Origin of the sequence: Vibrio sp. 10N.247.311.49, assembly GCF_041467655.1 — a bacterium.
Classification (GTDB): Bacteria; Pseudomonadota; Gammaproteobacteria; order Enterobacterales; family Vibrionaceae; genus Vibrio; species Vibrio crassostreae_C.
Map to the genome: position 1 here is coordinate 124,947 of NZ_JBFSVA010000002.1, position 115,343 is coordinate 240,289.

The 115,343-nt window shown below is 44.6% G+C and carries 96 protein-coding genes and 1 pseudogene (1 of these 97 only partly in view); 52 read left to right on the forward strand and 45 right to left on the reverse strand.

Going from position 1 to position 115,343, the window contains the following annotated elements; genetic code table 11:
- Positions 1 to 122: 122 nt before the first annotated feature.
- Positions 123 to 602 carry an Sbal_3080 family lipoprotein gene (locus tag AB6E54_RS03345; protein ID WP_017068825.1) on the reverse strand — a complete coding sequence of 160 codons (480 nt, stop codon included), beginning with the start codon at positions 600 to 602 and terminating at the stop codon, positions 123 to 125.
- A gap of 195 nt (positions 603 to 797) precedes the next feature.
- On the opposite strand from AB6E54_RS03345, the pseudogene AB6E54_RS03350 reads away from it, so the two are divergent.
- Positions 798 to 1,195 (forward strand): annotated as a pseudogene (locus tag AB6E54_RS03350) (hypothetical protein).
- 80 nt (positions 1,196 to 1,275) lie between these two features.
- Here AB6E54_RS03350 and AB6E54_RS03355 read toward each other — a convergent pair.
- Positions 1,276 to 1,725: a hypothetical protein gene (locus tag AB6E54_RS03355; protein ID WP_372105960.1), complete on the reverse strand. Its 450-nt coding sequence runs from the start codon at positions 1,723 to 1,725 to the stop codon at positions 1,276 to 1,278.
- Positions 1,726 to 1,983: 258 nt separating this feature from the next.
- Here AB6E54_RS03355 and AB6E54_RS03360 point away from each other — a divergent pair, with 258 nt between their 5' ends.
- Together AB6E54_RS03360 and AB6E54_RS03365 are read left to right on the forward strand one after the other, a co-directional pair.
- A complete protein-coding gene (locus AB6E54_RS03360) occupies positions 1,984 to 2,232 on the forward strand; it encodes a type II toxin-antitoxin system Phd/YefM family antitoxin (RefSeq protein ID WP_004730320.1) in 249 nt (82 codons plus the stop codon).
- Positions 2,222 to 2,512, forward strand: a complete 291-nt coding sequence (locus AB6E54_RS03365) for a type II toxin-antitoxin system RelE/ParE family toxin (RefSeq protein WP_005377002.1) — start codon at positions 2,222 to 2,224, stop codon at positions 2,510 to 2,512. The genes AB6E54_RS03360 and AB6E54_RS03365 overlap by 11 nt, the downstream gene beginning before the upstream one ends.
- 132 nt (positions 2,513 to 2,644) lie before the next feature.
- Here the strand turns inward: AB6E54_RS03365 and AB6E54_RS03370 are convergent, their stop codons facing one another.
- Positions 2,645 to 2,962, reverse strand: a complete 318-nt coding sequence (locus AB6E54_RS03370) for a hypothetical protein (protein WP_372083446.1) — start codon at positions 2,960 to 2,962, stop codon at positions 2,645 to 2,647.
- 733 nt (positions 2,963 to 3,695) lie between these two features.
- On the opposite strand from AB6E54_RS03370, the gene AB6E54_RS03375 reads away from it, so the two are divergent.
- Positions 3,696 to 4,652, forward strand: coding sequence for an IS110 family transposase (locus AB6E54_RS03375; RefSeq protein ID WP_017064050.1), 957 nt, complete (start codon positions 3,696 to 3,698; stop codon positions 4,650 to 4,652).
- 35 nt (positions 4,653 to 4,687) lie between these two features.
- Here the strand turns inward: AB6E54_RS03375 and AB6E54_RS03380 are convergent, their stop codons facing one another.
- Together AB6E54_RS03380 and AB6E54_RS03385 are read right to left on the reverse strand one after the other, a co-directional pair.
- On the reverse strand, positions 4,688 to 5,674 hold the full coding sequence (locus tag AB6E54_RS03380) for an ATP-binding protein (RefSeq protein ID WP_372105958.1): 987 nt from the start codon (positions 5,672 to 5,674) through the stop codon (positions 4,688 to 4,690).
- Positions 5,675 to 6,021: 347 nt separating this feature from the next.
- The gene (locus AB6E54_RS03385) at positions 6,022 to 8,604 is read right to left on the reverse strand and encodes a molybdopterin oxidoreductase family protein (protein WP_372105956.1); all 2,583 of its coding nucleotides are present in this window, start codon (positions 8,602 to 8,604) and stop codon (positions 6,022 to 6,024) included.
- Between the two features lie 472 nt (positions 8,605 to 9,076).
- Between AB6E54_RS03385 and nirB the strand changes: the two genes are divergently transcribed.
- From nirB to AB6E54_RS03405, 4 genes are all read left to right on the forward strand, one after another.
- Complete coding sequence (nirB, locus tag AB6E54_RS03390) at positions 9,077 to 11,659, forward strand: nitrite reductase large subunit NirB (protein WP_372105954.1); 2,583 nt, start codon at positions 9,077 to 9,079, stop codon at positions 11,657 to 11,659.
- Between the two features lie 76 nt (positions 11,660 to 11,735).
- Entirely contained in the window at positions 11,736 to 12,080 is a 345-nt protein-coding gene (gene nirD / locus AB6E54_RS03395; RefSeq protein ID WP_012600889.1) for a nitrite reductase small subunit NirD, read from the forward strand.
- A gap of 143 nt (positions 12,081 to 12,223) precedes the next feature.
- On the forward strand, positions 12,224 to 13,693 hold the full coding sequence (locus AB6E54_RS03400; RefSeq protein ID WP_372105952.1) for a NarK family nitrate/nitrite MFS transporter: 1,470 nt from the start codon (positions 12,224 to 12,226) through the stop codon (positions 13,691 to 13,693).
- A gap of 168 nt (positions 13,694 to 13,861) precedes the next feature.
- On the forward strand, positions 13,862 to 15,652 hold the full coding sequence (locus AB6E54_RS03405) for a protein kinase domain-containing protein (protein ID WP_372105950.1): 1,791 nt from the start codon (positions 13,862 to 13,864) through the stop codon (positions 15,650 to 15,652).
- 56 nt (positions 15,653 to 15,708) lie between these two features.
- Here the strand turns inward: AB6E54_RS03405 and cra are convergent, their stop codons facing one another.
- Positions 15,709 to 16,713, reverse strand: coding sequence for a catabolite repressor/activator (gene cra / locus AB6E54_RS03410; protein WP_372105948.1), 1,005 nt, complete (start codon positions 16,711 to 16,713; stop codon positions 15,709 to 15,711).
- Between the two features lie 385 nt (positions 16,714 to 17,098).
- On the opposite strand from cra, the gene fruB reads away from it, so the two are divergent.
- The 3 genes from fruB to fruA are packed head-to-tail and all read left to right on the forward strand — an operon-like array spanning position 17,099 to position 20,995.
- The gene (gene fruB, locus AB6E54_RS03415; RefSeq protein WP_372072848.1) at positions 17,099 to 18,232 is read left to right on the forward strand and encodes a fused PTS fructose transporter subunit IIA/HPr protein; all 1,134 of its coding nucleotides are present in this window, start codon (positions 17,099 to 17,101) and stop codon (positions 18,230 to 18,232) included.
- Between the two features lie 9 nt (positions 18,233 to 18,241).
- The gene (gene pfkB, locus AB6E54_RS03420) at positions 18,242 to 19,219 is read left to right on the forward strand and encodes a 1-phosphofructokinase (protein ID WP_136974407.1); all 978 of its coding nucleotides are present in this window, start codon (positions 18,242 to 18,244) and stop codon (positions 19,217 to 19,219) included.
- A gap of 15 nt (positions 19,220 to 19,234) precedes the next feature.
- Positions 19,235 to 20,995, forward strand: a complete 1,761-nt coding sequence (fruA, locus tag AB6E54_RS03425; protein ID WP_372105946.1) for a PTS fructose transporter subunit IIBC — start codon at positions 19,235 to 19,237, stop codon at positions 20,993 to 20,995.
- Between the two features lie 165 nt (positions 20,996 to 21,160).
- Here fruA and AB6E54_RS03430 read toward each other — a convergent pair whose 3' ends face one another.
- Complete coding sequence (locus AB6E54_RS03430) at positions 21,161 to 21,484, reverse strand: DOPA 4,5-dioxygenase family protein (RefSeq protein WP_017060873.1); 324 nt, start codon at positions 21,482 to 21,484, stop codon at positions 21,161 to 21,163.
- A gap of 182 nt (positions 21,485 to 21,666) precedes the next feature.
- Positions 21,667 to 22,524 (reverse strand): glutathione-dependent disulfide-bond oxidoreductase, encoded by an 858-nt coding sequence (yghU, locus tag AB6E54_RS03435; RefSeq protein WP_017067033.1) that lies wholly within the window; start codon positions 22,522 to 22,524, stop codon positions 21,667 to 21,669.
- A gap of 284 nt (positions 22,525 to 22,808) precedes the next feature.
- On the opposite strand from yghU, the gene AB6E54_RS03440 reads away from it, so the two are divergent.
- The gene (locus AB6E54_RS03440; RefSeq protein WP_017060876.1) at positions 22,809 to 23,153 is read left to right on the forward strand and encodes a YajD family HNH nuclease; all 345 of its coding nucleotides are present in this window, start codon (positions 22,809 to 22,811) and stop codon (positions 23,151 to 23,153) included.
- Between the two features lie 249 nt (positions 23,154 to 23,402).
- Positions 23,403 to 24,710: an IS4 family transposase gene (locus AB6E54_RS03445; protein WP_372168748.1), complete on the forward strand. Its 1,308-nt coding sequence runs from the start codon at positions 23,403 to 23,405 to the stop codon at positions 24,708 to 24,710.
- Between the two features lie 47 nt (positions 24,711 to 24,757).
- Here AB6E54_RS03445 and AB6E54_RS03450 read toward each other — a convergent pair whose 3' ends face one another.
- Positions 24,758 to 25,138: a hypothetical protein gene (locus AB6E54_RS03450; RefSeq protein WP_017064770.1), complete on the reverse strand. Its 381-nt coding sequence runs from the start codon at positions 25,136 to 25,138 to the stop codon at positions 24,758 to 24,760.
- Between the two features lie 594 nt (positions 25,139 to 25,732).
- Between AB6E54_RS03450 and AB6E54_RS03455 the strand changes: the two genes are divergently transcribed.
- From AB6E54_RS03455 to AB6E54_RS03465, 3 genes are all read left to right on the forward strand, one after another.
- A complete protein-coding gene (locus AB6E54_RS03455) occupies positions 25,733 to 26,971 on the forward strand; it encodes an OFA family MFS transporter (RefSeq protein WP_017067032.1) in 1,239 nt (412 codons plus the stop codon).
- A 57-nt stretch (positions 26,972 to 27,028) separates the two neighbouring features.
- Positions 27,029 to 28,693, forward strand: coding sequence for a VRR-NUC domain-containing protein (locus AB6E54_RS03460; RefSeq protein ID WP_372107251.1), 1,665 nt, complete (start codon positions 27,029 to 27,031; stop codon positions 28,691 to 28,693).
- A gap of 236 nt (positions 28,694 to 28,929) precedes the next feature.
- Positions 28,930 to 31,284 (forward strand): fatty acid cis/trans isomerase, encoded by a 2,355-nt coding sequence (locus AB6E54_RS03465; RefSeq protein ID WP_372107253.1) that lies wholly within the window; start codon positions 28,930 to 28,932, stop codon positions 31,282 to 31,284.
- Positions 31,285 to 31,385: 101 nt separating this feature from the next.
- Here AB6E54_RS03465 and AB6E54_RS03470 read toward each other — a convergent pair whose 3' ends face one another.
- A complete protein-coding gene (locus AB6E54_RS03470) occupies positions 31,386 to 32,324 on the reverse strand; it encodes a LysR family transcriptional regulator (RefSeq protein ID WP_017085486.1) in 939 nt (312 codons plus the stop codon).
- A 93-nt stretch (positions 32,325 to 32,417) separates the two neighbouring features.
- Here AB6E54_RS03470 and AB6E54_RS03475 point away from each other — a divergent pair, with 93 nt between their 5' ends.
- The 3 genes from AB6E54_RS03475 to AB6E54_RS03485 are packed head-to-tail and all read left to right on the forward strand — an operon-like array spanning position 32,418 to position 36,458.
- The gene (locus tag AB6E54_RS03475) at positions 32,418 to 33,743 is read left to right on the forward strand and encodes a cytosine permease (RefSeq protein WP_017064775.1); all 1,326 of its coding nucleotides are present in this window, start codon (positions 32,418 to 32,420) and stop codon (positions 33,741 to 33,743) included.
- Between the two features lie 5 nt (positions 33,744 to 33,748).
- Positions 33,749 to 34,873 (forward strand): DUF917 domain-containing protein, encoded by a 1,125-nt coding sequence (locus tag AB6E54_RS03480; RefSeq protein ID WP_017064776.1) that lies wholly within the window; start codon positions 33,749 to 33,751, stop codon positions 34,871 to 34,873.
- Positions 34,874 to 34,877: 4 nt separating this feature from the next.
- Positions 34,878 to 36,458 (forward strand): hydantoinase/oxoprolinase N-terminal domain-containing protein, encoded by a 1,581-nt coding sequence (locus AB6E54_RS03485; protein ID WP_372107255.1) that lies wholly within the window; start codon positions 34,878 to 34,880, stop codon positions 36,456 to 36,458.
- 135 nt (positions 36,459 to 36,593) lie between these two features.
- Here AB6E54_RS03485 and torS read toward each other — a convergent pair whose 3' ends face one another.
- Positions 36,594 to 39,599 (reverse strand): TMAO reductase system sensor histidine kinase/response regulator TorS, encoded by a 3,006-nt coding sequence (gene torS, locus AB6E54_RS03490; protein ID WP_372107256.1) that lies wholly within the window; start codon positions 39,597 to 39,599, stop codon positions 36,594 to 36,596.
- A gap of 92 nt (positions 39,600 to 39,691) precedes the next feature.
- Between torS and torT the strand changes: the two genes are divergently transcribed.
- Positions 39,692 to 40,720, forward strand: a complete 1,029-nt coding sequence (gene torT / locus AB6E54_RS03495; protein WP_029235253.1) for a TMAO reductase system periplasmic protein TorT — start codon at positions 39,692 to 39,694, stop codon at positions 40,718 to 40,720.
- A 60-nt stretch (positions 40,721 to 40,780) separates the two neighbouring features.
- On the forward strand, positions 40,781 to 41,236 hold the full coding sequence (locus AB6E54_RS03500; RefSeq protein ID WP_017060888.1) for a methylglyoxal synthase: 456 nt from the start codon (positions 40,781 to 40,783) through the stop codon (positions 41,234 to 41,236).
- Positions 41,237 to 41,356: 120 nt separating this feature from the next.
- On the opposite strand, the gene AB6E54_RS03505 is transcribed toward AB6E54_RS03500, so the two are convergent.
- Positions 41,357 to 41,707, reverse strand: a complete 351-nt coding sequence (locus tag AB6E54_RS03505; protein ID WP_017060889.1) for a VOC family protein — start codon at positions 41,705 to 41,707, stop codon at positions 41,357 to 41,359.
- Between the two features lie 87 nt (positions 41,708 to 41,794).
- Positions 41,795 to 43,870 carry a DNA helicase IV gene (gene helD, locus AB6E54_RS03510; RefSeq protein WP_102332912.1) on the reverse strand — a complete coding sequence of 692 codons (2,076 nt, stop codon included), beginning with the start codon at positions 43,868 to 43,870 and terminating at the stop codon, positions 41,795 to 41,797.
- 177 nt (positions 43,871 to 44,047) lie between these two features.
- Here helD and yccS point away from each other — a divergent pair, with 177 nt between their 5' ends.
- The 5 genes from yccS to AB6E54_RS03535 all read left to right on the forward strand — a co-directional run bounded on the left by yccS (position 44,048) and on the right by AB6E54_RS03535 (position 49,599).
- On the forward strand, positions 44,048 to 46,231 hold the full coding sequence (gene yccS / locus AB6E54_RS03515) for a YccS family putative transporter (RefSeq protein WP_102332913.1): 2,184 nt from the start codon (positions 44,048 to 44,050) through the stop codon (positions 46,229 to 46,231).
- 332 nt (positions 46,232 to 46,563) lie between these two features.
- Positions 46,564 to 46,749 carry a hypothetical protein gene (locus AB6E54_RS03520; RefSeq protein WP_017064780.1) on the forward strand — a complete coding sequence of 62 codons (186 nt, stop codon included), beginning with the start codon at positions 46,564 to 46,566 and terminating at the stop codon, positions 46,747 to 46,749.
- Positions 46,750 to 46,870: 121 nt separating this feature from the next.
- Positions 46,871 to 47,191, forward strand: a complete 321-nt coding sequence (locus tag AB6E54_RS03525; protein ID WP_102332914.1) for a hypothetical protein — start codon at positions 46,871 to 46,873, stop codon at positions 47,189 to 47,191.
- Positions 47,192 to 47,352: 161 nt separating this feature from the next.
- On the forward strand, positions 47,353 to 48,612 hold the full coding sequence (locus tag AB6E54_RS03530) for a hydroxymethylglutaryl-CoA reductase (RefSeq protein WP_029235858.1): 1,260 nt from the start codon (positions 47,353 to 47,355) through the stop codon (positions 48,610 to 48,612).
- A 75-nt stretch (positions 48,613 to 48,687) separates the two neighbouring features.
- Entirely contained in the window at positions 48,688 to 49,599 is a 912-nt protein-coding gene (locus AB6E54_RS03535; protein ID WP_102332915.1) for a LysR family transcriptional regulator, read from the forward strand.
- Positions 49,600 to 49,623: 24 nt separating this feature from the next.
- Here the strand turns inward: AB6E54_RS03535 and AB6E54_RS03540 are convergent, their stop codons facing one another.
- The 3 genes from AB6E54_RS03540 to AB6E54_RS03550 all read right to left on the reverse strand — a co-directional run bounded on the left by AB6E54_RS03540 (position 49,624) and on the right by AB6E54_RS03550 (position 53,077).
- Positions 49,624 to 50,538: a YjjW family glycine radical enzyme activase gene (locus AB6E54_RS03540; RefSeq protein ID WP_102332916.1), complete on the reverse strand. Its 915-nt coding sequence runs from the start codon at positions 50,536 to 50,538 to the stop codon at positions 49,624 to 49,626.
- Positions 50,539 to 50,581: 43 nt separating this feature from the next.
- Positions 50,582 to 52,147 (reverse strand): YjjI family glycine radical enzyme, encoded by a 1,566-nt coding sequence (locus tag AB6E54_RS03545; RefSeq protein ID WP_102332917.1) that lies wholly within the window; start codon positions 52,145 to 52,147, stop codon positions 50,582 to 50,584.
- A 330-nt stretch (positions 52,148 to 52,477) separates the two neighbouring features.
- A complete protein-coding gene (locus AB6E54_RS03550; RefSeq protein WP_017064785.1) occupies positions 52,478 to 53,077 on the reverse strand; it encodes a class I SAM-dependent methyltransferase in 600 nt (199 codons plus the stop codon).
- Positions 53,078 to 53,238: 161 nt separating this feature from the next.
- Between AB6E54_RS03550 and AB6E54_RS03555 the strand changes: the two genes are divergently transcribed.
- The gene (locus AB6E54_RS03555) at positions 53,239 to 54,117 is read left to right on the forward strand and encodes a LysR family transcriptional regulator (protein ID WP_016797108.1); all 879 of its coding nucleotides are present in this window, start codon (positions 53,239 to 53,241) and stop codon (positions 54,115 to 54,117) included.
- Positions 54,118 to 54,151: 34 nt separating this feature from the next.
- On the opposite strand, the gene AB6E54_RS03560 is transcribed toward AB6E54_RS03555, so the two are convergent.
- On the reverse strand, positions 54,152 to 54,502 hold the full coding sequence (locus AB6E54_RS03560; protein ID WP_102332918.1) for a hypothetical protein: 351 nt from the start codon (positions 54,500 to 54,502) through the stop codon (positions 54,152 to 54,154).
- Positions 54,503 to 54,790: 288 nt separating this feature from the next.
- On the opposite strand from AB6E54_RS03560, the gene AB6E54_RS03565 reads away from it, so the two are divergent.
- Positions 54,791 to 55,687, forward strand: coding sequence for a cation diffusion facilitator family transporter (locus tag AB6E54_RS03565; RefSeq protein WP_017060900.1), 897 nt, complete (start codon positions 54,791 to 54,793; stop codon positions 55,685 to 55,687).
- A 47-nt stretch (positions 55,688 to 55,734) separates the two neighbouring features.
- Here AB6E54_RS03565 and yddG read toward each other — a convergent pair whose 3' ends face one another.
- Both yddG and yjjG read right to left on the reverse strand, forming a co-directional pair.
- On the reverse strand, positions 55,735 to 56,667 hold the full coding sequence (gene yddG / locus AB6E54_RS03570; protein ID WP_102332919.1) for an aromatic amino acid DMT transporter YddG: 933 nt from the start codon (positions 56,665 to 56,667) through the stop codon (positions 55,735 to 55,737).
- A gap of 180 nt (positions 56,668 to 56,847) precedes the next feature.
- Positions 56,848 to 57,522 (reverse strand): pyrimidine 5'-nucleotidase, encoded by a 675-nt coding sequence (gene yjjG, locus AB6E54_RS03575; RefSeq protein ID WP_372107258.1) that lies wholly within the window; start codon positions 57,520 to 57,522, stop codon positions 56,848 to 56,850.
- Positions 57,523 to 57,756: 234 nt separating this feature from the next.
- Between yjjG and AB6E54_RS03580 the strand changes: the two genes are divergently transcribed.
- The 3 genes from AB6E54_RS03580 (at position 57,757) to AB6E54_RS03590 (ending at position 60,437) form a co-directional block, all read left to right on the forward strand.
- A complete protein-coding gene (locus tag AB6E54_RS03580; RefSeq protein WP_017060903.1) occupies positions 57,757 to 57,909 on the forward strand; it encodes a hypothetical protein in 153 nt (50 codons plus the stop codon).
- Between the two features lie 260 nt (positions 57,910 to 58,169).
- Positions 58,170 to 59,318 carry an L-threonine dehydrogenase gene (gene yiaY / locus AB6E54_RS03585; protein WP_102428336.1) on the forward strand — a complete coding sequence of 383 codons (1,149 nt, stop codon included), beginning with the start codon at positions 58,170 to 58,172 and terminating at the stop codon, positions 59,316 to 59,318.
- A 195-nt stretch (positions 59,319 to 59,513) separates the two neighbouring features.
- The gene (locus AB6E54_RS03590) at positions 59,514 to 60,437 is read left to right on the forward strand and encodes a hypothetical protein (protein ID WP_029235256.1); all 924 of its coding nucleotides are present in this window, start codon (positions 59,514 to 59,516) and stop codon (positions 60,435 to 60,437) included.
- Positions 60,438 to 60,541: 104 nt separating this feature from the next.
- Here AB6E54_RS03590 and AB6E54_RS03595 read toward each other — a convergent pair whose 3' ends face one another.
- Positions 60,542 to 60,976 carry a YccF domain-containing protein gene (locus AB6E54_RS03595; RefSeq protein WP_004730224.1) on the reverse strand — a complete coding sequence of 145 codons (435 nt, stop codon included), beginning with the start codon at positions 60,974 to 60,976 and terminating at the stop codon, positions 60,542 to 60,544.
- A gap of 247 nt (positions 60,977 to 61,223) precedes the next feature.
- Between AB6E54_RS03595 and AB6E54_RS03600 the strand changes: the two genes are divergently transcribed.
- On the forward strand, positions 61,224 to 61,349 hold the full coding sequence (locus AB6E54_RS03600; RefSeq protein WP_017060906.1) for a hypothetical protein: 126 nt from the start codon (positions 61,224 to 61,226) through the stop codon (positions 61,347 to 61,349).
- Positions 61,350 to 61,451: 102 nt separating this feature from the next.
- Here the strand turns inward: AB6E54_RS03600 and AB6E54_RS03605 are convergent, their stop codons facing one another.
- Positions 61,452 to 62,528: a low specificity L-threonine aldolase gene (locus tag AB6E54_RS03605; protein ID WP_102332921.1), complete on the reverse strand. Its 1,077-nt coding sequence runs from the start codon at positions 62,526 to 62,528 to the stop codon at positions 61,452 to 61,454.
- A 303-nt stretch (positions 62,529 to 62,831) separates the two neighbouring features.
- On the opposite strand from AB6E54_RS03605, the gene AB6E54_RS03610 reads away from it, so the two are divergent.
- From AB6E54_RS03610 to AB6E54_RS03620, 3 genes are all read left to right on the forward strand, one after another.
- Positions 62,832 to 63,449, forward strand: coding sequence for an NAD(P)H-dependent oxidoreductase (locus AB6E54_RS03610; RefSeq protein ID WP_372107260.1), 618 nt, complete (start codon positions 62,832 to 62,834; stop codon positions 63,447 to 63,449).
- The gene (locus AB6E54_RS03615; RefSeq protein WP_017067137.1) at positions 63,449 to 65,371 is read left to right on the forward strand and encodes a monovalent cation:proton antiporter-2 (CPA2) family protein; all 1,923 of its coding nucleotides are present in this window, start codon (positions 63,449 to 63,451) and stop codon (positions 65,369 to 65,371) included. Before AB6E54_RS03610 ends, AB6E54_RS03615 begins: the two co-directional genes overlap by 1 nt.
- 541 nt (positions 65,372 to 65,912) lie before the next feature.
- Positions 65,913 to 67,139, forward strand: coding sequence for a DUF819 domain-containing protein (locus AB6E54_RS03620; protein ID WP_017064792.1), 1,227 nt, complete (start codon positions 65,913 to 65,915; stop codon positions 67,137 to 67,139).
- 128 nt (positions 67,140 to 67,267) lie between these two features.
- On the opposite strand, the gene tdh is transcribed toward AB6E54_RS03620, so the two are convergent.
- Both tdh and AB6E54_RS03630 read right to left on the reverse strand, forming a co-directional pair.
- On the reverse strand, positions 67,268 to 68,299 hold the full coding sequence (gene tdh / locus AB6E54_RS03625; protein WP_017059546.1) for an L-threonine 3-dehydrogenase: 1,032 nt from the start codon (positions 68,297 to 68,299) through the stop codon (positions 67,268 to 67,270).
- Positions 68,300 to 68,409: 110 nt separating this feature from the next.
- A complete protein-coding gene (locus AB6E54_RS03630) occupies positions 68,410 to 69,603 on the reverse strand; it encodes a glycine C-acetyltransferase (protein WP_017064793.1) in 1,194 nt (397 codons plus the stop codon).
- Between the two features lie 455 nt (positions 69,604 to 70,058).
- Between AB6E54_RS03630 and AB6E54_RS03635 the strand changes: the two genes are divergently transcribed.
- The gene (locus AB6E54_RS03635; RefSeq protein WP_017059538.1) at positions 70,059 to 70,991 is read left to right on the forward strand and encodes a LysR family transcriptional regulator; all 933 of its coding nucleotides are present in this window, start codon (positions 70,059 to 70,061) and stop codon (positions 70,989 to 70,991) included.
- Complete coding sequence (locus tag AB6E54_RS03640) at positions 70,991 to 71,374, forward strand: VOC family protein (RefSeq protein WP_102393573.1); 384 nt, start codon at positions 70,991 to 70,993, stop codon at positions 71,372 to 71,374. Before AB6E54_RS03635 ends, AB6E54_RS03640 begins: the two co-directional genes overlap by 1 nt.
- A gap of 111 nt (positions 71,375 to 71,485) precedes the next feature.
- Here the strand turns inward: AB6E54_RS03640 and AB6E54_RS03645 are convergent, their stop codons facing one another.
- The 4 genes from AB6E54_RS03645 to AB6E54_RS03660 form a co-directional block, all read right to left on the reverse strand.
- The gene (locus AB6E54_RS03645; RefSeq protein ID WP_372107176.1) at positions 71,486 to 73,021 is read right to left on the reverse strand and encodes a PepSY-associated TM helix domain-containing protein; all 1,536 of its coding nucleotides are present in this window, start codon (positions 73,019 to 73,021) and stop codon (positions 71,486 to 71,488) included.
- Positions 73,022 to 73,132: 111 nt separating this feature from the next.
- Complete coding sequence (locus tag AB6E54_RS03650) at positions 73,133 to 73,483, reverse strand: hypothetical protein (protein WP_017064798.1); 351 nt, start codon at positions 73,481 to 73,483, stop codon at positions 73,133 to 73,135.
- 301 nt (positions 73,484 to 73,784) lie between these two features.
- On the reverse strand, positions 73,785 to 74,180 hold the full coding sequence (locus AB6E54_RS03655) for a cytochrome b562 (RefSeq protein WP_017059534.1): 396 nt from the start codon (positions 74,178 to 74,180) through the stop codon (positions 73,785 to 73,787).
- 144 nt (positions 74,181 to 74,324) lie between these two features.
- The gene (locus tag AB6E54_RS03660; protein WP_017059533.1) at positions 74,325 to 75,071 is read right to left on the reverse strand and encodes a phosphatase; all 747 of its coding nucleotides are present in this window, start codon (positions 75,069 to 75,071) and stop codon (positions 74,325 to 74,327) included.
- Positions 75,072 to 75,392: 321 nt separating this feature from the next.
- On the opposite strand from AB6E54_RS03660, the gene AB6E54_RS03665 reads away from it, so the two are divergent.
- Positions 75,393 to 78,416: an HD domain-containing phosphohydrolase gene (locus tag AB6E54_RS03665; RefSeq protein ID WP_372107174.1), complete on the forward strand. Its 3,024-nt coding sequence runs from the start codon at positions 75,393 to 75,395 to the stop codon at positions 78,414 to 78,416.
- A 42-nt stretch (positions 78,417 to 78,458) separates the two neighbouring features.
- On the opposite strand, the gene AB6E54_RS03670 is transcribed toward AB6E54_RS03665, so the two are convergent.
- Positions 78,459 to 79,487, reverse strand: a complete 1,029-nt coding sequence (locus AB6E54_RS03670; RefSeq protein ID WP_372107172.1) for a DMT family transporter — start codon at positions 79,485 to 79,487, stop codon at positions 78,459 to 78,461.
- Between the two features lie 91 nt (positions 79,488 to 79,578).
- Here AB6E54_RS03670 and AB6E54_RS03675 point away from each other — a divergent pair, with 91 nt between their 5' ends.
- Together AB6E54_RS03675 and AB6E54_RS03680 are read left to right on the forward strand one after the other, a co-directional pair.
- Entirely contained in the window at positions 79,579 to 80,526 is a 948-nt protein-coding gene (locus AB6E54_RS03675; protein WP_065584578.1) for a LysR substrate-binding domain-containing protein, read from the forward strand.
- A gap of 36 nt (positions 80,527 to 80,562) precedes the next feature.
- Positions 80,563 to 80,883, forward strand: coding sequence for a heavy metal-binding domain-containing protein (locus tag AB6E54_RS03680; protein WP_004730185.1), 321 nt, complete (start codon positions 80,563 to 80,565; stop codon positions 80,881 to 80,883).
- Positions 80,884 to 81,100: 217 nt separating this feature from the next.
- Here AB6E54_RS03680 and AB6E54_RS03685 read toward each other — a convergent pair whose 3' ends face one another.
- Together AB6E54_RS03685 and AB6E54_RS03690 are read right to left on the reverse strand one after the other, a co-directional pair.
- Complete coding sequence (locus AB6E54_RS03685; RefSeq protein ID WP_372107170.1) at positions 81,101 to 82,366, reverse strand: peptidoglycan DD-metalloendopeptidase family protein; 1,266 nt, start codon at positions 82,364 to 82,366, stop codon at positions 81,101 to 81,103.
- Positions 82,367 to 82,527: 161 nt separating this feature from the next.
- Positions 82,528 to 83,367: a tetratricopeptide repeat protein gene (locus AB6E54_RS03690; protein ID WP_372100092.1), complete on the reverse strand. Its 840-nt coding sequence runs from the start codon at positions 83,365 to 83,367 to the stop codon at positions 82,528 to 82,530.
- A 276-nt stretch (positions 83,368 to 83,643) separates the two neighbouring features.
- Here AB6E54_RS03690 and AB6E54_RS03695 point away from each other — a divergent pair, with 276 nt between their 5' ends.
- A complete protein-coding gene (locus AB6E54_RS03695) occupies positions 83,644 to 84,159 on the forward strand; it encodes a cytochrome b (protein ID WP_082151303.1) in 516 nt (171 codons plus the stop codon).
- An 80-nt stretch (positions 84,160 to 84,239) separates the two neighbouring features.
- On the opposite strand, the gene AB6E54_RS03700 is transcribed toward AB6E54_RS03695, so the two are convergent.
- From AB6E54_RS03700 to AB6E54_RS03720, 5 genes are all read right to left on the reverse strand, one after another.
- The gene (locus AB6E54_RS03700) at positions 84,240 to 84,674 is read right to left on the reverse strand and encodes a hypothetical protein (protein WP_017064806.1); all 435 of its coding nucleotides are present in this window, start codon (positions 84,672 to 84,674) and stop codon (positions 84,240 to 84,242) included.
- 116 nt (positions 84,675 to 84,790) lie between these two features.
- Positions 84,791 to 85,057 carry a hypothetical protein gene (locus AB6E54_RS03705; protein WP_017059525.1) on the reverse strand — a complete coding sequence of 89 codons (267 nt, stop codon included), beginning with the start codon at positions 85,055 to 85,057 and terminating at the stop codon, positions 84,791 to 84,793.
- A 235-nt stretch (positions 85,058 to 85,292) separates the two neighbouring features.
- Positions 85,293 to 87,077 (reverse strand): ABC transporter ATP-binding protein, encoded by a 1,785-nt coding sequence (locus AB6E54_RS03710; RefSeq protein WP_372107168.1) that lies wholly within the window; start codon positions 87,075 to 87,077, stop codon positions 85,293 to 85,295.
- The gene (locus tag AB6E54_RS03715; RefSeq protein WP_372107166.1) at positions 87,071 to 88,834 is read right to left on the reverse strand and encodes an ABC transporter ATP-binding protein; all 1,764 of its coding nucleotides are present in this window, start codon (positions 88,832 to 88,834) and stop codon (positions 87,071 to 87,073) included. Before AB6E54_RS03715 ends, AB6E54_RS03710 begins: the two co-directional genes overlap by 7 nt.
- A gap of 228 nt (positions 88,835 to 89,062) precedes the next feature.
- Positions 89,063 to 89,581: an NUDIX hydrolase gene (locus AB6E54_RS03720; RefSeq protein WP_372107164.1), complete on the reverse strand. Its 519-nt coding sequence runs from the start codon at positions 89,579 to 89,581 to the stop codon at positions 89,063 to 89,065.
- Between the two features lie 302 nt (positions 89,582 to 89,883).
- On the opposite strand from AB6E54_RS03720, the gene AB6E54_RS03725 reads away from it, so the two are divergent.
- Positions 89,884 to 90,144, forward strand: coding sequence for a DUF333 domain-containing protein (locus AB6E54_RS03725; protein ID WP_102332036.1), 261 nt, complete (start codon positions 89,884 to 89,886; stop codon positions 90,142 to 90,144).
- A gap of 154 nt (positions 90,145 to 90,298) precedes the next feature.
- Here AB6E54_RS03725 and AB6E54_RS03730 read toward each other — a convergent pair whose 3' ends face one another.
- Complete coding sequence (locus AB6E54_RS03730) at positions 90,299 to 91,177, reverse strand: YdcF family protein (protein WP_229647725.1); 879 nt, start codon at positions 91,175 to 91,177, stop codon at positions 90,299 to 90,301.
- A 356-nt stretch (positions 91,178 to 91,533) separates the two neighbouring features.
- Between AB6E54_RS03730 and AB6E54_RS03735 the strand changes: the two genes are divergently transcribed.
- The 3 genes from AB6E54_RS03735 to AB6E54_RS03745 all read left to right on the forward strand — a co-directional run bounded on the left by AB6E54_RS03735 (position 91,534) and on the right by AB6E54_RS03745 (position 95,781).
- Complete coding sequence (locus AB6E54_RS03735) at positions 91,534 to 92,904, forward strand: L-serine ammonia-lyase (protein WP_102393582.1); 1,371 nt, start codon at positions 91,534 to 91,536, stop codon at positions 92,902 to 92,904.
- A 415-nt stretch (positions 92,905 to 93,319) separates the two neighbouring features.
- Positions 93,320 to 94,798 carry a peptide MFS transporter gene (locus AB6E54_RS03740; RefSeq protein ID WP_069601584.1) on the forward strand — a complete coding sequence of 493 codons (1,479 nt, stop codon included), beginning with the start codon at positions 93,320 to 93,322 and terminating at the stop codon, positions 94,796 to 94,798.
- Positions 94,799 to 94,998: 200 nt separating this feature from the next.
- A complete protein-coding gene (locus tag AB6E54_RS03745) occupies positions 94,999 to 95,781 on the forward strand; it encodes a siderophore-interacting protein (RefSeq protein ID WP_372058051.1) in 783 nt (260 codons plus the stop codon).
- A gap of 134 nt (positions 95,782 to 95,915) precedes the next feature.
- On the opposite strand, the gene AB6E54_RS03750 is transcribed toward AB6E54_RS03745, so the two are convergent.
- The 6 genes from AB6E54_RS03750 to AB6E54_RS03775 all read right to left on the reverse strand — a co-directional run bounded on the left by AB6E54_RS03750 (position 95,916) and on the right by AB6E54_RS03775 (position 103,427).
- Complete coding sequence (locus AB6E54_RS03750) at positions 95,916 to 96,818, reverse strand: multidrug transporter (protein WP_372107163.1); 903 nt, start codon at positions 96,816 to 96,818, stop codon at positions 95,916 to 95,918.
- 136 nt (positions 96,819 to 96,954) lie between these two features.
- Positions 96,955 to 97,659, reverse strand: a complete 705-nt coding sequence (gene phnR, locus AB6E54_RS03755; RefSeq protein ID WP_029235340.1) for a phosphonate utilization transcriptional regulator PhnR — start codon at positions 97,657 to 97,659, stop codon at positions 96,955 to 96,957.
- Between the two features lie 67 nt (positions 97,660 to 97,726).
- On the reverse strand, positions 97,727 to 99,436 hold the full coding sequence (locus AB6E54_RS03760) for a putative 2-aminoethylphosphonate ABC transporter permease subunit (RefSeq protein WP_372058053.1): 1,710 nt from the start codon (positions 99,434 to 99,436) through the stop codon (positions 97,727 to 97,729).
- Positions 99,437 to 99,457: 21 nt separating this feature from the next.
- The gene (locus AB6E54_RS03765; RefSeq protein WP_017067332.1) at positions 99,458 to 100,567 is read right to left on the reverse strand and encodes a putative 2-aminoethylphosphonate ABC transporter ATP-binding protein; all 1,110 of its coding nucleotides are present in this window, start codon (positions 100,565 to 100,567) and stop codon (positions 99,458 to 99,460) included.
- Between the two features lie 227 nt (positions 100,568 to 100,794).
- Positions 100,795 to 102,216, reverse strand: coding sequence for an FAD-dependent oxidoreductase (locus AB6E54_RS03770; protein ID WP_372058054.1), 1,422 nt, complete (start codon positions 102,214 to 102,216; stop codon positions 100,795 to 100,797).
- A 200-nt stretch (positions 102,217 to 102,416) separates the two neighbouring features.
- Complete coding sequence (locus tag AB6E54_RS03775; protein ID WP_102332029.1) at positions 102,417 to 103,427, reverse strand: putative 2-aminoethylphosphonate ABC transporter substrate-binding protein; 1,011 nt, start codon at positions 103,425 to 103,427, stop codon at positions 102,417 to 102,419.
- 350 nt (positions 103,428 to 103,777) lie between these two features.
- Between AB6E54_RS03775 and phnW the strand changes: the two genes are divergently transcribed.
- The 4 genes from phnW (at position 103,778) to AB6E54_RS03795 (ending at position 108,746) form a co-directional block, all read left to right on the forward strand.
- Positions 103,778 to 104,881 carry a 2-aminoethylphosphonate--pyruvate transaminase gene (gene phnW / locus AB6E54_RS03780; RefSeq protein ID WP_102332028.1) on the forward strand — a complete coding sequence of 368 codons (1,104 nt, stop codon included), beginning with the start codon at positions 103,778 to 103,780 and terminating at the stop codon, positions 104,879 to 104,881.
- Positions 104,881 to 106,302, forward strand: a complete 1,422-nt coding sequence (locus AB6E54_RS03785; RefSeq protein ID WP_372107161.1) for an aspartate aminotransferase family protein — start codon at positions 104,881 to 104,883, stop codon at positions 106,300 to 106,302. Before phnW ends, AB6E54_RS03785 begins: the two co-directional genes overlap by 1 nt.
- Before the next feature lie 114 nt (positions 106,303 to 106,416).
- Positions 106,417 to 107,235, forward strand: a complete 819-nt coding sequence (gene phnX / locus AB6E54_RS03790) for a phosphonoacetaldehyde hydrolase (RefSeq protein WP_065584562.1) — start codon at positions 106,417 to 106,419, stop codon at positions 107,233 to 107,235.
- Positions 107,236 to 107,675: 440 nt separating this feature from the next.
- Positions 107,676 to 108,746, forward strand: a complete 1,071-nt coding sequence (locus AB6E54_RS03795; protein WP_017064823.1) for an OmpA family protein — start codon at positions 107,676 to 107,678, stop codon at positions 108,744 to 108,746.
- A 166-nt stretch (positions 108,747 to 108,912) separates the two neighbouring features.
- Here AB6E54_RS03795 and AB6E54_RS03800 read toward each other — a convergent pair whose 3' ends face one another.
- Entirely contained in the window at positions 108,913 to 109,311 is a 399-nt protein-coding gene (locus AB6E54_RS03800) for an OsmC family protein (protein WP_017064824.1), read from the reverse strand.
- Between the two features lie 200 nt (positions 109,312 to 109,511).
- Between AB6E54_RS03800 and msrB the strand changes: the two genes are divergently transcribed.
- A complete protein-coding gene (gene msrB, locus AB6E54_RS03805) occupies positions 109,512 to 110,654 on the forward strand; it encodes a peptide-methionine (R)-S-oxide reductase MsrB (RefSeq protein ID WP_102332024.1) in 1,143 nt (380 codons plus the stop codon).
- A 98-nt stretch (positions 110,655 to 110,752) separates the two neighbouring features.
- Here the strand turns inward: msrB and AB6E54_RS03810 are convergent, their stop codons facing one another.
- Together AB6E54_RS03810 and AB6E54_RS03815 are read right to left on the reverse strand one after the other, a co-directional pair.
- On the reverse strand, positions 110,753 to 112,120 hold the full coding sequence (locus AB6E54_RS03810; protein WP_017065604.1) for a TrkH family potassium uptake protein: 1,368 nt from the start codon (positions 112,118 to 112,120) through the stop codon (positions 110,753 to 110,755).
- A gap of 19 nt (positions 112,121 to 112,139) precedes the next feature.
- Positions 112,140 to 112,796, reverse strand: a complete 657-nt coding sequence (locus AB6E54_RS03815; protein WP_019820412.1) for a TrkA family potassium uptake protein — start codon at positions 112,794 to 112,796, stop codon at positions 112,140 to 112,142.
- 186 nt (positions 112,797 to 112,982) lie between these two features.
- Here AB6E54_RS03815 and AB6E54_RS03820 point away from each other — a divergent pair, with 186 nt between their 5' ends.
- A complete protein-coding gene (locus AB6E54_RS03820) occupies positions 112,983 to 114,152 on the forward strand; it encodes a mechanosensitive ion channel family protein (RefSeq protein WP_065585022.1) in 1,170 nt (389 codons plus the stop codon).
- 86 nt (positions 114,153 to 114,238) lie between these two features.
- Positions 114,239 to 115,343, forward strand: the 5' portion of a protein-coding gene (locus tag AB6E54_RS03825) for a mannose-1-phosphate guanylyltransferase/mannose-6-phosphate isomerase (RefSeq protein ID WP_372107159.1). 431 nt of this gene lie beyond the right edge of the window; only the first 1,105 of its 1,536 coding nucleotides appear in the window; it begins with the start codon at positions 114,239 to 114,241; its stop codon lies beyond the right edge, outside the window.

Genomic DNA, 115,343 nt, shown 5'->3' on the forward strand with positions numbered 1-115,343 from the left:
CTATTCGTCTATTCGTCTATTCGTCTATTCGTCTATTCGTCTATTCGTCTATTCGTCTATTCGAGCAGAGCTTAAAGAAAAATAGAAAGCGAACAAAGGTATAAGTTAGTAAACTAATTAGACTAGTTCGTCGCTTTTGAATCTGATGAATTAGCTGCTTTCGTTGCTTCTTCAGCAGTTTTCTTACCAAATACCGTATCCATCATAAAACCAATACGCTTAGCTGCATTACCAAATTTGTTTGGGTTAGCCGTGTATGGGACTTTAAATTCTACTTCACCTACTCTTTGTCCGTTCTGATAAGCATTGATCTCCGCTTGCTTTAAGAACAACGCTAAGTCCCAGCTCCAATGGCCTTCATACTCCAATGTCAGCTTATCAAGATCGTGCTTCGACTTATCAGGTACGACGGTGTAGGTATAATCGTTATCTTGCAGCCACGTTTCCATAGTATTTAAAAACCCTTCACGTGTTTCAGCGTCTTTAACGATAACAACATCAACTTCAGTCGTAGGTTCTGGAATCGCGCTCCCAGTGTAACGAGGGGCTCCACAACCAGCCAAAATTAAAACCGAAAGCGATAATAGTAGGTATTTTTTCACGTTATATATCCATTAACAGTTAACTGCGTGAATGATACCACATCAAAAAAATGACATATTATATAAGCAAAGGTTAATCAGACATTCCTTGTTACATAAGGCACTAAAAAACAACGAAAGAAAATGCGAAGGCTATGGGTCTCCTTTGATGAACATTTAAACCATCGCATCATTGAATGCATCACAAGGGATATCATGGAAAAGACACTTCAAACCAAACTGGCGACTAGCCTACTACTGCTGAGAATCGGCATTTTTATCGTCTTCTTGTTCTGGGGCTTGGATAAGATCCTTGTCCCTGAGCACGCGACAAAAGTACTGTCTGGCTTTTACGGCATCGACATCTCGAACAATGCGATGATGGCTCTGGGTGTCGCGCAGCTCGGATTTTTAGGCGCATTCGTTGTAGGCATGTGGAAAAAGTACACCTACGGAGCCATTTTAGTCCTGCATGCAGGCTCACCTTTCCCTCTTTTGGAAAATACATGGACCCGTTCAACAACCTACTGTTCTTCGCCTCTTGGCCAATGCTCGCAGCCTGTATTGCGATCTTCTTACTTCGCGACTACGACACTTATAGCGTTTCCAACTAACACAAAGGGCGCCGTTATTGGCGCCCTTTGTGGTTTGCTTGGTTCTTATCAACCTAAAATACTCTGTTAGCTGTATGACCCTATTTTACATTTCTATAAGTTACTAGAAAACCTGTCAAACCTATTGAGAGAGCAGCAATACATACTCCCCTCAGTATTGCATCATTGAGATAAGCTGAGTAGAAAAGCATTGCAATAAATGCACTACATGACACCAAAAAAGGTGCAATTGAACGATGGGTAAAACGTGAAGTATCAACCACACTATAACGATCTAGAACAAAATCCAAGAGCAAGAGCATGTGCATAACAAACAAAACATTTAGTACTGGAAGTACCCAGTAAAACCAACTATCTACAGGAAAGCTAAATAGTTGAACAAAGGTAAGGTGAGCCAATATAAAAAACAAAATACTTTTCCAACCATTCGAACTACTTTGTACTCTAATGCGGTATGTTCGTCGGGCGACAGAAGCAAGTGGTTTGGCTGAAGAAACCCAAATAGCCAACCAAACTATAAGTAATACCATGGTTCAAGAGCCTCTAAATTAAGGTTTACGCAGCTATTTTGAATTAGATATCTAGAACTATTATCCCTAGATATCGACACTTTACGCCTTGCTAAGGTGTGAGCAACCCAATACCTTAGCGTCCGCATAATACCTTAAACACATAAACCAACGCATAGTAAAAATGCCACGTGTTGCGAATCACTCTTAAGCAACTTGTTATACCGCTTGATTGAGGCTAAAATGACCAAAATAAAGACCACTTAAGAGACCTATTAAATGACCACTAGAATTTTAGCCGATGTTGCTGCAAGCATTACTGAGTTGAAAGCTAACCCTATGAAAGTTGCAACTAGTGCTTACGGTGAACCTGTTGCTGTACTGAACCGAAATGAGCCAGCATTTTATTGCGTACCAGCCGAAGCGTACGAAATGATGATGGACAGACTCGAAGATCTTGAACTACTAACTATTGCGAAAGAGCGTGAATCTGAAGAGAGTATTTCGGTAAATATTGATGACCTATAAACTCGACTTTAAAAAGAGTGCACTCAAAGAGTGGAAAAAGCTTGGCTCAACGCTTCAACAACAATTTAAGAAAAAGCTAATCGAGCGTTTAGATAACCCGCATGTTCCGGCTTCAAAACTCTCTGGAGCTGACAACATGTATAAGATTAAGCTGCGCCAATCGGGCTACCGTCTCGTCTACAAAGTTGAAGACGATGTCATCATTGTAACCGTCTTAGCAGTCGGAAAACGCGAACGTAGCGATGTTTACCGTAAAGCTATGAAAAGGTTAGATGATTGATTGCGGTATCAACGCCGCATTAAGCGGACTAAAATGGTGGGTTATAATGTGTAGCGAAACGAAACGTAACCCACTGTTTTTGTTACGTTTAAACGCCTTGTTAGTTTTATTTGATCGTGAATAAAGTAAAATTCAGTTGGTTATAATTTTTTGTAGCCAAGGCCCAATTTTTCCAGATTTCAACTCATATATGGCGATAAAGAGGCCAATGATTAGAGAGCAGAGTAACAGTGCATTTTCAATATCTAGCTTACCGTCATAGTCAAATAGCATATCGCGAGTAACTAACTCAAATCCCGCAATTATACAAAAACCGATAAACGCAAATACGCTTAGCTTCCAAAGAAAAGAAGCAAACACTCGAACGGACTTTTTAACACTAGAAACTTTAATATCACCTACAGACTGAACAGCTTCTTTTAGTGTTTTATCTTCATTTTGATTGGTCATAGTTACCTCTATATACTCACTTTAAAACTAACGCCCACATTAAGGGGCTAAAAATTGTTTGCTAAAATGTGTAGCGAAGCGAAACCGAGCAAACTGTTTTTAGTCCCGCTTTAATTGCTTGTTAGTTGCTGTGGTTTAAAACCACCTAACTTAACAATAAGTTACCACGTTTCCATACCTTACGGAAGAACCAAAAAACTTTCCCGTACTACGCACCGAAGTCCGAACTTTGAGCCTTAAAAACTAAAGCTAGTTTGAACTTGTAAACGTGAAAGGCGAAAACTGGCTTGGGCAAAAAGGAAGAGTAAATTGAACGGCACTTCCATTGCCAAACCAAAGATTGAACCAGACACGAAACTACGTGTAAAACACTAAACTCGCAAATAAATAATACTGATTTAGTGCGGGCAACTAGCTCTGTTAAGGTGTGAGCAACGCAATACCGATGCCGCTGCATACCACCTTAAACACTAAAACCAACGCATAGTAAAAATGCCACGCGTTGCGAATCACTCTTAAATGCTTTGTATGGATAATAAGCACTCCAATCGGGTAATGTGAGACCCAGGCTTTAGCTGCAACTAAAGCTTTCTATGTAGTAGTTCGTTTAAACGCTGGCTCCTCTATCGAGAGACCGATAACAAACATGAACGCTACATAGGACTTCAAGCATAAACCTCGAATAGTCGACTGGGTCTCGAACCCGCATTACGCAAGCATGAGTTAGCTTATTATGAATACCAAAATCAATCAAAGCATCAACGTTGGAGTTGATACCGGCAAAACACAATTAGACATCCACATCAGGCCACTAGACCTATTTTTCTCAGTAGAGAACAATGATAAAGGCATCAAAAAAGCACTCAAAACGATTAAGAGTCACAGTCCTGAACGAATCGTTATTGAAGCAACAGGCCGATTAGAAATGCCTTTTGTTCTTGCATGTGCAGAGGCTCAATTACCTATTGTCAGAGCAAACCCTGTCCACATAAAACGGTTCGCTGGTGCTATTGGCCGCAGAGCCAAAAATGATCGTTTAGATGCAGAATTGATTGCTCACTATGGAGAAGCAATCAAACCAGCTCTTACTGTCATAAAGCCAAAAAACATACGCCTAATGAGTGACTTAGTCATTCGCCGAAACCAGTTGTTATCCATGCAAACCATGGAAAAGAACCGAATCCAGATACTTCCCGCTTCTCTCCATCCGACTATCAAACCGATGCTAACCACGATAAAAAATCAAATCACCAAGTTAGAAGAAAAGCTCGTTAAACTCATTGAAGATAGCCCTGAATATCAGGCTAAAAACACAATATTGCAGAGCGTCCCTGGAATAGGAAACATTGCCGCTGCATCAATAATTAGCAACGTACCAGAACTTGGCTACATCACAAATAAACAAGCGGCATCACTAATTGGTGTCGCTCCAATAACACGCGAAAGTGGGCGCTACAAAGGTAAGCGCGTGATCCAAGGCGGTCGAGCGCAAGTACGCACAGTGTTATATATGGCAATGATGTCAGCCATGCAATGTAACCCCGTATTCAAAGCAACTTATGCTCGACTTGTAGCTGCCGGAAAGCCTAAGAAAGTCGCAATAATCGCGTGTGTTCGAAAGATGGTTGTGACTCTTAACTCTATGCTGAGAGATGGCGCCATGTGGGATGAAAACACTGCCAAAAATTAATCATTGACGCCATAGTCGTTTGTTAGCCCACCGAGTTAGAGCAATTTTGACATCCCCGAAGCTTTCCTCGTAATACCACTTGCTTGAGCTTCGCTTTCACCTGTTTGGATAATATCATTCAATAGGTCAGAGAACTGAGATGGCGCTCTTTGCAAACGCATACCAAAATAAGTCCCATTGAACTGCAGGTCTTCAACATCTATGTTATTTCCATAACCTACGATTCTTGACGTAGAGCTACCTAATACATACCACCCAAAACTTGAAGCTAGCTCAGTCAGAACATATAAACCAAAACCCGAGTTATCAAACTTGTTATCTTCTTCACTCATGTTCGTCGTTCGGGAAACACCTGGTTTGATCGCCAACTGGAGACTTTCTGCATCTGTTATACACCCTTGAGACTCTTTGAGAGTATTAGCGATACCAACCCCCTCATCGACCACCGTGATTTCAACTTGTCCATTCCACCAACGCTGTCCACACACATAACACTCTGTTGCACCGGAATGCTCAAACACGTTTCTAATTATCTCTCTGAAGGCGTAGTTATAAAGGCGATTTTCCTGAGTATCCTCTAAAGTGCCAGAAACGACTTTAGCAAGTCCACGCACGGCAGACATAATATCTTCGTACCACTTTTCTAGAACTAGTTCACCAGCCGAAAAATCCGGTTTAGTAATTCTAGTTATTGGCAAATATGAGGATGAACCTCGGGCTTCTCCCACTTGTTTACCACAACCCATATGAATGAAATCGAAGAAACCAACGTGCATCAAATAGGAGTGCACATTAGACACAGTATCATCTCCAGCTTTTCTAGTTTTAATACCTCGCTTATGCCTAGACATCACCCAACCACGGATTTTCGAACCAGCCACCAACATAGCTGTTGGCTTTGAATAAGTAAGTGTCGAGCAGTCTAAACAAACATCTGGAGTGTCTTGATGCTCATCTAGTGTTTCGAAAAATTCTGAAAGAGTATCTCTATCAAACCTGCTCGGAAAATATATTGTTGTCATTATGTTATTTCCATAGAACTTTATTATTAGGTGGGCTAACAGCTATATTAGACAGAATAATTCTATATTTTGTCCCTGAAACAATTCTGTCTAGTTTCCAAGACACACTACACTTAGTCTAATAACTCATTTAATAACATTATCTTACCTACTTATCTTCGTATCAAACATGACGAAAAGCAGAAATTTTCCATATAGTTTCTGCAAAATGCAGAAAACTCCCTAATGTGTGAGTAAGCCGCAGTTCAGGCTATGAAGGTTGTATCTTGGAAGTTGTATTCTCAAACAAAAACGCCGACGTAATTGTCGGCGCTTAACTTTAGGTATTAATAGGTTAGAGGTAGTTACTACTTCGCCATAGTACTCAAAAATTCGGCTTCGAACTCTTCATCGGCTTCTCGGGTTAGGCACTCCACCAGCCATTCAATGCTTTGATGGTCGAGCTTACTGTTCACCACGAAGGCTTGCTTTACGCCAGACTGACCCAGCTTGGCAGAGCCGTAGTTCTTGAATGATTTATTGCCATGATAATGGAGTGATTTAATCGCTTCTGCGTTGGGTTCTGGCAATGCATCGAGGGTGTTGGCAAGCTGAATCACCAACTCCATTGGGTTCTTGGATGATGAGATGCGATACAGAAAACCGCCCTCCACTCTTTGGCGTACCCAGTAATCAAAGCCGCTGCAATCCATCACCTTGTCACTGACCAGTGCCGCTTCGCTGCGATAGCCACACGGCTCTACCACAACAGGTGTGTGTTTGAATTCTGGTTGGCCTGATGCGGCATCGGTATGAGGCAAGATCAAGTCACACGGTTTGCTGTCTTTGGCGGTCGGTGCATTCCAGTGAATCGGCATGAAGACTTGTTCGCGGCGCATCTCTTTGGTCACCACTAAGCGGGCTTGGCACTCCCCTTGTGCGCTGCGCACTTTCACCACCGGATTAATAGTGACGTGGTTGAAGGCATCTAACCCAAACTCGTCTAAGCCAAGCTCTGCAACCGTATCTGGATGCATAGCGACAAACGGTTCTGGGGTGTGCTCACCTAAACCTGCCGCCAAGCCAGTGCGGCTCATAGTGTGCCATTGGTCTCGGATTCGGCCTGTGTTCATGATAAGTGGGAATTCAAGGCTGGTATCGGCAATCGGTTTGTCGTGCTCGACTGCAATAAACTGCGCTTTACCAGATTCAGTAAAGAACTCACCATTGGTGAACATGCGCTGTTCGATGACCTCTGGCTGATACTCTAGCACTGGCCATTGCTGTGGAGTGAGTTCGCCATAGCCTTTCTCATCCAGTTGCGTGAGTCCAATTAAGCACAAGTCACGCGCTTTACCTGTTTCATTGCCGAGCGCTGTCATCTCGCAATACTCTTTGAAGATCTCGCCTTCGTGGCGGTAATCAAACTGATCGTTGAACCCCATTTTTTGTGCGACTTCTTTTAAGATCCACCAATCAGGTTTGGCTTCCCCTGGGCTTGGTAATATACGGCGTTGGCGTGAGATTCGGCGCTCAGAGTTAGTCACAGTACCCGACTTCTCGCTCCACCCTTGTGCGGGCAGCACCACATCAGCCAAGCGAGTGGTTTCCGTATCAGCAATACAATCCGACACCACCACAAATGGGCACTTCTCTAATGCGGCTTTGATCTTTTCACTGTCAGGCAGGCTCACGACTGGGTTGGTTGCCATGATCCACACAGCCTTGATTTTGCCTTCATTCATGGCATCAAACAGGTCAATCGCTTTTAAACCCGCATGTGTGGCTAAGCTGTCGGTTTGCCAGAACTCGCTCACCGTTTGGTGTGATTGCGGATCACCAAATTCAAAGTGCGCTGCTAAAGTATTGGCTAAACCGCCCACCTCTCGCCCGCCCATTGCGTTCGGCTGACCCGTTACAGAGAATGGCCCCATACCCGGCTTACCGATTTTTCCTGTGGCTAAATGGCAGTTAATAATGGCATTCACCTTGTCACACCCTTGTGTCGATTGGTTCACGCCTTGGGAGTAAATAGTCAGCACCTTCTCGTTCGATGCAAACAAGCTATAGAACTGTTTTAGCTGTTGCTCTGTTAACCCTGTGAGTTCAGGAACGCTTTTGTCGCCCCAGCCTGATTCGGTATAGCGATATTGAGTCGCAGATCGAATCGATTCAGTAAAGCCTTGAGTGTGGTTTTCTATGTAGTCTGTATCTAGCTTGTCGTTATCGTCGAGGTAGCCCAATAAACCATTGAACAACGCCACGTCTGAGCCGGATTCCAATGCCAAGTGAATGTCTGCGATTTCACAGGTGTCGGTATAACGCGGGTCGATGACGATGACTTTCAATGCAGGGTTGGCTTGTTTTGCGGCTCTTAACCTTTGGAAAAGTACCGGGTGACACCATGCTAGGTTCGAGCCTGTAATCACGACCAGATCGGCTTGCTCGAGATCTTCATAGCAAACCGGCACTGTGTCTGCACCAAATGCACGCTTATGCCCGACCACGGTTGAAGCCATACACAGCCTAGAATTACTGTCGATGTTGCCACTGCCGATGAAGCCTTTCATCAGTTTATTGGCAACGTAATAGTCTTCGGTAAGCAGCTGACCAGATACATAGAACGCAACCGAATCGGCCCCAAATTCTTCGATGGTTTGATTGAATTTGTCTGCGACCAACTGAGTGGCACTGTTCCAATCTAGCTCTTGTTTTTGCTCATTCTGAATATGAGCAGGCTGTGTAAGACGACCTAAAGGCGTGACGGTGTCGCCGAGCGCAATCCCTTTAGTGCATAGCTTTCCATAGTTTGATGGATGATCTTTATCACCACGCACTTCTAGTTTTCCTAACGATGTCGGTCTCGCTTCTATTCCACACCCTACACCACAATAAGCACAGGTCGATTTTATCCAGCCGCTGTTTGAATCGGTCATCCGTTTCTCACTCAATTATCCATAATTGTAATAACTAAAAATAAGCAAATAACACGCCACTTAATAGCAGCTGATGAATAGCAAATAATTTCATCTAAAAACAATAACTTAATAAAAACACAAATATCAACAACGAACCAAACAGAACTTAACCAAGATAGAAACTTAATTTTTGCACCATCTTGCAGAAAGTTGCACCACAAACGCTCATTTATATAAATATAACAAAATTTTTACATACCACTTTAGGGGTAATTACGTGCCACCTGCAATTTTTAAATCACTGAAATATATATATTAAATTTTATTTAAATGAACAAATCGCAATCTGGCATCCTCCTTGCTCCACTAAAAACCAAGACTTAGAAAAAACATTTTTGTTTTTCTTGATGATTATGAATTGAGTGGAATCTCAACCCGGTATTCATCTGCTAACGACTAGAAATTAGATGCTAGTGATGGTGGCGCCGAGAATAAGGAATGGATTATGAGCAAGAAGAAAATCGTCGTTGTTGGTAACGGCATGGTTGGACACAAATTTATCGACAACATCCTGCAATCAGACAGTGATGAGTTTGATGTGATTACTTTTAGTGAAGAACCAAGGCTGGCCTACGACCGTGTTCAGCTGACGGCTTACTTTAATGGTAAAAGCGCTGATGACCTGTCATTGACCAGTGAAGAATATTACCAAAGCAACGGCGTGAACTACTTGTTGAATCAGAAGGTTGCCAAGCTAGACACCGCCAATCAACAAGTCATCACTGAAAGTGGTCACGTTGAAAGTTACGACAAGCTAATCTTGGCGACCGGCTCATTCCCTTTTGTTCCCCCTATTCCCGGTAACGACCAAGAACACTGCCACGTTTATCGCACCATCGAAGATTTAGACGCCATTGAGCTCTCAAGTAAAGGCAGCAAATCGGGCGTGGTGATTGGTGGTGGACTGCTGGGTTTAGAAGCCGCAAACGCAGTCAAAAACCTTGGCTTAGAAACCCATGTCGTGGAATTTGCACCTCGCCTGATGGCCGTACAATTAGATGACGGTGGCGGTGCGCTACTGCGCAGAAAGATTGAAGACCTTGGGGTGCAGGTTCACACCGAGAAAGCGACCTCTGAAATAGTCGACGGAGAAAACGCTCGCTACCGTATGAACTTTGCAGACGGCACCCACCTTGAAACCGATATGATCGTATTCTCTGCCGGTATTCGCCCTCAAGACGAACTAGCAAGAAGCTCTGATGTCGAGATTGGCGAACGCGGCGGTATTGTCATCAACAATCACTGTCAAACTAATATCGACAACGTCTACGCCATTGGAGAATGTGCGCTTTGGGACAACAAGATCTTCGGCTTAGTGGCCCCTGGTTATTCGATGGCAAAAATCGCGGCTTCGCATATTGTCTCTGACGGTACTGACGACGCTGCATTCACTGGCGCAGACATGAGCACCAAGCTCAAACTGCTTGGCGTCGATGTTGCCAGTATTGGTGAGGTACACGGCAAGACAGAAGGTGCTCAATCGTATACTTATAACGATGAAATTGAACAAGTTTATAAGCGCCTGATCATTTCGGCTGACGGCACAAAGATTGTCGGTGCAGTATTGGTCGGTGACGCAGAAGCCTACGGTTCGCTACTGCAAATCAAGCAAAACGATATGCCCCTTCCTGAAAACCCATCAGTGCTAATTTTACCTAACGTGGCCGATGATTCTGGCTCTGCAATGGGTGTTGAAGCTCTGCCTGATAGCGCTGTGATCTGTTCATGTTTTGATGTGACCAAAGGCGATATTAAAGAGGCCGTTTCAGCTGGCTGCACCACGATGGCTGCATTGAAAGAAACCACGAATGCTTCAACAGGTTGTGGCGGTTGTGCTGCCCTTGCGAAACAGGTTCTCGATAGCGAGCTAAGTAACCTAGGTGTGGAAGTCTCTAACGATATCTGTGAGCACTTTGCGTATTCTCGCCAAGAGCTAACTGACATCATCCGCGTCAACAAAATCAAGACCTTCGATGAGCTGTTAGATTCTCACGGAAACGGATTAGGTTGTACTGTGTGTAAGCCAGCAGTCGGTTCGATTCTGGCTTCGTACTGGAACGATTACATCCTCGAAGATCAACACATCGAACTGCAAGACACCAACGACATCTACCTTGGCAACATGCAAAAAGACGGCACCTACTCTGTGGTTCCGCGTATTGCTGGCGGTGAAATCACTCCAGATAAATTGATCGTGCTTGGCGAAGTCGCTAAAGAGTTCGACCTGTACACCAAGATCACTGGTGGTCAGCGTGTCGACTTGTTTGGCGCGCAACTTAACGAACTGCCGATCATCTGGAAAAAGCTAATCGATGCTGGTTTTGAAACGGGCCATGCTTACGGTAAGTCAGTACGTACCGTGAAATCGTGTGTCGGTAGCACTTGGTGTCGATACGGTGTCGACGACAGTGTTGGCTTAGCGATTCGACTAGAAAACCGCTACAAAGGCTTACGCTCACCACACAAGATCAAGTTTGCGGTTTCTGGCTGTACGCGCGAATGTGCAGAAGCACAATCAAAAGACTTTGGCATTATCGCAACCGACAAAGGTTGGAACCTCTACATCTGTGGTAACGGCGGTATGCGCCCTCGCCATGGTGACCTTTTCGCGACCGACCTTGATGAAACCACCCTGCTGCAATACATCGACCGCATTCTGATGTTTTACACACGTACCGCGGATCGCCTACAGCGTACATCGGTATGGATGGAAAACCTTGAAGGCGGCATTGAATACCTCAAGCAAGTCGTGATTGAAGACAAGCTCAACGTTGCTGAAGAACTTGAGGCCGATATCGCCCTCAACATCGAAAAATACCAGTGTGAGTGGAAAACCACCATCGAAAACCCTGAAAAGATGAAACGCTTCCAGCACTACATCAACAGCGAAGAAATGGACACTAGCCTGTCATTCATCAAAGAACGAGAGCAGCGTTTTCCTAAGCCGAGCTTGAGCTCTTCTTCCGATTCAAAACGCGATGAAAAGCTCGCTGAAGCAGACCAAATCGAAGTGACTGAGGTTTCATAAATTTCATCAGGTTCATCAGGTTCATCAGGTTCATCAATAAAAAAATAAAAACTCAATTTTAGACTAGGAGAAAGTCATGGAAAATTGGACAACCGTATGCAGCACCAGCGATCTAACCCCAAACGGGGGAATTTGCGCCAAAGTAGACGATAACCAAGTGGCTATTTTTTACTGCAAGCGCAGCGACACGCTTTATGGGCTCTCTAATTACGACCCTATCGGCAAGGCGAATGTGATGTCACGTGGTATAATTGGTTCATTAAGCGGAGAACCTTACGTGGCCTCACCCTTATACAAGCAGCATTACCACTTAGAAACTGGCGAATGTCTTGAACAGCCTGAGCTCAAGCTCGTGAAATTTGAAGTTCGCAAGCAAGGAGAACAAGTTCAAGTTCTCGCACCACTTGCTATCGCCAGTTAACTAAACCGCCGACACCATCATGCAAACGCTTATTAGCGTGCGCAATTTCGGCACAGGGTTTATGCACATTAAAAGCGTTCTAAGTTCGGAAGTAACGCAGGTGCACAAACCGGGTAATTTTCCAGATTTAAAGGATTTAAACCATGGATAACACTAAATTTTCGCTGCTTTCATTTACGGGTAAGATGAAGGTCTTACACCTAAGCTGGATGGCCTTTTTCATTACCTTTGTTGTGTGGTTCAACTTTGCCCCACTACTGCAAATGGTAAAAACTACGCTTGGTCTTTCTACTGAAGAGATCAAAACCCTCCTGATCCTCAACGTTGCATTGACCATTCCGGCACGTGTCGCAATAGGCATGCTAACCGATAGATACGGCCCAAGGTTGGTTTACTCTTCGCTACTCGCGGTCTGTTCTATCCCTTGTTTCATGTTTGCTCTGGCAGACTCTTTCATTCAAGCAGCAATCGCTCGTTTCCTACTGGGCTTCATTGGTGCAGGTTTCGTTGTCGGTATTCGTCTTGTGTCTGAGTGGTTCCCACACAATGAACTGGGTACGGCTGAAGGTATTTACGGCGGCTGGGGTAACTTCGGTTCAGCAGCGGCAGCATTCACGCTTCCAACTCTCGCTCTAGCATTTGGTGGCGAAGACGGCTGGCGTTATGCGGTCGGTATTACTGGCGTAATGAGCTTAGCGTTCTCGTTTGTGTTCTACAAAAACGTAACGGATACACCAAAAGGTTCTACTTACTTCAAACCAGCTCAAGTAACGGCAATGGAAGTGACATCAAAGGGTGACTTTTTCTTCCTACTTATTATGAAGATCCCAATGTATGCCGCTTTAGCGCTACTGACATGGAAGCTATCACCAAGCAACATCAACATGTTATCTGACATGGCGGTTTACTCTGTGTATGCAGGTTTGGCTGCGCTTTACGTGTACGAAGTGTCGCAAGTTTGGAAAGTAAACAAGAACGTATTTAAAGAAGAAGTACCAGAGATTCACCAATACAAATTCAAGCAAGTGGCGGTACTTAACTTATTGTACTTCGCGACATTTGGTTCTGAACTGGCTGTGGTTTCTATGCTGCCACTGTTCTTCTCTGAAACCTTTGAATTAACACCGGTTCTTGCAGGTATGGTTGCATCGGCTTATGCCTTTATGAACCTAATGTCTCGCCCAGGTGGTGGTTGGATTTCAGATAAATTCGGTCGTAAACCAACACTGCTTATTCTAACGATTGGCCTTGCGGTGGGTTACTTCGCAATGGGTCAAGTCGACAGCACATGGCCTGTATGGCTAGCAGTTGTCGCGGCGATGGCGTGTTCTTTCTTCGTGCAAGCGGGTGAAGGTGCGGTATTCGCAACGGTTCCTCTAATCAAGCGTCGTATGACAGGTCAAATTGCTGGTATGACGGGTGCTTACGGCAACGTGGGTGCGGTAGTTTACCTAACTGTGTTGTCATTCGTGAGCTACCAAACCTTCTTCTTAGTGATTGCTGCAACAGCGGTACTTGGCTTTGTGACTCTGCTGTTCATGGAAGAGCCTAACGGTCAAATCGCCGAAGTAAACGACGACGGCAGTGTCACGCTGATTAATGTTTCAAGCTAGGGTCTGTACTAAGAAGCATTGATATTATTGAATCGGGAGAGGCACCTTAGCGGATACATCAATGCTAGGTGCTTCGTTCAAAGGCTCTAAGTTCACTAGGGCTTTTGTTCTTCCTAGGATGTTCTATCAAGGAAGCGGGAAGAAGAGCAGTTAAGAAGAAGACAAGTTATGACAATTTCATTCAGCCAAGGGCAAGTCATCACGCCAGAATCCAACAACCAGTTAACGCTTAAGTTTGGTGGTTATTCGAATCAAGGCGTACGTGATGAAAACCAAGATGCCATCATTGTAAAACACCCTAAAACTCGCGCAGAGCAAGAGTTGAAAGGCAGTGTTGCCTGCATTGCAGACGGAGCAAGTTGTAGTGAACACGGCCAGAAAGCCAGTCACACCAGCGTGATGCAGTTTATCGACGACTATTACGCAACCCCCCAAAGCTGGAGCATTCAACGTTCGGCGCAAAAGGTCTTAACGTCCCTCAATTCTTGGCTCTTCAATACGTCTGTTTCTAATATCCATCCCGCACAACAAGTGAACCACAATGCCCTCGTTTCGACGTTCAGCAGCGTGATATTAAAATCGAACACCGCACATATCTTCCACGTTGGCGACAGTCGCATTTACTTACTCAGAGATGGAGAATTACGCCAACTGACCCGCGACCACACCCGTAAAAATATGGGACAGAAGCATTATCTTACACGCGCCTTAGGCATGGACAACCAACTCAACGTTGACTATCAAACCCTGCCTATCAAGAAAAACGACTGCTTTATCCTGACATCTGATGGCGTGCACGAGTTTGTATCTCCCAACACCTTCAAAGAACACATCGATAAACCCGGAGCGGATTTCGAATACGCAGCGCAAACCATCTGTAACACCGCTTTAAGCCACAATAGCTCAGACAACGTGAGCTGCTTGATTGTGCAAGTCAGCCATCTGCCTAAACCTTCGCTGATTGAATTCCATGAGAAGCTGGCTAAACGGGCAATCCCACCCGCTTTAAAGCTCGGGCAAAGTATCGACAACTTCATGGTACTTGAGGTGTTGTATGCAGGTTCAAGAAGCCATGTGTATCGTGTAATGCAGAAAGAGACACAAACCGAGTTCGTGCTGAAAGTCCCTTCTGTTCAATATCACGATAGCCCTTCTCAACTCAGAGCTTTCTTTAATGAACAATGGGCGGGGATCTTGTTAAAAAATAAGAGGGTAATGAAGGTTTACCCGACGCCAGAGAACTCGCAATTCTTATACCAAATCTGCGAATGGGTAGAAGGCATCACGCTAAGGCAATGGATGTACGACAATCCAAAACCGTCACTCAATGAAGTACGTGACATACTAGAAAAGATCACTCAAGGCATTCGAGTATTGCAACGTGCAGATATGGTGCACCGAGACTTAAAGCCCGAGAACATCATGATTCAACGTGATGGTGAGGTAAAAATCATCGACCTTGGTGCGGTATTAGTGAGAGGCCTTGAAGAGGGAGAGCTCACTGACAAGGACGACACACCATTAGGCGCGGTCAATTACATTGCACCCGAGACCATCAAGCACAACAGCGCGACCACCAGCTCTGATCTGTTCTCTATCGCTGTAATCGGCTATGAGATGCTAACCGGTGAATTACCCTACTCTGAAATGACCGCACAATCGCTTAAGCAATCTCGTCACCATCAATGGGAATACCAACCCATCACACAGAAACGAGCTGACTTACCAAGCTGGGTGGATTTGGTATTACAAAAAGCCTGCGCGGAATCACCAAGCGAACGTCATCAAGTGTTAGGGGATTTTGTGGCAGACCTTTACACACCAAACCAAAGCTTGGTGAAAAGCAAAGCCAAGCAACCTTTGATAAACCGAAACCCAATCCAGTTTTGGAAAGTGTTGGCCTTGTTGCTCGGCATTGTTGCCATTGTGGAAATGGGCTTATTGCTGAGTTCAAATTAATTACAGGTTCGAGCTAAGTGCCCAAGTCCAACCTAGCTTGTGTAAACTAACTGGAATTAGCCTCGTTTTACTAAGCTTCTTGGTACTAACTCGATACCCGCTTGGTAACGTTTAGCAGACGCGTTCAAAGCAAGTGCAAAGGCGCTGTCTGCAATCACTTCGAATTGCTGTGGCAATGAATGAACTTTAAAAGGTAAGAAGTCCAATAAACGGTTATCACCAAAGGTTGCCAGTTTCACTTGCTTTATCAGCTCTGGCTTTTCAACCATCACATCCAATACACCTTCTAGCAAAGTGTAAGACATAGTGACAATCGCATCGGGCACTGTGCCTTTGGCAATCCAACCCTCAAAAATCTCACGTCCTGATTCTCGGTCAAAGTGCTCGCCATAACCGACAACCATCGGCTTGTTTTCGGTTAGCCCTGTTTGTTGAGTATGTGCTTTATTCGCAGCTTCAAAACCGAGCTGACGTTCACGTGAAATGTTCAGATCAGGCAGTGCTCCAATCAAACCAACACTATGAATACTGTCATCAAGAATCGAATGAGTCAGTTCAAATGCAGCCTCGAAATCTTCACTGATCACGCAGGCAAAGTGCTCATCATCTAAAGGACGGTCTATCGCGATGACTGGCGTACCTGAGTTTTGTAGCTTCAAGTAAAACTCATTAGCGTCTGCCATTGAGCTCGCCACCAGCAAGGCATCGATACGACGGCTTACCAAGGCTTCAGCGACCTTTCGCTCGGTTTCAGCGTCATCATCTGAGCAACCAATCAAAATCTGATAGCCCACTTTACGTGAGTTCTGCTCTATCAATTTTGCTAAACGCGCGTAACTGCTGTTTTCCAAGTCAGGAATAATCAAACCAAATGAACGGCTATTACCAGCGCGCAACGACGAAGCAGCATGGTCTGGTCGGTAGTTATACTCTTCCACGACTGCCATTACTTTCTGCTGAGTCTTTTCACTGATTCTGTATTTCTGCGCCTTGCCATTAATAACATAGCTGGCTGTCGTTTTCGACACACCGGCTAGTTTGGCAATCTCATCTAGTGTCATATGGGTGACCTGTATTTTGTGCGTAGGATCATATAACCAATCTTCTGATCCTTGGATTAGTTGAATTATATGCTGAATCGATTCAGTATAAAAGCTGAAAGGATTCAGCAAAATCTGAAAAGTGACTTCAATCATCCTTTTGAATGGATTGAGCGTCATTTGTCGTGATTCAGCTTCTTGTTGTTAACGAAACTGAAATTACGACACGCAGCAAAACTATTTTGAAAACCAAAATCGGCTTTGCTGAATTTTTTTACACTGAATGCTGAACCGATTCAGCTAATATAAAACAAAGAGTTAAGCAACAAGTTAAACTCCATGAATCTTGCTCTAGACTGAATCGTAGCGATACACAAATTCTCAAGCGATACGCTAAAGAGGCACCATGCTTAAATTATCAAAATCTGACATCACTCTAGGCCAAACTGCCGAAGACAAATTCAAAGCTATCCAAAACATTGCTGGCGACCTAACCGCGAAAGGCTTAGTTGACTCTGGTTACGTTGAAGGAATGTTGAACCGTGAAAACCAGAACTCTACGTTCCTAGGTAACGGCATCGCGATTCCTCACGGCACAACGGACACGCGTGGCCTAGTAAAAGAGACAGGCGTTGCGGTACACCACTTCCCTGAAGGTATTGATTGGGCAGACGGCAACCGTGTTTACGTAGCAATTGGTATTGCAGCGAAATCTGACGAGCATTTAGGCATTCTTAAGCAGCTAACGAAAGTGCTAGCGGCTGACGGCGTTGAAGAGAAATTAAAGCAAGCGAAATCAGAAGACGAAATCATCGCCCTACTTAACGGCGAAGTTCAGCTAGAAGCAGACCTAGACGCTTCTTTAGTTCAGCTACTATTCCCTGCGAGCGACATGGTTCAAATGTCTGCAGTTGCGGGCGGCCTACTTAAAAACACAGGTTGCACAGACAACGCATTCGTTGCTGACCTGGTAACGAAAACACCAACTCACCTAGGCCAAGGCCTGTGGTTGTTGGGCAGCGACAAAGGTGTAACTCGCACTGGCGTATCTTTCGTTTCAACAGCCAACCATTGTGAATACGAAGGTACACCAGTTAAAGCATTGGTCGCATTTGCTGCTTGTAACAGCGCGCACCAATCTATTCTAGCAAACCTAAGCAAGATGGTTTTCGAAGGTAAACAGCAACAACTGCTAGCCGCTGACGCAGCGCAAGTGATTGGCCTTCTGAAAGGTGAAGCGGTTTCTACAGCGTCTCAAGACGACGACAACTGCGCAGTCTTCAAAATCAAAAACGCACACGGCCTACACGCTCGTCCAGGTGCAATGCTAGTCGCTGAAGCGAAGAAGTTTGAATCAACAATCCGCGTGTCAAACCTAGATGGCGACGGAAAAGAAGTGAACGCGAAGAGCTTGATGAAAGTGATCGCTCTTGGCGTTAAACACGGCCACCAACTTCAGTTTGTTGCTGAAGGTGATGACGCAGCACAAGCACTTGAATCGATTGGCAAAGCTATCGCTTCAGGCCTTGGCGAAGGTTAAGGAGTCGATATGTCTGATAAACAAATCAAAGCCGTTACTGTAACGCTTAACCCTGCTCTAGACCTGACAGGCGCTATCGACGCACTAAATGTAGGTTCAGTTAGCCTAGTAAACAAAGGCTCTCTGCATGCAGCGGGCAAAGGCGTAAACGTCGCAAAAGTTCTTTCAGAGCTTGGCGCGAAAGTGACCGTAACAGGTTTCCTTGGTCGCAATAACGAAGAAGCGTTCTGCCAACTGTTTGAACAGATGGGCGCAGCTGACCGCTTCATCCGTGTTGATGGCGCGACTCGTATCAACGTGAAGTTGGTTGAGAACTCAGGCCAAGTAAGCGACATCAACTTCCCAGGTGTGCCTGTTGATACTGACTCGATTAAAGCGTTCGAAGAAACCCTATTAGAACTTGCTGAAACGCACGATTACTTCGTAATTGCAGGCAGCTTGCCACAAGGTATCTCTCCTGAGCTTTGCGCTTCTTGGGTTCAACGCTTACACGATTTAGGTAAGAAGGTGCTATTTGATAGCAGCCGTGACGCACTTAAAGCCGGTATCAATGCACAACCATGGTTAATCAAACCAAACGATGAAGAGCTGTCTCAGCTGTTCAATGCAGAGCTGACAACTCGTGACCAATGCCAACACGCGGGCCAAGCCCTAAGTGAAAAAGGCATCGAGAATATCGTGGTATCACTTGGCGCTGAAGGCGTGATGTGGCTTAACCAAGGTGAATGGTTACATGCTCAACCACCGCGCATGCAAGTAGTAAGCACGGTAGGCGCAGGTGACACATTGGTTGCTGGTCTATGTTGGGGTCAAATGCAACAGATGCCAAAACCAGAACTTATTAAATTCGCAACCGCCCTATCTGCTCTAGCAGTTTCACAGGTAGGCGTGGGCATCACCAGCCAACAAGAGCTGGATTCAGTACTACAAAATATCCAATTACAGGCGCTTAGTGCTCCAACTAGCCAGTTAGACACAAGCAAATAGGACAAAAGGTTTATTATGAATATTACCATTATCACAGCTTGCCCTAGTGGCGTAGCAAACAGCATCATCGCCGCAGGCTTGTTAGAGCAAGCGACAAAAGCACTGGGTTGGAACGCCGCTATTGAATGTCAATCAAGCGTGCTACCTGACTCAACCGTATCGCAAGACACTATCGACAGCAGCGACGTTGTGGTTATCGCAGCCAACACCAACGTTGATAAAGCGCGCTTTGTCGGCAAGAAAGTGTACCAAGCGGCTATCTCTGAATGCACTGCAGATGCAAAAGCGTTTCTAGAGAAAGCGGTAGTAGAAGCAACAGTACTAGACGCTTCTCAAGTTGAAAGCACTGTTGAAGTGACCGGTACCTCTCCAAACTCTTCTACAACAGCAAGCACAGGCAGCAAGAAGATCGTAGCGATTACGGCTTGCCCAACGGGTGTTGCACATACCTTTATGGCAGCTGAAGCGCTTGAAGCAGAAGGCAAACGCCTAGGTCACCAAATCAAAGTGGAAACTCGCGGCTCTGTAGGTGCGAAAAACCAACTGACAGACCAAGAAATCGCAGACGCTGATCTAGTTATCATCGCAGCAGACATCGACGTTCCTCTGGATCGTTTTAACGGCAAAGCGCTGTACAAAACTACAACAAGCCCTGCTTTGAAGAAAACAAAGCAAGAGATGGAAAAAGCATTCGCAGAAGCTAAACCATACCAACACACAGCGTCTTCAAATTCAGCGCCTGCTGACGAGAAGAAAGGCGTATACAAGCACCTGATGACAGGTGTATCTCACATGCTTCCTGTGGTTGTTGCGGGTGGTTTGATCATCGCACTCTCTTTCGTATTCGGTATCGAAGCGTTTAAAGAAGAAGGCACACTGGCAGCAGCACTGATGACTATCGGTGGTGGTTCTGCATTCGCACTGATGATTCCTGTTCTTGCTGGTTTCATTGCATTCTCGATTGCCGACCGTCCGGGTCTGGCTCCAGGTCTAATTGGCGGTATGCTGGCTAGCTCAACGGGCGCAGGTTTCCTAGGTGGTATCGCGGCAGGTTTCATTGCAGGTTACTCTGCAAAACTCATTGCCGACAAGGTTCAACTTCCACAGTCAATGGAAGCCCTCAAGCCTATCCTGATCATTCCGTTTATCGCGAGTTTGTTCACTGGTCTTGTGATGGTTTACATCGTAGGTGGTCCTGTTTCTGGCGTGATGAGCGCGATGACAACTTTCCTAAACAACATGGGTACGTCTAATGCGATTCTTCTAGGTGTGATTCTAGGCGCAATGATGTGTTTCGACCTTGGTGGTCCGGTAAACAAAGCCGCTTACACATTCGGTGTTGGTCTACTGGCTTCGCAAACTTACGCACCAATGGCGGCTATCATGGCAGCAGGTATGGTTCCAGCTCTAGGTATGGGCCTTGCGACTTTCCTAGTGAAAGACAAGTTTGAAGCAGGCGAGCGTGAAGCAGGTAAAGCATCATTCGTTCTTGGCCTATGTTTCATCTCTGAAGGTGCAATCCCATTCGCAGCGAAAGATCCAATGCGTGTTATCCCAGCTTGTATGGCAGGTGGTGCACTAACAGGTGCTCTATCAATGATGTTTGGTGCACAGCTAATGGCTCCACACGGCGGTCTATTCGTACTACTGATTCCTGGCGCTATCTCTCCAGTACTTATGTACCTAGTAGCGATTGCAGCAGGTACGCTAGTAACAGGCTTTGGCTACGCAGCACTTAAAAAGATGAGCGGCTCTAAAGTAACGGCAGAGGCTTAATCCCCCTACTCTGGTTAACGGTTCAGCCCGATAACCAGAGGCTCTTGATAACCGGTTTCTTGGTAAAACGGCTCCTTAAAACAAAGGCTCCTCATTTGAGGAGCCTTTTTATTGTTCATGTATTTTCCGGTCGGAATGAGTTAAGTACAATATTGGTATATTTGATTAGCTAGTAAGCGTTTCTTCAAAGACACCCAATTCACGACCAAGCCAGATCGCTCGTACTGTGTGATCCAAAGTTTCTTCACCGCCAGTTACAGGGTGAATAAGCACCGACATATCACCGCGTTCTTGCTCAAGCCATTCAACAATGCCCGACTCTTTGTTCGCAAAGTGAATCTCAAACATTGGCATCTTATGTGGACCAACCAAACGCTGTATTAATGGGAAAACCTCTAATACATCTTTACGTTCCGCTAAAATTTTCTGACGCAGTGTTTCTGCTTGCTCTGCAAATCGCAGAGGGAAATAGATATGACCGTGGTACATGGCACCATCCTTTAGAATTATGATGTCGCGATTTTATACCTAAACCGCCTTTAATAGCTAAATCTAAATAAGTGGACTTACTATGGAATAAATCCGTAGGAACAAAAAACTAGAGTTTGAGTTAACGTTGGCCGCTAAAACAAACTCTAGAGATACTGGTGTCGACTATCGTTTTAAAATCACTACGGGCGTAGCTTTAAAACACGGTCAATGTCTTCTGCAGAATGGCGCTCTGGTACTTGCTCCCACTCTTCGCCAAATGAACGGTTAACCACTCGACCGCGCTGGAAACCTTCGCGCGCTTCTAGTTGCTTCGCCCAGCGCACAACGTTGGTGTAAGACTCAACTTGTAGAAATTCGGCTGCGTCGTAAATTTTGCCAAGTACTAAGTTACCGTACCAAGGCCAAATCGCGATATCTGCAATAGACAGCTCTTCACCCGCAACGAAAGTGCTGTTAGCAAGTTGCTTGTCTAACACATCTAGTTGACGCTTAGCTTCCATTGCGAAGCGGTTAATTGGGTACTCTTGCTTTTCATCCGCGTAAGCGTAGAAGTGACCAAAACCACCACCTAGGAATGGCGCAGAACCTTGTGCCCAGAACAACCAGTTAATGGTTTGTGTTCTTGCTGCCCCTTTTTTTGGTAAGAAGTGACCAAATTTTTCTGCTAGATGCATCAAGATAGATGCCGATTCGAATACATTCACGTCTTCGTCACCAGACTTGTCGACAAGTGCTGGTATTTTGGAGTTTGGATTCACGCCAACAAAGCCAGAAGAGAACTGATCAGCCTCACCAATGTTGATCAAGTACGCATCATATTCAGCTTCTTTAACACCCGCCGCTAACAACTCTTCCAGCAAGATAGTGACTTTTTGACCGTTAGGTGTGCCAAGAGAATACAATTGAAAAGCATGGTCACCAACAGGAAGCTCTTTATCAAAGCGAGCTCCAGATTCAGGACTATTGATGTTTGCCCACTTGTTACCACCAGCAGTATCGTTAACCCAAACTTTTGGCGGAGTGTATTGTTCTGACATGATATTTCCTTATTAATATAGGGTCTCACAAACTGATATTAGGTCACATGCCTGCGGTTAAAACCCCTGAATACGATTTATTTTCAAACTGTTAAGCATGGCTTATTCCAGAAAGACATAACCCGCTTAAGCGTTAGTGTGTAGAAGGTAAGTCTGTATTCAAACTTCAATCTAATATCGATAAGTCCACTGCATCATTTAGCAATGATTTTACGAACGACATACCGACAGCTTCAAGAAAGCTGTGATAAAATCGGGGTATTACAATTGATAAGGATTTGGCAATGTCTTCTGATTTCACAGGTTCGAGTGCAGCGTATGCTCGCCAAGAGAAAGGCTACCGCGAAAAAGCACTAAAACTGTACCCTTGGGTTTGTGGTAAATGTGCGCGCGAATTTGTTTACTCAAACCTCCGAGAGCTTACCGTTCACCACGTGGATCACGACCATACAAACAACCCTGAAGATGGCAGCAACTGGGAGCTACTGTGCCTGTACTGTCACGATCATGAGCATTCAAAATACACTGACCATGAGCGTTATGGTGTGGATGCAAAAGCGAGTTTAGATGATCATCAGTCAGCGACACACAACCCGTTCGCCGATCTCGCTAAGATGATGAAGAAATAACACACCTTCAGAGTAGTCTTTGGTAGATGGTAACTGCTAGATAATAGATACATAACAAGTAACCCCAGTATGTCACCATACTGGGGTTTCTTTTATCTGCCGTCATAACCAAATAATAGAGTTCAGGTAGGCAGGATCAAAAAAGCCTTCCGAAGAAGTAATGCCGATCAGTTAAAGCCAAAGCGATCGGTTGAAGGATCCTTCAGAGCTGTCAAAATCCAAGTGTATTTAATGCACTTGGATTTTTTTATGGATGTTTCTCAAGCTCTAAACATAATTAATGATTGGAAACCTAGCAGCGTTGAGACTTTGTCTGACTTGCTTCCAATTGAACTCATCGACGAAGCCTATTCTCTTACTGATACTGTCACGATGAGAAAGAGGAAATTAACTTTAGAATCCATGGTGTGGCTGCTTGTTGGAATGGCTATCTATAACAGTAAATCCATGAAAGATTTAGTGAACCAACTTGATATTGTCGACCGTACAGGTAAAGCTTTTGTCGCACCGAGTGCGTTAACTCAACGTCGAAAGACGTTGGGTGAAGACGCAATTAAAGCGGTCTTTGAGCGAATGACTACGTCATGGTTAAACAGTGCAAAGTTACCCCAATGGAATGGATTAACGCTGCTTGGCGTCGATGGCGTTGTTTGGCGAACGCCCGATAACCCGCAAAATGAAAAGGCATTTTCTCGACAAAAAGGGACGCAATATCCGCAAGTGAGAATGGCCTGCCAAATGGAACTAAGCAGTCACATTATTACGGCCAGTGCATTTGATAATTACAATACAAACGAAATGATATTAGCTGAAAAACTGATAGAAACAACACCAAACCATAGCGTAACAATGTTCGATAAGGGGTTCTATTCTTTAGGTTTATTACATAAATGGCAAGACTCTGGCTCAGAGCGCCATTGGCTTATCCCCCTCAAGAAAAATACACAATATGACATTGTTCAATCTTTAGGGCGAAATGACAAACTTGTTCAATTACACAGTAATCCAAGAGCTAGAAAGCTATGGCCTGATTTACCAAAGTCGATAACCGCTCGACTTGTCACTCGTAAAATTAAAGGAAAAGACTACCAAGTATTAACCTCCATGACGGACTCCCTGCGTTACCCATCAAAAGATATTGCAGGCCTTTATGAGCATCGTTGGGAAATAGAGCTGGGCTACCGAGAGCAAAAACAATACATGCTTGGAAACCGTCTTACGCTGCGAAGTCGTTTACCAGAGCTGGTCAAGCAGGAGTTATGGGGCATCTTGCTTACTTACAATTTAATCCGATATCAGATGGTCGAGCTCTGCTTCAATTTAAAGGGAAATTACCTTCCTTATCAACTGAGTTTTAACGGCACGTTAGCTCATGTATCAGCGTTACTTGTAGGCTTACCTTATTCAACACCAGGCGCAATACCTCGTCAGCTAAAGGGGTTCCACAACATGGCTGAAAGCTTAATACTTGAAGGGCGAAGGGAAAGGACATTCCCTAGAAGAGTTAAACCCAGACCACAACGGTATGCTAAGAACAAAAATGCCGTTCACTCTTAAGTGAACGGCATTACTTCCGAAGAAGGCTTTTTAAGAATCAAATCGAATTATGCTGCCGCTTGCTTGCGAGACTCTTCTACCTTCTTAGCGCGTTGTTTTAGCGTCAATTTATCGCGGTATGCAAACCAAACGTAAGACACAACCACTAAGAAGAACAGGTATGACAATGAGAAAATGAACGGCGATTGAATGATATCGTTCGAGATACCCCAAGAAACACCGATAACAGTCACTGCAATTTTCGCAAAAAAGCCACACATCAATAGCACTAATGCCAACTGTGGGAAACGCGTACTGCGGAATGCAAGCCAGTAGCAACTACCAACTGCTAGAGCCGCAACATAGAAGCCGAATAGGAAAGAGTGAATATGGTCAGCTGCCGCTACACCACCAGAAATTGACATCAATAAAATTAAAAACAGTTTCATAATACTCGCCTCACCATAAGTTGGAAACGCATCCTTTCAAATTTGGAATCTCAGTTTGCATACTATTTTCCCACTTTTTACGGACAACACAACCCCTCCAATCGAACAAAATGTAAGCAAAAGTACTAACAAAAATCACCCTTAACAATTGCTTAACATTCTGTTTTTAATAAAACTCCGTTACTCCTTGTCTCATATGAACAAAGCGCTGTTACGATTTATTTTGTTACACAAATTTAACCTTGGAAATTAATTAAAATTATTTGTAACTCTGTGATATCCGCACGCAATACGCGTCTATTCAAAAACCATCACCTCAAAATCCCTGAAATAATAAGAAGACAGAGCGAAAAAGAACAAAATAGAGAGGTGTTAAAAACATTTCAAAAACCAATGAAAAACAACTTATTAACAAATTGAATTTAATTTACCAAAAATGGAAAAAGAGATTCCAATCACATTTTAATTGGTTATAATCCGCGCTCTTTTGCGCTATCTGTTGATAAACGCAAACTAATTTTGAAGAAACAATCACAATAACCCGTCTTTAGTTAAGTGGCTCTCCACTAACCGATGACAAAACTGAGAATAAAAATGAGCAAGATTGATAAAGCAACACGTATCCTGCTAGCAGGCTTCTGTATCAACCTTTGTCTTGGCATCCTGTATGCTTGGAGTGTATTTAACAAAGCGCTAGTAACTGAAGCTGGTTGGAGTGCTGCTGAAGCATCTTCACCTTACGCTATTGCAACTATCACATTCTCTGTTTGTCTTCTTGTTGCGGGCATCCTACAAGACCGTATGGGTCCACGTAAGATCCTTATCCTAGGTACAGCGCTTACAGGCCTAGGTATGATTGCTTCTGGTTTCGCTACAACGCCTATGATGCTGAACATCACGTTCGGTATTATAACAGGTGCAGGTATCGGCTTCGGTTACGCATGTCTGTCTCCATCAGCAATGAAGTGGTTCCACTCTTCTAAGAAAGGTATGGTTAACGGTCTTATCGCAGCAGGCTTCGGTCTTGCGGCTATTTACCTAGCACCAGTAACTTCTGCGCTAATCGACAGCATGGGTATCCAAACTAGCTTTATGATTCTTGGTGTTGGTGTACTTGCAATCGCAGTACCTCTAGCAGCAACAATCAACAACCCACCAGCGGATTACACGCCAGCTGAGCCTAAAGTAAAAGCAGGCCAAGCTCCTAAAGCGGTTAAGAAGACTGAAGACCTAACTTGGAAAGTAATGCTGAAGACTCCTCAGTTCTACTCTCTATGGATCATGTACGCATTCGCTGCATCTGTTGGTCTAATGATCATCGGTAACATCACTACAATTGCTAGCGTTCAAGCTAACCTGCCAAACGCAGTTTACCTAGCGTCTATCCTTGCAGTATTCAACTCAGGCGGCCGTGTTGCTGCGGGTATGCTTGCAGATAAAATCGGTGGCGTACGTACTCTACTTCTAGCGTTCATCCTTCAAGGCGCGAACATGGCTCTATTCGCTACGTTCAACTCTGAATTCACGCTAATCATTGGTACGGCTATCGCAGCGGTTGGTTACGGTACGCTTCTAGCAGTATTCCCAACACTAACTGCTGAGTTCTACGGCCTGAAAAACTACGGTACTAACTACGGCGTGCTTTACACGGCATGGGGTATCGGCGGCGCTATCGGTGCAGCAGTTGTTGGCTTCTCAATGTCAAACGGCGAAGGTTACGGCCTAGCTTACACAATCTCTGCAGTTATGATGGCAGTGTGTATTGTTCTAGCAATCATCACTAAACCAATCTCTGAAGCTAAAGTTGCTGAACTAAAAGCATCACAAGCTTAATCAACAGAAAAGATTGAATTTGTTACTGAAGAGCTTAACCTTAGGGTTAGGCTCTTTTTGTATCAAGCGACTTCTCCATTGACGACCGAAACCACTCTTCAGCTCTCCCCCACTTATTATCTCGACAACTTCAATCGACTGGTTGAACACGCTCAAACGCTCTACCCCGATCTTCTGAGTGATGATGAATGTCGTTGGTTGTCCGCATACAAACGTCTTTCTGTTTCAAGCCAATGCCTAATGGTTCGTTTGCTTTCTCGTAAAGGCCGTTGGTTTCGCAGCGATAAACTCAACTATGTTGAGATCCCAGATCTAAAGACCGTACTGCAAGAGCTAAACAGCTCAGGCTTCATTGGGTTGAGTCATCGCGAAGAACAGCATGACCTCGCCATTAGTGAGGTCGAGCTCGGGTTTCACTTGCTCACCAAACCAGAGCTGTTGAGTGTATTCCCCGCCCTTAAGAGCCATAGAAATGCCAAGAAAGACGAGCTGTTGTTACGGCTTGATCAGCAACCTTTTGATCAATTTCAAAACCTCTCTTTCGACTGTATTTACGTCATCGAATCTCAAGTGATTGATGTATTACTGTTGCTGTTCTTTGCCAACACCTATCAAGACTTAAGTCAGTTCGTGTTAAGCGACCTTGGGCTAAACACCTTTGAGAACTACCCATTAAGCAAGCAACACCGCTTCTTCACCTCTAGGGATCAGCTCAATCAATTAATCCAGATGCGCGATATTCAACGCTTGTATTCAGAAGGTGACCGCAAAGATGGCGAGTTTCTGGAACTGCTTTTAAATGCGATTCCTGAAGAATCAGAACACAGAAGTATTGCCAGAAAACGATCGCGTTTGATCAATGATATTGCTCGCGATCTTGAAAGGCTTAATCTAAACGACCAAGCTATCTTTTGGTTCAGACAATCTACACTTCCTCCGAGCAGAGAACGACTTGCACGCATCTATGATAAGCAAGGTACGCTAGACTTAATGTGTGACATTGTCACGCAAATGAAAGCTACTCCATCGGATGTGTCAGAGTTGGAAATCGCTATTAAGCTTGAAGACCGGCTGCTACGGAAACAGGGGCACAAAGTTTCACGAACCATAAAGCCGAGCTGCAAAGAGTTAAAACTGGAATTAGACCTCAGCCAAACTCGAGTCGAGCTTGCGGTAAAGCAGCATTTTGAGAACCAAGGTTGGGACGTCTACTTTTCAGAAAACAGTTTTCTGTGTGGCTTGTTTGGTTTGGCTTTCTGGGATGTCATTTTCGCAGACGTTGAAGGCGCCTTTATCAATCGTTACCAACATCGACCATTGGATCTGTACCATTCAGATTTCGTAGACAAGCGAGCCGAACAGATTGAAGCCGTGTTTCAGACGATATCCAAACATGGGCTGAACCATTTTCTTGATACTTACGATGAAAAGCAAGGTATCGCGAACCCCTTTGTTCATTGGAATTATTTTCCTAAAGCACTCATCGAACACGGCATGGCTTCAATTCCAAATGCCTTGGTTGTAGACCTCTTCAAAGTGATATTGAGTGACTTAAAGCTATTTAGAACTGGGATGCCGGATTTGATTGCGTTCAAGGGCGATGAGTTTCATTGGATTGAAGTCAAAGGCCCTGGCGATAAACTGCAAGACAACCAGTGGCGCTGGATCAAAGAGTTTGAGCGATTGTCTGTCCCCTTCTCTGTTTGTTACGTCAATCAATGAGTCTTAGCTCTTAACTCTTAACTCTTAACTCTTAACTCTTAACTCTTAACTGCTAGCTTTTAGCTCTTGGGACTTAAATCTAGCTAAGTCTAAACACCAATTTCTGAGCACTAGCGAGTGACGCGCATCGACAAGTCACTCGTCCCATCAAGATCTTGTCTACAAAATTGTTAGAACATGAGCATTTTCAATCATTTTCGATATAATTATAGAAAATGCCTAATATTTAAATACGTATGAATTTGAAAAAACTCTTCATTTTAGCTTTTGTTAGCGTCTTCTCAGGTTGTGCCGTCTACGCGGGTTTAAACTTCGACGAACTGTTTGGTGAACAACAAGTACGCGATCGCCAAGCACCTATTCTTTCAGCTCAAGCGCAGCACTTCATTGACGAAGTAAAGCCCATCATTGATAACCGATGCGTGGTTTGTCACGCTTGTTATGACGCCCCTTGCCAACTCAAAATGTCTTCAGTGGAAGGTATAGACCGAGGCGCGAGCAAGGCACTCGTTTATCAAGGCACCCGCTTAACGGCATCAGCCCCTACTCGCTTGTTTGAAGATGCTTTAACCACGCAAGAGTGGCGCGATGCGGATTTTCATCCTGTCCTCAATGAGCGCATGCAAAACTCAACGGCTAACCTCGATGCTGGTCTTGTTTCTCGTATGTTGATCCAGAAAGAGAATCACCCTCTGCCCGATCAAACCCAGCTTGAAGGTTTCGACTTTTCAATCGATCGCGACCAACAGTGCCCAACCATTGAAGAATACGCTCAATACGAGAGAGATTACCCAACTTGGGGAATGCCTTATGGGATGCCAAACTTAGACAAAACCGAATACGCGACTTTAATGAGTTGGTTGGAAAATGGCGCGTTAATGAACGACCACATTCCATTGACTGATGCAGAACAAGAGCTCGTTAATGTCTACGAAAGCTTTTTAAACAAGAGTGACAATAAGAGTCAACTTTCAGCACGTTACATCTACGAGCACCTGTTTTTATCTCATGTCTATTTTTCTGATTTAGCTCAGCCAACACGCTTCTTCACTGTTGTTCGCTCTGCAACACCACCAGGTGAAGCGGTACAGCGCATCACGACTCGTCGCCCTTATGACGATTCAAAAGTAGACCGTGTTTACTACCGTCTGATTCCAGAGCAAGGCACCATCGTCGACAAAACGCATATGCCTTTCGCACTTAATAAAGAGCGTCTACAAAAGTGGAATACCTGGTTTGTCGACGTCAATTACGCAGTAAAACAACTTCCTAGTTACGACATCGATGTTTCTGCTAACCCAATGACATCATTTGAAGCGCTGCCAGTAAACTCGCGCTTCAACTTCATGTTAGATAACGCGCAAAACACCATCATGGCCTATATCAAAGGGCCGGTGTGTCGTGGTCAACTTGCCTTGAACGTAATTAACGACCGTTTTTGGGTTTTCTTCATCGACCCAGAGAAAGCCGATGTTCCGGAAATTAACGCCTTCTATGCGAGCCAAAAGAAAAACTTAAAGCTGCCTAGCGAGCTGAAAAGTAACACCGTACCTGTGACCAACTGGGTAAGATACGCGAAGCAACAAGCGCGATACCTAAACGCGAAATCAGACTTCACCAACCAATGGTTCGAGAGTGGCGTAAACCTAGACACTAGCATCATTTGGGATGGCGACGGCATCAACCCAAATGCTGCTCTCACCGTCTTTAGGCACTTCGATAGCGCCTCTGTTGTACAAGGGTTAGTTGGCACTCAACCTAAGACTGCATGGATTCTTGATTATGCTCTTCTAGAGCGTATTCACTATCTTCTCGTTGCAGGCTTCGATGTTTACGGTAACTTTGGCCACCAACTGATTACACGCATGTTCATGGACTTCTTGCGCCTTGAAGGTGAGAGTAACTTCTTAACCCTTCTTCCTAAAGACGTTCGCCACATTGAACACTCTAGTTGGTACCAGAACCAAAGCACACAACTGAGTGACTACTTGCAGCGAAACATTGCACCTTTTGATCAGCCGACCAGCGTGGTTTACAAAACGGCCGATCCGAAGCGTGAACTGCTTAATATGATCAAAGATAAGCTCGCACCTGTTCTCGATAATCGCTTTAAGATTGTTGAAACAGGTTTTGGTAGAAAGAATGAAGCACTGCTTAATCAAGTGAATTTGATTAAGGGAGAAGGCCTGCGTCATGTGCCTCAATTAGTGATGATCATGATTGAAGGCAAAAACGGCGAAGAACAGCTGTTCACCATGATTCACAATAATGCGCACAGCAACATTTCAAGCTTGTTTAATGAAGAAGGTAACCGAGATTACGCCAATGATGACCTAACCCTCGTAAGAGGTGTTGTGGGAAGCTACCCTGCGGCTTACCTGTCATTAACCGAGAGCGAGATTCCTGCTCTGGTTAAAGCGCTGCAAAACTTAAACACAGAAGAGGAATACGTGGCGCTGCTAGACAAGTTTGCGGTACGACGCAGTTCTAGCGAGTTCTGGCCATTCAGTGATCGCGTGCATCGTTGGTATCAACAAGACCAACCGATCGAGTTTGGCTTGTTGGATTACAACCGCTTCGAGAACCGTTAGTTTTCACTCATAAAGCATAAAAGCAAAAATCCTCTGTCTTGGCAGAGGATTTTTTGTATATGGGAAAGTATCTTAAGTGCTATTGAGAAGCGACGAGTTCTCTAGATTGAATCCGATGTTTCCGGTTGGTGTAGCTCATCAAAAAACGCACGCGCGGCGGGAGAAAGGGAATCTACAGGTTGCTTCAACACCACATAAAACTGACTCTTAAGGCTCCACTTCTCGGGCTGAAGCGGAATTAAGGCTTGGTCATAATGGCCACGGTCGATTAAGTGAGAAGGCAAGAAACTCAGGTGTGTACCCGCCAAGGTTAGAATCACGCCCGATTCAACATGCCAACCATCAAAAGGCTTTACGGAATCGTACTGCTCAATATTTAGTAATCGGAACATCTCGTCTTTGGCATAGCCGCCCATATTGATACGACAGCCATTCAATGAGAAATCCCTGTCCATGATCTTCTCGGCCAGATCTTTGCGCGCATACAGATAACTGTGCTCTTCAAACAGTGGGTATTTATGTTGAAACGCTGATTTTTGATGTGACCCTAGAACCACTATCATCATATCAATCTGATTCTTTGCTAGCTTCTCATTCAACTGGGTGAAATCACCGACATCAACACTCACCTCTACACTGTTACTGCGTTGATAAAACGTCTCGATCGCTTTGGGAAGTGGGTTATAGGGTAAAGTAACGGTGTTATCTAAGCACCCAATTCGCACATGCCCAGAGAGCTCTGTCTGTACACCTCGCAACTTGTAAGCGAAGTCGGTTAAAGTCGATTTTAATTGGTTCGCATATTTATACACTTGCTCACCTTCGTGAGTCAGCTTAAAACCCCTTCTTCCACGTTGGCATAATGTTAATTCTAAGCTTTTTTCCAAGGCAATAAGCTGATTACTGAGCACAGGTTGGCTAATCCCAGTACTTGCGACCGCCTGATTGATGCCTCCTTGCTCAACAATTTCACAAAAAAGCTCTAATCTTCGCAGGTCTCTTTTATCTAACTTATTGTTTGAATTCACTTTGCCACTCACATTTGTTTTTTGTTATGTTTACATCTGATTATATTCATTTATTAACAATAAATACATCAGTATGCTTTATTCACACTTATGGAATAACAATGCATGGATGGCACTATGGCGGCAGAAGCTTACGTGAATAAACCCGAAGCAACACACAGCCACAAAAAGATAGATGACTTCGAGTTGGAACCCGTTCCCGAGAAGGCCAAACGATCTTGGTGGGTCATCAGCCTTATTTGGTTGGCAATCGGCATCGACATTTCGGGACTGTTTCTCGGCTCGATTCTAAGCAGCGGTATTGGTTTTGAAGACGCACTGCTTGCCACGTTTATTGGTTCAGGCTTATTGGCGATCATCGCGATGCTGTGTGCCAACATTGGCTTTCAAGCTGGCGTCTCTACCCCGCTGGTGAGCAGCGCGGTATTTGGCCGTAACGGCGGTAAAATTCTTGGCTTCATCAACGGCATCTCATTAGTCGGCTGGTTCGCATTCCAGGCTGATTTCTTCGCTTTCATCATGGTCGATGCACTGGCGAAATACGACATCATAATTTCACACCTCACCGCTCTTATTGGCGGCAGTGTGTTAATGATGATGACGGCTATCTATGGCGTTCGTGCTTTAGGCAAACTCAGTACCTATTCAGTGCCTTTGATGGTGACACTCATTACCATCGGTTTGTTTATGGCTGCTGATTATCAAGGTGGCGCAGCGCCATCGATTGAAGACCCTTTGACGCTTGGCCAAGCCATCTCTTTTGTTATGTCTATCTGGATTTTGGCTGCGGTTGCCGCACCTGATATTGCTCGCTACGCCAAAACACGTCGTGATGCGATTCTAGGAGCGGGTATCGGTTTCCTAGTCGGTAACAGTGCCATCATTCTTATCGCATTGATCTTGACCAAAATGACCGGCACCGACGACCTAGTCGAAGTCTTCTTCACCCTAGGTTTAGGCATGGCGGCCATTATAGTACTGGTATTCGCACAATGGACCACCAACAGTAGCAACCTAACCTCTGGCGGCTTATGCATGTCGATGGTTCTACCTAAGATTCCGCGCCCTGTTCTGGTTGTGATCATGACCATCGTCGGCATTGGTATCGCTCAACTCGGCATGGTGAACAAGTTTACCGACTTCTTAATGCTACTCAGCGTAACCATTGCGCCTGCTGCGGGTGTCTACATCGTTCAATATTATGTTTTAGATTCGACAAAAATGAGCTTTGAGAACATCCAACAAGTTCCAGCTTGGATGTTTAAAGGCTTGGCTTCTTGGGCATTTGGTACTGCATTCAGCGCTTGTACTGCACCAGAGTTTTTCAACCTGTTTTCGTTCACCAGCATCTCGGCGTTAGACGGCATTCTTGCCGCTGGTGTGATTTACCTCGCCCTAATGAAGCTTTCTCCTTCAAGTGATAAGGAATAGTAGTTGTGATTATTACTGAACAAATGATTGATGATATCGCGCTGGGTGCGACGGTATTAGGTACTGGCGGCGGCGGTGACCCATACAGCGGTGCCTTGATGGCGAAAGTAGCCATTGCAACGGCAAAGCACCCTGTACGCATGATTCCTTTAGAAGACGTGCAAGACGATTGGATGACAGTGCCCTCTTCAATGATTGGCGCACCAACAGTCGCAGTAGAGAAACTCAATTCGAAAGATCAAATGTTGATTGCTTTCGAAGCGATGGAAAAAGCGCTCGGCACTGAAGTAGCGGCAACGTTTCCTATCGAAGTAGGCGGCTTCAATTCATTGATTCCAATTCTCGTTGCAGCACAAAAGAACATTCCTGTGATCGATTGTGATGCGATGGGACGTGCGTTCCCAGAAGCTCAGATGGTGACCTTCTTTCTTGATGGTCTCCCTTCGGCACCGAACACATTGGCCGATGAGCGTGGCAATGTCGTCACGCTTTATCCGATTGACGGTATTTGGTCTGAAAAGTTTGCGAGGCCGATTACCGAACAGATGGGTGGCTCTGCAGCAATGTGCGATTACCCAATGAACGGTAAGAACCTAAAACGCAGCGCACTACCTGCAACACTGACCCAAGCAATGAAGATTGGTGAAGCGATTAGACTGGCGAACGACAACAATAAAAGTGGCACACAGGCCGTATTAGACATTGTCGGCGGCCATACCATCATCAGTGGCAAGATTGTTGATATTCAACGTGAAACCGATGGTGGTTTTGCAACAGGTGGTGTCGTGATTGAAAAGCTGGCTCAGTTTGAAGATACCGGCGTCGATAACGTGTTTGTGCAGTTCCAAAACGAATTACTTCTCGCGCACAAAGGTACAAGCCGCGCAGACATGAGCCAAGATAACCTGCTGGCATCAACACCGGATCTTATTTCGATCTTGGATCATGAAACGGGTAAGCCAATCACAACCGAACAACTTCGTTACGGGCAGCGCATCGACCTTATCGCTTACCCTTGCGACCCCAAATGGCGCACTGACAAAGGTATTGAAGTCGCGGGCCCGGGTTACTTTGGCTACACCGTCGAGTATCAAACCATTGAACAACTAAAGTCTGCATTGAAGAGGTAGTCGCATGACAAACATTACGCTTGATTACTGCCGTTTGGGCATTGACGTAGGTGGCACCAATACCGACGGTGTGCTGCTCGACGCAGACTTAAATGTGATTGCCAAAGTAAAAACCGCAACCACACATGACATTTCAACCGGCATTGATAAAGCGATTTCTGCGCTATTAAACCAAGCAAACATGGATGGCCAGCAAGTGAAACATGCGATGCTTGGGACGACTCAATGCACCAACGCAATCGTTGAACGAAAAGGCTTAGATAGAGTCGGGATGATCCGTTTAGCGCTTCCAAGTGGCGATAGTGTTCCGCCACTCTGTGGTTGGAGCGAAGCTTGGCAAAACCTGCTTGGTGAACACTTCTACCAAGCGCATGGCGGCTATGAATACGACGGCCAGTTGATCGCCGACATTCAAGAATCTGAGATCCGCGAGCTTTGCCAGAAAATGAAAGGCCATGTGGATTCCGTTGCTATCTGCGGAGTGTTCTCTCCCGTCAACGGCGACCAGGAGCTTCAAGCAGCAGAGTGGATTCAACAAGAACTTCCGGGCGTGAACCTATCGTTATCCCATAAAGTGGGCAGCTTAGGGCTTTTAGAGCGTGAGAACGCCACTATCCTCAATGCGGCTCTGCAGGGGACTGCAAAACGATTCGTTGACGGCTTTTGCAATGCACTCATCAATCATGAAATCCACACCACACCCTATTTCGGTCAGAACGACGGTACACTGATGTCGCAGCAGTTCGCATTGATGTACCCGATTCTCACTGTGGCTTGTGGGCCAACAAACTCAATTCGTGGAGCGAGTCACCTAACTAAGTTAAAAGACGCGATTGTGGTCGATGTGGGCGGTACTACGTCTGATATCGGCGTGCTGACTCACGGTTACCCAAGAGAGTCGAGCCTCGCGGTAGAAATCGGCGAAGTGAGAACCAACTTCCGTATGCCTGATATTTTGGCGTTAGCCATTGGTGGTGGTACCAAGGTTCGCTTTGAACAGCAGCGTATAGAGCTAGGCCCAGAAAGTGTTGGCCATACCTTGACGCAAACGGCGCGTAGCTTTGGTGGTGATGAACTTACGCTCACCGATATTGCACTCAAAACAGGACAAATGCAGTGGCAGGCAGAACATCAACTGAGTGATGAGATTGGTGTTTCAGCCGAACAAGCAAGCAAGATTTATCAACAAATGGTCACGGATGTTGAAGAAGGCATCGATAAGATGAAGACCTCTGCGGCGAGTGTACCCGTAATCATGGTTGGTGGTGGTAGTGCCCTATTCCCAGATCATTTTGAAGGTGTGAGCCAAGTGGTTCGTCCTGAGCACTTTGAAGTGGCTAATGCGATTGGTGTTGCGTTGGGTGAAATATCAGGTCAATTCGATAAGATCGTACCGATTGACCCAGCATCACGTGAAGAGACCTTAAAGGGCTTGGGAGCGCAATCAAAGCAACTGGCGATTGAAGCTGGCGCATGCAGCGATAATGTCGCGATCATTGAACGCAGCGAGATTCCATTAAGCTACCTACAAGGCAATATGGTTCACGTTAAGATCAAAGCTGCTGGACATATCAAGATGGCTTAGAGCCGTTCCTTGAAAGCCTTACTTAGATTCTTATTCGACAATAAAAAAGCAGGTCACTTCTTCATATTAAAACGGAGAAATAGCCTGCTTTTTGTTTTCTGTTCTTATTTTGGGGCTTTCCGCCCAATAGCCACTCTATAGTTGCTCTCGGAGCGCTGCTAACGAGTCTTTCACCAATTCAGGTAATGAGTCTGCATTATCGCGATATTGAAGTAATGGATCCTCGCTCGCTTCAATGCTCTGGCATAAAGCAAACAGTGCAGATAATCCTAGGCTGCCGGCAGACCCTTTCAGTTTATGAGCTAAAGACTTAATTTCACGAGCGTTGTCAGCGGCACTTGCCACAATCAGTTCATCGAGAGTGACTTGGCTGCTTTGGTCAAACAACCCAACAATCTGCACTATTTTTTCTCGACCGAGAATGGCCAAGTCGTCTTTGATAATCTTAGGGTTAATCATCTGCACAATCGGTTCTCCTTGATTATGTTCCGCGTCTTGGTTTGCTCGTTGTGTCGAGCTTGCAAATGCCAATGCTGATAAGTCTAGCTCGGTTTCCTGAGGTTTAGAGTTTAGCTGACAGCAAACAGCATCTGACGGATCCGGCTGAGGCAGCAACAGCGTGTGACCGTCCAACTGCTCAACAATCAATTCCGATAATGCTTCCTTCTCTAACGGCTTAGGTAAGAATCCATCAAAGCCAGACGACAAATAGCTTTCCACTTCTTCGTTAAACACATGAGCCGATACTGCGATCATTGGGGGTACTTTTCGAATTACGTCTTCTTCACTTTTATGCTGAAGCGCATCGTCTTTGAGTTGTTGAATTAACTCGACGCCATCGCAGTCGGGTAAGTTAATGTCCACCAGCGCAATATCGAACTCTTGCTCACTGAATATGGCTCTCGCTTCTTGTCCGGTTGTCGCAATCACAACCTCGTGCCCCAAGTTATGCAAGAAGCCTTCAGCAACGATGCAGTTTACGGGGTTATCTTCAATCAGAAGTACTTTAGCTCGAATACACGCTTCAATGACCGGTACTTTCGTTTCTATCTTCTCACCGGCTTCAAGTGGCAGTGAGAACCAAAACTGGCTACCCTCGCCTTCTTCAGAATGAACGCCAATATCCCCGTTCATTGCCAACATGATGCTTTTACTGATCGCTAATCCAAGCCCTGTGCCGCCGGTTTTGTTGCGACCGCTATCGGTTTGGGTAAAGGCATCAAACAGACAAGCTTGTTCGCTAGCATCAATACCGACACCTGTATCTGACACTTCAAACATCACTCGATTTTCATCTTCGATATCTATGCTGATAAAGATATCGACCGAGCCACTTTCCGTAAACTTAATCGCGTTACCGACCAAATTATTCAAGATTTGGCTGATTCGCGTTACGTCACCACGCCAATAGCGTTGCACATCACTTTCAATATGGAAATCAAAGTTCAGCTTCTTCTCAGCGGCACGCCCTTCCATCAATTGGTAGGTATCTTGAACCATCTGATGAAGATCAAACGAAGCAGTGCGGATTTCTAAATGCCCTGCTTCAATCTTTGAGTAATCCAACACGTCATTCAAAATCGCGAGTAGGTTCTTACCGCTGCGGTTAATGATGTCTGCATAGCCGGATTGCAGCGGGTCTAACCCGGTATCTTTGAGCAATCTTGCAGTACCTAATACACCGTTCATCGGCGTTCGTATTTCATGACTCATCGTCGCAAGGAAAGCGGATTTTGCGCGGCTTGCTTGTTCTGCGGCGTTACGAGCCTTAGCGTGGTTCCCTACCTCGATGTTCAGCTTCTCATTGGTCTTTTGCAGCTGGTAGGTTCGGTCTGTGACCAACTCTTCTAAGTGTTCTTTGTGCTCTTCAAGTTCGCGTTTCGCCTTTGCTTCACCCACCGCAACCACTTGTAGCGCCTGCGCGGTGTTTCTGGCAGTGATGATCGCCTCGCCCATATGAGCCAGCTCATCATTACCCTTTACCGAGATATCAATATTCAGGCGACCTTGTGCGATAGACATCAAGGCCGATGAGTATTCAGTAAGACGTTTAACAACCGAGATATACACCACTCGCCACACGATAAATGCAACGATAACCAAACCAATAACCGAAATCACAGACAGTGACCATTGAGCCAAATTCAACGTGCTGGTCAGCTCATCAACCGCTTTTTTGGTACTGCGGTTTGAATCATCAACCAGTTGGTTAACCGTTGTATTCAGCTGAGAGAACAGCTCCAACGTATTTTGCATCAGAAACTCTGACTTTTTGGTGTTCTCATATTGTTCTAATGAAATATCGAACACGACTTGGCGTTTTCTGAGCTCTTCTAGAAGCTGAGACATCTGCGCTGAACGAGTAGGATCTTCGACCGCTTTAACGCGGCGCGCCATGATTCTTAGGTTGGATTCAAATTCTGATTGGATTTGATGAATACGCTCTACGTTGGTAACGGTTTGCGTTTCTTCAATTTGGTTAAGCATTTTGAACGCCAGCAAATGCAATTCGTGTAGGCGCTCAGACAAATCAAGGTCAACCTCTACAAGCGCATCTAAGGCTTGGTAGGCTTTATCCGTTTCTTTGGTTTCTAGCAGGTCATAGATATGCGTGACGTTAGCAACCGCAATGGTAGCCGTGTTCAAAACTTGGGTTCGCGTCAACTGCTCTAGCTCTTCGGCCAATAGGCGCATCTCTTCGACACGAGACGACAACTCTTTGCTTAACCAAAGCTTACGCTCAACCGACACACCCAACTCAGCCAGTGTGTTAATAACGCTTTGAACATTGTTTTCGAGTTTATTGAGGAGCTGAGAATCGAAACTGTCGACACCAAGCTCTTTGATATGTTGAAGAAGCGACTCAAGTTGGTCAAACAGTACGGTGCCAGCCTCTTTTCTTTCGGCCTCGTTTCTCGCATTAGAAAGTGTTTGTACTGACGAAATAATACGGTTACTCAACTCAGAAACCTGACGAGCTTCGATCATGGCAGGAAGCGCCGAATCAACGACGTTTCTTTCCGTTTTGGCTACAAAGCTAAAACCAGAAACACCGATCAATGCAGACAATAGAACCAACAGTGCCATCACTAAGAATGAGGCCAGCAGCTTGCGTCCAATACTCGCTGAAGCTAACAACATAAACTCTAAACCTTAAAACGTTCTTCTTTACCCATGCAGAATACGCTATATTTTGCAGTGTTTCTTATCTAAAACCAACAAAACGGCAATTCATGCTATCTAGACCTTTCGCTTCAATAATTCTTCTCTCACTACTGGCCTCAGTGACTACTGTCGCAGGTGCTAGTGAGCCTTTGAGCCCAATAAAACCCGCCAATGCCACATCACAAAAAGAGAAAATCTGTGCCATTTATCCGCACCTCAAAGACTCTTATTGGTTGTCGGTAAACTATGGAATGATCTCTGAAGCAGAAAAGCAGCAAGTTGAGCTAAGAGTATTGGAAGCTGGCGGTTACCCCAACGTGGCCAAACAAGCCTCGCAACTGGTGCTTTGCACGCAATGGGGAGCCGATGCCATTATTTTAGGTACGGTTTCACCCGATGCGTATCATGACAATCTCAGCGATTGGGTTGGCTCGACGCCTGTGTTTGCTACGGTAAATGAGTTAACCGTCAATGAAGAACAACAGAAGGTATTAAAAGGTACGGTCGGTGTCGATTGGTACCAAATGGGATACCAAGTCGGAGATTTTTTGTCGAAACGACACCCGAAAGGATCAGGCGAAACACCTATCGCCCTGTTACTTGGTCCACAAGCAAGTGGCGGCACTAAGCCTGTGGCACTGGGGTTTTATGATGCGATCAAGTCGAGTGATATCAAAATCGCGATCAGCTATTGGGCAGATAACGATAAAGAACTGCAAAGAAACCTAGTACAACAGGTGATCGAGGAACCGGATATCCAATATATAGTCGGAAGTGCCGTCGCGATTGAAGCAGCGATCAGTGAGCTACGAGCGGCCGATAAAACCGAAGAGATTGGGTTAATTTCGAGTTACTTAAGTCACGGAACCTACCGTGGTTTACTTCGTAACAAGGTACTTTTTGCGCCAACCGATAAAATGGTTGAGCAAGGTCGCTTGTCGGTAAAACAAGCCACGAGTTACTTACGCGGTCAACCTTACGAGCAACACAGCGCACCGATTATCGAAGCGCTGACACCTGCAACTCTCAAAGATCAAATTATCGCCGACTCATTGTCACCTTCTGAGTTTCGTCCGGTATTCAGTGTGAATCCTTAGTGCTATATTGGCTGAAGAACTCAAAACAATAAAAACGAAACAACAATTTAGGGAACATTCATGCAAAAAACGACGCGCACTATGCCAACACATAAGCATATCGCTTTGGTCGCTCATGACCACTTCAAACCTGAGCTACTAAGATGGGTCAAAGAGAACAAAGAAAAACTACAAAAGCACTTCCTTTACGCAACGGGCACGACTGGTTCTTTACTAAGTAAAGAGACAGACTTAGCAATCAAGAGCATGATCAGCGGCCCTATGGGCGGTGACCAACAACTTGGCGCGCTTATCTCTGAAGGCAAGATCGATATGCTGATTTTCTTCTGGGATCCACTTAATGCTGTACCACATGACCCAGACGTAAAAGCACTGCTTCGTATCGCAAGTGTTTGGAACATTCCTGTGGCCACTAACCGCGCTACCGCTAATTTCTTGTTTAACTCTTCACTGCTTGAAGAAGAAGTAATCATCGAGATCCCAGACTACGAAGCGTACCTAGCTGAGCGCACGTAATCGCACGTTAAATGTGCTCTCTACTGAACAGACTAAAAAGCCTGCATTTTATCGCAGGCTTTTTTATGTCTCGTTTTCAGACATTAAACAGTTCAATCATAAAACAGTGCGAGAGTCTCTCTATTTATCGCTCCACACTGCCATCTCGTTGCCACTTGGCTCTCTGAAATGGAAACGTCTGCCGCCGGGAAAGCTAAAGATCTCACGGTTTATCTGACCACCAGCATCAATTACATCGCGCTCGGTTTGCTCAAGATCTTGGCTATAAAAAACCATCAGCGCCGCGCCATTATCCGTATTCGACGCCAGATCCGCCAAATAGAAGCCGCCCATTAAGCCTTTGCCTTCAAAAGCAGAATACTCAGGGCCATAGTCTTCAAAGCTCCAACCAAACACTTGGCTGAAAAACGCCTTAGTTGCTGAGATGTCTTTCGCAGCAAATTCAATGTAGTTAATAGAGCCGTGTTCCATAGCAAATTCCTTATGCTTTATGCGTCTGACTTGTGATATTAGGGCAGGGATTGAAGATCTAATCTTAGACAATCAAGTCAAGTAACATCACTTTTTACGAACAACTGGGTAATCAGAACCATGCAGCTCCTGCACAAAGCCAGAGCCGTCGCCACTGTGCGTGATCCATACTTTCTCTTTTGCCCGCGTCATTGCTACATAGAATAAACGACGCTCTTCAGCATAAGGGAACGCGTCTGATGATTCAGTCAATGCGCCATCAATATGCAGCTGTTTCTTCTTGGTCGGGAACTGTCCTTCGTCAACACAAAGAATAATGACAAAGTCCGCCTCTTTACCTTTACTGCCGTGGCAAGTCATGAACTTGATATCAATGGAAGTGAAGATCTTCTTCCAGTCTTCCAACAACTCTGGCTTGTGGTAATGATTACGTCCAAGTAGCAGCACCAATTTATTGGTTTTGCCTTTGGATTGACGGTTCAGTTGATCAAGAATCTTCTCAACTTCTTTACTTGGCGCACTGTACACCGCCTTCTGCTTCTGTTGCTTGAAGCTGTTCAGTTCTTTCGGAATCTGAATTGGGTTTTCTTGTACAAAGCGATTAGCCACCGCACCTAACTGATTGTTAAAGCGGTAAGTCGTATCTAGGTGATGAATGGTCGAGCTTTCAAAACGATCCTTAAAGCCCGTGGTCAAATCCACATCCGCACCTGCAAACTGGTAAATCGACTGCCAGTCATCGCCTACTGCAAAAATAGAGGCTTGATGCTCGGCTTTAGACTGATTACACAGTGCTTCAACCAAGGCAAGACGATCAGGTGAGATATCTTGGTATTCATCGATCATGATGAACTTCCAAGGTGAGATAAACTTGCCCTTCTCGACATACTGAGTCGCTCGGCTGATCATGATTGAGAAGTCGATATGATTCTGTTCTTTCAACTCCTTTTGCCACGCGGTTACACATGGCCAACACAGTGAAAGCTCGCTGTTGAGGCGCGCATAGTCTCGGTGATCAATCAGCTGTTGCTGTACTTCTTTTTTGGTTAAACCCGACGCATTCAACTGTTCTAGCTGCTTTTCAAGCCAACCGATCAATTTGAGGTTTGAAACGTGGCTACCAAGCTCATCGTCACCGGTTAAATAAGCGATTGGCCATTTAGACAAATGCTTTTGCCAACGTTTAAAGTTGGTCGGTGTCATCCAGTGCTTCTTCAACCAATCAATGCACCATGCTTGGCGTTGGTTGTCATCGAGCGCTAAAGGAGAAATAACCACACGTTCGGGTTCAACTTGATTCAGTATCTTTAAACCCAACTGGTGGAAAGTGCTGACTTGCACCTTCTCTGCTGATAAACCAATTTTGCTGTCGAGACGTTGCTTCATCTCTTCTGCCGCTTCACGACCAAAAGCGAGCAATAGCAACTCTTCAGCTTGAGCTTGATGGCTTTGCAGTAAATACGCGACGCGAGCCGTTAGAACACTGGTTTTACCCGAGCCTGCACCCGCTAAAATAAGGTTGTGATCATCATTCATCAACACCGCATATTGCTGCGATAAGTTCAGTGGTGACGACTCACATTGCGCAAACAACACTTCCCAGTTTTTTCGCTCGGTCTCTAGCCATTGCTGGTTTCTTTCAGCTTGCTTGATTTCCGTTTCAGATAACCATGGCTGCATTCTTGCGATGCGGTTTGGCATGCGTTGTGCGGCCTCTTCTAGCGTCATTGTCATACTCTCTAAGCCTGAGTTGACCATATCAACCCAAGTGTTGACCTTAGAATGCGGTAGAAAGGCTGGTAATTGCTCAAGACGTGTTAATTCAGCTTCCCACTGAGGTACGTGTTCAGCCAATTGTTCACATTGAGTGTCGTGCCACTTCTGATAAGCACTAACTGACGCGCGTGCAAATTGACGGCATTGATCCCAAGGTAAGCCTTGTACTAACCAACTGCGCTGTGTTCCATCTTGTTGATTAGCAAAAAATTGTAGCGATCCCCAGAACAATCCGCGCTTTATCGCGATCTTGCCACTCCAAATAGTAAATGGGATACGCTCTTCACTGCCTACTGAAGATAACAGCAAGCGTGGACCATCAAGTTCAACCTGATGATATTCATTTTGAATAAAAAACTGTGCAGTCTTGTTAGCGCTTAGCTGCATTGGAGTGTGCTCTTAATTGGGAATATTGAATTTATATCATGATGCAATGAGAATTAATAATATCTCATATCTTATCGACGCTTTCATGACCACCTACGGGCAATTATGGATAAGTATCAAATTCTTGTGCTTGATTTCTGTTAGGATTATGGTTTTTAGTGTGTCAAGTGAGCGACTGTGGACTTTTCAGCCAAATTACGCCTCTATTGGGCGAATAAAACCATAAATTACAGCGTATTAATTCTCATCACTCTGCTCGGCGTGGTGGTGCCTGCTTGGTATTATGGACAAAACACACTGATCACGCCTTTGATCTTAGGCGTTATTGCTGCGGCTCTTGCGGAAAGTGATGACAGCTTTACCGGGCGCTTGAAAGCACTCACGCTGACCTTTATCTGTTTCGCCGTTGCGGCTTTCTCTATTGAGCTTCTCTTCGATACGCCTTGGCTGTTCGCGATCGGGCTTTTTGTTTCAACCTTCTCTTTTATCATTCTCGGGGCAATTGGCCCTAAATACGCGAGTATCGCGTTTGGTTCTCTCTTGGTTGCCATCTATACCATGCTTGGTGCACACGAGAGCACCAACCTTTGGTTTCAACCGCTTCTACTGTTAACTGGCGCCGCTTGGTACTACTTCATGTCGATGATTTGGCAGATAGTGTGGCCAATGCAACCCGTGCAGCAAAACTTAGCCACGGTATTCGATCAAATCGGTAACTACATCGATTCAAAAGCGGAACTCTTCTACCCCGTTTCTGACTTGATTCCCCAGCCACACCGAATCATTGAAGCCAAACTCAACGCGAGTACCGTTAACGCACTCAACATGTGTAAAGCGACGCTGCTTAATCGCTCTAAGCGCGGACACATTGACGGCCCTAGTGACCGATTTCTTAACACCTACTTCATCGCACAAGATATTCATGAACGCGTAAGCTCTAGCCACTATCGTTATCAAGAGCTAGCAAAACACTTTGAACGCTCTGACGTGTTGTTTCGATTTAAGTATCTACTGGAAGCGCAGGCAACAGCTTGTAAAGAAGTGGCGAGCTCATTGAAAGTTGGCGCTGAATACCAGCATGGTGACAAGTCTGTATTGGCACTTGATGAGCTGATGTCATCGCTCAATCACCTGCACCAACAGAACAACCCTGAATGGAAATCACTGCTGAATCAGTTGGATTACTTATTCAATAACCTAGCAACCGTTGAAAAACAGCTCTCGAATATCAGCAACCCAGATGCAGAGAAGATTGAAGAAGGTGTATTGGACGATACCAACCCTCATACTTTGACGGCAATGTGGCACAAGATCAAAGCTAACTTGCACACCGATTCTATGCTATTCCGCCACGCGATTCGTATGGCGATCACTCTGACGCTGGGCTATGGGATTATCCAAGGGTTTGATATTGAAAGAGGTTACTGGATTCTACTGACAACGCTGTTTGTGTGTCAGCCAAACTACAGTGCAACCCGTCAAAAACTGACGGCACGTGTCATTGGCACGGTCGCAGGCTTATTGATCGGAGTACCGTTACTGACTTTCTTCCCGTCGCAAGAGAGCCAATTAGTGTTCATTGTGATCAGTGGCGTGATGTTCTTTGCGTTTCGAATCAATAACTACGGGTTTGCGACCGGCTTTATCACACTGCTTGTGCTCTTCTGCTTTAACCAATTAGGTGAAGGCTACGCGGTAGTATTGCCAAGGTTAGCGGATACCTTTATTGGTTGTGCTCTCGCCGTGCTTGCTGTCATTTATGTGTTGCCTGATTGGCAATCGAAGCGACTGCACAAAGTGATGGCGGATGCGCTCGATTCCAACAAGAACTATCTCGCTCAGATCATCGGCCAATACCGTGTCGGTAAGAAAGATAGCCTAAACTATCGTATCGCTCGTCGTAGCGCGCATAATAATGACGCAAACCTGACTGCCGCGATCAGTAGCATGTTGGTTGAACCGGGTAAGTACCGTACCTCTGAAGATGAGAGCTTCCGATTCTTAACACTCAATCATGCTCTGCTTAGCTATATCTCGGCTCTGGGTGCTCACAGAACGCGTATTGATGATGAAGCGACACACAAACTGGTGCTAGATGCGCACAGAGTAATCCACCAGCATCTCGACGCTCTAAATGATCAGCTCTATTCTCATAAAGAGCATTGTGAAGTGAAAAACGCTTATGACCCGGAGCTGGATAAACGTTTGAGTGAATGGCGAGAAGAAGATGAGAATTCTGTCAAAATGGTTCTACAACAGCTCCATTTGATCTATCGCATGCTTCCAGAACTGCATACCTTAGCGACCAAGTTTGCAGTTAAGGTTAAGATCGACAAGTCGTTTGAAACAGAAGCTTCTTGAGCAACAAACAAAATACCGTAAAAACAAAAAGATAACGCCAATTGCTTATCTTTTGATCATCACAAATATTTATACATTGCTTTACCCATACCCCTAATTGGGTAGAGAAATTACTTACCTACCCTTGTGCCACAAGGGTTGAAGGCGTTTTTACATTGTAGGAATTTTCTGACTTTGATTGACCAAGCCTTAACTTTTCCTAACATTTCTCGGACAAAAAACGACCACAGGAATTTATAGTTGTCTTAGTTTCAAGAAACTTCAAACATCATTTAAAATTCACTTAATCTTGTTTGATTTCCTGAATCAGTAGGCTATGCTCTAAAGAGCATATGAATTTGAACAAAGGTCACACTATGAATACACAGCAATTTGAAGCATTTAAGCAGCAAATACAGCTTCTTAGCCCACAACAATTAAAAGCACTTCAGGGTGAGATCGACGGCAACCTTGAAACAGAGAAGCCTTCTTTGCTTACTGATGAAGAGTTAAACGCGCTAAATGACCTGTTCAGTTAATAGACAGACATCACTATTTTAGCTTAAGTTCACATTTTTACCGTAAATTTCATCTGTTCATCATTGCGCTCAAAATATCGTCCGCCTAGACTCATTCCATACGTCAATAAAAGGTTCTGATATGTCGATATCTGGTATTCAATCTGGTTACGCCATTATTCAGCAATCCACCAACATGGCTGAAGAAGCCGCAATCGAGCTCAACCAAGCCTCCAAACACGCTCTAGAATCCGACGACACTTTCGAAGCTAGCGATCTCAGCTTTAATCAAATAGAGCCTGAACAAGCCATTTCCTTTAAAGACAAAGAACCTGAACCTGCTTCATCTTCAACCGATTCCTTGATTAAACTGACACAAAGCGCAAGTTATAACCGCGTTGGTGCAAGTGTGGTTGATCGTCAAAACGAAGTCATCGGTAGCCTTCTCGACATTCATATCTAAATTTCGCTCAAATACAGCCTATATTTCGCGAAACTTCGCTGCTTTTTGCTTCAACAACCACACAAACTGTAACTCATTATATCAGGCGCTTGTTTCTGGTTTATTACTCGGTAGAATCAGCGCAAACCAATTTGCTGCACAAACTTTACTTCATACTATTTATGCCAAAACTAAATCTGCATCGCCGTGACTATGTTTCTATTTTAGGAGGCGACATCTCCGCAGACGAATTAGAAAAAAAGCTTCAGCCTCATTTTGAAAAGCCAGTAAATAAGCTGACACCTAGCCCCTACCTGACAGAAAAGAATCTCACACGTCGCTGGACAGCGCTCGATAATGCAGATTCACAGCAAGAACTGCTCGACCCTCATACACAAAGTCAGTTCCAAGCTTATGAGAAAAACATTGAGCACTTTATTGGCACCGTTAAAGTCCCTGTGGGAATATCTGGCCCTTTAAGAGTCAATGGCCTATTTGCTACGGGCGATTACCTCGTACCACTCGCGACCACAGAAGCTGCGCTTGTCGCGTCTTATAACCGTGGTTCTAAGCTGATTACGGCTTGTGGTGGCGCAAGTGCTATGTTGCTCAATGAAGGCGTAACACGTACTCCTGGCTTTGCATTTCAAGGATTAGTTGAAGCCGGACAGTTTGTGGCTTGGGCTGTGACTCAGTATGACCAGTTCAAGATCTTGGCAGAATCAACAACATCACACGGCAAGCTGACCGACATTAATATCAACATCGAAGGTAACCATGTTTACTTGGTGTTCGAATTTCTAACCGGAGACGCTTCTGGTCAGAATATGGTGACCATCGCAACCAATGCCGTGTTTGAGTACATCATCGAAAATACGCCAGTTAAGCCTGACCACGCTTTCCTTGATGGCAACTTGTCAGGCGATAAGAAAGCCAATACCCAAACCTTGCGCAGCGTTCGTGGCAAAAAGGTAACTGCTGAGGTTAATATCCCTGCAGAGCTTGTCGCGAAGTACCTACACACGACACCAGAGAAGATGGTCCAGTTTGGCCAAATGACCACAGTCGGTGGCGCTTTGAGTGGTACTATCGGTATCAATGCCCATTATGCGAATGCGTTGGCGGCACTCTATATCGCTTGTGGCCAAGACGCGGCCTGTGTCGCAGAGTCAGCGATTGGTATGACGCGTATGGAACTCAACAAAGAAGGCGGTTTATACGCGAGCGTCACACTGCCTAACTTAATGGTTGGGACTGTCGGCGGTGGTACCGGCTTGCCAAGTCAAAAAGCCTGTTTAGATTTACTTGGGCTGCATGGTAACGGTAAATCACAAGCCCTAGCTGAAGTTTGTGCTGCACTGTGTTTAGCGGGTGAACTATCGATTGTCGGTGCGTTTTGTGCTGGCCACTTTTCACGAGCGCACCATAAACTAGCTCGTTAATAACCTTTGTCAGATTGGCTTGTTGTTTTGTGTGTTGCGCCAAATATCAAGCCATTCTCAATGTATGAGTCATAAATGGATTACTTACACTTATCTAGAGTGAGCCTTAAGCACCTCACTGCGCTTCATATTATGCTGAACACCCACAGCGTTACTCAAACCTCAGAACAACTCTGTGTAAGCCCTTCGAGTGTGAGCAAAACCTTGTCTCAACTACGTGACATACTTAATGACGAACTGTTCTATCGAGATGGCACCAAGCTGATCCCGACGCCATTTGCTTTGCAGATAGCTCCGACTGTTCACGCGATTCTTTCAAGCATGAACGGACTGCTTCATCAGAAGAGTTTTACCCCTCAAGAATACCAAGGCAGTTTTTCACTTTCGATGCGTGAAAGTACTTTCGAAGTATTTGCCTCAAAGATCAGTAAAATTACCACTGAGCTCGCGCCAAACGCGAAGCTCAACATCTATTCGAAACAACAGCTCGGCTTCGATGCTTTACTCAGTGGCAAGGTCAATTTGATCTTGTTGCCTCATGATATATCTCAGCCGCCGACCGATAACAAAGAGCTGGTTTGGGAAACAATTCTTCCAGATGAAATGGTTTGTTTGATGGGCGCACACCACCCTCTCGCTCAGCAAGAACTGACGGTAGAAGGCTACTTAGATTACAAGCACATTGGGATTTTAGATAACGAACTGTCTCAGCCTTACTTTGAACAAAACTTGGTTCAATGCCACCAACCAAGAGAGATGGCAATATCGGTCGCGGACTTCGGCGCTGCGGCTGTGTTGTGTCACCACACGCCTTTCCTGTTCACTTGCTCTAAACAGTGGGCTGAGCGTGCTAAGCAAGCTCAGGGCTTAGTGAGCAAGCCCTTGCCTTTTGATTACGGTAAGGTGGCGTATAGCTTGGTATGGAACAAGCCCAACATGAATGATCAAGCGATCAAGTGGTTGTGTGACCTGTTTTTAGAAGCCTGATTGACCGCCTAAGCAACATAGAGGTTAGGTATAAACCTCAGGGGTTTGCATCGGTCTTTGGACTATGGTGTATAGCTTATCGTGAAAGCTCTGCATCTGTTGTTCGTTGCATTTCGGCCAATCTAACGCTTCGCCAATGACACCATGATGTTGAAACGCATTCAGTCGAATTCGAACATCACTTGGTAGAGTCTTCAAGTAACGCCCCACTTGTTCAATTTCGTCCTCAAGATCGCTTTTATTTGGGATATGTAGCAACCTAACTTCGTGCAGTTTTCCTTTATCTGCTAAGTAGTTAATGGTTTCAAACACCCTATGATTACCTCTACCCACTAACCATTGATGTGTTTCCGATTGCCATGATTTTAGGTCAATCATCGCGCCATCAAGATAAGGCAACACCTTGTCCCACCCTTGAAGTGACAGCGAACCATTACTATCAATAAAACACGTGAGATGCGCTAACTGTGGATCACGTTTAATCGCTTGAAACAGCTCTATGATAAACGGCAACTGCATGGTCGCTTCACCGCCAGAAACGGTAATGCCACTCAAGAAAAACTGATTATGCCTGACAAGCTCCAGAACCTCTGAGACCGTCATTGTGGTAATTTTCGGGCTCGACTTATGGTCGCAGATATCAATGCACTTATCGCAGTTGGTGCAAGCTGCTGGGTCCCACTTCACTTTGCCATCAACCATGCTTAAAGCACGGCTTGGACAGCCACTCACACAATCTCCACAATGGTTACAGTGATTGATTGTGTGCGGGTTGTGGCAAGTAATACAATCAAAATTGCAGCCCTGAAGAAACAGCACCAAGCGGTTTCCCGGGCCATCAACACAAGAAAAGGTCAGCACACGGCTGACCTTCGCTTGTTTTTCTGCCTTATTATTTTTAACCCTAGCCATTTGAGTTGTTAGATCAGAAATTTTCATAATTCACATTGTTCGTATTCGAAACGCATCACACAAGTTAAAGCTATTCGTATGTCGGCGACATCTCTAAACTCGCCACGCGTGGTTTACGCTCTAATATGCCCGTGTTCTTCGCAGCTTCAGCACCTAAGAAGGTGGTATTGGTGCGTGAGCCTTGCTCATCGTATTTAGCAATGTCTGACAGCTTAATCATGTAACCCGTCACGCGAACCAAATCGTTTGATGCCACATTAGCCGTGAACTCTCGGTAACCCGCTTGAATCGCACCTTTACACAAGTTGAACATCGCTTCAGGGTTAGATTTCACTGTTTCATCGATGGTCAGAATGTCACTGATGCCCGAGGTGTAGAACTTATGGTGACCCGCGGTTGCACGAACGTAAGAGACAGGATCCGGTTCGGTACCATAAGGAATACGGACACCCGGCGTCACATCTTCATCTAAGCTAATACCGCCTTGAGCATGCAGCAGAGCTTTACCTTCTAACCCATACTTCACGTCAGAGCGTTCAACGATCTCAGCCAGTTTTTCGGAGATACGGTGACCAAGCTGATTTGCCTGTTCATCGTGACCATAGCGCCCTGCTTGGCCCTCTTTCTCCATCAAGATGTTGACTGCTTCCGCCATGCCATAAATACCAAACATTGGCGCAAAGCGATCTTCTTCGATAAGGCCTTCTTTGGTCAGGAAACCTTCGAAGAAGTTAGACTCTTCATGCAAGAAGCGGCTACGAGCGTTCATCAACTCAACCATGATGCCACTGTAGTTCGGCAGTACTTGTTGTAAGAAATCAGCACTGTCCTCAGACTTCAACGCCACTTGCTTTAGGTTCATACGCACCAAGGTATTTGAACCGCCCGCTAACGGCAGAGAGTTGTAGCAGCTCACAATACCAAAACGCTTATCGCCGTAAGCCTCGGCATGCGCTGGATAGTTTGCAATATGTGGTTTACTGCATTCACAGATGTTGCTCGCCGCATGACGAAGTAGATCATCAGGTGTCACGGCTGGGTCGTACATAAAGGTTAAGTTTGGCGCGATCTGCTTCAATTCAGCGTCTACACGTAAAATCGTACGGCAGATAATGTTGTCTGTCGGGCCGATATTCACATGCATAAAGGCGTCTGGCAGTGTGCGATCCAACATGATCCAGAACAGCTTAATCTTTTGGTATACCTGCTCTTCTGTTAAGTCGCCCACGAAAGGCATCAACACATCATCCAACTGACCTAGGTAAACCGGAATTGAAGTGACAGACGGAACATGGTGGTAAAGGATGGTAAGCATGTTCAATGCTTCATCGAAGTTGGTTGCCGCGCTAAGCTCTAAATACTCTGAGCCTTGATGTAAGTATTTAGAATAATCTGGAAGTACATAGCGCGGCTTAAATGGGGCGTGCCCTTCAAACATGTCACACAGCACACCTTGTTGTAAGGCTTGCTCTACTTCTTTGCTTACCGGCATATACGGTAAGCTGGCTTCAGCTTCTAAGGCAAGATAGCTCGACTTCTGTTTTGGTGACAGGTTGGCATCTGAAATGATATTGCTAAAGCGTTGTTGTTGCTCTGAAAGTGGTGAAGAAGTAGATGACGCAGATTGGTGGCTCATGATTAAACCCTTAGTGTTGTTATGGGCTTATTTTATATCTCACCGTTATATTTCCACTAATGAAATGTATGCAAGACTACATTTCCAAAATGGAAATAAATAATTTGTAAATTAGCGGTGTTGAGTTTTCTATGAGCGAGATGAGAAATAGAGAAATAGAGAAATAGAGAAACCAGAGTTAGTAGTGAAGAAATGAGAAAGCGCTAATTCGTTCTGTTTAAAACGATAGCGCCAAAAAGAGAAAACCCACATAACTGACGTTAGAGTCGTTAATGTGGGTTTAGTAGTTTAAATGAGCATTCTGAATGCTAGCTCAAGGCATACACACGATTACAGATCTGGAAGCGCTTGTTTACGTCCAACACCCATTAATACCTTTAACTCTCCTTGTGGAGTGTCAATCGAGAACGGTGTAGAGACTTCAACTACTGCAAAGCCCGCTGCACTCAATACATTTTCTGAGCGCTGTTGGCTTACACCGTAGTCTTCACTGTCGCTTTCCAAGTACCAATCCCAGTGTACAAACGTACCGTCGTTTTCAAGCAGCGTGTAAATCAGACTGACTGTGTCTTGTAGGTTCGGGATAAAACCACACACCGAAGAGGCTACCACTAGGTCAAACTGGTTTCTGAATGCTGGATGCTGCGCTGCAAGTCCGCGCGATAAAATATCAACTACCGGTTCAACGTTAGGTAACTCTTTCTTATCTAACTCTTCAATCATCCCTTCAGAGATATCAAGTGCGATGATCTCTTTTGCTAAAGGAGATATTTTCTGGCTGAGTAGTCCTGTACCACAACCAAAATCAAGGACACGGGTTCCGTTTAAATCAACGAGCTGTGTTAACTGGTCAAATACGGATTGTGCGAATACTGCAGTTGCGGGATCTTTATCCCAATCAACGGCGTATTCGTCCCATTGTTTCGCCATCATGGCCTCCATCTTTACTTCTTGTAGGTTCGGAACTTCCCCAGAGTAAACCAAATTAGTCAATTCGTCATAGAGTTATCATGCAAAGATGGACTATTTCTAAGATAGTCAGCACAATATTCAGATAATATGCACCGACCCCCGCTCAATATGGAAATGAAATGAACCTTTCTCAAGTCCAAGCCTTTTGTTCCGTTGCTGATTTAGGATCAGTTTCTGAAGCTGCACGCCAGTTAGAATGCAACCGAACCAAACTCAGCATGTCGATTAAAGCCTTGGAAAAAGAGTTAGATGTCGAGCTGTTCGTCCGCAGCGGAAACCACGTTGAGCTTTCAGAAGCGGGTAAAGCGATTTACAAAGATTGCGAAGGCATGTTGGTGACAGCCGCGCGTATTAAACAAACCTGCTTGCATGTTTCGGGCGAATTCAACGCAGAGATTTGGATAGCGCGAGATGACTCCCTACCCGATGAAATGTGGCAGGACTTATCTCACGCCTTAAATAACAAGTACCCTTCTACCTCATTCAACTTCGTTCTCGCATCGAGCGGTGACTTAGCTAACCTAGTTGAAACTCAGCAAGTCGACTTCGCATTTGGTGTCGATTACGAACGCGTCGATGACCCAAGAATTATCTACAACCCGCTTGGTAAGATTCGAATGATGTCTGTATGTAAGAAAGGACATGATTTGAGTGCGATGCGACGAGTGTCTGATGAAGTACTGAGAAATTCGATGCAAGCAACCATGGTTTATCTTAATGAAAAGGATAATCCTGAGCTTGAGCCCTTCTCGCGTCGTTACATTGGCTTCTCTAGCTTCGACTTTATGTTGGATACGATTCTACGTGAAGAAGCATGGGGCGTAATGCCTGAGCCATTGATTCGCCATTTACTGCGTGAACAAGAGCTTGCCGTGATCAAACACACCTACGGTTTAACACAAGAAGACTACTGTATGTTTACCGCGGCTGGCATGGCAGAGCACCCAGGAATGAATTGGTTGGCCGACCAGCTTAGTGATTATTTGTTTGATTTCTAGACGGACGACTTTTACTCCATACTTAAGTCTTGCTCTAGAAAACCATCACGTGATCCACTAAGTAGCGTCCGTCTTCTTCAACCATTACCATTTCGGCGACAAACTCGCCTTTGGCGATGGTGTAAGCTTGTTTCCACACAAAAGCGATGGAGTCTGAACGTCTAAACAGCGCGACTTGCTCTCGCTCAGCAAAAAAGCCATTACTGTGCTGATAATGGTGACACACCTTTTCTAAATATTCCGGCGTAACAATGTCTTTCATCCTTTGAGTAAAGTCTCGACAGTGCTGTTCATGATCGACCTTGGTTGAACCGTCCATCAGATTATCCATAATCGGGTTAGCAATCACCCACAACTCGTTATCACTGATATCGTCAAACTTCATATTGATTCTCTCCTTGTCCATTGCAGTCGCAGTCAAATCTAGAAGACCAATAAGACCCTAGCGACTAATGTGTTGTATTAATCATAAACGATCCTATTTCAGTTGCACATCATCCCCAAAAAACACTCAACGTCAACTTTATTGACACCAAACCCTAACCTTAAGTCACTGAATTTTATTGATTTATATGTTCGAATTAAATAAGACATATAAACATCATCAGATAAAGTTTGTAAAGTTAGCTCATTATTAGAACAATGAAGTTATCAAAAACATCTGGAAAATATTATGTGTGACAGGAAAAGCCAAAACGAAAATCGAGTACTATTGTTCTCAGCCCTTTTAGCATCAGGCTTCGCAATTGGCGGATTGGTGTTGGGTCTTCTCGTTGGCTCTCTGGTCATAGTGTTTGACGGTGTCTATTCTCTTATCAGCTTACTGTTAACTTTATTGTCACTAGCTGCTTCAAAATACATTAACCGCCCTTCAGATAGAGAGTTCCCGTTCGGTCGAGCTATCATCGAGCCGATTGTGATTGCGATTAAAGCCGTTGTGATTCTGCTTGTAGTTGGTTATTCACTTTACTCTGCGATTGGTGCCCTAATGACGGGTGGTCGTGAAGTTGATGCTTCTATTGCAACTCTGTTTGGTATTTTCAACGTGTTGGGTTGTGGTTACGCTTGGTGGTACATCGCGAATAAGAGCAAACGTATTTCTTCAGGTCTGATTCAGGCTGAATCTAAGCAGTGGCAGATGGATACGCTACTGAGTGTAGCGGTAACAGCGGGTTTCGTAGCGGCTTGGTTAATTACTTTTTCTCCGCTTGCAGAATACGCAGTGTATGCCGACCCAATGATGATGTTGCTAATGTCTTTCTACTTCATCAAAGTGCCTTTCGACATGTTACGTGAGGCGATGCGCGAACTGCTTATGATGTCGGCAAACAAAGATATTTGTGATGCGGTAGATAAGAACGTTGTCGCGGTAGACAAAGAAGCGGAGCAAGATTTGGAGCTGATGGGTGTGACTAAGGTTGGTCCAGAATTACGAATCAATGTTGATATTCATACCAACGACCAACAAGCGATTGCGGTCGATGATATTGAACGTACGCGCCGCCAACTTAAGCGACGCTTATCGAAGATGCCTTATGAGCTTCAACTGAATCTCAATATCGCGAGTTAAGAGTCGAGAGTTAAGAACCAAGAGCTAACCAATCAACCTCTCGCTGACTAAGACTCTGATTGAACCTTTTTAGAAGCCGACGCCGTAACCGTCGGCTTTTTGTCTCTGGTTACCCACCAGCAAGCTAAAGAGCCAATCGTTACCATACAAACGCCCTGCCAAAACGTCATGCTCAATGACAAACCCAAAATAATAGAAGACAGTAAGGTCGCAAAAATAGGCGTGAAATACGACATGGTCGCCAAGAAGACCATATTGCCGCCAAGTATCGCTGTATTCCAAAGCGCGTAACCTGCGCCCATACACACGCCTGCCAACACTAAGTCAATCGCAGCACTGGTTGTCATCACCATGCCGGTTTCGTTACTCAATGCGTATTTGATCCACAAGGTGATTGCAGTCGCGATAAAGAACAGCACGATCGCATTCTGTCCTTTCGCCACTTTCTGAGTGTAATTACAGTAGACCGCCCAAATAATCGCGCCGAAAAACGCCATTGAATAGGTTTTAGGGTTGGTGGCAATATTGGCAGCGATTTGATCAACAGAAAGCCCCTGATCGCCACTGATACTCCAAGCCACACCAAAGAAGGCTAAGAAAATACTTGGGTAAACCAACCAGTTAATCTTTTTATCGCTGAGCAATACCGCGAACAACACCGTCAATGCAGGCCATAAGTAGTTGATAACGGCCATTTCCAAGGCTTGATGTCGGTTGTTTGCCATCCCTAAAGCCAGAGCTAAGAAGATCTCATAACAAACGAACAGAGCACCACCAATCAACAGGTATGACTTAGAAAACCGCGACAGCTTAGGTAACCCCATAACACAGACCAACAACAGTGAGCTCACTGTATAAAGACTGGCGGCGCCACCAATTGGGCCCAGTTGTTCTGATACGCTACGAGACAGCGCGATTAAGCAGCTCCAAAGTAAAATGGCAGCAATGCCGTAGCAGCTATGGCGATGAGATTTCAGCACGCCTCTTCCTTATTTTTATTGTAATGGGGTAATCAAAGCGAGCTTAAAGCAAAGGTAGGCTTAAACGCCACTATCGATAAGTTGCAGTAAGTAAAAATAAGTAGCCGAGCACATAACTGTACTCGGCTATCAATCATTCACTCAAAAATCTAAAAGCAATTAGCAATTAGCAATTAGCAATTATGCTAGTAAAAGAGCTTGCAGGTCAGCCAGAGACTTAACCTGATAATGAGGGTTAATTCCGGCTGGCGTTGCCTTTTCTTGACTATTTAACCAACAGGTTTCAATACCAAAATCTAATCCGCCTAGAATATCGGAATGTGGGTTATCTCCGACCATCAATACTCGTTGCTTAGATGGTAACCCGATCAGCTTATGGGCATATTCAAAAATTTGTGCATCCGGTTTGGCTACCCCAACCTCTTCAGAAATTATCACGTGCTCAAAGTAATCCGTCATTCCTGTACGCTCTAAACGAATTGACTGCAGCTCTGTAAAACCGTTAGTGATGATGCCCATGTTCACTTTGCCTTTTAAAGACTCCATCAACTCTTGTGCACCCGGTAATAAAGAGCAGATATCCGCCATCGCTGTTAAGAATGCACTGTTTAAAGCAGCGGTTGTTGTCTCTAATTTCTCAGCCCAGCTTTCGAAGCGCGTGTGTTTCAGTTGATCAGCCGTAATGCGACCATCTTGATAGTCTACCCATAGTGGTAAATTAACCTCTTGGTAAACCGAATAATCCTGTTCACTAAAGTCCACACCAAAACGGGAGAACATCAGCTTCATTCCTTGAAAAGCATCAAAGTGGAACAAGGTTTCATCCGCATCAAAGAATATCCAATCGTACTTCATTTTCTGTCCTGTTATTCGCGTTGTTGAGCAGTGCTGTGTTTGTTTTTATCGTAGTTTTGCTTAATTTTTCTCTTCGCCTTGTAGGCTGGCAATCACTTTACTCGTAAATCTGTGAGCCTGTATATAAATCTAATAATTTATAGAAAACAAGCCGCAAGTCATGATGTATCGCAAATTTTGCCACATATTAAACCAATACCATACAATAAATACACTTAGGTACCGGGAGGTACTATGAAGCACTTTTTACCATCGTCTGTCATGCTTACCCCTTTTCTTGTCAAATACTATGACGAGGAGTCAGAAGACACGCTTGATTCTGAAGAGTCACAAGAACCTGAAATTGAATGCAGCGATGACTCAGATAAAACGTCGACACCAGCCTAACTAGAAGAGTTTTCAATGAAAAACCTTATTTTTCATTGTTATAGAGCTCCATACTGTCTCTAATTTAGTCGATTTATCGCGATCTATTACTGACAATCAACACAGCCAAAAACCATGAAAACGATTGCTATATGAGCCCTATCACAACGACTAGCCACAAAGTGGTAGTTCGAATTCAAAGTTGTTCCAGATCAATGGTCGACCACTTGAATGCCGACAACATGTAGGAAATTAAAAATCATAATTAACGGAGTTTTCCAATGTCTACTGCATTTTACATCCCTACAATCAACTTCATGGGTACTGGCTGTCTGAAGGATGCTGCTGATAGTATTCAGTCTCAAGGCTTTAAAAAAGGTCTGATCGTAACTGATAAGATCTTGAATCAAATTGGTGTAGTTAAGCAGGTACAAGACCTTCTTAGCCAGCGAGGCGTAGACGCAGTTGTATTCGATGGCACTCAACCAAACCCAACCATCACGAACGTTAACGATGGTCTTGAATTGCTGACTGACAACGATTGTGATTTCGTTGTTTCTCTAGGTGGCGGTTCTCCACACGACTGTGCAAAAGGCATTGCTCTGGTTGCTTCTAACGGCGGCAAGATTGCAGACTACGAAGGCGTAGACCAATCTGAAAAGCCAATGATGCCTCTTATCGCTATCAACACTACGGCTGGTACAGCATCAGAAATGACACGCTTCTGCATCATCACTGATGAGGAACGTCACATTAAAATGGCGATCGTTGACAAGCACACAACACCGCTTATTTCAGTAAACGATCCTGAGTTGATGCTTGCTAAACCTGCATCATTAACTGCTGCAACTGGTATGGATGCGTTAACGCACGCAATCGAAGCTTACGTTTCAATCGCAGCAACGCCAATTACCGACGCTGTAGCAATCAAAGCAATCGAGCTTGTGCAAGCACACCTAAGAACAGCGGTTACGCACGGCGAAGACATTGAAGCTCGTGAGCAAATGGCTTACGCACAGTTCATGGCGGGTATGGCGTTCAACAACGCGTCACTAGGTTATGTTCATGCGATGGCGCATCAGCTAGGCGGCTTCTACGATCTTCCACACGGTGTGTGTAATGCTATCTTGCTACCACACGTTCAACGCTACAACGCGCAAGTTTGTCCTGAGCGTCTACGTGATGTTGCAAAAGCAATGGGCGTTAACGTTGAAGGTATGTCACCAGAGCAAGGTGCAGAAGCTGCGATCGAAGCAATTGTTCAACTAGCAAATGACGTGAACATCCCAACAGGTATCGCGCAACTTGGTGCGAAGCTAGAAGATATCCCTACTCTGTCTGACAACGCACTGAAAGACGCATGTGGTTTTACTAATCCTAAACAAGCGACCCACGAAGAAATCTCTGCGATTTTCGAAGCGGCAATGTAATCTGCCATTAAGTCACTTATAAACTTATCGACAAACGGGCTCACCTACTGAGCCCGTTTTCTTTACCTGCCATATGTTATTCAAGTCTCTGTTTTGAATAGCCACTGATTAAGATAAATCTCTTTAAAAGTCGCATTGTCATAACTGCTTAGTTATAGTCAAACTATTGATACATAGAATGACAAACAGGTTCCATTGAGTCGTTGGATAGTTAACTCCTCATTATTAGCATCGCTCGTTTCCCACTCTGCCTTCGCGGAGGAACAGGATGAGTGTCACAGCCAACCGTTAGAAGACACGCGCGTCGAAAAAGCTTACCACTACCTAAACAGCAAGTTTTGTCAGCCCGCAATATGGTTCGATAACTTCTTTGTGGATGACCGTATTACCGAGGACGCCAGAGCCGGAACCTCTGTACGTTGGTATAATGATTTCATCTATTCTGAGGGCGGTGACGTGGATTATTCCACCAAGCTCAACGCACGCCTGCATTTACCCTTTGTCAGCAAAAGGCTTAAGCTAATCTACGAATCTGTTGGCGATGAAGAATTCTTAGACTTCTTCCCACAAGATTCTGAAGAGTTAGAGAATGCACTTGGCCTTCGTTATGACGCCTATGCCAAGGGTTACAGTAGTTTCAATATCAAAGCGACATTACGCCCAAGAATAGAGGCTCGCTATCGTTTTACCTACCCGCTCACCACAGATGCAGTATTCAGGCTGACCCAACGTGTATATCAAGAAAAACAAGAGACTGGTGAGATCACCGACATCGACTTTGATCTTTCTTTAAGTGATGATTTCTTGGCTCGATGGTCAAGCTTTGCAGGATATAACGACGACCTTAAAGGTTGGAACTATGGTACAGGGCTAACCTTGTATCACTACCTTGCCCAAGACCAAGCACTTCAATATAGCGCCACGATTAATGCAACGGATGAGCCTCATAATCATTACGAATACGCTCAGGTTTCGGTTACCTACCGACAAAACGTATGGAAAGAGTGGCTGTTCTACGAACTCATCCCTCGTTATCAATGGGAACGAGAACCTCATGAGAAACACACCGAAGAAGCCAACATCACCCTTAGGCTTGAAGTCTTGTTCAACAATGTCTAGTGAGTGTTTGTGAGATTGGGGCATCGTTAGATAGAAAACGAGGCACAAAAAAGCACATCATGTGATGTGCTTTTTCAGTTCTATATAAGGCTTAAACTGTAGTCTTAACCCTTGTAGTTTCTTACTCGTGCCGCTTCTGCTTCACGCTTGTCGACAACGGTTTTACCGATTGGCGCCAATGAGATAACCGCGAGCTTAAGGTGCTGAATCGCAAACGGAATACCTATAATAGTAATGAAACACGCTACTGCTGACATGATGTGACCAATCGCCAACCAGATCCCCGCAAATAAGAACCAAATAACGTTACCAATCACACCTAGCGGGCTCGTGCCGATGTCCATTTCATTGGTTAGCTCATCACGCGAAATCGCTTCCTGACCAAATGGGAAGAATGAGAAGTTACCCATAACAAAACATGCTCTACCCCATGGAATACCAACGATGGTTAGGAATGCGAGCAGTCCGAAGAACCACCAAGCTAGTCCCATAAATACGCCACCGAACAGAAACCAAATGATGTTTCCTATTGTTTTCATTCTGTATTCTCCAAATCTTTGAATGCTATTTATTTAATATGCCGAGTAAGGCAATGATTGTTGTAATAGGTTCATTATTGTTGAACCTTTATGAACCGTTTATGAATCACTTACATTTTATGTGATTGATATACACCACGGTTCTCTAAATCTACATAGGGCTAAACCCATTTATTTGATACCATACACTTAGATTTTTAGTACCAAAAAGCTAAACAGACTCAACAACGAATTTAAGGCCGAATTTATGAATAACACTGAGCAACCTAAAAAGAAAATGAAAAACTGGGTGCCAATCGTCTTCTTCGGACTTCTCAGCACTGTTCCAGTGTTCATGTTCTTAGTTGATGTGTACATCAACCAGTATATGTAACAGAGCCGGACATCCTAGCTATATAAATGGATATAAGAACCCTTTCCTGTATCCATTTCAGTTCCAATTAGATCAGTTCTTCTTCAGCCAGCTCTTCGTTAATCAAATCAGCTCTTCGCTAATAAAATCTAGAATGTCTATCAGCTCATGATCAGGCAAATTTAGTAGGTTATCCCCTACATACCATTCAATCTTACATTGGTTTGGCAACTCGCTTATCGCTGGGTTTCCTATCCAAATCTTGTGTTTCTTCGCTATGTTATCTCTCACAATAATGCCGTCTTCATAGCTCACGGGTAAATATAGGTGAAGCATGTTGACCTGCGGTTGCTGCGGATTAACAGTGAACTGAGGATAGTCTAATAAGATTTGGTAGATCTGTTTTGTTCGCTCAAACAGTGATGGCATCAACTCTAATCGCTCATCAAACTGCATTGCTGCTGAAACCACATAAGGCGTTCGGTGATAAACATTGCCACCTTGGCGCTTCATCCACGCAGATGCTTTCGCTACAAAGGCTTTATCGCCCAACAATAACGAACCACCAAGGCCATTGAGACCTTTGTACAGCGAAACATAAGCACTATCGAAGCCCTGAGCAATCTCGCTGTATGACTTTTGGTAATAGGCGCCGCATTCCCACAAACGCGCACCATCCATATGAAGGTGAATTGATTGTTCTTTGCAGTACTGCTTGATCGCTTCAAGCTCATCCCATTCTGGTAATTGGCCGCCGATTTCACGCATGGGTAATTCATATAGAGCGGCTGCAATCTCATCAGGCCACGCCTTTAAGTCATCAACATTCCAAGTGCGAAATACGTTGCCAACGGGAAGTACGTTGAATCGGTTTTGGAGCTGATACCCTTGGCGTTCATGACGCATAATATGACTCGATTCATGCATCGCTACTAGTGGGTTTCTTTTCTCTTGGCACGCAATTTCTAATGCTGTTGGTTGATTCATGGTGCCAGTAATCACAAATACAGCCGCTTCATAACCTAGCAGTTCCGCGACTTTGTTTTCGAAGCTCTCGATAAACTCACCATCGCCGTAGCTATCATGGCTCACATTGTGTGTCTCACACCATTCAGCCATCTGAGCGAATGTTTGTGCTGGAGTCGGTTCTAGGTGACCGGAAAGCAACAAATCACATTGTTGACGCAAGTCCATGCTCATAGTTTTTCCTTTATTCATTATCGTTCTATGTAGGGTTATGGGATTATTTACGTTACCCACCAACGGTGACATAAAATGCCCATATTCGCTTTTACTATTCGTGAATAATTAGTTTTACTCAGTCATCGGCGGCTTGTGCCAGAAATACTCAAATTGACGGATGTTTTATATAATTAAGTACCTAAAAACACACGCATCTAGATAGATAAGTATGGGCTAATTCGTTGTTGTTCAACCATTCTTCTATTATTGTATATCTATAATTCCAATAAATATTATTCGTTAATGGACAAAGAGGGCTATATGTCGAAAAATCGAGTCTTGCTGCTATTCGCTCACCCTTCTCAACATCGTTCTGAAGCAAACAAACCCTTATTTGAACAAGCCAAACGCGTTGACGGTGTTACCTGTGTCGATCTCTATGCCGAGTATCCGACATTTAAAATCAACATCGACCGTGAACAGAAACGCCTGTTAGACCATGACATCATCATTTTTCAGTTCCCTTTGTATTGGTACTCCACACCGGCAATTCTTAAAGAGTGGCAAGACCTTGTTCTTGAATACGGCTTCGCCTACGGCGCCGAAGGCAATGAACTACAGGGTAAGAAATTGTTATGTAGCATTACTGCAGGAGGTAAAAAAGATGCCTACCAAAGTGATGGTTACAACCATTTCACGATTCGAGAACTGCTTCACCCAATCGAACAAACCGCTTCTCTGTGCGGGATGAACTATCTCGCGCCCTTTGCGTTATTTGGCTCGCGTACCGCTTTGGAAGAAAACCGCATTCAAGAGCATGTCGATAGCTACAGAACGCTTTTACAGGCCTTGGTTGCAGGTGATATCAACATCAAAAGAGCCAACAAGGCAGAAAAGTTGAACCATATTGTGGAAGAATTGATGGCAGAGGTTAAATAATGACGGGATACTTTCTACAAGCATTTATCTATTTAATTGCAGCCGTGATTGCGGTCCCTATTGCCAAAAGACTTGGACTTGGATCAGTTCTCGGCTACTTAATCGCTGGCGTTGTGATTGGTCCCATCATTGGATTGGTTGGCGAAGAGACAACAACCATCCAGCACTTTGCCGAGTTCGGTGTAGTGATGATGCTGTTCTTAGTCGGGCTTGAACTTGAACCTAAGATGCTATGGGCGATGAGAAACCGATTGATGGGGCTTGGTGGCCTTCAAGTTGGTGGTACGACCGCTATCGTGATGGGAATTGCACAGTTCTTTGGTCAACCTTGGACGATTGCTTTAACTATCGGTTTGATCTTTGCGCTTTCATCGACAGCCATTGTTCTACAAACGTTCAATGAGAAAGGCCTGTCTAAAACGGAAGGCGGTAAAAACGCTTTCTCGGTACTTTTGTTCCAAGATATTGCCGTTATCCCAATGCTGGCGTTCATCCCTTTGTTGGCTCTTCCTGAATTGGTTGCTTTGGCAGAAAGTGCCGCCCAAACCGCTGCACACCATGATGAACTCAGTTTAGTTGCAGGTTTGCCAAGTTGGGCATACGGACTTGTTATTACGGCTTCAATTGCGATTGTGGTCGTCGGTGGACATTATCTAAGTCGGCCACTGTTTCGTTTTGTTGCGAGCTCTGGCTTACGCGAGATCTTCACTGCAACTGCACTGATGTTGGTGATTGGTATTGCCGCGCTAATGAGCCTTGTTGGTTTGTCGCCTGCCCTAGGTACTTTCTTAGCAGGTGTGGTACTCGCCAACAGTGAGTTCAGGCACGAACTGGAATCTAACATCGACCCGTTTAAAGGGTTATTGCTTGGATTGTTCTTTATCACGGTAGGCGCAGGTATCAACTTTGGCGTTCTATTTAACGATTTCGCACTCATCATTGGCTTAACTCTTGGCGTGATGGCGCTGAAAGCCTTGGTGTTGTTTACACTGGCTTTAATCTTCAGAATCAAAAACAGCGACCGCTGGCTATTTACATTGAGCTTGGCTCAAGCGGGGGAATTTGGTTTTGTACTACTCAGCTTCTCAGCACAGAACCATGTATTACCTGCGGATATTGTTCAAACACTATCACTGGTTGTTGCCCTCTCTATGTTCTTAACTCCTGGTCTGTTCATTCTGTTTGATAAAGTCATTCTGCCCCGTTACGAGCAAAAATCGAACGATCGAGAAGAAGACAAAATAGAAGAGAAAGGTACCGTTATCATTGCAGGCATCGGCCGATTTGGTCAGATCGTAAACCGCTTGTTGGTATCAAATGACGTCAATACCGTAGTATTGGATCATCAAGCAAACCAAGTGGACTTATTACGCTCCATCAATATTAAATCTTACTTTGGTGATGCTACTCGTCACGACTTGTTGCATACCGCGGGTATCGAAGAAGCCGCGATGCTAGTAGTGGCAATCGACAACCAAGACTCAAGCGTTGAATTAGTGAAATACGTTAAACACACCTACCCTAAAGTGAAAGTCTTAGCGCGTGCATTCGACCGAGGTCATAGTTATCGCCTAAGAGAAGCGGGGGCAGACTTTGTTGAATCAGAGACCTACCATTCTGCTCTTGAAATGGGCGCTGAAGCCTTGCGTTCTTTGGGTCATCACCCATTCTTCGTCGAGCAGCAAAAATCGACTTATCAACGCGTTGAGAGCCGTAAGTCTGAAAAGCTTTACCAAGCTTGGTCTGAAGCGGAAGAGAACCCACGCTACGACAACAACTACCGACAAATCTTCATTCACCTTGAAGAAGCAATGAAAGAAGATATGAAAAAAGACCGTTCAGACAAACACTCTCGTTCTGAACGTGGTTGGACACCTCCACCGAAAGGCTATGCAGATGGCTTTGAGGAAGAAGAGTCTTAAGCAGAATCTAGACTACAGCTCTAGATAACCATGCTATTCAACCATCAAAAGCGGCTATTTGAGCCGCTTTTTCTTTCATTTAACCCCGACAAAACCTCAAATGAGCACAAGTATCAGGTGCTGAAACTCTTAATCCGAAAGATTTGTGTGATCTAGCTAAAATTTTTAATTTCTGACCACATGGCAAAAGTGGATTCGATTTTTACATTATTGAAACATTCCCACCCCGCATAAACCACACCAAAAACATGGCTATATATGCACTCATTCCTACCATTCAAGCACCCACCCAATTCTTAGCGACCACTCTCTAAGGCTTGAATTACATTGCATATATCGAAATACGCCGCAAAACCCCTAACAGATTCATTCATCAATCAAATAAATAACGCACGACATTCACAAATTCAAACCATCAAAATTAACATAAACATTTCAAAATATGTCTATCGTTACAATTTGTAACGACTAGCGGTTGTCGGTATAGTCCTGCAATTCAAAAAAGTGAGACCTTTGCGCTCACCTTAAAGGAGATATAATAATGATTACTAATGATGCTGTAATAATGGGCATGTTAGCTGTTATTCTTGGCGGTGTTTTTATCACGGAAAGTAGCCAAAATAGCGCACTGAAAAAATTCTACTCGTTCGTTCCGGGTCTATTGCTCTGTTACTTTGTTCCCTCTTTATTAAACAGCTTCGGCATAATCGATGCTTCGAATTCTAAACTGTACTTTGTTGCAAGCCGTTACTTACTTCCGAGTGCACTCGTTCTACTGATCATCTCTGCAGATCTGCGCAAGATCTTTGGACTAGGTTCAAAAGCCGTCATCATGTTCCTAACCGGTACTGTCGGTATTATCATTGGCGGCCCATTGGCTATCTTGATCATCGACCAAATAAATCCTGGCCTTGTATCGGGTGATGTATGGCGTGGTCTAACAACGGTGGCAGGTTCTTGGATTGGCGGTGGTGCAAACCAAGCTGCAATGAAAGAAGTATTTGAAGTTGACGATCAGTTGTTCTCTGCGATGATTACTGTGGACGTAATCTGTGCCAATATTTGGATGGCAATATTGCTTATCATGGCAGGTCGTCAGAAGAAGATTGATGCATGGTTAAAAGCCGATACTTCATCTATCGAAGACCTAAAAGAAACCGTATCTAAGTACCAAGAAGAAAACGCGCGTCCGACGACGACAACGGATCTAATGAAGATCACTGCGATTGCGTTTGGCCTTACGGGCTTAGCACACTTCTTTAGCGACATTATCGCACCATGGATCTCAACTAATGCTCCTGAACTGGCGCAATACAGCCTGACTTCTGGATTCTTCTGGTTAATCGTAATGGTGACTACGTTTGCACTCATTGCTTCATGCTTCAAATCAACACGCAGCCTTGAGCACAGTGGCGCATCTAAAGTGGGCTCTGCATTCATCTACATCCTAGTTGCCACTATTGGTATGCAGATGGATATCACAGCTATCTTGGATAACCCAGGCTACTTCTTCATCGGTATCACTTGGTTAACCATCCACGCGATTATCATGATTGTGATGGCAAAGCTAATCCGTGCACCACTGTTCTTCATGGCAGTAGGTAGCCAAGCTAACGTCGGCGGTGCTGCATCGGCTCCTATCGTAGCGGCAGCGTTCCACCCAGCATTAGCTCCAGTAGGTATTCTAATGGCTGTACTTGGTTACGCACTCGGTACATACGGCGCTTACATCTGTGGCCTAATCATGCAGGCTGCTGCATTGGGTTAACAACTCATTGCTGTAAAAAATGGGCAACTGAACCTTGATCATATCGCCCATTTTCTTGAGTTCCGAGATGTAAAAAAGGCGACAGTAAAAACTGTCGCCTTTCTAATATCTTGTTACTCAGCTAAAGCTTATTCCCAATCAAGAATTACTTTACCTGACATACCAGAGCGCATCATGTCGAAGCCTTTCTGGAAGTCGTCCACTTTGTAGTGGTGAGTAATGATTGGTGTTAGATCTAGGCCTGATTGGATTAGTGAAGCCATCTTGTACCAAGTTTCGAACATCTCACGACCGTAGATACCTTTGATAACCAAGCCTTTAAAGATGACTTGGTTCCAGTCTACTGCCATGTCTGATGGTGGAATACCTAGTAGAGAGATCTTACCGCCGTGGTTCATGTTAGTCAGCATGCTGTTGAACGCAGATGGGTTACCAGACATTTCTAGGCCTACATCGAAGCCTTCAGTCATGCCAAGATCAGACATTACGTCTTCAAGCTTCTCTTCCATCACGTTTACTGCGCGAGTCACACCCATTTTCTTAGCAAGATCTAGGCGGTACTCGTTTACATCAGTGATTACAACATGACGAGCACCAACGTGCTTAGCAACAGCTGCAGCCATGATACCGATTGGGCCAGCACCAGTAATTAGCACGTCTTCGCCAACTAGGTCGAAAGAAAGTGCTGTGTGTACTGCGTTACCAAACGGGTCAAAGATTGAAGCTAGATCGTCAGAGATTTCTGCAGGGATCTTAAATGCGTTGAACGCAGGAATCACAAGGAACTCAGAGAACGCACCAGTGCGGTTAACACCAACACCTGTTGTGTTACGACAAAGGTGAGTACGGCCGCCACGACAGTTACGACAGTGACCACATGTGATGTGACCTTCGCCAGATACACGGTCGCCGATTTCAAAACCACGAACTTCTTGGCCAATGCCAACAACTTCACCCACGTATTCGTGACCTACTACCATAGGTACTGGGATTGTGTTTTGTGACCACTCATCCCAGTTGTAGATATGTACGTCAGTACCACAAATTGCGGTTTTCTTAATACGAATAAGAAGATCATTATGACCCATTTCAGGTTTTTCAACCTCGGTCATCCAAATGCCTTCTTCAGGCTTTAGCTTAGAAAGTGCTTTAATTTTCATAATGTTACCTAGTTCATCTCGCCTAACTGTAAGGCGAGAATCAAAAATCTATATATTCTACTGGGTGTTGCTCTATCTAATTAAAGGATGCTCGTGGCATCCCTTTAAAATTAGATGATACCCATGTCTTTACCAACTTGAATGAACGCATCGATTGCGCGGTCTAGTTGCTCACGAGAGTGTGCAGCAGACATTTGCGTACGGATACGAGCTTGACCTTTTGGTACTACAGGGAAAGAGAAACCTACAACGTAGATGCCTTTCTCTAGTGCGCGCTCAGCGAACTCAGCCGCTACTTTTGCATCACCAAGCATGATTGGGATGATTGCGTGGTCTGCACCGCCCATAGTGAAGCCAGCTTCTTCCATGCGAGTACGGAAGTGAGCAGAGTTTTCCCATAGTTGAGTACGTAGGTCGCCAGATTCCGCAAGAAGATCTAGAACGCGGATAGACGCAGATACGATTGCAGGAGCAACAGAGTTAGAGAATAGGTATGGACGAGAACGCTGACGTAGCCAGTCGATCACTTCTTTCTTACCAGAAGTGTAACCGCCTGAAGCGCCACCCATTGCTTTACCAAGAGTACCAGTGATGATATCGATACGGTCTACAACGTTGTGGAACTCGTGAGTGCCCGCGCCGTTTTCGCCCATGAAGCCCACTGCGTGAGAGTCATCAACCATTACTAGTGCGTCGTACTTGTCTGCAAGGTCACAGATAGCAGGAAGGTTAGCCACTACGCCGTCCATTGAGAACACACCGTCAGTTACGATAAGTGTGTGACGAGCGCCAGCTTCTTTAGCAGCGATAAGTTGCTGCTCTAGCTCTTCCATGTTGTTGTTCGAGTAACGGAAACGCATTGCTTTACACAGACGAACGCCATCGATGATAGATGCGTGGTTTAGTGCGTCAGAGATGATTGCGTCTTCTTTACCTAGAATTGTTTCGAACAAACCAGCGTTTGCATCAAAACAAGATGTGTAAAGGATAGTGTCTTCTTTACCTAGGAACGTAGAAAGCTTTTGCTCTAGTTCTTTGTGAGAATCTTGAGTACCACAGATGAAACGTACTGAAGCCATACCAAAACCGTGCTGATCCATACCATCTTTAGCTGCTTCGATAAGAGCTGGGTGGTTAGCAAGACCTAAGTAGTTGTTTGCACAGAAGTTTAGTACTTCTTCACCAGTCGAGATAGAAACCGCTGCTTTTTGTGCAGAAGTAATAATGCGCTCAGACTTGTAAAGACCTTCTTCTTTAACTTCTTCGATTTGAGTTTGAATCTGTTGGTAAAATGCAGAAGACATTGTCTATTCCTTCCTAATTATTATTCAGCAGCATCGCGCGCCGCATTATGTAGGGGATGTAAACGATTTCAATTCGATCATTTACACTGTAAAACTTATACCCCTATTCTAGTTGAACATCTCCTTCTCGATTATCCCTTTAGTTGGAAAAACATTAATGAATCACAGGCACGAATAATAGTTCATCCCAGTGACGCAGGGCACATAAACGCCCTTCACCTGCTTTTTTAAACGCCAAATTAGCTATAATTTCCGTCTAATTTCGCTTTCATATCAAATCTCAATTTTTCATCTCAGAATGCGCAGCAGCAACGCCGCTATACAGATGAGCTTCAAACACAACAACCTATCAGAGCAATCACGTCAATCAATTAATGAAATTTATTCACAAATCAAAGTAAATCGCTCACAATGACCATTAAGTTCATCGTTGAAACTAGCTTAACTGGATACTTATGATTAACCCAAAACTCATCGCCCTGCTTCCGGATCTCGCCTCGTTCATTTTGGTGGTTAACGAAGGTAGTTTTACGGCTGCAGCAAAACAGTTAGGCGTGACACCATCAGCCTTGAGTAAGCTCATCACCCGCTTGGAAAAAGCGCTATCGGTGAAACTGTTTGAGCGTACCACTCGTACCCTTATCATTACGCAAGCGGGTCAATTGGTTTATGATCAGAGTGTGGTGATGATCAACGCAGCGCAACAAGCCGTTGAACTGTCTACCTCCGACCATACCGAACCTGCAGGCTCGATAACGGTAGCGGCGCCTGAAGCCTTCTTGAATTCGGTATTGCAGCCTTTCGTTGTTCCATTCTTAAATCAGTATCCAGAAATCCAACTTAAATTGAGAGCGGCTGACGGCGACATCGATATTTTACGTCAAGGCATCGACATTGCTTTCCGCCTGACTGATAAGCCCGACGAAAGCTTAGTATTGAAAGAGTTAGGAAAAACAAACCTCGTGTTGTGTGCAAGCCCTGACTATTTAGATGCCAAGGGGATTCCTCACCACCCTACCGAGCTGTCTGAACACGACTGTTTGTATCTTGCAGAGACAGACAAAGATCACATTTGGGATTTTCTTAAAGATGATGAATTTCACACAGTACCCGTCAGTGGACGTTACGCAGTTAACCACTCGCAGATGCGACTGAAAGGTGTGAAAGAAGGTCTAGGCGTCGGTATTTTCCATGACTTCGTGATTCAAGATGCGTTGGCTGAAGGGTCTGTAGTACAAGTGTTGGAAGATTGGACCATCAAGAGTAATTACCATGGTGCGATTGCGATGCAGTTTGCTCAAACCAAGTACATGCCCGCTCGACTGCGTGTATTCATTGATTACGCCATGGAGCACTTAGGTGACAAGTTGGCAGGAGAAATAAACTGATGTTGAAAGGAATACACCACGCAGCCATAATCTGTTCAAACTACAACGCATCGAAGCACTTTTACACCGAGATTTTAAAACTTGAGATCATTGCCGAAAACTATCGAGAGGCTCGCCAGTCGTACAAACTTGATTTAGCGCTACCTAATGGTGCTCAGATAGAACTATTCAGCTTCCCTAACGCACCGGAAAGACCTAGCTTTCCTGAAGCTCAAGGGCTAAGACACTTAGCTTTTTGTGTTGATGACGTTCAACAAATCAAAAGCTATTTGGAAGAACAAAGAATCGAAGTCGAACAGATCCGAATTGATGAATTTACAGGTAAAGCATTTACTTTTTTTGCCGATCCTGACGGGCTTCCGTTAGAGCTTTATGAAATCTAGAGCTTTATCAAATATAGAGCTGTACAAGTCTAACGTCTTCTTAATAAACAGAGCATGTCATCTGAATAATGAAACTGACCTCCTGAAAAAGGAGGTCAGTTTGTATATCAATTAACTCAATGCCGTCTTGAATTTCTCAACGTGTGAAAATAGTAACCAATCCAGCAGCATTGCTGTCACGATCGTCGCTCCCGCCAGTGGAAACAGTACTGAAATAACTATCACGATCACTAAACCTGTCTTCCAAAGCCCTGCATCGCCAAACTTCGGTGGCGTGCCAAGCTTTCTTTGACCTGAAGGTCTACGTATCCACCACATCACACCGCCAGTCACGGACACAACAATGAACGCCAAACAAAACAAAGCATTTAGAAGCTTGTTAATGATGCTGATGTCACCTTGATGCAATGAAATACCTACCGCTAACGTTTTGGCAATGAAGTTATAATCTTGCCATGTCACCTCACCCAGAATACGACCTGAGTATTGGTCGAGGTGCGTAGTACGATCCTGCGTTGGATCGATGATGTCACCGCCCATAGTGTTGGCTGTGACCGTGTAAACACCTGTTTCTGAACGCGGGAAATTCACCTTGTATTGAGTGAAACCAAGTGAGTATGCTTTTTCAGTAACGTCATCAATGTCGAAGTTGCTTGCTGACAACACATGTTGAGAGTGATCTTCACCCATCTTAGAGTGATCATGAGGTTCCGTCGCCTCTTCCACATGATGAACGTGTTCTGCTGGCTTATCTTGAGACAAAGGCAATAGTGTTTGCTCCAAGTTCCAAGGTAGCTCTTCTTCTGAGCCATGGTTGAGGGAAGCGTGCGTCTTATCAGACAACGGAATATCGTCCCACATTTGAGCAGGGAAAGTGCTCCATGCTTGAACAAGCTTACCGCCCCAAAAACCTGTCCATGCCAATCCAGACAGAATAAACAACAACAGAACGAGCGATAACACACCTCCAATGTTCGCATGCAGATCACGCATTAAAATACGCGTTCCTGAACCAAATCGAAGCTTAAGAAAACCAGCGCGGCTCGCGTTATCTCTAGGTAACCATAAGTAAATACCACTGATGAGCAACAGAATAGACAAGCTTATTGCGACTTCAATTAGATAATCACCCCAATCACCAATCAACAAAGTGCCGTGAATGTCATTCGCGAGTTGGTACAGGCTGTCGCTACGCGGAATCTCTCCGACCACTTCGCCCGTATATTGATTTACCGTGGCGAAGACCGATGTGCCGTCTACAAGTGCTACCGAAAAGCGGTTAGCCAGATCAGGAGCTTTGCTCGGAACAAACTGGGTAACCGAACCTTGTGGGTATTGAAGTTGTACTGCAGCTAACTGTTGTGACACTTTAATCGGCTCGCCCGATGCAACAATCTCTAGGGCTTCGTGGTGGAAAGTCAATTCGATTTCATCATCAAACAGCATCACCAAACCTGTAATGCTCAGCATTAACATAAACGGGATAACAAATAGCCCAGCATAGAAGTGCCAGCGCCATGTGAGGAAATAGAGGGTTTTATTGCGGTCTTTGCTTTTTATATTGGTTTCCGAACCGGTTGTTGCACTGCTTTTAGACTGCGAAGTTGCTTGTGCTTTCGCAGGGGTTTGAGATTCATTTCTCAACATTATAATTTCCTTTGACACACGCAAACATACCTTCTGAAAAATCAGAAAGTAATCTGAGCATGTTTAACTTTACTTAATACTTTATTTTTTAATTATTTTAATGGGTTAGGTTTAAGCAATAACAAAGGGAGGGCCGCGCGGGGCTTGCCTCGTGTAGCGTTCGCTTAGAGCCAAAAAAGCGTAGCTGTCGGAGACAATAGAACTCAGTCGAGTTGTCAGCAGTGTAGTGGGAAGTTCATCTTGGTGAAACGTGGAAAAATGGCTAAACGGACACGGCTTTCCTTTATGAGTATTAGGTTCGCCTTCTTCGATTTGAACCAATTCAAAGCCATTGACCGTACATAACGACGCCCATACTCCCGCACTATTACCATGAGCATTGATAACAGGCATTAATGTCACTAGCGCCCAGCTTAATGCTGTTGCAAGTAACATGAAGAAGTTGAACGAGGTTCGGCGCATTATTCCAAGTCTTTATAAATTTCCCTTATTATGAGGGACTTGGAATATAGGTAAACGTAAAGATTAACAGCAAGTTAAAAAATTGAAGCTAACGCACACTCTTTTTCGTTAAATACTGGTTACAACACTAAAGCTAACAAAGTAATACTCATCTCTTTGCAGCAGGCTTTCGATAAAAGAGACAATAAAAACGCCGCCTTACACCTTCCTCGAAAGAGGGTAATGTAAGGCGGCGTTTTAGAAATCGAATCTTGAGGTTTGCTCTTTGTTACCTATCTAGCAAACGTTCATGATTAACGAATTAACCGAAGATCTTGCTCCAGATGCTTGGGTTACGCTTCTCATGGTACTCTTCACGAAGGCCATCAATAGTACGAAGTTCTTGCTGTGCCGACGCTAAGTCACCTTGGTCTAGCTTCTGCTCAATGCTATCCAGTGATGCACTGATCTTTTTGAAGCCTTCCATGAAGTTGTCTTCTTTCTCGACTGGGTAAACACCCGTTTTCAGCTCTGCCACTAGCGTATCTAAACGAACGATAGGCTTTTGCATCTCTTCAATGCTTTGAGCTTCTGCCGCTTGTTTGAACGCAAGCTTCATTTCTTGCATGTTTTTCTTAAGGTCTACATTAGCAAATGCGTTGCCAGACAATACTGAAGCAGCGATTAAGCCAGATAAAAGGATTGAGCGAGTTTTCATTGTTTCTCCAAGTGAAGCGGTGTCTTTGAAGTTAGAGCCGTCATTACTGTGGCACTTCGACTTTATTATTTTCGGCTAGTGTATACAAAAATCTTTCAGGCACAAAAATTGATTGTGTCGAAATGCAAACCCGCCGACATTCTCTTAAACAAGATCTGAATATTCTGGGATTTCATTACGACCGCGCAAGGCCAAAAAGGCTAGGAACTGCTTTGGCGAATGGGTAATCACTTTACTCGAATCTACGCCCACTTCATCTAACAATGCTGCGACTAAGTCTAAGCCACCGACATCTAAACAGAAATGCGCATCGCTGCCTGTTGTAATAAATGCACCCTTCGCTTTCGCTATTCTTGCAATCTCATAGCAGCGGTCAACACTGCCAACTCGGCTATTGCCTTTGAGTGTGGTGTTGTTGATCTCAATCGCCACGTTGTTCTCAACCGCACATTGAATAACGGCTTCGAAATCGAAATCAAAATTAGGATTGCCTAAGTGACCAAGCGCATCAATTCGACCGCCCTTAATCACATTCAACAATGCTTCTGTATGGGTAGCGACATCCGATGGGCGAAATACTGGCTCATGAAAACTCGCGATCACCCAATCCAAGTTCTTATCCACACTCGGATGAATGTCGATTTCACCCTGTGTGTTCATGATGTTTGACTCAACACCTCGAATAATTGCGACATCTTCAATAAAACGAGGGAGCACACGCTGATTGCTGAAGAACCAATAGTGTGGCGCGCCCGGCATTGATTCTGAATGATCAGTAGTACAAAACATGGCTAAACCATTTTGCTTTGCCGACTTGGCGTTTTCGATCAATGTGCTGTAAGCATGACCACTTGCGTATGTGTGGGTGTGAGTATCTACTTTGAGTTCCATGAATCAATGCCCTCTTCGCTCGGTCAAAATACGTTTTTCAGAAAGTAACTCTGAATCTCTTTCAGGAAAAGAATACTTCAGAAAATGAATGCCTAATGGCAACAATTCGGCCAGTTTATCAGCTGAAAGTGACAATTAGCACCCAAACATAAAGGTTTATTACTGGTTCATTTACACGACACGGGAATACGTGGCTAACCAGAGCCAGCCAGCGCTTGGTCTTATCTAAGTCGAACCGCACACACTCGGTAATTGCGCCAATTTTTTGCAACCTACCCAAGTTCGTCAATACTTAAACCAGCCTACAAACTGGAGTGTTAGATGAGAAGAAGACGATATCCGCTGAGTATCCACATCACTAGCCTTTTCCTAATTTTGACAACACTTGTCGGTGCGGTATTGATTTCGATTAGTTATCGGCACTCCCAAGAGCTGCTGCTAGGCACAGTGCGCGAGATCAGTAATGAGCACCGCGACAAACTGGAATCAGTATTTAAACAAGCCATTGCCCCTGTTATCACAACCTTAAATGTGATGGCGGTGAGCCCGTTTGTTGCTCATCAAGCTTCCGCTGTCGAAAAAGACTCTTGGCTTGCTTCGGTCGATATCATCTTCAAGCAAAACACCAATTTGGTCGCTCTATTTTATGGTTCTGAAGATGGTGACTTCAGAATCTTTCGTCCATTAAGCACCAATAAACAGAGAGCCGAAAACAGCGCGCCCGCTAAAGCGACCATGATGGTCAGCAGCACCAATCTAGACGGTGAAAACTTTATTACCTATCTTGATGGCGCACATCAAGTGGTCAGTACTCGACAAGCAGAGAGTAAGTTCAACCCCACCACTCGTCCTTGGTTTCGTAACGCAAAGCCTGATGGCTCAATACAACTCTCTGAACCCTATCTGTTCTATTTCCTGCAAACCAATGGTATTACGCTCTCTAGGCGTTCTGCCGATGGCAAGCATGTGGTTGGTGCCGACTTTACGTTGAGTTCCCTCTCTTCTCAGATCAGTGAATTAGCTTATTCTCCGCAAACCCGACTCGCCTTGTTCGATCAACATTTTAATCTTCTCGGTCAGCATCAACTTGAGCTATCAGTACCCAAGCCTGACTCCCAATCTGATGACACAAGTAAAACTGAGCAAACGAACAACCAAACGACGGGGAATCTCTCTGGCAGTGAGCAAGACCAAAGCTTCTTTAATGTGCCCAAACGTGAACAGATGGAAGCATTGAAAGCGTCCGTTATTGCGCCGCTTATCTCTGATGAAGAGAAGTTTAACCTCAATCTAAAAAACGTTGAGTACAACTTAAACACTTGGGCACTAACGCTAACGCCGGTTCAACTGACTCAAAATGTCACCTTATACTTGGCAGAAGCGACGCCACACAATGAGCTGCTCGCTGATCTTATCTCGATGCGAGACAAGCAAGTTGCGGTCGCGATTGGGATGTTGTTCATCTGCTTCGCTATCGTATGGTTTGTTGCTAATCGACTGTCTCAGCCGCTCAATACGCTGATGCAACTCACCGACAACATCGCTCGGTTCGACTTCAGGCGTACTCATTATCCCAAAAGCATGATTCAAGAAGTGGCTAACCTCGCCCACTCGATTGAGCTAATGGAACACACGCTTCATGATCTGATTACCCTACTTCGAGACACCGCCGGGAATCAGGAGTTTTCGATCTTAGCCAAGAACATTGCTCATCAAAGCTATTTAATCACCAAAGCAGAAACCATTGTCCTTTTCACTCAGTCCAAAGAGAAAGACGTGTTTGATACGGCAGCTAACCTTGCCATTCTTCCTTTTAAGGCCGACATCAATGACTTCATCAAACACACGCCTTGGTTGCTGTGTCAGCTTAAATCTGGTGAGACGATCCATTTGAACAGAGAAGACAATGTTCTCAACTATTACCAAGATTCGATCTTCAATTCAGACCTGTACCTATTTCCACTATTAAACCGAGAGAAACTGTTGGTAGGGATTGTGGCAATTGGCTATGAGAGACCAATTACCAAGATGCAGGCAGACAAGCACGCCTTTTTAAGAGAGTTGCTCAGCTTTGCGGAAATAGCGAAAGACAACATCGACCAAATGCAGCAACAAAAAGACATGCTTAATGCCTTTATTGAGCTGATTGCATCGGCGATTGATACCAAGTCACCTTATACGGGCGGGCATTGCCAACGAGTGCCTGAGCTCACCAAATGGCTAACTCAAGCAACCATAGATGATGACCGCTATTACCCGCAATTCTCATTGGACAGTAAACAGTGGGAAGAGTTGATGCTCGCCGCTTGGCTTCATGACTGCGGCAAGGTGACCACGCCTGAATATGTGGTAGATAAGGCAACAAAACTGGAAACCATTTACGACCGAATCCACGAAGTGCGAATGCGTTTTGAGTTGTTGAAACAGCAAGCGGAAACCGATTACTGGAAAGCGATGGCGAACGGTGCACTACAAGAAGAACAACTCAAAATACTCGAACAAAACCTGTCTGAACTGGATGAGGAGTTTGCCTTCGTTGCTGAGTGTAATCTTGGCGGCGAATCTATGACGGAAGAGCAGCTAGAACGCTTAGATCAAATAGCCAAACGCCAATGGAAACGTACACTGGATGATCAATTGGGTTTGTCTTGGTCTGAAAAAGAGAGATTTAACACCCAAAAAGAGTCGGTTGAGAAAGAGAGAACTGAGCCAACAAGTCAGGAAAAGGGTTTGCCTGTCATGGAGCCTCTGCTTGCAGACAAACCGGAGCATAAAATACCTTGGGACAATGGCTTTAACCCTGCCGATGTATGGCAAGAAGCGTTTGTACTTAAGCCCGGAGAAGTTAAATACAACCAAGGTGAACTGCACAATTTGAAAGTACGCCGTGGTACGCTAAACGATGAAGAACGTTTCATGATCAACGATCATATTATCCAAACCTTCACCATGCTCAACAAGTTGCCTTACCCGCCTTACCTTCAAAACATTCCGGATATCGCCAGCGGACACCACGAACGTATCGACGGTAAGGGATACCCAAGAGGCTTAAACGAAGACCAGTTACCTCTGCCGTCCAGAGCAATGGCAATTGCTGATGTCTTTGAAGCGCTCACCTCTAGTGATCGCCCTTATAAGAAAGGTAAGCTCTTAAGCGAATCACTCAACATCATGACCGACATGGCCACCAGCGGTCATATCGATCCCAAGTTGTATTTACTGTTTTTGGAAAACAAAATCTACGATAAATACGCTGAGCGATTCCTAGAAATGAACCAACGCTGCGAGATTGACCCGCACGAACACATCGACCGAGTAAAAGAATACATACGCTCATTGTTCTAAGTTTTAAATTAACCATTCAGAGGATAAGCCATAACTCAATGGTTAGCTTTTAGCTGCCGAGTCCAATACCGCAACGTCCACTACAGTCGCTACAGCCACTGTGACTCGCGGTGTCTGGTTGGCTTTTGCTTTGCTGTGTCTCTTTGCTAATAGCGTGTTGGTGATACTCGCCACAACAATCAGGTTAATGCCAATCATCTGCTGAGTAGAAAACACATCATCAAAGAACAAACCCTGCCATAAGGCGCTAAACAGCATGTTAGTAAAAATCAGTGGTGCCAACTGGGAACCGCTGTCTGCAAGCTTATAAGCCTTGGAGCGGAAGATTTGAGTATTGATGGTAAACAGTGCGAGTCCAAATGCACCAAGTCCAATCCAACGCAAGTCATCAAACGACAGCAAAGTCGTTAAAGCTCCATACACACTATCCCCCTTAAGTACATCTGGTACAGCAGAAACAGAAGTCAACACGAGCATAGGTATAACAAGTATTGCTGCGACTAAAAAGGTCCATGCATTAAGCTCTGCTGGTGTCAGGCTAGTTTTAGATGCTCGGTACAGACTCACTTGCGAGCCAGAATTAAATACCCCCGCGAGAAGTCCAAGCAGAAGCGCAGGTCTAAAGAACTCAGAACCCAACTCAAACTGCGACCAATCCCCCGCCATCATCACTACGCCAACAAAAGTGACAGCTAAACACACGATCGTCGTTGTATGAATCTTGGTTCTAAATATTAACTTTTCTAACAATGGAATAAACAGAGGACCCGTACTGAATAACACAACCCCTTCAACCAGCGTTAAGGTTTGCAGTGAAGTAAGGAAACACCACTGACACGCCACCATAAAGATCGCTCGCATCACCAAAGGTTTCCACATTTCTCGTGTCGGCTTGCTGATTTTGTAAAAAGTCAGGAAAAGAAATAAAAACAGACTGGGTAACAAAAAACGCACAAAACTGAGTAACGAAGTGGGCATCACTTCAGATAGATACTTGGCCATCAAGCCACTTAAAGACAAACTGAACGTCGACAACAACATGAAAGTCGTCGCCTTGGTAATATCAGACATAATTATCACCTCCTATGACATCTATTTTAGAGGCGTGACGTAATGAAAAATAGCGAGTAATATTAACGATAACTGTAAGGAAAACTTACCAATGAAAAAACTCGTTCCGCTTAAATCCGTTTACGCTTTCATTGCTGTCGCTGAGACTGGCAGCATGACCGACGCCGCTCGGGTGCTGTACGTCAGTCACTCTGCGGTAAGCCAAGCGATAAAGTCGTTAGAACAACTGGTCAACAAGCCTTTGTTTCAACGAGTCGGTCGTCGTGTTGTTCTTAATGCCGCAGGTAAGCGATATTACCGCAAAGTCGCGCCCGCACTTGAGCAAGTGATAGAGGCGACCGAAGAGCTTGCCAGAACGCCTAACGACCACCGCATTACCCTCAACATGGTCAATTCGCTCGCGATGCACTGGTGGATCCCACGAGTTCCCGACTTCCAAGCTTTCGCTCCCTCACTTGATATCCGTATTTCGACGCTAACTGGCCCTTTCGATATTGAACAGGAAGGGGTCGATGTTGCGCTCGTACATGGCAAGCCCAATGAGTGGGAGCAATATTACAGCGAGAAACTGGGCGACGATGATCTGGTCTTGGTGTGCAGCCCTACTCTATTAAAAAACCAGACCGGATTGAGCGTCGAGCAACTCGTCAAACAAAACCCGACCATTGGCGTTTTTAACCTCAGGCGGCAACACGACTGGCAAGTGTGGTGCGACAATTACCAAATTCCACTGCCCACATTCCATAGCAATCTGACGTTCGATGTCTCCATTCAAGCGGTGCAAGCTTCAATTCGTTCGTTAGGCGTACTAGTAACGCATCGCTTGTTTGTGAAAGATGATATCAGCCATGGGATGCTTGTCGAATTGGGTAAACCGGTTGCTAACCCGCACCAAGATTTTTACTTTGTTTGCCCAAAAAACAAATTAAAACAAGAAAGTGTGCTAAAACTGAGAACATGGTTAAGACATGAATTCACACGCTCAGAGACAGCACTGAACGATGACATTCAAGAGCAAGACCAAACTATCAATCAATAAGCGAGTGACAGCTCAGCAAGCTTACAAGAGGCCATTATGATTATTACCACCACACAATCAGTCGAAGGCAAGCGCATTGTCGATTACAAAGGGGTTATTGCCGGAGAAGCCATTCTAGGGGTGAACGTTTTCAAAGATATGTTTTCAGGAATTCGTGACTTTGTGGGTGGACGTTCTGGCACCTACGAGAAAGAACTGGAAAAAGCACGTAACTACGCGTTCAAAGAGTTAGAACAGAAAGCGATTGAAGCGGGTGCCAACGCGGTGGTAGGCGTAGATATTGATTACGAAGTCTTGGGAACAGGTAATGGCATGTTGATGGTCTCTGCTAGTGGCACGGCGGTTGTCGTCGCTTAATCGCCTAGTCGCTCAATCGCTTGGTCACTTAGTCACTTAGTCACTTAGTCACTTAGTCACTTAGTCACTTAAGATCTCAACACATGAGCACTTGGGCACATAAGATGTTGAGCACTTAATCTATTAAGCTATTGAGCAATCAGGCAGCCTAATGAAAACTCGTTCCAACCCTTTGATGATTAGCCGCCAAAGGGTTAGAACAGTTATAAGCTGATACTTAGCTTGATGTTACTCGTGCAACCTTTTGCCCTGAGAGCATGTCATCAAACGAGGCAACTCTCGCCAAGAATGCACCTTTATTTTCGGGTAAGATAGAACTCGCTAAAGGTAAGTTCGCTTTCATCGAATCCACAGCTCTTCCACGAACCAGTACTTCAAAATGCAAATGCGGCCCGGTTACGCGACCAGTCGTGCCTGACAACGCAATTTTCTGCCCACGCTTAACCTGCTGCCCCTTCTTAACCAAGAATCGGCTCAAATGCAGATAGCGAGTTTTGTAAACACTGTTATGTTCAATCACTATGTATTTCCCCGCATACGGGTGGTTACGAATAGCAATAACTCGACCATCACCGGTTGAATAAACTGGCGACCCTACGGGTGTTGCGAAGTCAGTACCATTATGCGGAGATATACGTCCGGTCACTGGGTGCTTACGGTACGGGTTAAATGGCGAAGTAATTCTTCGGAATTGTTTGTCTATTGGGTAGCGATTGAACGCTTGCTCAAGGCTATTACCCTCTCTGTCGTAGAAGCGTCCATCTGGAGCAAGAAACGCGGCCACTTCCTTACCTCGTAACGTAATCGATATGCCTTGGATCTCCGTTTTTCCTGTTAGATGGTCGCCTGTGTATTGCTCATTGACCAACACATTAAACTCATCGCCCGCTCTTAACTGCTTTGAGAAGTTAATCTTGTCTCTTAACGTTCGAGTAATATTGGCGATCTGGGCGGTTGTTAATCCCGCTTTGTATGCTGACGTTGAAAAACTGCCATGAACGGTGCCCGTATAGAGCTTTTCTTTCCATTCGCCAGGCATTTCATGGAATTGGTAATTAAAGCTTCCATCATCATTTCGAGTAAAGGCTGCTTGCTCAACCAAACTCTCGTGATAAATCAGCTCCACAAGCTGTTTTGAGTCACTATCCAAAAGCAACTCTAGATGGTCACCAGGTTTTATTGTGTCGAGTTTCAAAGACTCCAGATCCGCTTCCATCACCTTTTGAACGGTTCCATATGGCAGTTGCCATGACGAAAAGATGTTGCTTAGCGTATCGCCAACTTTCACAAAATAATGGACCTTAACCAAAGAGTTGGGAGTCGCTTGCGAGTCGATGACTTCCTTATCATTAGGTTGAGAACCTTGGTAAGGTGTTATTTTGATAGAGATTTCTGGTGCTGGTTTGGAGTGAAAAGAGAGCAAAGCAGCAAGGGAAAATGCGCTGATCGCAGTAACGATCAGACTAATACGGAGGAACTTCATAAAATACTTAGCGGTTATAACGAGGAACTTAGAAAGTGTTATAACATAACAATTAAATCAAAAAAATAAATGAAATGTAAGAAACCATAGCGCGATAGGTGTGAAAGTATGGTGAGCATGCAAAGCCCACCACCTTAGTTAACACGGATCTTTACCTCATATTACTCTTCACGAAGTACTTCGAAGCGTTCTAAGCCTCGCAGCATCTCAAAGTCCGGCTCTTCAGTTAGCAGCTCTCTCATGGACCCACTGGCTTCAATAGCGCGCTCTAAGTCATCGATAGCTTGACCTTCTGCCCCTAATCGAGCATAGGCGCAAGCACGTTGATACAAGGCATGAGCATTTTGGTCATCGACTTCTAATACACGGTTACAAAGACTCATTGCCCAGTGGTATTCCTGTATATCCATAGCAGCGTCAGCTTTGGCAGTAAGTGCTTCTAAATCTCCAGGACGAACCTTCAGTATTTCATCGTAGATTTCAATTTTTTGCTCTGCCGTTTGTGCGTTCTGTGCTCTCAACCATAGGTTATGAATCTCATTGATAATTTCAATTTCGCGGTTGTTGTCGGAAATGATTCTGGTCTTGCGCTTAAGATCCCGTTCAAGAACATTAAACTTCTTCTCATAGTCTTGAGCGATAGAATTAAGTCGCTTATCAGCCATGTCTTGAGTTGTGTGTTTAAGCTCTTTGATGGATTGCCAACCCACCAGCGCGATAAGAGAGGCCACACCAGCAATAATGTAGAAGAAGTAGGTTACGGTTACATTGGCGTAATTCAGAGACTTGTCTGCCACAGTCAGTTCCCGGTCAGTCATCTGAATGGTCAAGCGTCTTTCAAGATCCTGCTGTTCCATTCGAAGCTGCTTCAACTCATCCAAGATATAGCGTTCCATCAGCGGTCTATCCAAATACTCTTGTTCCGAGTACTTAACCTCTTCGCTTGCAAAACTCATCGTGCTGAACACCGAGATAACTGCAACCAATAAGATTCGAAGCATTATACATTCCTTATATGTTTATATTTAGACTAACTGTATCTCGTAATAGGCATACAAGCTAGGAAGTCGACAAGTTTGCTATGTCCATATTGGAATTAACACTCTAAAACATCATTGATAATTATAAAACACCTGAAGCAACATCATTAATTTCTAAATTATAAAAATACCGCGTAATACTGTTCTATATGATTAATTCGCGATGCGAATATACCGAAAAATGGTTTATTGCATCGAGATGAATCTTATATTAATAGCGATCAGAACGAGGTTAATTTGAATAATCCACGATACGATTTAGTAAGCCGTGTACTGCACTGGGTAATGGCTTCTGTAATCATCTATGCAACAATCGCAGGGTATGTGATGCACTATGTCACCAGTCATCCAGAGCTGTTTTCTTTTCTGTCAGTGCTCAACATGTCATTGGCGACCGTTGCGACGCCACTGCTTGTGGTTCGTTATATCTGGAGCCACTTTCGCTCGTCGCCAAGCATGCCAACCTCTGTGCCTGAAGGGCAAAAATGCGTTGCCAAGCTTGCACACTCTTTGATGTATCTTGTGATGTTTATGGTTTTCAGCACCGGCTACTTAATGCTAAAAGAACCGTACTCTTTATTTTGGTTAGTGAGCGTAAATAATCTAATTACCGACTCTGCAATCAACGGCTTCTTTTTCTATTTACATCGTGCCAGTTGTATTGCCCTAGCCTGTTTAATTGTGCTGCATATCAGTGCCGCACTTAAACATCACTTTGTCTCTAGGAACTATGTATTGAAGATGATGCTCTAGATTCAAAGAATTCAAGACAATTTGCACAAACAACAAAAAAGCCATAGCATGTTCGCTATGGCTTTCTTATTTCAATTTGATTACTTGGTTTGAGTATCAATCATCACTTGCCAGTATTCACATTTAGCCAAGAACTCTTTTAAATAAAGCTCTGGGTTAGCAAGTTTCTCACCGCCTTTAACATCAGCACCAGTCACACGCCAAAAGCCACGAGTGACCAAGTTTCGATGATAAATAAAATCGTTGAGTTCATTAGCCTTCAAAGGAAGTTGTTCACCAAACGTATTTTCGTAGCGGCTCAGAGTCGAGGCTTGTTCACTTGGCTTCTCCCTTAAAAAGGTATCCAAATCCAAACCTAATGACTGTTGCTGCTCTTTTGATAGGGCTTTAGCTAATTTAGAGATCACACTGAACAGAGCCAACTCAACTTTTTGAGACGCTAATAACGATGCACCTAAAAGTGCATGTTCGTTGGAAATATGTTGTTCTGTTGATGAAACGGTTGCTGTTGTCACTGTGTTAACCTCAAATAATCATAACGGGTGTTACTGAACTGGATAGAGTCTTTTCACTAAGCTGAATCTTATTCTTGTTATTAAGAAGAATCTTGCAGCTAAGCAGAGCCTTTCGACTAAGCAGAATCTTTTAGCAGAACACGGTCAGCATCAATAATGGTGAAGCCTGATGCATCTTCATTCTTTTCGACTTGCACTAAACCTTTAAAACCAATCTGCGACAGCTTCTTCGCAAGTTGATCTGGTGCTGTTTCAAAAACAACATTCATAAAAGGTAAAGACTCAGCATCAACAAAACCATGCTCGTTAAACAGTTCCATTGCTTGAGATAAATGGTCTGAGTCGGTTAATTCGATAATTTCTACAACTTCTTCCAACAACATTTTCGATTCCATATTCGCCAGAAAGTGACTGACACAAGCCGGTTCTTTTTGCTTGCATACATCCCGATGCCCTAAGACACCCCTTTAGTAGTAGGGAGATCATAACATATTAATAATCGTAAAATATGTTTTATTTTCCCTAAGCTACTGGGAATACTAGAAAAGAATAGAAATTGGTGAAACATAAGCAACACCAATTCATAGTATCGATAACGGTAAACCTGATTTGAGGTGATCAGGCAACCGTTACTTGAGAATCGCCCGTTTCTACAATCGATTCTTGTAACAAGCCAGCATAAATACCATTGTGTGCCACCAGCTGTTGATGATTACCTTGCTCAACAATTTCACCCTTTTCCAACACCAAAATCGTATCTGAGTGACGAACGGTACTCAAACGGTGTGCAATCGCAATCACGGTTTTTTCCTTGAAAAGGCGCTGCATTGCTTTTTGAATCAGGTCTTCAGTGATTGAATCTACCGAACTGGTCGCCTCATCAAGCATCATCAATTGACCACCCTGTGCAACCGCTCGAGCGAACGAGATAAGCTGCGTTTGCCCTACAGACAAGTTAGAGCCGTTCTTTTCCAAGTGGAAGTCATAACCTTGTGGCAATTGTTCAATAAACTTATCGGCATAAACATAGCGCGCCGCCTGTTCAACCTCAGTTCTAGATAGATGCGTTTTGCCCAGCGCGATATTGAATTGGATGGTCTCTTCAAATAAGTGCACGTCTTGCATCATCATTGAGAACAAATGAGCAGAGTCTTCACTTGAGATCTGTGACAGCTCTATTCCATTCAACAAAATGCTGCCTTCATAGTCTTGGTAGGCTTTAGAGATCAGACGCAGAATCGTCGACTTGCCCGAGCCCGTCGAACCCACAAGCGCGATTTGATGCCCTTTCTCCAATACAAACGAGACATTCTTTAGAACGTAGGGAGAGTCGTCTTTGTAGCGGAAGCTTACGTTCTTAAACTCTAGGCTCACAAACTGTTCAAGCTGCTTCTCAACCTTGTTAGATGACAACAGGTTGCGCCCTTCTTCTTCAGTCGGCTCAACAAACAGCTCTTCAATATGGTCAAACGCTGCAAATGAACTCTGAATCGAAGCGATCTGCGAAGTAAAGTCACGAATCGGAACAAACACTTTCTCTAAGGTGTTGATGAACGCAATCAGCACACCCAAGGTGAGCGCCCCTTCTAACACTTGCTCAGAGCCATACCAGATCATAATCGCGATAGTGATGGAGGTGATGCCAGAGATAAACGAGAACAAAATCGCATCGTATTTATTGATCTTCTTCTGCGCTCTTAAAAACTCATCGGTATAGCCTTGGTAGCGTTGCTCGACTTGCTCTTCCGCTCGGTACATCTGAACGGTTTTCATGCCAAATAAGACTTCTTGTAAAAAGCCAATACCGCGAGCGAGAGAAGAACGAGTCACCTTATAGAGAGCACGAAGTCGGTTTCTCACATACACCGTCAAATACATCACTGGCGGCATAATGATCAATACAATCATCGTTAACTGCCAATCAATGAAGAACATCATCACCAACAGAGCAATGGTATTGATGCTGTCTTTAACTAGCCCGACAACCGACTGAACAAACGTCTCGCCGATGGTTTCCAAATCACTGGTTAATCGTGAAAGCGTTACGCCAATCGGTGTGTTATCAAAATAGCTGCGTGGCAGTTTGAGCACGCGAGCAAACAACACTGAGCGCATGTCAGTTATCGTGTATTGCCCAGTTTTACGAAGGTTGTACGAATAGGTGGTATCCACCACATAACTCGCCACCAGCACGACAACGAGATAGAAGACGTATTCGAGCAGACCATCCATATCCCCATGACTCAGGTGAACATCGATCACTTGAATGATCAGCCAAGGGAACAACAAGCTCGTGATGACAGAAAGAGGAAGCATAGCGATGCCCAGAATCGCAGAGCCTTTGTATTTCTTAGCAAACTTAAAAAAGTGCTTGAGGTATTTGAGATCAACACCTTTTAACATGCTGCTGCCTCCGTTTCATTCTGCTGTAGTTGCCATGTATCGTAATAGTAATCACAGGTTTTCAATAACGTGGCGTGGTCGCCCTTCGCGATCACTTTACCTTCGTTCAACACGATGACTTCATCCATATATTCAAGGGCATTAACGCGGTGTGAAACCACAAGAACCGATTGATTTTCCAAACGTTTAAACAAACCTTCCAAGATCTTACGTTCTGTTTCATAGTCGACAGCCGATAGAACGTTATCCATGATGATCAGGTCGGTGGGTTGCAATAAAGCACGCGCAATACTTAAGCGCTGCTTCTGACCACCTGACAACATGATCCCTTTCTCACCGACTAAGGTTTGATCGCCGTGTTCAAAACGTGTCACATCACTAGCCAACTGGCTGAGCTCTAGCACTTCATCAACCTGACTCTTTGCCAAATCGGTATCTAGGCTACCAAAGCGGATATTGTCTTCGACGGTTGCTGAAAACAGGTAAGGGTCTTGAGTCACGGTTTTCACGTAACGGCGTAAGTCACTGCGTGAGAAGCTAGTGACATCTCTTTCACCAAGGAAAACAGAACCTTGTGGTACATCCAAGTGGTGGTTTAAGCAGTTCACTAATGTCGTTTTACCCGCTCCGATCCCGCCTAACACACCCACTTTCTTACCTGTTGGAATATCAAAGCTGATGTCATCGAGAATCACGCGTTCTTCACCTGAATAGCTGAAGCTGAGGTTGCGAACAGAAAACGTTTTTCCCTTCAGTGATTCAACATCTAGTTCAGTCAGCTTATCTTCATCAAGCTCCGGGACTTTGGCATTAAGAATGGTTTGTGCACTTTGAATACCTACCATGCCACGCTGATAAATGGTCGCGATTCTGCCAAGTTGCATCAATGGCATAGCGAGCAAAACCGAGTAAGTCAGAAAGGCGGTAATCTCACCAAGTGTGAGTTCCTGTCTCATTAACATGTAGCCACCAAGCCCAAGAATGATGATTTTCATCAGGTCATTGGCGTAGTCGAGTACCGGCATAAAGAAGACTTGAATGCGTGTAATTTTAAGGCGGCATTCAAGCAATAACTGGTTCAGCTTTTCAGTTTCGGCTTTCACCCAAGGTGACATCTGCTGGCTCTTAATGAGATCAACCCCAGACAGGTAACTCATTAGCTGAGCAGACAGGTTTTGTAGACGCTTCATGTGCTCTAAATGCAGTATTTTCATACGCTTGAAGCCCACACGGAAAATCACAAAAGCGATTGAGATAGGAATGATCGAATAAAGCGTTAATTCTGGTGAGATACGCCACATGTAAAGAGGCGTCAACGACAACGCAAGCAAGGCATTGAAGAACTGCAAGAAGCCGACACCAAACAGCAGTCGAATGCCACTAAGGTCATTGTTGATAATCGAGATCAGTCGACCCGAAGCAAAGCGTTCGTGAAAGCTGCTCGGTAAGCGATTCAACTTTTGTAGAAGTGTACTTTTAAGTGCGGCCTCTGTAATTCGCCCCGGATTAAGCGCATAGATACGAGACAGAATTCTCACCACCACCATGGCAACCGACATCCCGACCACAATCCAAACATAGGTTTGAAGCTGTTGGTGGCCAGTTGAAGAGGCATCATCAATCAAATCTATCGCCAATTGGATATAGCGAGGGATCTCTACTTGTAACCAGTTGACGAGAAAGATGAACACAATCGCCAATAAGTACGAGGTGCGATTCATGCGCAGATAATGGGCAATAAACTGTCTTTTATTCATAGTATTCTTTGTTTAGGGCAGGCTCACAGCGAGATTTAACGATATAACCGGGCAGTTAAGCTAGATAGGTTCATCGCTGAGGTAAAGATACATCAAAAACACTTAGTTGACAATATCAACCATATTCAATAATTAGTTTCGGGTATTAAGTTTTAGCATTGCTAGAAACAACTTTGCCGCCAAAAGTGGCGGCAAATAAATAGCTTAGCAGGCTAGTATTGATAACGGCTAAAGCATCTCTTTGGCAATCAAATGCAGCAAAAAGGTTTCACGTTCAATACTCATGCCCTTCTTAGGGCTCTCTGCCATGGCCTTTTCGTTATGAGCGATCGCTTCATGGATATTCATCCACACCGGTTTCATCCCATTTTTCACTTCATAATCTTCGTAAGCCGTTTCACCAAGCTCACGATCGATCTTGCATGAGTAGCAGTAAGAAATCATGTGCATCATGTCTGCATCATCTTTGTACCAAGGACGAAACTCTTCAAAAATGCCGAACGGCTTGATGCTATGGATATTCTTCGCGCCAGTCTCTTCTTCGAGTTCACGAACCATACCTGCGATCACATCTTCCCCTTCATCCAAACCACCACCAGGAATGGTGTAGTCGTGATAACGCTCTGTATACAGCATCAGAATGTCTTCACCATCTAACACAATGGCACGGGCAGCGTTGCGCTTATAGACCGTTTTATTGTCTAGATGGTCGATATCAGGATGGATGGTTGTTTTTAGGTGTCTCATGATTCTGACTGCTCTACTGAATTTGGCGGCATCATATCATAATCATCAATAGATTCGAGGTTCACAACCGCTAACCAGAACGGAGCGGACGGGGATATTCCTACGGTAACTTGAATCCACTTAGCTTGATCTAACACTCAAAAAGTCGTTAAACATGAAGAAATATCAACCTATTTCAATATCTTGACCAAATTAGGACAACCTTTTCTGAAATCTAAAATATACTAATTTCATAGAGCTTCTCATTTGGTTCTGTAGAACTTAACGCATTCGATTATAGAGTTATCACGTAGGAGATAGACATGAAGAAAATTGGTTTGATGGCTGTATGTGCCGTTGTATTAGGCGGTTGTGCAAACGACTATGCAGAATATAGCGAGGGCCAACGTGTTTCAGTCGCTAACCCAGCAGCGGTTTATTGTGTTCAACAGGACGGTGAATTAGACACGGTTACTGAAAACAATCAGCGTACAACTTACTGTGTATTCGATGACGGTGAACGCATTGAGCAGTGGGAATACTACCGCAACCACCACGAGCAAGATTCAGAAACCCAAAGTTAATCACTGTAATACAACACATGAGCCTTTTGGCCAATGTGACGGGCGGTGATTACGTTCGCGTGAGCAGAAGAAGGCACAAAGCTTCGAGCTTACTGTCTGATTGCCTTTGCGAGTTTAAAGGCCGTTATTGGCATCACGAGAAAGAAATAATCACCTATCGCCACCAGCGATGTGTGAGATCCGATTCCGGATCTAAATAACGGTTCAATAAAGTCAGGTTAGTATCTAGTAGAGCTAGGTATTCCCTGACTTTTTTTACATCGGTACCCACTGAAGTCTGCTGGATACAGCGCTCCAATGCTGGGAGTAAACTCTCCACAATGTCAAAGTCAGATGAACGTCCAACGAGCTCTTTGGCAGTGATCAATGCTTCCAAAGACAGTCTTTCTGGCTCTCGTCTAACCAACTCTAAATCTCGCTTAAATGCGCCCGCACAAACACCTTCAAGATAAACTCGGTAGGTCGTCAGTACGTCCATCAACAGAAACAATTGCCCCTGAGCACTTTGATGTGGGTATGGCACCGCAACATGAGCCTCCAACCTGCGATCTATTTGCTGCTCTACCCCAAGTGCGGAACACTTCTCGATGAGAACTTTAAGCAAACCTTGCTCGCCCATGAGCGATTGAATCTCGAATATACGTTGTAAATGGTAGTCATTCGAAACGAATGTCACTTGCACACTTTGCCCGCGAGTAAACAGCCCGCTTGCAATCAACTCTGAGGCCAAGTTCTGTATGTTCTCGACAGTGTTGGTCGAGTGCTGCTCGAGCAAAATCGCCCCTAAAGAAAACGGATGTTCACGCTGCTTTTCAAGCTTTCTAAAGTACTGGTGCATCGCGTCGGCTTCAGACAGTGTTTGCCCTTTTGTTAGCCCACCACAAAATGCTACCGCAGTTTGCTGATTCGACTCTTCTACCAAAGGCTCCGCCAGATACTCAACCAAAGCATCAACTCGACTGATTCCTTCATCAGTCAATTTATTCTCATTAAGTCGCTTACCCAGCACAATAAGGAGGTGATTAATGCTCATTTTATGTTCAAGTCTCGTTTTGGGGATTAGATGGAGTGAATTATGTATACAATACTTGTTAACAAAAGTATTTTGAAATTCTTATATGTTGCTCGCAATAATGCTCACTATTGATAGCGACATCTTAGGTAATACAAGAATAAACGTGTCGCTTTACAGCAAACATAGCACGCTCTTGTATTTCATCGCTCTATGCTTGTTAGCACTAGTCGATAAAAGAGCCCTTTCAATCAATGAATACGCTCTATCGCATAACTGTTTCACCCACAGAACAGGTTCACTCAAAGAAGTGCAACTAACCAAATACAAATTTTACACAGAGTTCGTCCATCGAACCGTCTTCACAGGAAGTTACTATGCTGTCTATTTTTGATATCTACAAAATTGGGGTTGGACCATCCAGCTCCCACACAAATGGACCAATGATCGCTGGGTTTAACTTTACCCAAAAAATTGATGCTCAGCTTAAGCAAGTGAAGCGTATTCAAATCGACTTATACGGCTCGTTATCATTGACGGGTATTGGTCACCACACAGACAGAGCGACCTTGTTAGGTTTGCTAGGTAACCGCCCCGACACCATTAAAATCACCAGTGCTAACCAAGCAATGCGTAAGGCGATTGAAGATAAATCTCTATTGGTTAGCGGTAACCATGAAATTTATTTCGATGTAGAAAGCGATCTGCTCTTCCACAAAACTAACCTTCCGTTGCATGAAAATGGCATGACTATCTCTGCCTTTGACGAAAGCGGCAGCCTTCTGGATATGGAAACCTACTACTCGATTGGTGGTGGCTTTATCGCAACCGCTGATGAGCTACAAAACGGCAAACAGGAAGCAGAAACACAAGTTGAGTTCCCTTTCTCTTCCGCTGATCAGTTACTTGAACTATCCGAACAACAAGGACTGAGCCTTGGTGGCTTAATTCTACGTAACGAAGTTTCATTCCAAGGTATGGATGTGATTGACCGGAAAGCCGACCAAATTTGGAAGGTGATGTCTCTGTGTATGCAGCGTGGCTTTGACACAGAAGGCATCCTTGATGGCGGCCTAGAAGTCACTCGTCGAGCACCTGCTCTGCTTAAAAAGCTTGAAGCGAATGCCTCGATTGAAAACGATCCAATGGAGATCATGGATTGGATTAACCTATTTGCCTTTGCCGTGAGTGAAGAGAATGCAGCGGGCGGTCAGGTCGTGACATCACCGACCAACGGTGCGGCTGGGGTTATACCTGCGGTATTGATGTACTACCATCGTTTCATCAAGGAGCTAGACACCAAGCAGCTTAAAGACTTCTTGGCAGTCTCTGGCGCAATCGGCATCTTATACAAAACCAACGCTTCGATTTCTGGCGCAGAGGTAGGTTGTCAGGGTGAAGTCGGCGTTTCTTCATCAATGGCCGCAGCAGGCCTAACTGCCCTACGTGGTGGTAGCAACGAACAGATTTGTATTGCCGCTGAGATCGCGATGGAACACTCACTGGGCATGACATGCGATCCGATCGGTGGCCTTGTTCAGGTGCCATGTATCGAACGTAACGCAATGGGTGCAATGAAAGCCATCAATGCATCGCGCATGGCGTTGAAACGTACCAGCAAGTGTCTTATCTCGTTAGACAAGGTTATCGAGACCATGTATCAAACAGGTAAAGACATGAACAAGAAGTACCGTGAAACTTCTCTAGGCGGCCTAGCCGTGATCCACATGGCACCACCTTGTGAATAAAAGACAGGAACACGAGTGGAGAAAGCCTCTATAGAGACAGCATGCTTGTAAACTTAGTTTTCAATATCTCAACAAAGCCAGCCACCAAGCTGGCTTTTTTATTGGCTAAAGCCCAACAGCTAATTGAAAGTGATACTCACTCAAAATAACTTACAGAATGACTACCTCTAACTTTCCCTTTATTAGTTCATTACTTAGCCACAAATGATGATGGCTAAATTTCATACCGCCATGCATCCACTTGCAAAATCTAACGTTGCAAATCTCATTCATGAGAAATATGAATGCACTCATAAGAAAAGATATATCGAGTATAGTTCTGTTTGGGACAGATGTTTCAGTTTATGTATTACTACTAATGATATTATAATCGGGTAATTACACTACATATTAATACAAACGTGAGAATAAAATAATGTGGAATAGATTAAACAAATCAATGATGTTCTGCCAAATGATGTTCGGACTTTCGTTCTATGGCGTCATGGTGATCTTGACTCGTTTCTTCCTTGAAGATCTGAACTACAATGAAGCCGACACCATGATGGTTGTTGGTGCTTTCTCTGCAATCGGACCGCTATTTGCTATCGCAGGTGGCTTTATCGCCGACAAGTTTTTAGGCGCTTACCGATCTTTAACCATTGCCTTCCTAGGGTTCGCAAGTGGTTACGTTCTACTGGTACTTGGTGCAGCAGCAACCAATGTTCCGATGGCATTATGTGGTATTGCGTTAGCAAGTTATGCACGTGGTTTGATGTCCCCTTCTTACCCAAGTCTTTACAAACGCACGTTCAAAACTCAAGAAGATTTTGAGAACTGCTACCCAATCAACTACTCAGTAAACAATATTGGTGCTCTGTTAGGCCAATACCTGTTCCCAATGCTAGTACTTGTTGTTGGTTTCCACGGTGGTTTCCTTCTTTCAGCGGTTCTAGCCGGTGCTGCGCTTCTGATGATGATCTTTGTTCGCAAAGGCCTTGTTGAAGCAAGTGCTGAAATCGACCAAAAACCAGTAAGCACTAAAAACTGGGCAGCGTTCCTTGGTCTTTCTGCCGCTATGATTGGCTTGGTATTCTTCATGTTCTCGAACATGGATATTGGCCAAAACATCGTATACGCAATTGGCGGTGCAGCAATCGTCTACTTTGTTTCTTTGATGTTGAAATCGAAGAAATCAGACATGCTGAAAATGGGCACTATTTTAATCATCACATTCCTGACGACATGTTTCTTCGTGTACTACGGTCAGATGATGACTTCGATGACAATGGTAGCGATCAACACAATGCGTGGCGATCTATTTGGTTTTATCCCTGTTGCACCTGAAGCTTCAATGGCAATGAACCCACTATGGTGTATGGTTGCTGGTCCTATCATCGCGGGTATCTTCTCTAGCCTAGAAAAGAAAAACATTAACTTCTCAACTGCAACCAAAGTCGGTTTCTCTTTCATCCTTACGGCTATCGCTTTCGGTATCCTTACGATGGCAGTAACGACAGTGGGTGACGATGTTCTGATCCGCCCAGAAGTCTTCCTAGCGATTCACTTCTTCCTAGCATTCGGTGAAGTGATTGTAGGTTCAATGGTTGTAGCCTTCATCCTGTCTGTTGCACCTAAGCACATTGAAAACTTCTCAGTAAGCTTGTTCTCTGTTGCTATCGCACTATCAGGCATTGTTGGCGCGGTATTCTCAACGTCTATTGCACTAGAGAAAGGTCAAGAGATCACACAAGAGATCGTGCAAACGGTTTACGGTGATTACTTCCAAATGCTGACTGTTCTTGCCGTCGTGATGGTAGGTATCGCAATGGCAGCATCGTTCATTATTCGTAAGATGCTAGAAGCTGCGAAAGCCGCTGAAGAAACGATTGAACTAGAGCAAGCAAACAGCTAATTCTGTTCGCTGAGTCAAACCAATCCTAAGAGCCCTTTAGTTTTCTAAAGGACTCTTTTTTGTAGGATCCGTTTCTCAATAGGATCTGTCGTATAAGTTAGGTAGTACATGTGTAAACAAAAGTAAATGATAACTATTAGTATTGAGTGTTTTTTAGTTCAGGATTATGATGTGGAAATCCAAATCTAAGAGAGCCTTATATGAGCAAGCCTAGCCCTATCACATTAACCGTTACTCAAACCTCAACAATTACTCCAAACATGCAGCGCATAACGCTTAGCGGTGAGGGATTAAGTAAATACCCAACAGAATGTGCCGGCGGCTACATCAAGCTTTTATTCTCGCCACTTGGCACGACTGATTTAAGCCAGCTAAACGAAGGTGAGCGCCCAACCATGCGTACCTACACCATTCATCAGTACAATCCTGTAGAGCAGTGGATTGAAGTCGATTTCGTTCGTCACATCACTAAAGATTTGCAGTGTGGCTTTGCTGCAAGGTGGGCAATGAACGCGAAAGTGGGTGACACTATTTCAGTGGCTGGTCCTGGTTTAATTCAGGGGCTTAACCTAGAGTCAGACTGGTTCTTCTTAGTTGCAGACATGACGTCCCTACCTGCGCTTTCTGCAAAAGTAAAAACGCTCCCAGAAACAGCAACTGGTCACGCTATCATTCAGATCAACTCAGCAGCAGATAAGCAGGTACTTGAGACTCCTCAAGGTATCAAAGTAACCTGGTTGATTGAAGATGAAACCTCAGAGTCACTTTCACAAACCGTGCGCAACACAGAATGGTTAGAAGGTCAGGTTTCAATATGGACAGCGTGTGAATTTGAAAGCATGCGTGAGCTAAGACAATACTTCCGCAACGAAAAAGAAGTCGCGAAAGAGAACATCTACATCAGCAGCTACTGGAAACGTGGTGTCACTGAAGATGGCCACAAAGTGTTGAAACAGCAAGATGCTCAAGATTTAGCGGGGTAAGTCTTTTACTACCTACAGCTTCTTACTAGATAAAGAGAAAACGCCCTTAACGAAGTTTGTTTCGCTAAGGGCGTTTTTTCATTTAACTTAATAGAGATACCTATTCACAAATCCCCAATCACTCAGGCGATCTTTTAAGTCAATGAGATAACTAAGCCAGCAATAATTAGAGATACGCCTACACCGCGAGTCGCGTGCCACTTTTCCTTTAAAAAGTAGATCCCCATCACTACGCCGAAAATGATACTCACTTGCCTAAGAGCAACAACCAAGCTGACATTTTCAGTCATGGTCATCGCAAACAGCACTAAGCCATAGGTCGAAGCCATCATGATACCGGCCACTGTGGCTTTCTTACGTAGTATCCACGCATTAGTAAACTCGATTCTTTGGTTGGTTACGAATAACCAAACACTCAGCGGAATCACAATCGCCCAAAACTGAATGCCTAGGTAGAAAATCGCGGTGTGCTTGTTAGTTATAACTGGTGTGCTCAAAGGATCGAGTAACAGAAGCGCTTCTTTATCAATGATGGAATAGCCCGTGGTACCAATGGCCGCGATTAACGCCCACAGTACGCCAAGGTTGAGATACGCTTTTAACCTAAGATCTGAAAACTTCTTAAGTGGTACAAACAAACAACCCAAGGTAATCAAGGTGAAGCCAAACCATTGATTAGGTGACAGCTCATAGCCTATCAACACCGTGCCTAAACCCACCATCAACACGGGCAGCGCTCGTGCCATCGGGTAAATCACCCCAATATCGGCCTGCTTGTAGGCTACACCTAAGCCGATTAAATAGATGATTTGGCAAATACCACTTAAAAGAAGTAGCTTCCAGAATAAAAGCGTGATATCCACAAAGCCGACACTGTAAATGAACCAAATCAAATAGGGAGTCAATATCGCAGCAGCGGCAAAGCCAGAGGCTAAGAAGAAAGACGAGCCCGATCCTTGATTCGATTTACCTAGAACGTTCCAACCCGCGTGAAGCAAAGCCGAAATAGTCACGATGACGATGGCAGAGAATTCCATTTCATTCCTAAATTATAGATGAATTAGCACAACGGCTGACAACAGGTGATAAAAAGGCCTCCGAATAAGAGACCTTTGAACTTTTCAATTGGGCAATCCTGCATAATTGCAGATATGCTAACGTTCTAACGTATGACTAGCGCTCTAGCTGCGCGATTGACTCAATACTGATCGCGTCATGACGCCAATACTCAATATCACAGTCAATCAGATCGCCGTTTTGATTGTAGTTAACACGCTCAACAACCATTGCAGGTGAGCCAGAAGTCGCACGCAGGGCTTGCGCTGTCTCGCCAAGTAAAGACGTTGTGCTCACTCGGTAACGGATCTTCTGATACACCACACCAAAGTGTTCGCGGTAGATGTCCGTCAACGATTTAGACAAGTCATAATCAAGCAAGTTAGGGAACAACTCTGGTCGAATGTAGTTGGTCACATACACAACCGGCCTATCTTCAAGATAACGAACTCTGTCTACTCGATAAACGTCCGAGAAAGGTTGTAACTCAAGAAGCCGAGTCGCCTCCTTGGTTGCTAACATTCCTTTCGCCGCCACCAACTCAGTTTTCGGCTGTCGATTCTGCGATAGAGCCATATTGGTGAAGTTCAGCGTTTGTGTTGGATCGTAACGAAGCGGCTCGGGAGAGATAAACCAACCACGTCGGTCTTCTCGATAAATGCGCCCTTCCGCTTCAAGTGAAGACAAGGCTTCGCGTAAGGTAACTCGAGTCGTATCAAACGATTCAGCCAGCTTACGTTCCGCAGGCAGCTTCTGTCGTGGTGTTAACATCCCCGACTCTATCTGCTCTACGATGACATCTTTGATTTTTACGTACTGCACTTCATTTCCTTTCATTCTTGTTCTTGTCGTCAGCCACTCCTTGGCCAACTGCAATATAAGTGGTTCGCTAGCGTTTACGCCAAGCTTGGGTGCGCTTATCGAATAACTTGTTGATTAGCATATGAATCAACTTCGCACTCGCTGCAGATATCATGATCATCACCGCCATCGCTGCTGCTGCACCGGTTTGACCTGCATCGTCCATATTCAGTACTGATACTGACGCTGGAATCGTATTGGTAGAATACAAGAATACTACCGCAGATGTCGTGGTAAGTGCATTAATAAACAGGTATGTCGCAATATCTAAAATCGCCGGCAGACAAACAGGTAACGTCACCTTAAAGAACAGCTTGTATTGCGGTAAGTTTACCGAAGCCGCTGTTGCTTCAATTTCGGAAGGCAGTTGTTTCAATGCCGTTAACGCCGTCATGTGCCCTACCGTGTAGTAGTGAACCACGGTATTAATCACCAAGAACGCCATCGTGCCATACAAGAAGTTAAGTGGGTTACTCAAATCATTGAAGTAGAAGATATAACCCAAACCCAGCACCATACCCGGAACGGCCATCGGAACAACGCTGAGCATTTGCATCGCTTGACGAACAGGACCGAAGGCGCGACCTTTCTCAATGCAGTATGCACCTAAGAAAATCAGAACAGTACCAATAACCGCAGTCCAAGCACCAAGCGTTAAGGAGTTGAAGAATGGCGCCCAACCATAAGTACTCATTTCTGCGAAGTTGTAGTTGTTTAGCGTCAGCGCTTTGTTCCAAGGCCAGAAGGTGACCATCGAACCGTATATCGCCATGCCCAACACAATAACCACAGCAGCAGAGATGATGGTGCAATAAAGGAAACATAAGCCATCACGTAGTGAACTAGGTTCAGGTTGGTACGCGACAGAACGAGTATCAAACAAGCTCTTTTGTTTCTTTTGAACCCAGCGGTCAACGGTAAACGCAAGCAACGCAGGTAATAGCAGCAAGATACTGGTTACTGCACCCATAGAGAAGTTCTGTTGACCAACCACCTGCTTAAAGATGTCAGTCGATAACACGTTGTAGCTACCACCTATCACCTTTGGCACACCAAAGTCACAAACCACCAGCGTAAACACAACGATCAGGGTACTGATCAAGCCGTATTTTGCCGCAGGTAACGTCACCATAAAGAAAGTTTTTAACGATGAAGTATTGAGTGCACGTGCTGCCTCATAAAGGCGAGCGTCAGAGGTTCTTAATGAGGTGGTCAGAATCATCAAGGCGTGTGGAAACGTCCAAAATATCAAGCCCAGTGAGATACCAATCAAACCATAAACCGAGTTGCCCCCCAAGACTTCTTTAGCGATACCTTGGTTACCAAATAAGAAGATAAGACTGATTGCAGGAAGCAGTGACGGAGCAAGAATAGGCGCAGAACCCAGTACTTGAAAAAGCCCCTTAAAAGGCATGCATGAACGAGTTAGCGCATAGGCATAACCAAACGCCAAGACACCCACGACTACGGTCACTAGCAATCCAAGCGTGAAGGTATTGCCTACCGACTGCCACAGGCTTTGAGACGCAAAATACGTAGCGAAATTCTGTAAACCTACAAATTCACCGTCTGCGTTCTGAACACTCTTTTTCAACATTGCCCACAGTGGCATCAGGATAAACAACGTCATGACCACAGACAAAAAGGCCAACAGCCCAAATAGAATTACGTTGTCTTTGCTTAACCGAGCCAGAAAAGGTTGTACTCGTCGTTGAATTAGCAGCTTAGATTGCATCATTTGAGTCGATTCCATGATTGATTACGCCGCCTCGTCTTTCATCACTTGCAGGCTTTTCGATGAGTAAGCTCTAAGGCCTTCTTGATCAAACGCCACGTAACGAATATCACTGCGACGCAGCTTCAATCGGTTGAACTCTTTGACGGGTACATCAACGATGATCTCTTTCGCCGTTGAGTCATGTTGCAATTGACACTCAACACGATAAAACGCCCCTAAGAATTCGCTTGATACGATTCTCACTGGCAAGGATTCACTAAAACGATCAACAAACTGGATTTGCTCTGGACGAACGGCAATATCAAAAACATCACCCAGATTTGGCGTGAGATTATCTAAGCCAGGTAACGGCAGCATTGACTCAGCAATACGCATCTTGCCTTGAGCCGCAACAGAAGCTTGAATAAAGTTCATGCTACCAACAAACTCAGCCACAAAACGACTGACAGGTTTTTGGTAGATCTCTTGAGGAGCACCGACCTGCTCGATAACACCATGATTCATCACGACAATACGGTCTGCCATCGTTAACGCTTCATCTTGGTCGTGCGTCACCATAATAGTGGTGATACCCAATTTGCGTTGCAGTTGGCAGATCTCATCACGTAGGTGTGTTCTTACCTTCGCATCCAACGCAGAAAGCGGTTCATCGAGTAGCAACAAGCCTGGAGACAAGGCTAATGCGCGAGCCAGAGCAACACGCTGCTGCTGTCCACCAGATAGCTGATTTGGAAATTTCTGACCAGACGTTGGTAAGCCGATCGTCTCTAACCAAGACTCAACCGTCTCAAGGGCTTCTTTGGTCGACATGCCTTGGTTTTTCAGCCCAATCGCAATGTTTTCTTCCACAGTGAGGTTTGGAAACAAAGCGTAAGACTGGAACACGATGCCAAAGTCGCGCTTTTCTGGTGGCAAGAAGGTCGTATCATTACCGTTCTGCTCAATAGAACCTGACGTTGGTAAGTCTAGGCCTGCAATCGCACGTAATAAGGTGGTTTTTCCACAGCCAGATGGGCCAAGGAAGCAGACGAACTCGCCTTTATCTATCGATAGGGAGATGTCTTTTAACGCTGTAAATTGGCCAAATTGCTTTACAACGTTTTCAATATTCAAATAAGTTTGGTTGCTCATACTACAGCACTCTCTATATGGTATATACCAAATTTATACTGAGAATATTGCAGTTGAGTGACAAATTTATAGAAGCTAAATGACAGTTATATTGCAGATATAATAAGCATTAAAAATTGCTATTTGTTCAACATTGAAAGTTAGTTCAACGTTGAAAGCCCTCAGTGACTTGCCCATAAATCACTGAGAGCCTCAATGTAAACTTCTAATTTAAACGCTAGATTAATCTATGATTCAACCTTGTCGGCTTTGCCCGCCGCACCTGCGAGTTTGGATAACTGTTTATCTAGCCACAATGGCGTGCTACCCGAATCTTCCGCGTTCTCTTTTCTTCGTACCGCATCACGCACTATCATCGCACCTACCCAACGGAATGGCTCTGGCGGGAAGTGTCCTAATGGGCCTTTAGTTAAACCGCTTCGCGTCCAAGCATTGTCGATATCGAGTACCATTGCTGACAAAATCTTCCCGCCCATACGGGTTTGAGCAACGCCATTTCCAGAGTAACCAAGCCCATAATAGATGTTGCTTTGGCCTTTTAGATTACCGAAAAATGGCAATCCGGTGACCGAACGATCTGAGCCGCCAGACCAGTTGTAATCGAATTCACTTTGTTCCAATTTAGGGAACAATTTTTGGAACGATTGATTGAGAATCGGTAGGTAGCTAGTCGTTTGGTTGAACATGCTTTCAACCTGATTCGCAAACGAGAATTTATTGCCGCCTTTGCCCAACATGAGTCGTCCGTCCTGGGTATCTCGGTAATAGTGGACAAAGATACGCGAATCTACCACCGCTGCCCCTTTCTCTGGACCAAACTGCTTGAGCTTTTCAGGAATAGGCTTGGTCACCACCATATCGGAAGAGACAACCACTATGCTGCGTTTGAACTCTTTAAAGTGATCGAGCATCCACGCATTGAGCGCTAAGATCACTTTATCGGAAGTTATCGTCCCACCCTTAGTTTGGACGCGAACTGGTGAGCCGTAATCAAGAGAAGTCATTTCTGTATTTTCGTAAATTTCGACACCCAATTCGATCGCAACGCGGCGTAAGCCTCTCGCCAATAACGCTGGCTGCACACTACCCGCAGCTTCTGAGTAGTAACCCTCAATGTGGCGATCAGATCCCGCTTTATCAGCCAAAGAATTGTCGCACTTCTTCCAGCTATTGATACCCTGCTTAACCAGCTCATTAACAACAGGCTCCATTCCACCCTTTTGCGCTTCATTGGTCGCCGTGTAGTAAGTACCGCTTCGATATAGATGCGCGTCAATCTTGTGTTCGTTACAGAAGGCTTCAATCTCGTATATAACCTTTTCCGATTCCTTAACCAACCATTTCGCTTGTTCTTTTCCGTAGAGCTTTTTCAGCGTCGGATACTTAGTTGACCACGTCAGCATGCAACCGCCGTTCGCACCAGAAGCACCGCTACCACATAGACCTTTTTCAATCACGACAACATGCTTTTCGGGTTGCTGTTGTTTGATTAAAATCGCCGTCCATAAACCCGTATAGCCACCGCCAACAATGGCGATATCACAGTTGACGTCTTTTTGGAGCGACTTCGCCGAATCTAGCCCCTCATTGATGTTGCCAAACTCTTGTTCTAACGCTTGCTTGAACCAATATGAGTAGTGCTTTGTCATTTGTTGTACCTTACTTAAAACCTAAAGGCGTAAAACTAAAAAAGGAAGACCGAAGCCTTCCTTTACTGATCTCTAACTTCTAATGAGCTGCATATCTAATGGACTACGTGTCTAATAAGCCATATATCTAATAAACCATGTGTCTAATAAGCTCGGTAGATAATTAACCAAGGAGCTCATGAACTAAAAAGCTCAGCAGATTAAGATTTTGGCTCTGATTTAGCGTCAAACTTCTCAGACCATGTTTTAAGAACGTCTGCACGTTCACTGCCCATGCGAGCGAAGTCCATTTTTGCCATGTTCTTTTCTACATTAGGGAAGTTCTCTGCTTTGCCTGTCACATCTTGGTGACCAACAACTGGGTACATTTCGATGTAAAGCTCATTTGCCGCTTTAGAAATAGACCAATCGATAACACGTTGTGCTGCATCAGAAGGCTTAACAAGGCCTACCGCTTCAGATTCCCAGCCGATGCCTTCAGGTGTAATCACTGAAAGTGGAGCGCCTTGAGTTTTCAGCTTAGCGCCACGGCTCGCCATAGAAATACCGATAGCGACTTCACCCATGCCCGCTTGAACACATGGCTTAGAACCTGAGTGCGTGTAGTGAGCAATATTTTGGTCTAGCTTCTGCATGTAGTTCCAACCTTGGTCTTCACCCATGTTTTGTAACCAAGCCGAAACCTGCATGTAGCCCGTACCAGAAGATGCTGGGTTTGGCATAGCAATGTGGCCTTTATAGATAGGCTTGGTTAGGTCATCCCAAGATTTAGGTGCAGGTAAGTTAAGTTGCTTAGCCACCACTTCGTTGAAACAAACTGCATTGAAGAATGCATCATTACCGTACCAAGCTTGAGTAGACTGTGGGTCGTTAAGGTTAGCGCGTAATGCTTCTACACCTTGAGGCATATAAGGTTTCAGGATGCCATCTTCTTTAAGCAGTGCCATTGAAGAACCAGCAAGTCCCCAAACTACCTCTGCACGCGGGTTGTTTTTTTCGGCCAATAATTTTGCCGTCATGATCCCAGTTGAATCACGTACCCACTTGATGTTGATGTCTGGGTTTTCACTTTCAAATGCGTTTTTGTACTTCGCTAAAATGTCAGTTTCAAAAGCGGTGTAAACCGTCACTTCCTGTGCTGCATAAGCATTACCAGCCAATAGAGTAACTAAAGCTGCAAGTGATCCTTTCATAAAACGGTTTTTCATCATTTTCTCCAGTCAGGCCCGATGCCAAGGTTAGGAATTTCCAAGGTTAAAGTTGTTAAGGCTAGAAGCTCCATCTAGAGGCTTCTATATCCATAAATTCATTTAGGTTGTTAACACACACCTTTGCATTGGTATGTACCAGATTTCGAGTATTAAGCTAACTGGCTTTTATGACGATTAAATGAACAAAAAATGGCAATTTAAAGATCGGAAAATTTCTCAACACAAGTGACAAATTTGAATATGAAGCTTTTGTGAAAATAACGTTTGGGCTATTTACGACCGTTTAAATTGGTTGTTAAAGTAATTGCAAATACTGGTATAGTCCAAAATACAAATCACGAGAATTGAACATGAGAAACGAATACTTACTGCTGACACCGGGCCCTTTATCTACTTCTGAAACCGTTCGCCAAGCGATGTTAAAAGATTGGTGTACTTGGGATGATGAATACAACAAAGACGTTGTTGAAGTGATTCGTAGCAAGCTAGTGACTTTAGCGACTAAGCAAGCGGGATATACAAGCGTATTAATGCAAGGTAGCGGCACCGCTTCGGTAGAAGCAACAATCGGTAGCGTTATCTCTAACAACGGTAAGCTTCTTGTTGTTGATAACGGTGCGTACGGCGCTCGTATTGCTCAAATCGCAGAATACTTAAACATTCCATGCCATGTCGTTTCCCCAGGTGAAACATCACAGCCTGACTTGAACGAAATGGAAACGGCATTGGCCATGGATTCAGACATTACTCACGTTGCGATTGTGCACTGTGAAACCACGACAGGCATGCTGAATCCAATTGAAGACATTGCCAAATTGGCAAAACAGCACAACAAAACCGTCATTCTCGATGCAATGTCGAGCTTTGGTGGCATCCCTATGGATATCGCTGACTTAGGTATCGATTACATGATCAGCTCTGCAAACAAGTGCGTCCAAGGTGTACCGGGCTTCGGCTTTGTTATTGCTAAGCAATCGGAACTGGCAAAGTGCAAAGGCCAAGCTCGTTCATTAAGCCTTGATCTGTTTGACCAATGGCACTGCATGGAAAGCAACCTCGGTAAATGGCGTTTTACCTCTCCGACGCATACAGTGCGTGCTTTCTATCAAGCTCTACTTGAATTGGAACAGGAAGGTGGTATCGAAGCTCGTCATAATCGCTACCAAACAAACCAAACCACACTGGTTGCAGGTATGCGCTCTCTTGGTTTTGAACCTCTGTTAAATGATGAACTTCATTCACCGATTATCACCTCTTTCTATTCTCCAACTCATAGCGATTACCAATTCAAGGAATTCTATGACCGTTTGAAAGAACAAGGTTTTGTGATTTACCCGGGCAAGGTTTCAAACGCCGACTGCTTCCGAATCGGTAACATCGGTGAAGTGTATCCGTCAGACATTGAAGCTCTAATTGACGCAATTAAGAATGCTATGTACTGGGACATCAAATAATGACGATGGCCAATCAAGATTCTGTTCTAAAGGCGACACACTTTCGAAGCGAAGGCGATGTGAACACCACGCCAGCGCGTGAGAAATGGAACGAGTCGCTAAACGATGATGCGACTCAAGCGATGTTAAAACGTGACTCTGACGTATTTCTTCATCAAGCGATGTCAACGCCTTGTCTAGACACACTTGAAGCAGCTGAAGGCATCTACATTCAAGATGCGACGGGCAAGAAGTACATGGACTTTCACGGTAACAATGTTCATCAATTGGGTTATGGCCATCCACATATCATTAATAAAGTGACTCAACAAATGGCTTCATTGCCGTTTTCACCACGTCGCTTTACCAATGAAACAGCCGTTCAATGCGCTGAAAAGCTGACACAGATCTGCGGTGGTGAGTTGAACCGCGTGTTGTTTGCACCGGGTGGTACTTCGGTTATCGGCATGGCACTCAAACTGGCTCGACATGTCACCAACAACTTCAAGGTCGTTTCACTGTGGGACTCATTCCATGGCGCGTCACTGGACGCAATTTCAGTGGGTGGTGAAGCTTGTTTCCGCGAAGGCATGGGCCCGTTAATGGCTGGCGTAGAACGCATTCCACCAGCCGTCTCTTATCGTGGCGCTTTCCCGTTTAACGAGAATAGCGCAGTCAATGCAAACGAAACTGCATGCGACGTTCACTATGCCGACTATTTAGAGTATGTGATTGAAAAAGAAGGTGGCATTGGAGCCTTCATTGCCGAAGCAGTGCGTAACACAGACGTTCAGGTTCCAAGCAAAGCTTACTGGAAGCGCATCCGTGAGATCTGCGATAAGCATAACGTCATGTTGATCATCGACGACATTCCAAACGGTATGGGTCGTAGTGGCGAATGGTTCACTCACCAGGCCTTTGATATCGAACCTGACATTCTTTGTATCGGTAAAGGTTTTGGCGGGGGCTTGGTTCCAATTGCAGCCATGGTCACTAAAGACAAATACAACACGGCAGCGCAAGTATCACTTGGTCACTACACCCACGAGAAAAGTCCTATTGGCTGCGCAGCGGCACTGGCTACGATGGAAGTGATTGAGCAAGAAAATCTACTTGAAAAAGTACAAGCGGACAGCGCATTCGTGCGTGAACAACTGCTTCAAATGAAAGAGAAATACCCAGTCATTGGTGACGTTCGCGGCATCGGTCTGCTTTGGGGAGTGGAATTGGTCACTGACCATATCACCAAAAACCGAGCGTTCGATGAAGCAGAAGCAGTACTTTACCAATGTCTGAACGATGGCCTGAGCTTTAAGGTGTCACAAGGTAATGTGATTCAGTTGAGCCCACCATTGATCATCAGCCGCAGCGAACTACAAGTCGCTCTGTCTGTATTCGAAAAAGCGATAGCAAAAATCTGCAAAGACTTTGAATACCTTTAAACCACCTTTAAAAGCATGCCTTGAAGCAATAATTTCAAGTAACCAATAACCTAAAACAATTATTCATCTCCCAGAACAACCTGAGTTGGGAGAGAACAGAAATAGGACACGACTATGAATACAACATCACCTATCCAAGCGGTTATCTTTGACTGGGCCGGCACTATCGTTGATTTTGGGTCATTTGCTCCAACCAGTATTTTCGTTGAAGCATTCAGACAAGGTTTCGACTTTGATATCGATTTAGCAGAAGCGCGTGAACCTATGGGGATCGGCAAATGGGACCACATCCAAGCAGTGGGTCGAATTCCTGCTGTTGACGCTCGTTGGAAAGCTCAGTTCGGACGCTCAATGACAAGTGAAGACGTTGACGCGATCTACGCGGCATTCATGCCTCTTCAAAAAGCGAAAGTAGCCGATCACGCAGCACCTATTTTGAATGCGATAGAAGTGGTCAATAACCTAAAAGAGAAGAACGTGAAGATCGGATCTTGTTCAGGTTACCCACGTGAAGTGATGGATGTGCTAATCCCTGCTGCTGCAGATTACGGTTACCACCCAGACAACATCGTAGCAACCGATGACCTACCTCAAGGCGGTCGCCCTGCTCCATTTATGGCACTTAAAAACGTAATCGACCTTGGCGTAACCAGCGTTTCAGCATGTGTGAAAGTGGATGATGCAGCACCTGGGATCGATGAAGGTCACAACGCAGGTATGTGGACAGTAGGCCTTGTACTATCAGGTAACGAAGCAGGCTTAACGTATCAAGAATATTTAGATGCAGACGAGACAACACTTACAGCTGCACGTGAAAAAGCAAGCGTTAGGCTAAACGAATCAAACCCGCACTACTTGATCGATACCATTGCAGACCTACCAGGCGTCATTGCAGATATTGAACAGCGTTTACTGGCAGGAGAGCGCCCATAAGCAAAAGCGAGATGTTCACGTGACGTAAAGTACGTGAAAAACATCTCTAATCGCTTTAATTCAAATCCCTATCCAATCATGTACTCATTCGAGTTATACATATTGGGTGGGGATTTTTGTTTTATAAGCATGATAAAGCGCAAGTTTTTTACTTATTACCCGTAGCGCCACTGGTAAATAGACGAGGCTAGGCTATAGCTTAAACATAAACATTCCAACAAATGATAAAATCAACAATAAAGGCATCTTAAATATATAATATTTAACAATTTCATTGACTCCAATACGCAATCAGATTAACAATATAAGTACTGAGAAAGAAACAGGTTCACCTGAACCAACACCTTGATTTACTTATTATAAGCAGTGTCGTAACCCAATAAGTGATCGTTTTACTGGTAAGTTCAGATAAAAATAAGAGTTAATCCAAGGAAAAAATTATGAAAAAACTGTCAAAAATCATGTGTGCTGTTGTAGCCGCTTCAGGCCTAGCAGCAGCGCCTTCTATTGCTGCAACGACTTACGTGGGTGCAAAAGTGGGCGTGGGCTGGCTAGACAGCGCATGCGTAAGCGGTGAAAAGTGTGATGATGATGCAATTGGTGCAGGCATCTACTCTGGCTACAATTTTAATGACAAGTTTGGTATTGAGCTAAGCTCAGACTTCCTTGGCGACTACAAGACAAGCTTTTCAAAGAACGGCACAACAGCTGCGTTCAGCGATCCACTGATCGCAATCTCGCTAACTCCAATGTACCGCCTAGCAGTACAACAAGAGTTTGACGTATTCTTTAAAGCAGGTCCTGCTTACATTTCACACGGTGGCGAGGATGACGTCGTTCTTTCTGCTGGTATCGGTGTAGAGAAGCAACTATCTTCTGATTGGGCATTACGTGTTGAATACCAATACTTTGATGATTTCGACGACAACTACGTTCAAGACCTGAACTCGAACCTACTATCAGTTGGTGTTAGCTACAACTTCGGTACTGGCAACACAACAGCATCAGCGGCGGCTGCAACAGCTTCTGCAGTAGCAGTGACTCAAGCGCCATCTGAGCCAATCACAGAACCAGCAGTTGTTGTTGAAGAGAAGACAACCGTGGTTGTTACTAAAGCGCAAACTGAGAGCTTCTCTCAAGGTATGTTTGAGACAAACAGTACTGAACTGTCTACAGATGGTAAAATTGCATTAATGCCATTAGTTGAAGTACTTAAAGCTCACCCTCAATCATCAGTTGATGTTGTTGGTCACACCGACTCAACAGGTGCAGCTGAGTATAATCTAATGATCTCTAAGAAACGTGCTGCTGCTGTAGCCGCATACATCGAAGAGCAAGGCATTGAAGCAGACCGTATTACAGCGTCAGGTGAAGGCGAAGAGAATCCAATTGCATCAAACGCTACAGCTGAAGGTCGTGCTCAAAACCGTCGTGTTGACGCAACGATCCCTGGTTTTGAATACCAAGAAGAAGTCAAAGTTGAAGAAGTTATCGTAGAAGCTGCTGAATAATAGCACTCTACCTTAGTTAAAATAATAAGGGCGGAGCACTTTAAAGTGCTCCGCCCTTTTCTTTGTCTGGCTATGCCTAAAAACCGTAAGCGATAAGCCGTAAGCCGTAAGCCGTAAGCCGTAAGCCGTAAAGATTAGCCTACCGCCAAGCTGTACAATCAGAAGACTAGACGATTTCCCAACTATGAGTCATCTCTACGCCAGCACCCAACATTAGACATACAGAACAGTACTTTTCTAATGAATCCGCACACACCTTAGCGACCTGCTCAGGATCAAGGTTGTCACCAGACACTTCAAAGTGAATATTAATCACAGTAAAGATTTTCGGCGCTGTTTCACGACGTTTGGTTTCAAGCTTTGCATTGCAACCAGTGATGCTTTGACCCGCAGATTTCAAACCGTCCACTACATCAACAGAGCTACAGCCACCAGCAGCCATTAACACCATTTCCATCGGGCTTGGCGCAGTAGCACCGCCGCTTCCATCCATAACAATAGAATGGCCTGATTGAGATTGACCGAGGAATTTAAAGCCTTCGACCCATTTAACTTCTGCTTGCATGTTGTTCCTTAGATGTACGAAAACGTCATCATTATTTGGTATTTTATATCAATGCCTACACCCTACTACTGGCGGCATTTATGAGCAAGATTTTCTATTTGAGATATTTTTTTCATGAATAGTGTAATTTTTTCCATCTAAAACCTGTCTCTATTCGTACATTCAAAATCGAATGAGAAAAACGTCAAGATGAGGTATCTATGAATAAATTATCTAAAATATTGGTATCACTCGTGGTTACACTACCACTGATTTCGCTGTTTGTAAGCCAGACTGGCACTGCCAATACAATGGATAAAACGGCTAGTTCAGGTAAAACTGAAATCGCGACACTGGCTGGTGGTTGTTTTTGGTGTACAGAATCCGATCTAGAAAAACTGACAGGCGTGACCGACGTTATCTCTGGATACTCTGGTGGTGAACTGGAAAACCCAACCTACAAACAGGTCTCTTCGGGTAAGTCAGGTCACATCGAAGTGATCAACGTGACCTATAACCCTGATGTGGTTAGCTACGAACAGGTTCTTGACCAATTCTTCCGACACATCGACCCAACCGATGACAAAGGTTCTTTTGTAGACCGAGGCCGTCATTATCGACCGGCTATTTTCTATCATAACCAAGCACAAAAAGATGTTGCTCAGAACTTCATGATGGAGATCGACAAAGCTAATATCTTTGGTGCACCACTAAAAACAGAACTGATAAAATTTGAGAAGTTCTGGCCAGCAGAAGATTACCACCAAGATTATTACAAGAAGAGTAAGGTTCGTTATAACTACTACCGCTATGCTTCTGGCCGCGATCAGTACCTAGATAAGATCTTCGGTGATGATAGAAAGGACAACCCTAAAACACTACGTCAGATCATCGACAGTAAGAATGCGACAGCGAATGCTAAAACATACGTAAAACCGTCTGATGCAGAGATCAAAGCGAAGCTTACAGCACTTCAATACGATGTAACGCAAGAAGACGCTACTGAGCGCCCATTTGACAACAAATACTGGGATAACAAGCAAGAAGGTATTTACGTTGATATCGTAACTGGGGAGCCATTGTTCTCTTCAAAAGACAAATACAAGTCAGGCACAGGCTGGCCGAGCTTTACACAGCCAATCAGCGAGGCTTATGTCGTCACAACTACTGACTACAAACTGCTTTACCCAAGAACAGAGGTTCGCAGTAAGTTTGGTGATTCTCACTTGGGACATGTATTTAAAGATGGTCCAAAACCAACAGGCTTACGTTACTGCATGAACTCAGCCGCAATGCGCTTTATCCCAGCGGATAAATTAGCAGAAGAAGGCTATGAGGAATACGTTGAGATGTTTGAGGGCTAAGCATTCAGCATTTAACGAACAGCCTATAACAACAAAGCCAGCATATCGCTGGCTTTGTTTTTATTTACAGAGCTTTATTTATCAGCCCGTGAACCTAATTAACCAGTCAACACCGTGTCTTCTGGATATTTCAACAAGGAAGGTTCTGGGCGAGCTAGCATATAAGCCAAGGTCAGGGGGCCGATACGTCCAATCACCATAACAACAATCATGATGTATTTACCTGGCTCAGTCAGGTTCGCGGTTAAGCCAGCGGTTAAGCCAACCGTTGCAAAGGCTGAAATCACCTCAAACATGACTCGATCAAACGCTGCCTTTTCAGTAAGCATTAACAAAAACATCGCGGTGGTTAATAACGCCCCACTTACCACAATAATGGCCAATGACTTTGTTACCGCTTGCCAAGTCACAGTGCGCTTAAACATCACCACGTGCTTTTTCTGACGGAGGAAGGTCCACGTTGCGACAAAGGCTACTGCAAAGGTCGAAACCTTAATACCACCACCTGTTGAGGTAGAACCTGCACCAATCAACATCAGTACAATCATTACCAGCAACGCAGGCTGTGTGTACTGAGACAAATCCACACTATTAAAGCCAGCAGTACGAGCACTTGCCGACTGAAAAAATGCGGCTAGCCACTGTCCTTGAGTCGATAACCCTTCCATGGTTGCTGAGTTATTTCTTTCTAGCAGCCAGAACAATACCGTACCTACCAACAATAGAGTCGGAGTGGCGGTTAGCATAATCTTGGTGTGTAAATGAAGATGTCGAAAACCTTTACGCCAGTTACTCGATAGGTCGCCGACGACTGTGAAGCCTAGCCCACCGAAAATAAACAAGCCAGCTAAGGTGAAGATCACCAGCGGATCATCAACAAAACTCATCATACTGTCTGAAAACAGTGCAAAACCTGCGTTATTGAATGCAGATATCGCATGAAATAGAGCATAAAAACTGCCCGTTGACCATCCCATCTCAGGTACCCAGCGGAAGCAGAGCAATACAAAACCGATAAATTCAGCCACTAATGCAAAGATGATGATCTTCTTAACCAATTTACGAAGGTTAATCTTACGATCTTGGCCAAGCGCTTCTTTCGCGAGTGCTTGTTGTTTAAGGCTTAACCTAACACCGAACATGTAAAGCAGTACCGCAGATAGAGTCATCTGCCCTAACCCGCCGACTTGCATCAAGAACATCAGTAAGATTTTACCCGCCAAGGTGAAATGCTCACCGGTATCGACAACACCTAATCCTGTCACACTGATCGCCGAGGTTGCTGTAAACAGTGCATCCGTAAAACTTAGGCCTGTCACAGAGAATACAGGCATCGTCAACAATATTGCAGAGGGGATAAGTACGCCTAAGAAGCTCGTAAGGATAATCTTAGGTTCAGAGCCTTTACGTGGCTTTTTATCACTCTTAAGCGTGTAGAAAGTACCTTTTCGTTTTAACGAATTCATACTGTTACCTTATTGCCAATTACCAATTGCGTAGCTTTCTAGATAAGGTCTCTTTCGGCCCAGCGATGATCACCACATCCCCAATTTCTAAACTCACATCCAATTCTGGTGCTTTAGTGAGGTTCGGCCCTCGCTTGAAGCCAAGTACCTCAACACCATTTTCTTTACACAGCTTAAGATCGCCAAGTTTCTTACCCAACAGTTTAGAACCAATAACAATCTCCGTCATCGCTAAGCCACTGCCAAGGTCGATAAATTCGAGAACGCGTCTATCCAACATTTTACGCGCAACACGAATGCCCATATCTCGTTCAGGCATGATGATATGGTCAGCACCAATCTTAGAGAGAATCTTGCCGTGAAACTTATCGTTCGCCTTAACCCAGACTGCTTTTGCTCCAGATTCTTTCACCACCAAAGTCGTTAGAATGCTTGAGTTAACGTCAGAGCCTATCGACACCATCACCATATCGTAATCATCGAGTCTTAACTCTTTCACCGTCTCTTCGCTCGTGCAGTTCGCAACAATCGCTTGTGAAACAAAAGCCGCTGCTTCTTTCACTCGCTCTTCATCAATATCGACGGCCAGTACCTGTGCCCCTGAACTTTGTAGCTCTTTGCAAACAGACAGACCAAATCGCCCTAAACCGATAACTGCATATTGTTTGTCGCTCATTTGAAATCCTGTTTAGAAATTTTAATTACACGGGATAGCCAAACCTACATTAGTTTCTATCTCAAAAAAAGTTAGTTCTGCAAGAATAAGGTTATACTATTGTCATAATCGCTTGATTTATAAAGGTAGAGAACAACTCGAGTTTCTGCTAATTTCCAATTCATAATTTCTGCGGCAGCACACACAATGAATGAATTCATAACCCAAGTACAAACCTACATCAACCAGAGCCATAGTGATTGGGCAAACAGCGTCCTATGCATCACTATTGCGAGTTTTCTCGCTTGGGTAGCTTGGCGAATTATCCATAATCGCTTGGAAGTTCTGGTACAGAGAACCCACTTTCACTGGGATGACCTACTACTAGAGGCACTGAAAACCCCTGTCAGTACGTTACTTTGGTGTTGGCCAGCGACCGTATCTATCGGGTTGATTCTTCAAGATCAGTTTGGCAATGAAATCAACTGGTTAAAAACTCTCAAGCACATATTGATCATATGTACCTTCGTTTGGTTCACCTTACGAATGATCACCAATGCTGAAGCATACGTCTTAGAGCAAAAAAACAGGGATGAGACAACTGTACAGGCGATTGCAAAAGTAGCTCGTCTGTTCTTTATGGTCATGGGCGGCCTGACAATCATGCAAGCGTTTGGACTCAGCCTATCAGGCTTACTCACCTTTGGTGGTGTTGGTGGCTTGATCGTCGGTTTAGCGGCTAAGGACTTACTGTCGAATTTCTTCGGTGGCATGATGATTTACTTCGACCGCCCTTTTAAAGTCGGTGATTGGATACGTTCTCCCGATCGTCAAATCGAAGGCACTGTCGAACGCATTGGTTGGCGCATGACGATCATCCGCACTTTTGATAAGCGTCCTTTGTACGTGCCAAATTCGGTGTTCAGTAGTATTGTGGTAGAGAATCCATCGAGAATGTTGAATCGTAGAATCAATGAAACCTTTGGTCTTCGTTATCAAGATGCAGACAAATTGGCGCTCATTGTTGATGATGTAAGAACCATGCTCGAGACCCACCCAGATATTGATGCCAAACAGACGTTGATCGTTAACTTTGACAAATTTGGGCCATCAACGCTCAACTTCTTTATCTATACCTTCACAAAAACAGTCAACTGGATCAGGTACCACAAAGTGAAGCAAGACGTTCTGTTACAGGTTCTGGCGATTATTCATAAACACAATGCAGACATCGCGTTCCCAACACAGACACTCAAGATTGACCCTCAAGACTTTTCTAATGTTCAAGATCATAACAGCGTTCAAAGCCTAGGTGATAATCAGAATATTAGCGATCCCAAAGACATGTTGAACTCCCCTACGGAAGGTCATCGATAGTCATATCCTTCTTGGTTATCGATAAGTAATAAGCGTGAAGCGTGGTAATATGATGGCAGTATTCTAATGCACCTAATTACCACGCTATGATTTTACCTGTCATTCTAGCCGGCGGCTCCGGAAGTCGTCTCTGGCCACTGTCTCGCGAGCTTTACCCTAAGCAATTTCTCAATATTGCCGGCGACCAGTCAATGCTTCAGCACACACTTCAACGCCTGCAAGGCCTTGAAGAGCACTTGATGGATAGTAAATGCGATGCCCCATTCATTATCTGTAATGAAGAGCATCGCTTTATTGCCGCTGAACAAGCTCGATCAGCTAACATTCAACATAGTGGTATTCTGCTAGAGCCAGTCGGTAGAAATACAGCCCCAGCCATTGCGCTTGCCGCCCTAAAGGCTTTAAGTAAACCACCGCTTAATGAACAAAGCGCATCCGACCCTATCTTGTTAGTGCTGGCTGCTGATCATCACATCGCGAAAACCTCTGAATTCCAACAAGCGATTAGTCGTGGTGTTGATTATGCAAAACAAGGCAAGCTGGTGACATTCGGTATAACACCTAGCTCCCCAGAGACTGGCTATGGCTATATCAAGCAGGGAGAGCCTCTTTCCTCCAGTGCTCAAACTGATACTAATGGAACAGAGCAGCCAATCAATCACGCCTTCGCCATAGAATGCTTTGTAGAAAAGCCAGACACAGCAACAGCAGAAGAGTACATCCGCTCAGGACAATACTTATGGAACAGTGGCATGTTCATGTTTAAGGCATCACGCTATGTTGAAGAACTCGCCGAACACCACCCTGAGATAGTAGCGGCTAGTAAACTCGCTCTTGCAACGCAAAATACCGACCTCGACTTTATCCGTATAGACGCTGAAGCATTCAAAAGCAGTCCAAGTGATTCAATCGATTACGCCGTGATGGAAAAGACCTCGCACGCCGCGGTGATCCCGATGGATGTCGGCTGGAACGATATTGGCTCATGGTCCGTGATCTGGGATGTAAGCGAAAAAGATCAGCACAATAACGTCATTGAAGGTGATGTGTTAACCGTCGACTCTCAACACAACTACATCCATGCTGAAAATAAGCTGGTTGCGACGGTAGGTGTCGACAACCTGATTATTGTCGAAACCAAAGACGCTATATTGGTTGCAAATAAAGACAAGGTTCAGGGTGTTAAATCGA

Coding starts and splice junctions, on each gene's coding strand:
- AB6E54_RS03355 (WP_372105960.1), bottom strand. CDS start 1,725: ATGGTATTACTTATAGTTTGGTTGGCTATTTGGGTTTCTTCAGCCAAA.
- AB6E54_RS03360 (WP_004730320.1), top strand. CDS start 1,984: ATGACCACTAGAATTTTAGCCGATGTTGCTGCAAGCATTACTGAGTTG.
- AB6E54_RS03365 (WP_005377002.1), top strand. CDS start 2,222: ATGACCTATAAACTCGACTTTAAAAAGAGTGCACTCAAAGAGTGGAAA.
- AB6E54_RS03370 (WP_372083446.1), bottom strand. CDS start 2,962: ATGACCAATCAAAATGAAGATAAAACACTAAAAGAAGCTGTTCAGTCT.
- AB6E54_RS03375 (WP_017064050.1), top strand. CDS start 3,696: ATGAATACCAAAATCAATCAAAGCATCAACGTTGGAGTTGATACCGGC.
- AB6E54_RS03380 (WP_372105958.1), bottom strand. CDS start 5,674: ATGACAACAATATATTTTCCGAGCAGGTTTGATAGAGATACTCTTTCA.
- nirB (WP_372105954.1), top strand. CDS start 9,077: ATGAGCAAGAAGAAAATCGTCGTTGTTGGTAACGGCATGGTTGGACAC.
- nirD (WP_012600889.1), top strand. CDS start 11,736: ATGGAAAATTGGACAACCGTATGCAGCACCAGCGATCTAACCCCAAAC.
- AB6E54_RS03400 (WP_372105952.1), top strand. CDS start 12,224: ATGGATAACACTAAATTTTCGCTGCTTTCATTTACGGGTAAGATGAAG.
- AB6E54_RS03405 (WP_372105950.1), top strand. CDS start 13,862: ATGACAATTTCATTCAGCCAAGGGCAAGTCATCACGCCAGAATCCAAC.
- cra (WP_372105948.1), bottom strand. CDS start 16,713: ATGACACTAGATGAGATTGCCAAACTAGCCGGTGTGTCGAAAACGACA.
- fruB (WP_372072848.1), top strand. CDS start 17,099: ATGCTTAAATTATCAAAATCTGACATCACTCTAGGCCAAACTGCCGAA.
- pfkB (WP_136974407.1), top strand. CDS start 18,242: ATGTCTGATAAACAAATCAAAGCCGTTACTGTAACGCTTAACCCTGCT.
- fruA (WP_372105946.1), top strand. CDS start 19,235: ATGAATATTACCATTATCACAGCTTGCCCTAGTGGCGTAGCAAACAGC.
- AB6E54_RS03430 (WP_017060873.1), bottom strand. CDS start 21,484: ATGTACCACGGTCATATCTATTTCCCTCTGCGATTTGCAGAGCAAGCA.
- yghU (WP_017067033.1), bottom strand. CDS start 22,524: ATGTCAGAACAATACACTCCGCCAAAAGTTTGGGTTAACGATACTGCT.
- AB6E54_RS03440 (WP_017060876.1), top strand. CDS start 22,809: ATGTCTTCTGATTTCACAGGTTCGAGTGCAGCGTATGCTCGCCAAGAG.
- AB6E54_RS03445 (WP_372168748.1), top strand. CDS start 23,403: ATGGATGTTTCTCAAGCTCTAAACATAATTAATGATTGGAAACCTAGC.
- AB6E54_RS03450 (WP_017064770.1), bottom strand. CDS start 25,138: ATGAAACTGTTTTTAATTTTATTGATGTCAATTTCTGGTGGTGTAGCG.
- AB6E54_RS03455 (WP_017067032.1), top strand. CDS start 25,733: ATGAGCAAGATTGATAAAGCAACACGTATCCTGCTAGCAGGCTTCTGT.
- AB6E54_RS03465 (WP_372107253.1), top strand. CDS start 28,930: ATGAATTTGAAAAAACTCTTCATTTTAGCTTTTGTTAGCGTCTTCTCA.
- AB6E54_RS03475 (WP_017064775.1), top strand. CDS start 32,418: ATGGATGGCACTATGGCGGCAGAAGCTTACGTGAATAAACCCGAAGCA.
- AB6E54_RS03485 (WP_372107255.1), top strand. CDS start 34,878: ATGACAAACATTACGCTTGATTACTGCCGTTTGGGCATTGACGTAGGT.
- torS (WP_372107256.1), bottom strand. CDS start 39,599: ATGTTGTTAGCTTCAGCGAGTATTGGACGCAAGCTGCTGGCCTCATTC.
- torT (WP_029235253.1), top strand. CDS start 39,692: ATGCTATCTAGACCTTTCGCTTCAATAATTCTTCTCTCACTACTGGCC.
- AB6E54_RS03500 (WP_017060888.1), top strand. CDS start 40,781: ATGCAAAAAACGACGCGCACTATGCCAACACATAAGCATATCGCTTTG.
- AB6E54_RS03505 (WP_017060889.1), bottom strand. CDS start 41,707: ATGGAACACGGCTCTATTAACTACATTGAATTTGCTGCGAAAGACATC.
- helD (WP_102332912.1), bottom strand. CDS start 43,870: ATGCAGCTAAGCGCTAACAAGACTGCACAGTTTTTTATTCAAAATGAA.
- AB6E54_RS03520 (WP_017064780.1), top strand. CDS start 46,564: ATGAATTTGAACAAAGGTCACACTATGAATACACAGCAATTTGAAGCA.
- AB6E54_RS03525 (WP_102332914.1), top strand. CDS start 46,871: ATGTCGATATCTGGTATTCAATCTGGTTACGCCATTATTCAGCAATCC.
- AB6E54_RS03530 (WP_029235858.1), top strand. CDS start 47,353: ATGCCAAAACTAAATCTGCATCGCCGTGACTATGTTTCTATTTTAGGA.
- AB6E54_RS03535 (WP_102332915.1), top strand. CDS start 48,688: ATGGATTACTTACACTTATCTAGAGTGAGCCTTAAGCACCTCACTGCG.
- AB6E54_RS03540 (WP_102332916.1), bottom strand. CDS start 50,538: ATGAAAATTTCTGATCTAACAACTCAAATGGCTAGGGTTAAAAATAAT.
- AB6E54_RS03545 (WP_102332917.1), bottom strand. CDS start 52,147: ATGAGCCACCAATCTGCGTCATCTACTTCTTCACCACTTTCAGAGCAA.
- AB6E54_RS03550 (WP_017064785.1), bottom strand. CDS start 53,077: ATGGCGAAACAATGGGACGAATACGCCGTTGATTGGGATAAAGATCCC.
- AB6E54_RS03555 (WP_016797108.1), top strand. CDS start 53,239: ATGAACCTTTCTCAAGTCCAAGCCTTTTGTTCCGTTGCTGATTTAGGA.
- AB6E54_RS03560 (WP_102332918.1), bottom strand. CDS start 54,502: ATGAAGTTTGACGATATCAGTGATAACGAGTTGTGGGTGATTGCTAAC.
- AB6E54_RS03565 (WP_017060900.1), top strand. CDS start 54,791: ATGTGTGACAGGAAAAGCCAAAACGAAAATCGAGTACTATTGTTCTCA.
- yjjG (WP_372107258.1), bottom strand. CDS start 57,522: ATGAAGTACGATTGGATATTCTTTGATGCGGATGAAACCTTGTTCCAC.
- AB6E54_RS03580 (WP_017060903.1), top strand. CDS start 57,757: ATGAAGCACTTTTTACCATCGTCTGTCATGCTTACCCCTTTTCTTGTC.
- yiaY (WP_102428336.1), top strand. CDS start 58,170: ATGTCTACTGCATTTTACATCCCTACAATCAACTTCATGGGTACTGGC.
- AB6E54_RS03595 (WP_004730224.1), bottom strand. CDS start 60,976: ATGAAAACAATAGGAAACATCATTTGGTTTCTGTTCGGTGGCGTATTT.
- AB6E54_RS03600 (WP_017060906.1), top strand. CDS start 61,224: ATGAATAACACTGAGCAACCTAAAAAGAAAATGAAAAACTGGGTGCCA.
- AB6E54_RS03605 (WP_102332921.1), bottom strand. CDS start 62,528: ATGAGCATGGACTTGCGTCAACAATGTGATTTGTTGCTTTCCGGTCAC.
- AB6E54_RS03610 (WP_372107260.1), top strand. CDS start 62,832: ATGTCGAAAAATCGAGTCTTGCTGCTATTCGCTCACCCTTCTCAACAT.
- AB6E54_RS03615 (WP_017067137.1), top strand. CDS start 63,449: ATGACGGGATACTTTCTACAAGCATTTATCTATTTAATTGCAGCCGTG.
- AB6E54_RS03620 (WP_017064792.1), top strand. CDS start 65,913: ATGATTACTAATGATGCTGTAATAATGGGCATGTTAGCTGTTATTCTT.
- tdh (WP_017059546.1), bottom strand. CDS start 68,299: ATGAAAATTAAAGCACTTTCTAAGCTAAAGCCTGAAGAAGGCATTTGG.
- AB6E54_RS03630 (WP_017064793.1), bottom strand. CDS start 69,603: ATGTCTTCTGCATTTTACCAACAGATTCAAACTCAAATCGAAGAAGTT.
- AB6E54_RS03635 (WP_017059538.1), top strand. CDS start 70,059: ATGATTAACCCAAAACTCATCGCCCTGCTTCCGGATCTCGCCTCGTTC.
- AB6E54_RS03640 (WP_102393573.1), top strand. CDS start 70,991: ATGTTGAAAGGAATACACCACGCAGCCATAATCTGTTCAAACTACAAC.
- AB6E54_RS03645 (WP_372107176.1), bottom strand. CDS start 73,021: ATGTTGAGAAATGAATCTCAAACCCCTGCGAAAGCACAAGCAACTTCG.
- AB6E54_RS03650 (WP_017064798.1), bottom strand. CDS start 73,483: ATGCGCCGAACCTCGTTCAACTTCTTCATGTTACTTGCAACAGCATTA.
- AB6E54_RS03655 (WP_017059534.1), bottom strand. CDS start 74,180: ATGAAAACTCGCTCAATCCTTTTATCTGGCTTAATCGCTGCTTCAGTA.
- AB6E54_RS03660 (WP_017059533.1), bottom strand. CDS start 75,071: ATGGAACTCAAAGTAGATACTCACACCCACACATACGCAAGTGGTCAT.
- AB6E54_RS03665 (WP_372107174.1), top strand. CDS start 75,393: ATGAGAAGAAGACGATATCCGCTGAGTATCCACATCACTAGCCTTTTC.
- AB6E54_RS03670 (WP_372107172.1), bottom strand. CDS start 79,487: ATGTCTGATATTACCAAGGCGACGACTTTCATGTTGTTGTCGACGTTC.
- AB6E54_RS03675 (WP_065584578.1), top strand. CDS start 79,579: ATGAAAAAACTCGTTCCGCTTAAATCCGTTTACGCTTTCATTGCTGTC.
- AB6E54_RS03680 (WP_004730185.1), top strand. CDS start 80,563: ATGATTATTACCACCACACAATCAGTCGAAGGCAAGCGCATTGTCGAT.
- AB6E54_RS03685 (WP_372107170.1), bottom strand. CDS start 82,366: ATGAAGTTCCTCCGTATTAGTCTGATCGTTACTGCGATCAGCGCATTT.
- AB6E54_RS03690 (WP_372100092.1), bottom strand. CDS start 83,367: ATGCTTCGAATCTTATTGGTTGCAGTTATCTCGGTGTTCAGCACGATG.
- AB6E54_RS03705 (WP_017059525.1), bottom strand. CDS start 85,057: ATGTTGTTGGAAGAAGTTGTAGAAATTATCGAATTAACCGACTCAGAC.
- AB6E54_RS03710 (WP_372107168.1), bottom strand. CDS start 87,077: ATGTTAAAAGGTGTTGATCTCAAATACCTCAAGCACTTTTTTAAGTTT.
- AB6E54_RS03715 (WP_372107166.1), bottom strand. CDS start 88,834: ATGAATAAAAGACAGTTTATTGCCCATTATCTGCGCATGAATCGCACC.
- AB6E54_RS03720 (WP_372107164.1), bottom strand. CDS start 89,581: ATGAGACACCTAAAAACAACCATCCATCCTGATATCGACCATCTAGAC.
- AB6E54_RS03725 (WP_102332036.1), top strand. CDS start 89,884: ATGAAGAAAATTGGTTTGATGGCTGTATGTGCCGTTGTATTAGGCGGT.
- AB6E54_RS03730 (WP_229647725.1), bottom strand. CDS start 91,177: ATGAGCATTAATCACCTCCTTATTGTGCTGGGTAAGCGACTTAATGAG.
- AB6E54_RS03735 (WP_102393582.1), top strand. CDS start 91,534: ATGCTGTCTATTTTTGATATCTACAAAATTGGGGTTGGACCATCCAGC.
- AB6E54_RS03740 (WP_069601584.1), top strand. CDS start 93,320: ATGTGGAATAGATTAAACAAATCAATGATGTTCTGCCAAATGATGTTC.
- AB6E54_RS03745 (WP_372058051.1), top strand. CDS start 94,999: ATGAGCAAGCCTAGCCCTATCACATTAACCGTTACTCAAACCTCAACA.
- AB6E54_RS03750 (WP_372107163.1), bottom strand. CDS start 96,818: ATGGAATTCTCTGCCATCGTCATCGTGACTATTTCGGCTTTGCTTCAC.
- AB6E54_RS03760 (WP_372058053.1), bottom strand. CDS start 99,436: ATGATGCAATCTAAGCTGCTAATTCAACGACGAGTACAACCTTTTCTG.
- AB6E54_RS03765 (WP_017067332.1), bottom strand. CDS start 100,567: ATGAGCAACCAAACTTATTTGAATATTGAAAACGTTGTAAAGCAATTT.
- AB6E54_RS03770 (WP_372058054.1), bottom strand. CDS start 102,216: ATGACAAAGCACTACTCATATTGGTTCAAGCAAGCGTTAGAACAAGAG.
- AB6E54_RS03775 (WP_102332029.1), bottom strand. CDS start 103,427: ATGATGAAAAACCGTTTTATGAAAGGATCACTTGCAGCTTTAGTTACT.
- phnW (WP_102332028.1), top strand. CDS start 103,778: ATGAGAAACGAATACTTACTGCTGACACCGGGCCCTTTATCTACTTCT.
- AB6E54_RS03785 (WP_372107161.1), top strand. CDS start 104,881: ATGACGATGGCCAATCAAGATTCTGTTCTAAAGGCGACACACTTTCGA.
- phnX (WP_065584562.1), top strand. CDS start 106,417: ATGAATACAACATCACCTATCCAAGCGGTTATCTTTGACTGGGCCGGC.
- AB6E54_RS03795 (WP_017064823.1), top strand. CDS start 107,676: ATGAAAAAACTGTCAAAAATCATGTGTGCTGTTGTAGCCGCTTCAGGC.
- AB6E54_RS03800 (WP_017064824.1), bottom strand. CDS start 109,311: ATGCAAGCAGAAGTTAAATGGGTCGAAGGCTTTAAATTCCTCGGTCAA.
- msrB (WP_102332024.1), top strand. CDS start 109,512: ATGAATAAATTATCTAAAATATTGGTATCACTCGTGGTTACACTACCA.
- AB6E54_RS03810 (WP_017065604.1), bottom strand. CDS start 112,120: ATGAATTCGTTAAAACGAAAAGGTACTTTCTACACGCTTAAGAGTGAT.
- AB6E54_RS03815 (WP_019820412.1), bottom strand. CDS start 112,796: ATGAGCGACAAACAATATGCAGTTATCGGTTTAGGGCGATTTGGTCTG.
- AB6E54_RS03820 (WP_065585022.1), top strand. CDS start 112,983: ATGAATGAATTCATAACCCAAGTACAAACCTACATCAACCAGAGCCAT.